Raw genomic sequence first — 115,343 nt, 5'->3', positions numbered from 1 at the left:
CTCTTGCAGTGCTTTCGATAATTATGGGCGTTTTGTACAATTATTTTTCCGATATTCAAAAACAGCGTATAGATACTCAGGTTCAGTATATCGCAAGTGCGGTTGAACTTGACGGTAAGGAATATCTTGATAAAATTCAGGATAAAACCTTCCGTATGACTTGGATTGCAAAAGACGGCAAGGTTCTTTACGATAACGAGGCAAACAGCGACGAGATGGAAAATCACCTTGAGCGTGAAGAAGTAAAACAGGCAATGCTGACGGGCAAAGGAACAGCAGACAGGTATTCCAAAACTCTTACTCAACATCAGTATTATTCGGCAGTCAGATTAACTGACGGCAGTGTAATGCGTATGTCTGTCAATGAACTTTCGTGGTGGGCGCTCGTCCTTTCAATGGCTCAGCCGATTATTATTGTATTTTTGATTGCTGTTTTGGTGTCACTTTTCTTTGCTTCAAGACTTTCAAAGAAAATCGTTGAACCGCTTAATCAAATCGATTTGGACAATCCGAACAACGCAAAGGTTTACGAAGAACTTTCACCGCTTCTCGAAAAAGTTAAAATTCAAAAAAAGCAAATTAAAAATCAACAGCTTGAACTTGAAAAGAAACGCAATGAATTCGAGGCGGCAACAGAAAATATGTCCGAGGGAATAATTCTTCTCAATTCCGACGGCGTGATTATCAGTATCAACAAAACCGCTTCAAGACTTCTCGGCATAAGCAGTTATTGCGTAGGTAAAGATTTGCTTCTTTTCAGCAGCGGGGTTGAAATTCAGGAACTTCTCCGCAAGGCAGAAAATGGTAAGCACAGCGAGATTATTCTTGATATTGACGAGGTAAGCTATCATTTCAGTGCAACTCCGATTTTCTCGGGCGACAAGGTAACAGGCGTTGCTCTTATTATCTTTGACTTTACCGAAATGGAAAAGGCGGAAGAAGTTCGCAGAGAGTTCACTGCAAATGTTTCGCACGAGCTTCGAACACCGCTTCAAACAATCGCAGGAAGTGCCGAACTTCTTTCAAACGGTATGGTTGCCGAAAAGGATGTTCCGCAGTTTTCGCAGAAGATTTATAAGGAAGCAAAACGACTTATCACTCTTGTTGAGGATATTATCAAGCTGTCACACCTTGACGAAGAAAGCTCGGATATTATTTCGGAAAAGGTTGACCTTTTCGATATTGCAAAAATGACTGCAACAAATCTTACTCCGGTTGCCGAAAAGGCGGGCGTTGCCCTTGAGGTAAAGGGCGAGCCGTCGATTATCACAGGCAAATCCCAGCTCCTTACAAGCATTGTATTTAATCTTTGCGACAATGCAATTAAGTACAATAAGCAAGGCGGCAGGGTAAAGGTTGAAGTTAAAAATTTTATCGACTGCGTAAAACTCTCCGTCAGCGATACGGGTATAGGTATCCCTCTTGACCAACAGTCGAGAATATTTGAAAGGTTTTATCGTGTGGATAAAAGCCGTTCAAAAGAGGTTGGCGGAACAGGCCTCGGCTTGTCAATCGTTAAGCACGCCGCTAAACTCCATAATGCCGAAATCGAAGTTCGCAGCACCCTCGGCAAAGGAACAACCATCATCCTCACATTTCCTAAATAAATCTTAAAATGTTATATCGTAGGGGCGAACTGTGTTCGCCTCAGCGTGTCGAAAAAGTGTTTTCGACACGCTGTAGGCTGTTGAGAAAGGTTCTGAATTTCGTTTTCTTGCGAACTTTGCTGTACGATTGTACCGCTTGTGAGTAAAAAACGAAAAACGCCAAAAGTACCGCAAACTCGATGTTTGCGGCACTTTTCTTTAAATAGTATTATCAAATTAATAGTATTACGGGATAGGCAAGCCTATCTCCTACTTAATTTGTGTTAATATAATTTTGGCGTGGTTCAGTGGCTTTATCGACAGTCTGGGGCGAACTGTGTTCGCCTTTTTTACACTTTACATTGATTTTACATAACCTTGATAATAGATTTGATGTAAATTTGATATTCTCGAAGCGTAAAATAATAATTTAAAAGTATGAGGAAGAATTATGACTGTATTTGATGCGTTGAAGCTCATAGGCGGACTTTGTCTGTTTCTGTTTGGTATGAATACTATGGGCGAGGCTCTCGAACGCAGAGCCGGTAATAAACTTCGTGGCATTCTTGCAAAAATGACAACTAACAAATTTGCCGGATTTCTTACCGGTTGTGCCGTTACGGCTGTTATTCAAAGTTCGTCGGCAACTACGGTTATGGTAGTTGGCTTCGTTAACTCCGGACTTATGAATCTCCGCCAGGCAATTAATGTAATTATGGGTGCAAATGTCGGCACAACTGTAACAAGCTGGATTTTGTCGTTGTCAGGCATCAGCAGTGAAAATGTGTGGGTTAGCCTATTGAAGCCTTCATCGTTCACTCCTGTTCTTGCACTTGTGGGCATTGTTCTTTATATGTTTTCCAAAAAGAGCGAAAAGAAGGACAGCGGTATTGTCCTCCTCGGTTTTGCAACCCTTATGTTCGGTATGGAAGCAATGTCGGGTGCTGTAAGCGGTCTTTCTGAAGTTCCTGAATTTCAGCAAATGTTCGTTATGTTCAAAAATCCGTTTTTGGGCGTTTTGGTCGGTGCGGTTCTTACAGGCATTATTCAGTCGAGCTCTGCCTCGGTCGGCATTTTGCAGGCTCTTGCGGTTACCGGTCAGGTTTCGCTCGGTGCGGCAATTCCAATCATTATGGGTCAAAACATCGGCACTTGCGTAACTGCTCTTATCTCATCAGTAGGTGCAAATAAAAACGCAAAGCGTACCGCTTTTGTTCACCTTATGTTTAATGTAATCGGCTCAATATTTATGCTCGTGCTGTTCTCAATTTGGAAGTATGGCTTCGAACCGGCGGTTCTCGACACTCCTGCAACCACTTTCAGCATTGCCGTGGTTCATACAATATTCAACATTGTGTGTGTTGCACTTCTTATGCCAAATGCAAAACTTCTTGAAAAACTTGCACTCAAATTCATCAAGGATGATGAAGAACCTGAAGAAGTTGAAATTCTTGATTCTCGACTTCTTGCAACTCCTACCCTTGCACTTCAACAGTGCTACAGCGTTGCAATAAAAATGGCAAATTGCTCCGAGCGTGCAATTGAAAAAAGTATAACTTGTATTACAAATTATACCGAGGCAGACGCCGAGCGTATAAGAAAAGACGAGGCGAAGTGCGACAAATACGAAGATGAAATCGGCACTTATCTTGTTAATTTAAGCTCTCAAAAAATGGGCGATGAAGAAAGTGAGCATGCGGCGGCACTCCTTAAAATGATAGGCGACCTTGAACGAATTTCGGACCATGCGGTTAATGTTCTCGATTCAACCGAGGAACTTCGTCAAAAAGGCTACACTCTCACAGAAGACGCTGTTAAGGAACTTGACATCCTCACAGGTGCAACAAAGGAAATTCTTGATATAACATTTAAGGCGTTGAAAAACACCGATACCGAGATTGCAAAGAGAGTTCAGCCTCTTGAACAGGTTATTGATATTATCAAGGAAAAAATGCGTACTCATCACATTCGCCGTATGCAACAAGGTTTGTGCACAATCGAGGCAGGCTTTGTGTGGTCAGATTTGCTCACCGATTTGGAGCGTGTGTCCGACCATTGCTCAAATATCGCAGGCTGTTTGATTGACGCATCAATGCACAATCTCTCAATCCACGAAACACAGCGTATTGCCGAGGACTCATCAAGCGACTATGGTAAATTGTTCAAGGATTACAGCAAAAAATACAGCTTTTCAAATATATAACTATATTGTAACTATAGAGGTGAACCGGGTTCGCCTCTTTTTATTTACAAATATTTAACATTTCGTATTGCATTTAATCTTTTCCTGTGATACAATGAAATTGCCAAACAAAAGTTTATATCGCTTTCCGCTGATTTAGTGTGTTTTTATCTTTTGATAAAAATGCATACTCAGGTTTTACATGCTAAATAGTGGTATGTGTAAACTTTTGTTTGGCGACAGTTTTGAGCTATGTGTTTTTGGTGCGTATAGTCAGATGCTGTACGCATTTTTTTAATTTTACAGAATAAAATTAATATAGCTGAGAACTGTTGGCGATACACAAGTTTATTAAAACAAAGGAGAAAAAGATTATGAATGTGTATTTTATCGACTATGAAAATGTAAATGTTGACGGTTTAAAAGGTGTGGGAAGATTGACCGATGAAGATAAGGTTATATTTTTCTACAGCGAAAAGGCAAGCAGATTGTCATTTGGTTTGCACAGAAGAATTATTCAAAGCAATGCAAATTTTGAATACAGAAAGGTTGATGTAGGAAGTCCAAATGCTTTGGATTTTCAGCTTGCTTCCTGTGTCGGTTATGAGCTTGGTAAGGATGAAAACAAGAAAATAGAAGCTGTAATTGTTTCAAAAGATAAAGGCTATGACAGTGTTGTAAATTATTGGACAAAAGGCGGTTATAAAATTTCCCGTGTTGACGATATTGCTTCCGAAGTACAGTCATCAAAAAGTATGAAAATTGCCGAAATCGAAAACTTGATAGGTGATGGCAATAAAAATTATTCAAATGATATTTATGAAGCGTTGAGGGAAAGAAAAAGTAAAGAGGGTGTACATAATTATCTTATGAAACAACTTCACGACAATAAAAAAGTTACAGAATTGTATAAATTAATCAAACCTTTGCTTGCAGATAAAAGTTAATAAATTTGAATTCCAACAAAGACGGCGTGTATAATATGATGTTACCGTAGGGGCGACCTTTGGTCGCCTCAGACTGTCGATAAAGCCCCTGAACCACGCCAATAAAACAAACTAAACGCTTAATGCCTCCCTTGTGTAAAGGGTGCGGGTCTCCTGTGGAGACCTCTGCATTTTAATGCAGAAGCACCGACCGAACCGGCAGGTGAGACGGTGGCAACACGAAGTGTTGACGGAGGGATTGTAAAAGTGCCGCAAACATCGAGTTTGCGGCACTTTTTGCGTTTTTCGTTTTTTGCTCAGTCGAAATATGAAGGCTTCCAAAAAATCATTTGATTTTTGGAAAGAGGAAAAACATATGCAGTATAATTACAAAACTTTGTTTTGTTCTATACGGAATATGTTTTGACGAGGTACATCTTCCTTCGCAAGAAAACGAAATTCAGAACCTTTCTCAACAGCCTACAGCGTGTCGAAAACACTTTTTCGACACGCTGGGGCGAACTGCGTTCGCCTTTTTTTATTGTCCGCTTTTCGGTACTGTTCGTTTAAGGTTTGTTGACATAAATACCCAACAGGTAGTAATATTAGTATAAACAATAAGCCAAGATAAAAATAAACCAAATGAGGAGAGTTGAAAATGTATTGTATTAATTGCGGAACAAAACTTCCTGACGGTGCAAAATTCTGCTTTGAGTGCGGTTCACCTGTAAATGTTGTGCCTGTTGAAGATGACGGATACTATGTTAAAACATCGACTTTGGCTGAAATTCAAAATGCAGAACAGGAAGATTGGATAACTCCTACATTTGTTAATGACTTATCAACAAAGGGCAAGGGTAATCCTAAAATATACAGGAGTTTTAAAATTCGAGACCGCAGAACTAACGACACTTTTTTGTTTGTGACTCCTTTTGATATAAGGCAATCAATAGATGTGATTTACAGTGCTTTTAAAAGATGCGGAGATGTAAAAAGCGTAAACCCCGAGCGTGGATACATTAAAGCGCAATTAGTTGAATCAAGCCTCGGTAAGATTATTTTTGAAACATATATCACACCGATAGAAGACGGGAACGGGTGCAAGGTTAGAATTGTTATACAATCAATGTGGGGTTCAAGACAAGTTTTGCCTCCGAAAACTTCAGACAATGTATATGACAGATTTTTAAGAGAGTTATTTACAATAGAACCTAATGTTAATTTCGGCGTCAGTTTGGCAAACAAAGCACCTTATGTCATTGCAGTTAATCAAGTCGGCAGCAATATCGCAATGCAAACCGATTCGATTATTGAGCAAACTCCTAATGTCGGAGGAATGATTATCGGTGACTTCCTTTTTGGCGATGCAGGTGCCATTGTCGGCGGTATGTCGGGAACGAGAAGAAGCACAGGCGTTACAAGAGAAGTTTTCGTCCAAAACAGACTCGCAAGCGTTATATTCAATAACGGTAAAGTGTACGAGGGCGAAATAAGAGCCGGCACACCTCTTTATAACGAAGTTATGGCAAAAATTTAATAAAAACCTATTGAGGCTCCTCTTACTTGTAAGGGGAGCTGTCGCACTTTATGTGCGACTGAGGGGTTTATATAATGCTTTCTTTGCATACCCTTTTTATATACAAATATTTAACATTCCGTATTGCAATTAAATATTTTCTATGCTACAATAAAGTTGCCAAATAATTACACAATTTAATATCGTATATGGGAATAGTGTGTCTTTTTATCTTTTGATAAAAATGCATGCTCTTAAATGCATACTATTCTTTACGATATATGTGTAATTGTTTGGCGACAGTTGGAGTTATGTGTTTTTTGTGCGTATGGCTTTGGCTGTACGCATTTTTTATTTTTGAGAGGAGAATTTTATGAACAACACAACAGGGAAAACATTAAAAGTTATTGGAGTATTAACAATTATACTTGGACTTATTGCAGGACTTATTGTTTGGGGTGTGTATGAATTTGAACCTGTAGGGCTTCTTTGGGATTTGGTAACATGCGTAGGTACATTTGTTTCGGGCATGCTGTTTATCGGATTTGGCGAGGTAATATTTTTACTCCAAGAAAACCTCAATGCCAACAAAGTTACATCTGTTCAAACCCGTGTTGAGAAAAATGTTGAAACAGACGAATTGCCTGAAATATAAGGAGAAACAAAATGGCAAGATATGAAAAAGTTTTTACTTTGACACCTATGCTTTATACCGATGACAGTCCGGTAATTATTGAAGCAGGTGCGTTGCAAAAGGATAATGTTAACGGTAATATTATTGCTCAGCTGAAATTCAAGAGCATTTCATCAAAGGTGATTAAAGCATTGACTGCTAAAATCGTTGCGTTAGATGTTTCCGGCAATCCTATCGGTGAAGAAATCGAACATCAGTATTTGGATTTGACCGTACAAAGAAATGAAAACTTTGGCTCTAAAGAAGCTATAATTTTACCGGATAATACTACAAGAGCGTTTAGTGTTTTTGTTACAAAGATTGTGTTTGATGATAATACAAATATGGTTCTTGAAAACTCTGAATGGTTAGAACTTCCTCAACAGAATTCTATTGATTTAGATACAACAGAAATTGATTATTTCTATAAGAAATTTTCTGTTAAAAATCCGAAGCAAACATTTAGATATAAAGATTTGTGGCTTTGTTCTTGTGGAACGATAAATCACGATAGCGAAGAAAAGTGTTGCTGTTGCAATAATGCTTGTGATGAAATGCTTAACATTGACTATGAAGAATTCAAATATGAAGCACATTATAACCATGCTTGTGATTTGCTGTTACAAAAAAGCATTTCGTCGGTTAATTCTGCTATAACCGAGTTTAAGAAAATATCGGAATATAAAGATGCTGAAGTAAAACTTGCCGAAGCTGAAAAAGTTTTGAATGAGCTGAAGAAAAAACGAAAAAATATAATTATATCAATAGTTATAATTGCGTGCGCTTGCATTTCGTTTGGTGTTATATTAAATATCCCAAGCGTTAAATATCATTTTGCTGTAAAAATGATGACTAATGGTGAATATAAAGAAGCTATTGATAAATTTGAGTCTTTAGGTGATTATAAAGATAGCGAAAACAAAGTTAATGAAGCATTTGAAAAATATAAAATTCAAAAAATTAAAGAGGCAAATGTTGGAGATATAATAAATTACGGTTCATATGAGCAGGATAACAATATTTCAAATGGTGAAGAAGATATAGAATGGCGTGTTTTGTTAAAAGAAAATAACAGAGTTCTTGTAATCAGTGATAAAGCACTTGATTGTCAACCGTATAATGATACATATAGTGCTGTTACTTGGGAAACTTGTACACTTCGTAAATGGTTGAATGATTATTTTTTTAATTTCGCATTTACCGATGTTGAAAAAGAGCATATTTCTACGTATTATAATACAGAATTATATAAAGAAACAGAAGACCAAGTGTTTTTACTAAGTGATAGAGAAGCAAATGAATATTTTGATAATGACGAAGAAAGAAAATGTGTTCCGACTGATTATGCAATAGCAAAAGGGGTATCTACCTCTAATGAATATTTAAAAAATGATGCTGTTACTTGTTGGTGGTGGATGAGGTCATCGAGAATGTCCGTTTATACTATAGCTGAAGTTAAAAGTGATGGTCATATTAATGATGATATTATTACCTCGGTTAATTGTAGAGGTTACGCAGTTAATTGCAAAAATTATGCTGTCCGCCCTGCGATGTGGATAACCACAGAATAAATTTTATAAAACCTAATCAATATCTAAACTTTGTAAATTTACGAATTTTAGATATTGATTTTTATTTATAATATGGTAAAATGTATAAAGGGTATTATGTGATACTTTGTTCAGTTTTGCTGATACAACAAAAATGAGCCAACTTCCCCTCATTTCAATGGAAGTGTTATGTTTTTAAATGAGAGGTACAAAATGACTAATAAAGATTATGATGTAATTATTATCGGTGCAGGTCCGGGCGGTATTTTTTCCGCATATGAGCTTATCAACAAGCATAGTGATTTAAAGATTGCCGTGTTTGAGGCAGGCAACGAGCTTGCAAAGAGAAAATGCCCGATTGACGGCGACAAGGTTAAGTCTTGTATTCAGTGCAAAACTTGCGCTATTATGAGCGGTTTTGGCGGTGCGGGTGCATTTTCCGACGGTAAGTATAATATAACAAATGATTTCGGCGGCACACTTTACGAGTATATCGGCAAGAAAAAAGCCATTGAACTTATGAAGTATGTTGACCAAATCAATGTTGAGCACGGCGGTCAAAACTGCAAACTTTACACAACCGCAGGTTCGCATTTCAAAAAGCTTTGTATTCAAAATCAGCTTAGCTTGCTTGATGCTTCAGTTAGACATTTGGGCACAGACATCAACTATGTTGTTCTTGAAAACATCTATAACGAACTCAAGGACAAGGTTGAATGGCACTTTAACACTCACATTAACAGCGTTGAAAAACTTGAAGACGGCTTTAAGGTTGAATGTAAAAAAAGCGAGTTTACTTGCAAGGATTGTATCATTTCCGTTGGCAGAAGCGGCAGCAAATGGATGGAGGGTATATGCGACCATCTCGGCATTGTCACTCATTCAAACCGTGTTGACATCGGCGTTCGTGTTGAACTTCCTGCTGTTGTTTTCTCACATCTTACAGATGAACTTTACGAGAGCAAAATTGTTTACAGAACAAAGAATTATGAGGACGCTGTTCGTACTTTCTGTATGAATCCAAAGGGCAGTGTCGTAAATGAAAATACAAACGGCATTATTACCGTTAACGGTCACAGCTACGAAGACCCTGAAAAGCAAACTGAAAATACAAACTTTGCACTTTTGGTTTCAAAGCATTTTTCAGAGCCGTTCAAGGACAGTAACGGCTACGGCGAAAGCATTGCACGCCTTTCAAATATGCTTGGCGGCGGTGTAATCGTTCAGCGTTTCGGTGACCTTGTATCGGGCAGAAGAAGTAATCCTAAGCGTATTGAAGAGGGTATGGTTGAGCCTACTTTGGCAGCCACTCCGGGTGACCTTTCACTTGTTCTTCCAAAGAGAATTTTGGACGGCATTATTGAGATGATTTATGCACTCGACAAGATTGCTCCGGGCACTGCAAATCCGGATACACTTCTTTACGGTGTTGAAGTTAAGTTCTACAATATGGAAGTTGAACTTGACGAAAATCTCGAAACCGTGCATAAAGGTCTTTATGTAATTGGTGACGGCTCCGGTGTTACTCATTCACTTTCACACGCATCCGCAAGCGGCGTTTATGTGGCACAAAAAATTATTGACGAGATAAATAATAAATAAAATTTTATATAAGGGGTTTTTACAATGAAATTAAAAAAAGGTATAGTACTCGGTAATATTGACGGTCAGGACTTTGCTATTGCAACAGGCAAACTTTCAAGCGAACTTTCGGGTATTATCAATAACAACGAAACCGCAAATTACATCTTCACTCTTCTTCAAAAAGAGCAAACCGTAGACAGCATTGTTTCAGCAATGGCAGACAGATACGAAGCTCCTAATGAAGAAATCGAAAAGGATGTTAACGAATTTATCGCAACTCTTGACGGCTTTGGCGTTTTGGAGAAGTAAGTATGATAAAAATCGGTGATAAGGAAAAAGATTATCTTTTGGAATTGCTCGTTTGTGCTTTAAAGGGCACGGAGCTTGTTCCGAGAGATGATGTTGATATGAAGCGCGTGCTCAAGCTTGCCGTAAAACAGCAGGTTTATACCGCCGTTTTGCCTTGCCTTGAAAAATCGGGATTTTTGCCGGCCGAGGATAAGCAGGAATGGAACAGCCACAAATTGTCCGAGATTCAGAAAAATCTTATTATATCATCCGAGCGTGAGGCTCTGTGCAAGGATTTTGATGAAGCAGGCATAAGGTATATGTTTATGAAAGGGCTTATCATTCGTAATTATTATCCGCAGTCACTTATGCGCCAAATGAGTGATAACGATTTGCTTTACGGTGTTGAAAAAAGAGATGCTCTTTTTGAAGTGATGAAGAAAAACGGATTTTATATGTGCGGTACTCAATCTGCATCTGATGACTTTTTTAAAGCACCGTATGTGGTTATGGAAATGCACAAAACTCTGTTTGACGATGAATGCGAGGTAAAACTTGACCTCGATTTGTGGAAGCGTGCGGTTAAATGTGAAGGTGACAATTCACGATATGATATGTCGCCCGAGGACAATTATATTTATTCTCTTGCTCATATGTACAAGCACTATTCTTCAAGCGGTTGCGGCATCAGGTTTATCTGTGATATGTATGTTCTTCATTACAGCGATGACAAGCTTGATTTTGATTATATCAATCAACAATTCAAAAAGTTTGAAATGTATGATTTTTATCAAAAAGTTATGAGAGTGGTTGAAGCATTGTTTAATGATGCCGATTATACCGAAGACGACTTGAACCTTTTAAACGAAGTGTTTGCAGGCGGAATTTTCGGTGTTCCTAAAACTATGGAAGAAATACTTAAAGAAAATGGCGGCAAATTTAAGTATCTGTTCAGAAAGATTTTTCCAAAAAAGGAATTTATGTACAGAAATTACGAATATTTGCAAGATAAACCGTATTTACTTTTCCCTACATATATCAAGCACTTTATTTTGAGATATAAAAATAAGGGAAAAGGTGCCAAAAAAACTCTCAAAAGTGTACTAAAAAATTAACGGAGGACAATTTTTTGTCGGTTAATAAAAATAATATAAGAAACTTTTCAATTATTGCCCATATCGACCACGGCAAGTCAACTCTTGCAGACAGATTGCTTGAACTCACGAGTTCCGTTCAAAAGCGTGATATGCAAGAGCAGATTTTGGACGATATGGACCTTGAGCGTGAGCGTGGTATTACAATCAAAGCCCACGCAGTAAAACTGAATTACACAGCCAAAGACGGTCAGGAGTATATCTTTAATCTCATTGACACTCCGGGCCATGTCGATTTTAACTATGAGGTTTCTCGTTCTCTTGCGGCTTGTGAGGGTGCTATTCTTATTGTTGATGCTTCGCAGGGCGTAGAGGCACAGACTCTTGCAAATACCTATTTGGCTCTTGACCACGATTTGGATATTTTGCCTGTAATCAACAAGATTGACCTACCGGCTGCCGACCCTGACAGAGTGGCACAAGAGGTTGAGGATATTGTGGGTATTCCTTGTATGGATGCTCCTCGTATTTCTGCTAAAACAGGTGAAAATGTTGAGGAAGTCCTTGAATATATCGTAAAAGAGATTGCTCCGCCGCAGGGGGACGATAATAAGCCTCTTAAGGCTCTTATTTTCGACTCTGTTTATGATAGCTATCGTGGCGTAATCGTTTATGTAAGAATCAAAGAGGGCAAAATCAAAGCCGGCGACACAATGCGTATTATGTCAACCGGTGCGGAATTTACCGTTGTTGAGGTTGGCTATATGCGTGCAACCTCTATGGAAAAGGCAAATGAACTCACGGCGGGCGAGGTTGGATATATAACAGCTTCAATCAAAACTGTCGGTGATGCTCATGTCGGTGATACGGTCACAACTGCAGATAATCCTGCCGATGAGGCTTTGCCGGGTTATCGTCATGTAAACCCGATGGTGTATTGCGGTCTTTATCCTGCCGACGGTGCCGATTATGAGGCACTTCGTGACGCACTTGAAAAATTGCAACTCAATGATGCTTCTCTTTCATACGAGCCTGAAACTTCGGGTGCTCTCGGCTTCGGTTTTAGATGCGGCTTCTTGGGGCTTTTGCATCTTGAAATCATCCAGGAACGTCTCGACCGAGAATATAATCTTGACCTTATTGCTACTGTTCCTTCGGTTGTATATAAGATTTATCTCACCGACGGCACAATGGTTGAGATTGATAACCCAACAAATTATCCCGACCCTGCATATATTGATTACTGCGAAGAACCGTTTGCAGATGCACATATTTATGTTCCGAGCGAGTTTGTCGGCACTGTTATGGATATGTGTCAGGATAAGCGTGGAATATTCAAGAATATGAACTATATCACTCCCGACAGAGTTGATATTCATTATGAACTTCCGCTTAATGAAATTATTTACGATTTCTTCGATGCACTCAAATCACGAACAAGAGGCTATGCTTCGTTCGACTATGAGATGAAGGATTACAGAAAGTCCGATCTTGTTAAGGTTGATGTAATGCTAAACGGTGATATTATTGATGCACTTTCATTCATCATTCACCGAGAAAAAGCATATTCCCGTGCAAGAAGAATTGCAGAACAACTCAAAAAATATATTCCTCGTCATTTGTTTGAAGTTCCTATTCAGGTTGCAATCGGCGGTAAGGTTATCGCAAGAGAAACTGTTAAGGCACTCCGCAAGGATGTACTTGCAAAGTGTTACGGCGGTGATGTAACCCGTAAAAAGAAACTCCTTGAAAAGCAAAAAGAGGGTAAAAAGCGTATGCGCCAGTTCGGCTCTGTTGAAGTTCCGCAAGAAGCCTTTATGGCAGTGCTCCGCTTGTCCTCCGATGATGACGATTAAAAATAAAACGAGGTATAACATAATGTTTAAACCGATTATAAAAGTAAATGATACAGTAATGTACAGACAGCCTATGTATTATTCATGGGCTTGTTTGCGTTATGTTCATAGGCAATAATCGGATTTATTAAATTTTAAATCAACTGCTGATGAACATTTAGGTTTGTCGGCAGTTTTTTATTAAGGTTGAACAGAGAATGTATTAATTTATTAACGAGGTGAAAAAATGAAATTACTTTTATTATTCGGAGATGCGGCAGTAGGAAAAATGACCGTAGGACAGGAACTTTGCAAAATTACCGGTTTTAGGCTTTTTCATAATCATATGACTATTGAGCCTGTGCTTGAAATTTTTGGAGAGTTTAACGGAACTGTGATTAGAAAATTCAGAGAAATTGTATTTGAAGAGTTTGCAAAAAGTGATAAATACGGACTTATTTTTACATTTATGTGGGCGTTTGATTGCAAAGAAGATTGGGAATATACTCAAAAAATTGTTGATATGTTTAAGCAGTATGGAAGTGAAGTGTATTATGTTGAACTTTTTGCTCCACAGGAAGTAAGGTTAAAAAGAAATGCAACCGAGAATCGTTTGAAAAATAAACCGTCAAAAAGAGACATTAAGTTTTCAAATAAGCTTTTAATCTATGATGATAATAACCATCGTATGGTAAGTAATGACGGAGAAATACCGTTTGAAAATTATATCAAAATTGATAATACAAATTTATCGGCAAAAGAAACGGCTAAAATAATTAAAAATAGGTTTAACTTTGAATGATGAAAAACTCCTCTTAAAGTATTGCACTTTAAAAGGAGTTTTTTGTTTATGTAAATAATCTGTTTTTAGTATTCAACTTTTAAACTTTCTTCGGCTTCTGCCACTTTGAGCATAATTGCACATTCAATTCTTTTTCTGTGGAGTTCACAGCCGAATTCGTAAACGCCGTTTACACTGCCTGTGGTGTGGTATGCGTTTGCGGCACATCCGCCCGAGCAGTACAGCTTTGCAAAACAGTCCTTACACTCTTTGTGAGAATAGACATTGCATTCTTGGAATTGCTCAAGTACATTCGGATTTGTAACTCCGTCATAAATGTTGCCGAGTTTGAACTTGTCGTCACCGACAAATTGGTGGCAAGGGAAGAGGTCACCGCTTGGAGTAACCGCCATATATTCCGTGCCCACTCCGCAGCCGCTTATTCTCTTGACGATGCAAGGCCCGTGGTTGAGGTCAATCATATAATGATAGAATGTAAAGCCGTTTCCGTTTCTGTATCGTTTGAGCATTTCGTTTGCAAGAATTTGGTATTGCTCTTTGAGAATAGGCAAGTCGCTTTCCCTGAGTGCCCACGGCTCTTTAGGGTCGCACACAACAGGCTCAACCGATAATTCCTTAAATCCGAGGTCTGCCATATGCAACAAATCGTTTGAAAAGTCGGTGTTGAAGTGAGTGTATGTGCCTCTCATATAGTAGTTCTTTTGCTCTCTGCTGTCAGCAAATTTCTTGAACTTGTCGATGATTAAATCATAACTGCCTTTGCCGTTTGGAGTTTTGCGGAGGTTGTCGTGAACATTCTTTCTGCCGTCAAGCGAAAGCACAACATTGCTCATTTCCTTGTTGCAAAAGTCGATTACTTCATCGTCAACAAGCACGCCGTTTGTTGTAAGAGTAAAGCGGAAATTCTTGTCGAATTTCTTTTCCTGCTCTCTGCCGTATTTGACAAGCTCTTTGCACACATCCCAGTTGAGAAGCGGTTCTCCGCCGAAAAAGTCAACTTCAAGATTCTTTCTTGTGCCACTTTGTTCAATCAAAAAGTCGAGTGCTCTTTTGCCGACTTCAAGGCTCATCAAGCCTTTGTCAGTACCGCCGTATTCGCCTTTGCCCGCAAAACAGTATTCGCAGTTGAGGTTGCATCCGTGCGCAACATGAAGGCAAATGGCTTTGATTACACCTTGACGCTTTTTGAATTCCTTAGCGGTTGCTTCAAAAGTGTCCTCCGCAAAAAGTCTGCCGTCTGCAATAAGGCTCTCAATGTCCTCAAAGCATTCCTCAATGTCCTCATCGGTTACATCTGCTCTGTCGGAATATTTGTCAAGAATATAAGCCTTGATTTCATCTTTTGTATTTTCTTTGTATCGGGTGATAATATCGTATGCAACCTCGTCAACGCTGTGAACACATCCGCTGTTTTGGTCAAGAATGATATTGTATCCGTTCATTTTGTATGCGTGTATCATAATCTTATCCTATCAAAATTGTACTTATAACATAGAAAAACGGTAGCCTCAAATCAGCTACCGTAAGTCCGTTGTAATTACTTCTTAAGTTGCTCGCACTGTTGGTTTGCTACTGAGCAAGAAGTTTTTGATGCTGATTGGCAAGATGTCTGGCATTCACCGCAGCCGCCCTTCTTAGCTGATTCGCAAAGATTTCTTGAGCTTAAAGTATTAATTCTCTTCATAAGAACACCTCATAAATATTTATTACAGGCTTATTATAGATTATAAACCCGCTTTTGTCAATATTTTATTGGGAAGTTCGCTGCTGTCGGATATAATATTTACTCCGTCAGCTATTGCGTTTTTAATATATTCGATAACTTCGTTTGTTATAGTTTCGTTCGGTGAAATTATCGGAATGTCGGGCGGATAGGCATAAACAAATTCATTCGACACTCTGCCGATGGATTTATCAATGTCGCAAAGCTCTGCGTTTTCATCGATTGATAAAACGATTTTGCCCTTTTCAACAGGCGGTTTTCTTATCGGCTTTGCAGGTGAGTATTCAAGCTGTGAATCAATTTTAAAAACAGCTTTTTTGAGCAGAGTCAATCCCTCGTCCGTGTCCCCGATGGTTGCCATAAGCAAAATGTAATTTTGCGATACCGCTTCAGGCTCGATTTTGTATTTGCTCCTGAAAATCTCTGCAAGTTCGCTTCCCGTGATATTTGTGCTTGCACAGGACAAAACTATTTTTGAAATGTCGTCATTGTATTGGATTTTCAAATTGTCCGTTTCAACAAGCCTCAAATCACAGAGTTTTTCGTAAAATTTGCCAAATTCGTTTCGGCAATTCAGCACATAATCACAGCAGATGTCAATGCTGTTCATCAGCACATAGCTTGGCGAGGTGGTTTGAAAAATATCCATATATCGCTTAACTTTGTTGATATATTTGGTATTATATACATTAACAACCGCTGTTTGTGTGAGTGACGGCAGGGTTTTGTGAAGTGAAGATATAACAATGTCACCGCTCGGATATTCGGGAAAGTACGGCATACCGAAATGTGCACCGTGTGCCGCATCAATAATCAGCGGTATATCGCATTTGATGTCAGACATAAATCCCTCGTATGTAGGTGAGGTTATGATAATTGCTTTTGCCTCCGGATGGCGGCTTATCGCACTGTTTACGGTGTCTTGTTTAAGGTTTGTGTAGTAGCCGTTTGTAAGGTCGTATTGAGGTTCGATAAATATGATTTTCAGTTTCAGCAGCATACAGGCATTGTACACGCTTTTGTGACAGTTCCGTGCAACAATCACGGTGTCACCCTCGTTGCACACGGCAAAAGTTGATGCAAGTATTCCACCGCTCGAACCGTTAACACTTATGAATGAACGCTCACTTTTGTATATGCTTTTGAGTTTGTCCTCGGTGTTTTTTATCACTCCGCTTGGGGAATGCAAATTGTCAAAGCCGTCAATTTCGGTTATGTCTATCTCACTACCCAAAATGCCGAATTTGTCGTTTCGTTTGTGCCCCGGCATATGAAACGGATATGTGTCAATATTTTTTAATTTATCGTGTAAGTTCAACCTTTTCTCTCCTCAAATTAACAATGCCAAGCAGTAAATATCCTGCAAATATCGGCAATGCTTCTATAAGTCCCGTTTCTTTAAATATCAACAAGCAAATCAAATCCGCTATCAAAATCGTTGCCGTGATGTATGTAAAAATTTTGAATATTCTGCCTTTTTTGTAGTTTAGCAAAAACAAAAGGAATATCGTTATTCCCGTTACTGCCGAAAATGTCAGCGAACCGCCGCAATGCAAAAAGTATTGCACTTTTTTGTAGTAGTCAAAATCGTTTGTCAGCGTCAAAATCATTCCCACGCCCGATATTGAAAGCAGCGGAATATACACCTTTGTTTTCAGATATTTTTTGTATGCAAGCGTTATTGCAAAGGCAAGTGCCAAAAAGGTCAGTACGCCCCAAATTGCAAATAAACCGTGGTGCTCCAACCCGATTTTTGACAGTGCTCCGGAGTTCTTGTATGGCGTTCCAAAGTGCATATACCAAATTGTGTACACCGTTGCAACCGCAGACAGTATACAACTTAATGTTCTCTTCATTTTATCACCTGTAATATTATACCATATAAATTATAATTATTAAAGAATATATTTGCAATAGCTTTTGGTCTATTGTATAATTAGGTTGTAATATATCAATGTGAGGTAAAAAGATGAAATTTATTTCTTGGAATGTAAACGGTCTTCGTGCCTGTGTCACAAAAGGCTTTAAGGATTTTTTCAACGATATTGATGCAGATATTTTCTGTGTGCAGGAAACAAAACTTCAGGAGGGTCAAATAGATTTCGCTCCGGAGGGCTATCACGCATATTGGAACTATGCCGAGAAAAAGGGGTATTCGGGCACTGCGATTTTTACAAAAAAAGAACCGCTCAATGTAACTTACGGTCTTGGAATTGACGAGCACGACAAAGAGGGCAGACTCATTACCCTTGAATTTGACGACTTCTATTTTGCAACGGTATATGTTCCGAATTCAAAACAGGAACTTCTCCGCCTTGATTACCGTATGGTGTGGGAGGACGATTTCAGGGAGTATATGCTCAAACTTAACGATAAAAAGCCCGTTGTGTTCTGTGGTGATTTGAATGTTGCTCACAAAGAAATCGACCTTAAAAATCCAAAGACAAACCACAAAAACGCAGGCTTTACCGATGAGGAAAGAAGCAAGATGACTGCACTTCTTGACAGCGGTTTTACAGATACATTCAGATATTTTTATCCTGACAAAGAGGGTATTTATTCTTGGTGGTCGTATCGTTTTAAGGCGAGAGAAAAGAATGCAGGATGGAGAATTGACTATTTTATCACTTCAAATTCACTCAATGACAAGCTTCAAGACGCAAAAATTTATACCGAAATTATGGGCAGTGACCATTGCCCTGTGGAACTTGATATAGATTTATGATAAAGATAATTTTGTGGGATATTGACGCCACACTTTTGGATTTTCTTAAAAGCGAAAGTATGGCACTTAAAAAAGCATTTTTACATTTTGGTTTGGGCGAATGTCCTGACAGCACGGTTGCCGAATATTCTGCAATCAATCAAAGCTATTGGAACAGGCTTGAAACAGGTGAACTTACCAAAGAACAGGTACTTGTCGGCAGATTTAAGGAGTTTTTGAATGTAAAAGGTTTTGGCAATGTTGATGCAAATGAGTTCTGTGAATTCTACGAATCATCATTGCCCGATTGTGTCGAATTTATGGGTAATGCCGAAAGTGTGATTAAAACGCTTTCAAAAACATATATGCAGTATGCTGTTACCAACGGTGCAAAGGCTGTGCAGGAGAAAAAACTTGCTGTGTCGGGTATCGAAAAAATCCTAAACGGCGTGTTTATATCCGATAATGTGGGTTTTGCCAAACCGTCAAAAGAATTTTTTGATGTCGTGCTTAAAAATATTCCGAGCGTAAATACGGATGAAATTATGATTGTAGGCGACTCGCTTACTTCCGATATTAAGGGCGGCAACAATATGGGCTTCAAAACCTGTTGGTTCAATCCTCATCATTTGCCGCTTAAAGACGGATATAATGTGGATTATCAGCTTGACAATCTTGACGACATCTTTGATGTTTTGAAAAATGAAAACAGTTAACCGATAGTTTATGTGATAAATAAAAGGGGTGTTTGTTATGTCAGATAAAACTAAAAAAGTCGGAGCACTGTCCGCAAGAACATGGACTTCAATTTTGCTTTTCGGCTTAATCGGTCAAATTGCGTGGGTTGTTGAAAATATGTATTTTTCACGCTTTATGCAAAACGAAATTACAAAAGCACCTTATGCTACAACGCTGCTTGTTGCTTTTTCGGCAATATTTGCCACATTGTCAACGCTTATCGGCGGTGCTTTGTCCGACAGAACGGGTAAACGCAAGGTGTTCATCTGCTGGGGCTATGTTATTTGGGGATTTACAATCGCCGCCTTTTCTCTTGTCCCTATGCAACCGTCACCGGATAAAGTTTTGCCTATGGTCATTCTTGTTGTTGCAATGGACTGCATTATGTCCGTTATCGGCTCAATCAGTAATGACGCTTCATATAACACTTGGATAACCGATGTAACAAATACGGCAAACCGTGCAAGAGTTGATACTATTCTTGCCGTTATTCCGCTTTTCGCCATGGCAATAGTTTTCGGCGGATTTGACAGTATGACAAATTCCTCCGCAACGGTTGAATCCTGGCAAAAATTCTTTATTATTATGGGAATTATGCCGACGGTCGGCGGCTTAATCGGACTGTTCCTTATGAAAGACAAAGAGGGAATTAAGCCGAATAAATCAAATTCATTTTTCAACGATTTTACATATTCGCTCAAACCGTCAACAATTAAGCAAAACAAAATGCTTTATGTTTGCCTTTCGGGCTATATGATTGCTTCAATCGGTTATCAGGTGTATATTAATTATCTTTTCAACATTGTTGAGGGCACACTTAAAATAAAGAATTACATAATACCTGTTGGTATAATTATGGTTCTTGCGGCGGTAGGCTCTGTGCTTATCGGTATCGCAATGGATAAAAAAGGCAAACAGAATTTTTATTATCCTACAATTATCGCAGGTGTTATAGGCTGTATAATTATTTGGAGTGCCAAGTTTTTTGTTGATAAAAACGCAACTGCCGAGATTGTAATTCTCATTATCGGCGGCACTCTTACTATAGGTGTAAACCTTGTTATGGCAGGTCTTTTCACCGCTTCGTACAGAGATTATATTCCCGACGGCAAAGAGGGTCTGTTTCAGGGTTGTCGTATAGTAATGTATGTTTTGGTGCCTATGATTATCGGACCTGTTGTTGCACAAATTATTATCAATGCTGCCAACAGAGGAGTTGCAAGCGAAAATATCGTTTATCCTATGGAATTGTTCCTCGGTTGTGCGGTCGTTCTGCTGTTTTGCTTCATTCCGTCACGAATTGTTCGTGTTGAAGGTGCAAAGCATCACGATGAACTTATGAAAGAATTACAAAATGAAGTTAAGGATTAATTATGTTTGATATTAACACAGATTATGGCTATTTTCTGCACCTTGCAAAATGTGCTCTTAACGGCACTCAACCAAAGGAAAAACCGCCTGAGGTTGTGTTTGAAAATGTTTTTTTGATTGCCCGCAGACACTCTGTGCAAAATATTTTGTGGTACAGTATTGAAAAACTTAATAACAAGCCGCCAACCGAACTTTTATCACAATGGTATTCGGATTACGGAGTGCTTCTTCGTCAAACAGCCTATCAGGAGATGGAAATTGAGCGTCTTACGCATATTTTCACATCCCGAGGTTTTGATGTTTGCCCGCTTAAAGGCAGTCAAATTCGTTCGTATTATCCCGAACCGGATATGAGGGCAATGGGCGATATAGATTTTTTGGTGAAAACCGACGGCTCAAAGATTCAGCGTGATGTTGTCAAACAGGTTATGCTTGCCAACGGCTATGTTGCCGATGTTCTCGATGACGGTCAGGTTGACGGTTATAAAAGAGAAGACAACAAGGACATTTATGTTGAAGTACATTTTGAATTTATGCACCCCAAGCATGTGCATTATGAGGATTTCATAGTTGATTGGAACGCACTTTTGCCGACCGATACAAAAGGTTTGTATAAAATGAGCCTCTTTGATTTGTATTATTTTAATATCGGCCATTTTGTAAAAAATATGTTTTCAAAGGGCATTGGCGTTAAAAATATAGCCGATATATATGTTTTGTGGCATAAACTGTCAAAGGAAGAACAGTTCAAGATGAACTCACGCTTGCTTGCGGCAGGTCTTAATGAATTCAACACCGCACTTGTAAAAATCGCCGATATATGGTTTGGCAACAGGGCAGACGACGGTACAACGCAAAATGCTCAAAAATACATTCTTGATAATAACGAGTACGGTTTTCATCGCAACAATAATGTGCTTAATATGATGAAAAATGAAGCAACTTACGGTCAAACCGACAGAAAAAAATATTTTAAAGACAGGGTGTTCCCGTCAGACAAAGAACTTTACTCAAGATTTAATATTAAACACAAATTGCCGTTTTTGCTTCCGTTTTTGTGGTTTGCAAGAATAGTTCTTCTCGTTTTTGCACCGAAGAAAAAGATTGAAAAAATCAAGAGTGAAGTTGAAGTTATCAACGATATTTCACAGGAAGAAATTGATCAGGGCAAAACAGTGTTTAAAGAAATCGGGCTGGATTATAAAAAATATTAATAAAAAATTGTTATAGTTATTGCATTTTATTTTGATTGTGCTAAAATAGATTTTGAATTTTTATTTTTTTACAAAAGATAGAAATTGTCGTTTTTTCAGTAATAAAAGAGGTAATTATATATGATGAGAAAAACAAAAATTATTTGTACCATAGGTCCTGCGACCGATGATATGGATGTGCTTCGCCAAATGATGAAAAGTGGTATGAATGTTGCCCGTTTCAACTTCAGCCACGGCGAATATGAAACTCATGAGGACAGATTCAAAGAAGTTGTTGCACTTCGTGAAGAACTCGGTCTTCCTATAGCAACATTGCTTGATACAAAAGGTCCGGAAATCAGACTCGGCAATTTTGAAAATCCCGAAGGCGTGGAGATTAAAACAGGTGACAGCTTTATTCTTACAACAGAGGAGTGCCTCGGTACTGCCGAAAAAAGCTATATAAATTATGACGGACTTCCAAACGATGTTCATCCGGGTACAACCATTCTTATCAATGACGGCCTTATGTCTATGACTGTAAACAAGGTTGTCGGCAAGGATATTTATTGTACTGTTGTTGACGGCGGACTTCTTACAAATCATAAGGGCGTCAATGTTCCCGATGTAAATCTTAATATGCCTTATCTTTCGCAAAAGGATATGAATGATTTGAATTTCGGCAAAAAAATGGATTTTGATTTTATAGCCGCATCGTTTTGCAGAAGTGCAACGGATATTACCATTATGCGTAATTATCTTGAGGCTATCGGATGGAAAACTCCAAAAATAATTGCAAAAATCGAAAATCGTCAGGGCCTCGATAACATTGATGAGATTATCGATTCCGCCGACGGTATTATGGTTGCTCGCGGCGATCTCGGTGTTGAGGTTCCGTTTGAGCAAATTCCGTCTATTCAAAAGAAAATTATCGAAAAAGTATATAAAGCAGGTAAAATTGTTGTTACCGCAACTCAAATGCTTGAATCTATGATAGAAAATCCAAGACCTACAAGAGCAGAAATCACCGATGTTGCCAACGCTATTTATGACGGCACTTCTGCAATTATGCTTTCGGGTGAGTCGGCAGTCGGCAAGCATCCCGTTGAAGCGGTAAAAATTATGGATAAAATCGCTTTAACTACAGAAGCGGATATTGATTATAAACTGCGTTTTAATCAGCGTCCGTCAAACGAGGATGTTACAACTGCAATTTCTCACGCAACGGTTACTACGGCACATGACCTCAATGCGGTTGCTATCGTAACGGTTACAAAAAGCGGAACAACGGCAAGGATGATTTCACGCTTCAGACCGTTTACTCAAATTGTCGGTGCAACAACCGATGAGAGGGTATTCCGTCAGCTTGTGCTTTCTTGGGGTGTAATGCCTGTTATGTGCGAACTTAAAAACAATACCGATGAACTTTTCAATCACGCCGTAGAGGTTTCAAAAAACGCCGGCGTTCTCAAGCAGGGTGACCTTGCGGTTATTACGGCAGGCATTCCGCTCGGTATTTCCGGAACAACCAATATGCTCAAGGTTCACGAGGTTTAATTTTTTCTTTGACATAATGGTATAAAATTGATATTATAAATTTGTAAATACTTATTTCTTAAAGGGGTAAATTATATATGGAAAAACTAAAGTATTTTGTAAACAACGAGTTCAAGGACTCAAAGGCAGAAACTTGGTACGATTTGCACAATCCGTCAACAGGTGAAATTACGGGACAGGCTCCTTGTTGCACCAATGACGAGGTGCTTGAAGCAATCGAAGCCGCAAAGGCTGCTTTCCCTGCATGGAAAAACACTCCTGCACGCAAAAGAGCCGCTGTTCTTTATAAGGTTCGTGAACTTCTTAATGAACATCTTGATGAACTTACAATGCTTGTTTGCGAAGAAAACGGCAAAACTTGGGCAGAGGCAGCAGGTGATGTCGGCAAAGCTATTGAGGGTACAGAACTTGCAACTCAGGCTCCGTCGCTTATGATGGGCGAAAGTCTTATGGACGCATCAACAGGTTTTGACACGGTTAAGTACCGTGAAGCTATCGGCGTTTTCGCAGGTATAGTTCCTGTTAACTTCCCGGCTATGATTCCGTTCGGCTGGATGGTTCCTGTTTGTGTTGCTTGCGGTAACACAATCGTTCTCAAAGCCGCTTCTCTCACTCCGAGAACCGCTATGCGTATTGCAGAACTTTATGTTGAAGCAGGTATTCCGAAGGGCGTTGTAAATATTGTTACTTGTTCACGAAACGAGGTTAACACTATTCTTGACCATCCGGATATAAAGGGCGTTACATTTGTAGGCTCAACTCCTGTCGGACTTAAGGTATACGAAAGAGCTGCCGCATCGGGCAAGAGATGTCAGGCTCTCTGTCAGGCAAAGAACCACGCTCTTGTTCTTGAGGATTGTGCTCTTGAAAGAACGGTTGCCGGTGTTATCAATTCCGCTTTCGGTTGCGGCGGTCAAAGATGTATGGCTCTTTCATGCTGTGTTGTTCAGGACAGCATTGCCGATAAATTCGTTGCAGAACTTAAAAAACAAATCGCATCGGTTAATTGCGGACTTGCGTGGGATAAGGGTACTCGCCTCGGTCCTATTACTTATGAAAAGCACTATAAGGAAGTTCTTGCAGATATTGAAAAGGGCGTTAACGAGGGTGCAACGCTTGTTGTTGACGGCAGAAATCCGGAACTTCCGGCTGAATGTAAAAACGGCTACTTTGTAGGTCCTACGGTATTTGATAATGTAACCGAGGATATGACAATCGGTCGTGACGAGGTATTCGGTCCTGTTCTTTGCATTAAGAGAGTAAAGACTTTTGAAGAAGGTCTTGAACTTATGAACAACAATCCGTATGCAAACGGCTCCGTTATTTATACTCAAAGCGGTTACTACGCTCGCCAGTTTGCAAGATTTACAGATGGCGGTCAGGTTGGTATCAATGTAGGTATTCCTGTACCGGTCGGCTTCATTCCGTTCAGCGGTCACAAGCAATCATTCTTCGGCGATCTTCATTGCCTCGGCAAGGATGCTTATCGCTTCTTTACAGAAAGCAAGTCTGTAACTCAACATTGGTTTGATGAGGAAGAAATGAAAGCAAAAGAAGTTGACACCTGGGACGGTCTCCTTTAATTTAAAATTTATTTATTCAAAGAGGTTGCGGCAACGCAGCCTCTTTTTTGCGTTACCTAAATTTTGTTTTGGGTAACATACAGGTAACATATTGTAATTTTCTTCTTTCTGTGCAAAAATATTAATTGTATTATCAAAGGAGATGTAAATATGAAAAAAATTATTAGTTTATTGATGTCGTTTGTAATGCTTGTCGGCGTAATGTCGGGATTTAATTTGACTGCGTATGCGGCAACTGCAACTTCCGGTCAATGCGGTCCGAATATAACTTGGAATTATGACAAGTCAAGTAAAACACTTTCGCTTTCAGGCTCCGGTGAAACGGAATTTGCTTCCGAACTTCAGTGGGATTCTTTTAAGCAAGATGTCAAAACCTTAAATATAGGCTACGGCATAACATCACTCAGTAATTATCTTTTTACCGATTTCACTTCGCTTACCGATGTTTCTGTTCCAAGCAGTGTTACATATATGGATTACGGCGTTTTTTCCGGCTGTACTTCTTTAAAGAGTATTTCTCTTCCGAGTATAAGATATATTCAAAAATATGAATTTATTGGTTGTACTTCGTTAACAAGTATCTCTGTTCCGAGCGGAGTTGAAATGATTTGCGACAGTGCTTTTGAAAATTGCCCAAAACTTGAGAGCGTCAGTATTCCCGCAAGTGTTACATTTATAGGCTTTCGTTCGTTTGCCGAAGATAATTCACTCAAAGATGTTTATTATTCCGGCTCAAAATCACAATGGAATAAGATTAAAATCGACAAAGGTAATGGCCCGTTGTTAAATGCTAACATTCATTTTGCAATCGATGAGCCTAATACAACCTTACCGTCAAATAACAGCTCGGCAACTACCGTTAAAAATAATACAACAAAGAAAACGGTAAAAAAGACAAAATATCCTACAATTAAAAGTATCAAGGGAAAGAAAAAGAGCATAGTTGTTTCATGGACAACCGTCAGCGGTGCATCGGGTTATCATATTCAGTTTTCAACAAATAAAAAATTTACAAAGAAATATTACAACGGAATGATTAACAGCCCGACTGCATACCAAAGTACGCTTAAAAAATTAAAATCAAAGAAAAAATACTATGTCCGTATTCGTTCGTTTAAAAAAGTTAAGGGCAAGTATGTTTATTCAAAATGGTCAAAGGTTAAAAGTGTAAAGACAAAGTAAAAACACCCTATGGTGAATTCGTTTTTACCATAGGGACTTTCTTTTAAATTGTACTCTGTCGGAGTATTGACACGGTGTTTTGAATTTGATAGTCTTTTATTAATGATAATAAAAGGAGAACTGACAATGATTTGGACAAAAATTGTAAAAACAATCACTATACTTTTTTCGGCTGTTGCGATTTTAGCTTCCTTTATAGGAGCGATAATTGCAAGCTCCGAAATAGAAGGCTTTGGCGGTTTTTTGGCGTTTATCGGCATACTTTTTGCGGGCGTTCTTGTAATTGCTGTTTTTATGCCTCTTGTTATGATGTTTGTTGAAGTTGCCGAAAGCATTTTTTCTATTGAAGATAAAATGAGAAAACTTGATTATAAATCTGATATGGAAGATATATCAAATCCGTCAAATAAGCAGCATTCCGCAGATAAAAATATCAAAAAGTATTGCGTAAAATGCGGAAAGCCTTTTTCGGGTGACGGTGATTATTGTGCTTCCTGTTCAAATGCTTTGGATAATAAGGTAGTTGAACAATTTAGCGAAAACTTAAAAGACAGAATACCAAATGAGAATGAACATCTTTGTCCTAATTGCGGCAATATTCAAAGTAAAAGTATCAATCGGTGCCTAAAATGTGGACAATTGATTTCTAAAAAAATATAATTTGGTAATAAACAACCCCTATGATGAATTTCGGTTCACCATAGGGACTTTCTTTTAAATTGTACTCTGTCGGAGTATTAACACGGCGTCTTTGTGAGTCGGTGACTTTATTTTATCATACACAATGCAAAAGTTGTTTGTTGCAAGCTTTTTATTGACATAATTTGTGCACGATGATATACTTTTTTTGTTAATTTTTATTTTAGGAGAAACGATATGAAAAAAATTGTTAGCTTAATTATGTCGATTGTTATGCTTTTAAGCGTTTTGTCAAGCGTTAATTTGTCTGCACTTGCGTCTGATGAAAGCTCATCAAAGCAGATTAAGTCGGCAACTTTTGTTTCGTCAACTGTTTGCGAAATTTATGAAGGCGCATACGGGGGTTATGATAAAACAACCGGAAAAGGTTATTATTGGGCACCCCATGATTTTAGTGATGGCGATGCGATAAATATTGAGTTCAGCGACGGTACAACTGATACATATACATATGAATATGTTGGTTTCTGTAATTCCGATTATTCTTATCTGAATTTAAGCTATTATAGTTTCTATTTTGACGGATTGGGTGAAACAACTGCTTATATTTTACTTCAAGATTACAATTATGATCTTGCAATTCCTGTCAAGATTGTAGAAAATCCGGTAAAATCATTCAGTGTTATTCCGTCATCAAAATATGAAATTATGGAAAAAACACATGGATATGATAATGGCGGCGAATGGAGATATAACTCGCCATACTTCAAAGAAGGCGATAAAATTTCTGTTAATTATTCAAACGGTACATCAAAAGTCTATGGCATTTCGGGTTCAGACAGTTCTACCTTTTATATATATGATGATGAAGTCGGTAAAGATGTATATGTTTTAGAAGAAAATAATTTTAGCTTTAACGGAACAGGTGAAACTTCTTTTACCGTAAGTCTTTATGAAAAAAATGAACCAAACGGTAATAATAAATTGCTTGCTACGACATCCGTGCCGGTGACTATTATAGAAAATACTGTGGCTTCTGTATTCTTTTCACCGATAAAACCGTATAAAATTATAGAAAAAACAAATGGGTATTATGAAGGAGAAAGTAATAATTTCGTTTATTATGGTCCTGATTTTAATGTAGGTGACAAATTAATCGTTAAATATATAGATAATACAACAAAAACCTATGTTTATAAAGATAACAATGGCAGATCGGGATTTTATAATAACGGTGAGCGTTTGTGTGCTTATTTTGAAGATAACGAAAAAGTTACCGGCTTGGGTAAAACAACCTTTAAAATGACTGTTGATGAATATAATGTATCTAAGGATGTTGAAGTTGAAATTGTAGAAAATCCGATTGCTTCAATATCTTTGTTACCGATAATTCCATATGAAATTATAGAAAAAACAAATGGATATGACGACGATGAAAGCAATAGCTTCGTTTATTTCGGTCCTGATTTTAATGAAGGTGATAAATTAATCGTTAATTATAAAGATAATACAACAAAAACTTATGTTTTCGAATATAACGATGACGAATGGGATTTCTATAATAACGGTGAGCGTTTGCGTGTTGGTTTTGAAGATAACGAAAAAGTTACCGGTTTGGGTAAAACAACCTTTAAAATGATTCTTGAGGAATATAATGTATCAACTGATGTTGAAGTTGAAATTGTAGAAAATCCGGTAAAATCATTCAGTGTTATTCCGTCATCAAAATATGAAATTATGGAAAAAACACACGGATTTGATGATGGCGGCGAATGGAGATATAACTCGCCATACTTCAAAGAAGGCGATAAAATTTCTGTTAATTATTCAAACGGCACATCAAAAGTCTATAAAATCTCAGGTTCTGACATTTTTGAATTTTATACATGGGAGGATGACGGTAACGAATATTATTTAGATAGTAGTAGTTTTAGTTTTGATGGAACAGGTGAAACCTCTTTTACTGTAAATTTTTCTAAATATGATTCATTCGGAAAACTCCATTTGCTTGCTACGGCATCCGTGCCGGTAACTATTATAGAAAATCCTGTGGCTTCTGTATCTTTGTCACCGATAAAACCGTATAAAATTATGGAAAAAACAAATGGATATTATGAAGATGAAAGTGATAATTTCGTTTATCACAGTCCTGATTTTAATGTAGGTGACAAATTAACCGTTAATTATAAAGATAATACCACAAAGACATATGTTTATGAAGAAAACGATGACAGAACGGGATTTTTTAATAACAATGAGCGTTTGCGTGCTTATTTTCGAAGTAATGAAAAAGTTACCGGTTTGGGTAAAACAACTTTCAAATTGAATGTTGATGAACTTAATATATCTACAGATGTTGAAGTTGAAATTGTAGAAAATCCGATTGCTTCGTTTGAACTTAAACCTGTAAAGCCGTATGAGTTGTATGATGAACAACATATAGAAAAAAATGATAATTATTACTGGTGGTTTTATAACCCTAAATTTAACAACGGCGATGTTATAACCGTAAATTATAAAGACGGAACAACCGTTGATTATACCTATTCTTCTTCGCGATATGAATTTATTGATGCAAATTCAAATATATTGCACGTCAATGAACAAAGCCATTTGGGCTTTGAAGTTAAGAAGAATAATCTTTCCGATGCGAAGTTTGAAATCACATTAAATGATTATAACAAATCTATTCAATATCCTGTTACTATTGTAGAAAGTCCGGTTGAATCTGTAACGCTTTCACCTGTAAAGCCTTATGAAATTGTTCAATGGACGCATGGATATGATGATAATGGAACCGATTGGGTTTATTATCCACCGTATAATGAAGGTGATATTGTTACCGTAACTTACAAAACAGGTGAAAAAATTGTTTACAAGTTTGACGGAGAAAATTTTGTAGATGAAAATAACGAAATTCTTGAAATTGAAGATGAAATTAATTATTTTTCCGGAGTAGGTGACGCAACCTTTTATTTAACACTCGCAAAATACGGCAATAAAACCGAATATACGGTAAAAATAGTAAGTGCTTCTCCTCATACACATATTTGGTCCGATTGGCACTACAACAACGATGCGGAATATAATTCCAAAACCGATTACACCGACGGAACGGCAACACGCACTTGTTCCGAATGTGGCAAAAGCGAAACAAAAACGATTGTCGGCACAGGCTTGCTTCGTGCAAACAGTGCTTCGGTAGTTCTTGACGCTTCGGTTACACTTAATATCGGTATTGATAAATCCCGAACATCACCGTTTGAATCAAGCTTTATTCGAGTTGAATTCGGCGGCGAAAGCTACGATTTGACCGAACCGTCAGCAAAGACAACTACCGACCGTACATATTATGATTTTGACAAGATTTCACCGGAAAAGTTTGCCGATGAGGTTACTATCACTCCGTATGGTGTTACTTCCGACGGAATCGAGTGCAAGGGTCACCCGGTAACATATTCAATCAAGAATTATTGCTATACTCAACTTAACAAAACCCCAAGCCAAAACCTCAAATCGCTTCTTGTAGAACTCCTTTACTACGGCGAAGAGTACCAAAAATACAGAGGATACAATACCGATAATCTTGTTACTTCGGACCTTACGGACGAACAAAAGAAGCTCCACACAACCGATACTTTGGATTACAGCAATGTTGCAAATTCAAAATATCAGCTTAACCCTAACGGAATTGCTAAAAATGAAGTGAATTTCAAATCGGCTTCTATGCTTCTCGAGGGCAAAGTTATTCCGAGAATTAAGGTTGAAATTTCAAGTTCGACAAGTATAAACGATTATACATTCCGTTGGACTGTTAACGGTCAAAATACCGAATTTACTTATGCCGAACATCCGGATTGGTTCACTCAAACAAACGGCTCGGCAAGTGATAAGAGAGCGTACTATGTTGATTGCACGGTTCTCAAGGCAGATCAGTTCTCAACACCGTTTTATCTGACTGTGTTTAAAAACGGTACGCAGGTGTCAAATATGCTTCAATACAGTGTTGAATCCTATGCAACGGGCTCAACGGTAAAGAATAATGTTAAGCTCAAATCGCTTGTTGACCAAATGCTCCGCTATGGCAGAGCCGAAAAAATCCGATTGGGACAATCCGTTTGATTAGTCAAGACCTCCGGCTAAGCCGGAGGTCTTGACTTGTTGCAAACAATTTTAATATTATTACAGTTGATTTCGGAATTTTTTCGGAGTTTTGCCGAATTCTTTTTTGAAGCATGATATAAAATAACTTTCGGAACAAAAGCCTAAATAATATGCAATGTCGGATATTGTATAATTGCCTTTGAGCATTTCTTTTGATGCTTGAAGTCGTTGACTTCTTATGTATCTTGAAAGATTTACTCCCAAATTCTTTTTGAACAGAAAAGAAAGATAATCGTCGGATAATCCACATTCGTTTGCAAGTGTTGAAATGTCTAATTTTTCGTGCAGATTAGTGTTGATGTAGTGCAGGCATTTTCTTATCGGCTGTGGATACACGCTGTTTTCTCTGCTTTCTGCAACCATATCCGTAAGTTTTATGCTGCTTTGAATTAAAAAACTTACAATTTCATCTGTTCTTGTAAATTTGTCAATAGTCATAATGCAGTTATCGGAATAATTGTAAGCAGTCGTTTCGTCCAACCCGCCTTCAATAGCCGCTCTTGTCATCAAAGTGAACACCGCAACTGCCCAATATTGCATTTGCTTTATGTCGTCAGCAGACATTTTGCCAATGTTTATGCCGTTTTTTTCTATATCGTTTATTAAATTTTTGACATCTGTGCGACTGCCTTTTTTCACAGCGGATAAGAATTCGATTTCTGCCTTATACGGACTATGTGTTATTCCGTTTTCACGCTCCTCAAAAATATGGCTTTCGTCCAATATGTTGATTTTATATTTGCTCATTTTAATCACCGATTATACATTATCATATAATTTTAAAACATTCAAGGAATTATTATATAAATATCGGAATATTTATATTAAAGTGCTGTGACGGACGATAACATAGAGTCATACACGAGGAGGTGTTCGTATGATTAGCAGGACAAAACCTGATGTTTCGGCAGAGCAAATTCAAGTAATGTTTGATAATGCTTGTTTGGGCAAAGTAAAAAGCTATAGTAAGTTGGGTGACGGTGAGTATAATGCTGTTTTTGATGTTGTTACCGATATGGGAAATTATGTGTTGAAAGTTTCTCCGCTTGATAAAACAGGAATACTCACATATGAACAGGATATGATGAGAGGCGAAGTGTTTTGGTACGCACAAGTCAGAACACATACCGATGTTAAAGTTCCGTATGTTTATTACAAAGATTTTTCGCATACTGTTTTTCCGTCGGATTATTTTATAATGGAAAGAATGGACGGCGAACAGTTAAATAATGCCAAGTTATCAACAGAAGAACGGCGTTGGTGTTGCGAAGAAATTGCAAGAATAACGGCAAAATTCCATAAGGTGTCAAATGATAAATTCGGCTATTTGCAAAATGAATTATATGATAATTGGTATCTTGCATTGAAAAGTATGATAGAAAATTTAATTCAAGATATCGAAAGAACAGGCAGGTATACAAAGCGAGGTAAGAAGTTGTTGTTTTACGCAGAAAAATATAAGGATATATTAAAAAATGTTCCTGCGTCTATGGTAAATTTCGATTTATGGTATGGTAATATTTTGTGCGTGAAAAACAAAGACAGTTTAAAGTTAATAATTATTGACCCCGAAAGAAGTTTTTGGGGCGATTGTATGTTTGACTTTGCAAATTTAGAATTTGCTAAAATGTTAGACAAAAAAGAAACGACTTTATCTGCCTATAATAAAATTGCAAAAACTATGGTGAACTGTTCAAAAGAAGAAATGATTCGCTTTGCATTTGGTATTGGATATTTGGCTTTGGTGCAGGAAGCAGAAAAGTATTACAGATACACACCGCATCACTTTGGTTGGTGGAGAAATGTTTTTTCTTGCTTGTTTTTGTATAAAAATTCTCTCAAAATTTTGAGCCGAGGACTAAAATGAAACAATCGTTAACTTCAAAAATTGTAACAAGTGTTTTGTGCTTTGTTTGTCATTCAAAATATGAAAAAAGTGCAACACGCTCTTCCACTCTTGCAAATAAATCGAACAACAAAAAATCACATTTTCATCCGATTGGATTCAGAACAGAAAGAGTAAAATGCGGAGAATGTTATCTTGAAAAAATAATACCAAACAGAAATGCTTCAAAAAGAGTAATTTTTCATATTCACGGCGGTAGTTTTAAGGTAAAACTTACGGATTTTTATCGCAGAGAATCTGTTTATTACAGCAGATTATTTAATAATGCAACCGTCTATAATGTTGATTACAGAGTGTATCCCGATGTTAGATTTCCGATACCGCTTGATGATGTTTATAATTGTTATTTGAGCGTTCTTAAAAATGAAAATGCAAATGATATTGTTGTAATAGGTGATAGTTGTGGTGCAAATATGGCAGTGTCTCTTTGTATGAAATTACGGGATAATGCAAAGCCTTTGCCAAATTCCGTTATTCTGTTTTCTTTTTGGGGCGATTTGTCAAATTCGGGTTCGTCATATAAAGAAAATTGCTATCGTGACCCGTTTTACGGTATTCCAAAAAGAATTTCGTATGAAGAAGCTAAAGATAAAATTCATAGGATAACGCTTTATGCACAGGGCGAAGATTTATACAATCCTTATTTGTCACCTTGCTTTGGAAGTTTTGCCGATTTTCCAAAAACGATATTGGTTTCCGGTTCTGCCGATTTAGGACAAAGCGACAGCTTTACGGCATATGAAAAACTCAAATCCGAGGGCGTTGAAACTTATCTTTTTGATTATGAAAATATGTTCCATGATTTTCAAATGTTAAGATTTTTGCCCGAATCAAGAAATGTGTTTAAACGAATTAAAGAGATAATTTAATTAATATTCTGTCAATTATGAATTGGTGATTCTAAGTTTTTCTTGACACGAATATTCTAATGTGTTATAGTGATAACAATTTAACTGTCAAATATTTACTTTAATTTACGAAAGGAGGCGGACAGAATGAAGATGAGATATTATTCAAGACCCCATTATTATGCTAAATCAAAATATGTCCTTTGCATCGGTCCGTCCGCTTGCAAAGGCTTTTCGGAGCCGTAAATTAATTTTGTATCAATGATGTTATAAAATTATGCCGTCGGTTTTCCGACGGTATTTTTTGTTTGGAGAGGAGAAACAATGAGATTTATTAAGATTGACAAGGAACAGCAAAATGTTCCTGTGGTTAAAAATGTTATCTATGCCATAAAACTGTGCTGGCAGGCAGATAAAAAACTGCTTATCGGTTATCTTATGCAAGAGGGAATGTTTTGCGTGTTTTCGTTCTTTATCAGGAATGTTTTGTTCCTTAAAATCTTGCTTGAGATTATCACCGGCAATCGTGATTTTGCCACATATGTGCGTGCTCTTTTGGCTTTTGCCGCCGTGTCGGTTTTGTGCAAGGTTGTCAGCTTTTGGGGTATGAAATTGGAAAAACGGGCAACAAAAAACATCCTGAAAGTGCTCAATAACAAAGTGTTTGATAAAGCACAATCGCTTGATGTCGCTTGCTATGAGGACCCTGCTTTTTATGACAAATATCAGCGTGCAACCCTTGTTTTGACATCGGGATATTTTGATATTATTTGCTATGATTTGGCAAGCATTATTGCCGAAATTACATCAGTAATTTGCGTGTTTGCAACGATTTCCGCAATTAATCCCGTATATCTTTTGTTCCTTGTGCCTGTGTTTTTGGTGTTTGTTGTCGAAACTGCAAAGAGCAAATATGTTTACAAGCGTGATATGGAAATGACAACGAATAACCGCATAAAAGCCTATGTTCAACGCACTGTATTTTTGCGTGAATATTCAAAGGATATTCGTACATCAAACATATTTGCCGTGCTGATGAAAAGGTTTGAAGCGGCGATTGATTCAAATATCGTAATTCTTAAAAAATACGGTGTCGGTTTGTTCCTTTACAGTATGGTAAGTTCGCTTTTTGAGGAGTTTATTCCTATTATCGGCAGTTATCTTTATGCCGGATATGAGTTTGTTGTCAAGGGTAATTTGACTGTTTCGGGCTTCAGCGTTGTGCTGTCATCAATAAATTCCGTGCGTGATGTAACGCTTGATATTACAGATTGTTTTGACGAAATGAACCAAATGGCTCTGTATTTTCAAAATCTGCGTGACTTCTTTGAATATGAACCTGCCGTTACTTCGGGTACCGAAAAACCGAAACCGTTTGAAAGCCTTGAATTCAAAAATGTCAGCTTCAAATATCCGAGTGCAGACAAATATTCGCTTCAAAACATCAACTTTAAGCTTACAAAAGGCGAAACGCTTGCCGTTGTGGGCATCAATGGTGCGGGCAAATCAACGCTTTTAAAATTGATGCTCCGATTTTATGACGCAACCGAGGGCGAGATTTTGTATAACGGCGTAAATATCAGGGAATACGAGCTTGAACCTTACAGAAATGTTTTTGCAACGGTGTTTCAGGATTACAAGAATTTTGCCGTTTCCGTGTTTGAAAATGTTATGTGCCGTCCTTGTACGGATGAGGACAAGGCTTTTGCCGAAAATGCCCTTAAAAACAGCGGTGCGTGGAAGAAAATCAACACATTCGCAAACGGCGGAGATACGGTTCTTACCCGAGAGTTTGACGAAAACGGTGCAGGTCTTTCCGGCGGTGAAAATCAAAAAGTTTCAACGGCAAGGTTGTTTGCCCGTGATTTTGATGTTGCCGTTCTTGACGAGCCGAGCTCCGCACTCGACCCAATCGCCGAAAGCGAGATGTACGACAATTTGACCCGTGTAACAAAAGATAAAACCGTTGTGTACATTTCTCACAGGCTTTCAAGTGCCGCTATGGCAGACAGAATTATTGTGCTTGATAACGGTAATATTATTGAAAGCGGAACACATACCGACCTTATGGCAAACGGCGGAATGTACAGCGAGATGTTTACGCTTCAGGCTTCAAATTACAACAAGGAGGCGATTGAAAATGAATAAGAAAAAAGAAAAAACAGAACATTCGCTTATTTCAAATATGCTGTTTTTCATCAAACTTATGTTCAAGGCTTCGCCGCTCCTCGTTATCGGTGAATTTGTGTGGGGAATTCTTGCAAATGTGCCCAACAGTCTTATCGGCGTTGTCGGTATGAAGTACATTATTGATGTTATGACTTCGGGTGAAAGGCTCAATCGTATTTTTTGGGCAATCGGAGTTATTGCACTTGTTATTATCTTGAGCCGTTTGCTTTCGTGGCTTTTCCGTGAATTTATGTGGAATGTCGAAAAGGAAAAGTGCTACTATGCTCTTAATAAAGCTTTGTACGAAAAAGCAAAATCGCTTGACCTTGAATCGTACGATAATCCCGAATTTTACAACAGTTTTATTTTAACCATTGAGTCATCGAGCGATAATATTCAAAGCCTCTTGGGACTTGTCCGCAATTATTTCGGTAATGCAGTGTCGCTCATTGCAATATCGGGCGTACTTCTCACCATTGACCCTTTGTGCTTGGTGATAGTACTTCTTCCTATTGCAATATTTATGCCGTTGTCAAAGGTTATCGGCAATCTTCAAACTCAACGACAGATTGAAAATACAAAATATCACCGCAGAAGTGACTATTTTCAGCGTATTTTCTACTTGCAGGATTATGCCAAAGAAGTCAGAATGAACAACATTCATCCGCTTCTTATAGACCGCTACAACGATGCCGCCGATGATGTTATCAAAAATCAGGATAAGTATTGGACAAAGATTTCACGCCTTTACTGTGTGCAGGAAATCGGCGTGCAGATTATAGGCTCTATGCTTGCACTTCCGCTGTATCTCGGCTATCTTGTTATGGTCAAAAAAAGCGTTTCGGCAGGCGATTTTGTGGCAACATTCAACGGTGCATATTCAATCGCCATGAGCGTAAATTTCCTTACCGTTTGGGCGATTGCAAGGTTTGAAGAGCGTGCAAAGATTATTGAAAAATTCAGAGGTTTTCTCAAAGCCGACCATAAAATCAAAGACGGCGATGATGTTGCGCTTTGCGGCGAGCCTAAAACGATTGAACTCAAAAATGTGTCGTTCACATATCCGGGCAACGACAAGCCAACGCTTAAAAATATTAACCTGACCGTTCATCCAAAAGAGAAAATTGCCCTTGTCGGATACAACGGTGCGGGAAAAACAACCTTGACAAACCTACTGCTTCGATTGTATGATGTAACAGAGGGTCAAATTTTGATTGACGGCGAGGATATTCGCTCTGTGAATGTTCAGTCGCATAGGGATAGATTTTCGGCTGTCTTTCAGGATTTTCAGATTTTTTCTGCTTCTCTCGGCGAAAATGTGGCACTTGATGTTGATTATGACAAGGGCAGGGTTTTGTCCTCGTTGTCGCACAGCGGATTTGATAAAAAAATGAAGAATTCAACTGAAACAGAACTTCTCCGTGAGTTTGACGACAACGGTGCAATGCTGTCGGGCGGCGAGAGCCAAAAGGTCGCCGTTGCAAGAACATTTTATAAAAATTGTCCTTATGCAATACTTGACGAGCCGTCGGCAAATCTTGACCCGGTTGCCGAGCACAATCTCAATCAGGCTATGATTGAAGCATCGGATGACAAAACCGTGATTTTCATTTCGCACAGGTTGTCCACCACCGTCAATGCAGATAAAATTTATGTTATGGAAAACGGCGAAATTATTGAGCAGGGAAGCCATGAAGAATTGATGAACCAAGGCGGAACATATGCGTATATGTTCAATCTTCAAGCCGAAAAGTATTACACGGAGGGATAAAATGCCAAAACGCAAAAAATCAAAACTGCCGCTGATATTGTTTATTATACTGATTGTAATTATAGCAGGCGTTGCTGCCATATATTTTTACACGCAGATAAACAATGATATTTTGGGCAAAAATCAATCGGACGACACATATACTCTTGTTATTGAAAAGAAGGATTTTGAGTACGAAGTCGGTCAAAAACTTGCCAACAACAAAATTGTTTGCTCCGATGTTGTGTGGACAAATTGGATGAGCAACCACTATCCCGATTTTGAATATATCAACGGTGAGTATAATATGACCGCTTCGATGAGTTATGAGGAAATTGCCGAAAAATTGCAAAATCCCGATATTTCTCACAAGGCGGTAAAGGTTTGCATTCCGGAGGGTACAAACGCAATGCAGATTGCCGATATTTTGGAAGAAAACGGAATTTGCAAGGCTGCGGATTTTCTTGAAGTTTGCAAGTCAACCGACGGATTTGATTACGATTTTCTTAAAACCGTTCCGGATTCGGATTTGATTGCATACAAATTGGAGGGCTTTTTGTTCCCGGCAACTTATGATTTTGCTATGAACAGCGAACCGAGGGACATTGCCGAACAAATGCTTGATGCGTTTGATTATCGCATAACCGATGATATGGAAAAGTTCTGCCAAGATAACGATATGACTATGTATGAACTTATAACTCTTGCGTCTGTTGTGCAGGAGGAAGCACTCGGTCAAAGTTCCGCAAAGAACATTGCTTCGGTCTTTATGAACAGACTAAAAAAAGGCTCAAAGCTTCAGTCGGATGTAACATATTTTTATGTTCGTGATTTGCGTGATGACTACGGATTTTCACAAAAAGTATACGATGCGTATTATACCTATCGTTGTCCGGGACTCCCGGCAGGACCTATTTCAAACAGCGGCTCCGATATAATCGATGCCGTAGTAAATTATCCTAAAACAGACTATTTGTATTTCTTTTCCGATTTGCAACAGGAATTCCATTTTGCAAAGGATTATGATGAGTTTGTTGCTCTTCAAAAGAAATATCCGTGGAAGTAATAAAACAACACATTTTAGGCTATCTGCACAAAGCGGATAGCCTTTTTTTGTTAAATATTATCCCTATAATAATGAAAAATTCTGTGGTAAAATAATTATGTATAATTTTGCAACAAGGTTTGGTGATATACATGAAAAAGTTGGGAAAGAGGTATTTGTCGCTGATACTCGGTGTTGTGCTTTGCTTCACAACATTTATGTCGGTTATAGTGGCAGACGCTTCGGCTGTTACTGTTCCGGGCGTTGACCTTACATATTCCTTTGATAAAGCAAGCGGCACCCTTACCGTTTTAGGTACAGGTGATATGTACGATTTTAGAGATACATCTATCGGTACAAACAAAACCGTGCCGTGGTCTAATTTTAAAGACAATATTAAAAAGGTTGTTATTAACGAGGGCGTTACAGGAATAGGCGATTACGCTTTTTATAATTGTTCAAATCTTACTTCAGTATCGCTTCCGTCAACTCTAAAAGAAATCAGAGGCTACGGTGTTACAGGCGGATATCTCGGTAATAACGGAACTTCTTACGGTGCGTTTCGTGATTGCGTTTCACTCACCGATATTAATTTCCCTGAGGGCTTGCAAAAAATAGGCACAGCCGCATTCCGCGGATGTATTGCACTCAAAAAAGTGACATTTCCCGACAGCCTTAAAACATTCGGTGCGGGTGCATTTGTCGGTTGTACGGGTATCAGTGAGGTAACATTCGGCAGCGGTACAACCGAGCTTTCCACAGAGTGCTTTTACAATTGCTCAAATCTTGCAACCATTAATTGGGGTCCGAGTATAAAAACCATTAATAAGTGGGCATTTTACTGTACAAGACTTACGGAAGTCAGTTTACCTGATCAAATTGTATCAATTGATGAGCGTGCGTTTGCCGATTGCTTCCATCTTTACGACGCATATATTTACAACAGAAAATGTTCTATAACAAACCTTGCGTTTAACAATACCAAGCTTACATCAACACAGGATTTCAATGTTCACGGCTTTACAGGCTCAACTGCCGAAACATTTGCAAAAAACAGAGGTTATACTTTTGTTGCACTTGATGCCTGCAAGCACGAGCATACACATATCAATGTTATCAAAGCCGCAACCTGCACAGAGGACGGCTTGCAGGAAACATATTGTGACGATTGTAACACGGTTATTGTTCCCGATACAGTTATACCGGCAACCGGTCACGATTATGAGGTTACTTCAACTTCGGATGATACCAAGGTTGACGGACATCTTCGTCAGTACGAAAAGTGTAAAACCTGCGGATATGAAAATGTTGTTCTTACTCATGTTGAAGCCGAGGGCAGCGGAACCGTCAATAAAAAATATGTTTGGGTAAAGGGCTATTACGATTATGATTGCAACGCCACCTGTACGCAGTCGGGTTGGGAAAAGTATACCTGTACCGTTGAGGGTTGCGGTGTAACACAGAGAAATGTTGTTCAAAAAGCCGGTCATACCGTAGACAAATGGACTGTTACAAAACAGCCTACCTGCGTTGAAGAGGGTACAAAAACAGGTCATTGCTCCGTTTGCAACCAGGATGTAACCGAAACTATTGAAAAAACAGGTCATACTATTGATACCGAACATCCTATAAAAACAGAAGACAAAACCGAATCGGACGGTCATATATACAAAACTTATGCCTGCTCTGTTTGCGGTCAACAAACTACACAAATAACTCATGCCGCTTGGGTAGAGGGTCAGTATACTCCTACAATTGTTGCAAAAGTTACATGCACAACAGACGGTGTGGAGCGTGACAAGTGCGATATTTGTGACGAAACAAGAACTGTCACAATTCCGTCAAAGGGTGAGCATACTTGGGAAACTACCGAAACAATCGAGCCGACTTGCACAACAAAAGGTCAAACAAATTACACTTGTACCGTTTGCGGTGCCACAAAGCGTGATAATGTTGTGGACGCACTCGGTCACGATTATGTTGAACAAAAGGATTTGGCTGTTGCCGCAACCTGTACCGAAACCGGTTCAAAAACATACAAGTGCTCTCGTTGCTCCGCTACAAAAACAGATGTGATTGACGCAAAAGGACATTTTGCAAAACAAGGTACAAGGGTTGTTACAAAAGAAGCCGATTGTGAAAATGACGGTGCAGGACATGCTGTCTGTCATCGTTGCGGCGAAGAATATGATTATGTAATCAAAGCACTCGGACATGATTATCAAAACGATGAGGTTGAACTTCCGGATCAACCGGGTCATGTGCTTTCAACTCCTATTTGTACCCGTTGCGGACAAAAGCAAAATGCCGAGATTGTGCACAAAGAGTGGATTGAAGGCTATTACACTCACACAGTTATCACGGAAGGAACATGTTTAACCGGCGAAATTTATGTTGATACCTGTACATTGTGTAAAAAATCTTCGGGCAATGTTCAGGGCTCTCCTCTCGGTCATGAGTACAAAGCCTTGCGTGTTTATGAGGGAACCGCTCCAACTACAGTCGGAAATAAATTGACAGTAGAGCCTTACAGCATAGTTTATACATGTAAGCACTGCGGTGACATCGATGCCCAAACCGGTAAGCAGCTTTTCTATTGGTGGGATAATTATTACTACAATAGAGATTCTATGGATAGGACAAGGCAAAATTATTCCTCGTATATGGATGCAAATGCCGACGGAATTATAAATGCAAAGGATTATGCTTTGCTTTATAACCTTAACAAAAAATATCTAAAATATAAGGAAGAACAGAAAAACAAAACCGAAGAATCAGCAGGTAATAATCAATGATTTTTCAGCCGTGAGAAACATGAGTTTTTCACGGCTTTTTTCAATGTAACACATTTGTAATTATTAATTTTTGTTTATTTTCTTTACTTTAAGAGTAATTTATATTATTATATATAAGAAATTATGCGTAACGGAGGATTTTTTATATGGGCATAGCATATAAAAGAATTTTGTTAAAACTCAGCGGCGAGGTACTTGCAGGCGCCGCAGGCAAGGGTATTGATAATGATACCGTAATCAGCATTTGCAAGGCTGTTAAAAAAGTTGCAGATGAGGGCGTTGAGGTTGCTATCGTTGTTGGCGGCGGTAACTTCTGGAGAGGCAGAACAAGCGAACATATGGATCGTGCAAGAGCAGACCATATCGGTATGCTTGCAACAGCAATGAACTCTTTGGCTCTTTGCGATGCTTTGGAACAGCTCGGTGCAGATGTAAGAGTGCAAACCGCTATTGAGATGCGTCAAATCGCAGAGCCTTATATTCGCAACAAGGCAATTCGTCATTTTGAAAAGGGCAGAATCGTTATTTTCGGTTGCGGCACAGGTTCGCCGTTTTTCTCAACCGATACTGCCGCTGCTCTTCGCAGTGTTGAAATCAATGCAGATGCACTTCTCAAAGCAACAAATGTTGACGGCGTTTATGATAAGGACCCTAACAAGTTTGACGATGCCGTTAAGTTTGACAATGTTACATTCCAGGAAGTTATCACCCGTGACCTTAAGGTTATGGATTCAACGGCATTTTCACTTTGTAAGGATAACGATATGCCGATTATTGTTTTTAATCTTAATGACCCGGACAATATTATGCGTGTTGTATCCGGTGAAAAAATCGGCACAACAGTCAGCAACAATCAATAATTAACACATAAGAGAGGTTTTTACTATGGATACAATTTTTGCAAAAACAACCGAGAGAATGGAAAAATGTCTTGACTCTCTCGACAGAGATTTTTCAACAATCAGAGCCGGCAGAGCAAACCCAAATGTTCTCAACAATGTTATGGTTGACTACTATGGCACACCTACAAAAATCGACCAAATGGCGGCTGTTTCGGTTCCTGAGCCGAGAATGCTTGTAATTCAGCCTTGGGACGCTTCAATGCTTAAAGAAATCGAAAAGGCAATCAATGTTGCCGAAATCGGTATCAACCCTCAAAACGACGGCAAGGTTATCCGCCTTACATTCCCTCAGCTTACAGAAGAGCACAGAAAAACTCTTGTAAAGGATGTATCAAAGCGTGGCGAGGAAGCAAAGGTAGCCGTTCGTAATGTTCGCCGTGATTCTATGGATGATGTTAAGAAGCTCAAGAAAGCAAATGAAATCACCGAGGATGAACAAAAAGACGGTGAAAAGAAGCTTCAGGACATTACTGATAAGTACATCAAAAAAGTAGAAGAAATGACAAAGAAGAAAGAGGACGAAATTCTTTCTATCTGATTTTATTTTTGATTATGTTTGGGCGACGCTTATGCTTCGCCCTATAACACTTTTTTAAGGAGAGAAAAAATGGCTCTTTTTTCAAAAAAAGAAAGTAATGCTGTTGTTGAAAGACCGCAGTTTGAAATTCTTCCCGAGCATATCGGCATAATTATGGATGGCAACGGAAGATGGGCAAAAAAACGCGGACTTCCACGCACGGCAGGTCATAAACAAGGTGCCGAAACATTCCGTACAATTTCAAAGGAATGCGGCAGACTCGGTATCAAACATGCCACATTCTATGCTTTTTCAACCGAAAATTGGAAAAGACCTAAAGAAGAAGTAGACGCTATTATGCGACTTTTCAAGCAATATCTTCTTGAAGCAAAGGAGGATATTACAGCCGCAGAAAATAACAAGCTTCGCTTTATCGGGCTTAAAGACGGCATTCCGGATGATATTCTCACTCTTATGGAAGAAGCCGAGGAAGATACCAAAAACAATACCGGCTGTGACATTGCTCTTGCCGTTAATTACGGCGGCAGAGAAGAAATTGTAAATGCCGTTAACAAACTTATTGCCGACGGTAAAACGGAAATTACCGAGGATGATATAAGCCAAAACATTTATACCGTGCCGGATTGTGATTTGATTATTCGTCCGTCGGGCGAGCAAAGACTTTCAAACTTCTTGCTCTGGCAGGCGGCTTACAGTGAGTTTTGGTACAGTGATGTTATGTGGCCTGATTTTTCGGTACAGGATCTTTACAAGGCTCTTTCCGATTTTGAAAACAGAAACCGCAGATTCGGAGGTTAACTTTATGAAGCAAAGAGTTATTACCGCAGTTGTGCTTTTGGCACTTCTTGCAGTTGTTGTTTGGCAGATATACACACCGCTTTTTATTATTGTAATTGCATTTTTGTCTGCTGTTGCGGCAAATGAAATTATGAAGTGCGCCAAGGTTTCAAACAAGTTTATTGTGATTTTGGGCACGGCAGTCGGTGCAGTTATTCCGTTTACTTCAAGTGAAAATATTATGCAACCGTGGATTTCGGCTGAAAAGTGGAGCCACTTTATTTCAATCGTTCCGCCGCTTGCATTTGCCGTTATTGTTATCATCGCATTTTTCCTTGCAATGATTTTTGATTACGAGCACACAAAATTTGAGGATGTAGCGGTCAGCATTGTCGCTTCAATCGCTGTGCCTTACGGCTTTTCAATGTTCGGTATGCTCCGTGATATGTACGATTACAAAGCTCAACTCGGCGTTTATCTTATTTTCTACGGACTTATTACCGCTCTCGGTACGGATACGGGTGCTCAACTCGGCGGTATGGCACTCGGCAAACATAAAATGGCTCCTCATATTTCACCTAAAAAGACTAAAGAGGGTGCCGTGTGCGGAATTTGTGCATCGTTTGTTCTTAATGTTGCGGCAATGCTTTTGTACAACAAATTTGCATATGTTCCGCTCGGCAAACATATGGTTACGGCACTCCTTATTGCAGAGCCGTTTATATCGTTTTTGAGTATGATGGGCGATCTTTCGGCTTCTGTTCTCAAACGCAATTTTGATGTTAAGGATTTCGGCAAAATTTTCCCGGGGCACGGCGGAGTTATGGACAGATTTGACTCATCGCTTTTCTCAATTCCGCTTACATATTGCGTGGTAGAAATCTTTAATAATGCTATGAAATAAATAGGTGTTTATTATGACAAAAAATATTTCTCTTTTGGGTTCAACCGGTTCAATCGGTACTCAGTCCCTTGATGTTGCAAGACTTCAGGGTTATAACATAAAATGCTTAACGGCAAACTCCCGTGTTGATGTTATCGAAAATCAAATAAGGGAGTTTAAACCGGAACTTGTTTGTATGATGAATGAGGAAGCCGCAAAGGAACTCAAAATAAAAATTGCAGACACCGATACAAAGGTTGTCAGCGGTATGGACGGTCTTATCGAATGTGCAACCTATGACGGAGCGGATACCGTTCTCAATTCGGTTGTCGGTATGGTTGGGCTTCAACCGACTTTGGAGGCTATAAAAGCCAAAAAGACTATTGCACTTGCCAACAAAGAAACGCTTGTTGCGGGCGGTCATTTGGTAACAAATCTTGCAAAAGAAAACGGTGTTTCCATTCTTCCCGTTGACAGTGAGCATTCGGCTATTTTTCAGGCTATGCAAGGCTCACCTAAAAAGGAAGCAATTAAAAAAATTATTCTTACCGCTTCGGGCGGACCGTTTTTCGGCAAAACTCTCAAAGAACTTGAAAATGTTACTCCTGCCGATGCACTCAAACATCCTAATTGGGATATGGGTGCAAAAATCACCATCGACAGTGCTACAATGATGAACAAAGGTCTTGAATTTATTGAGGCTAAGTGGCTTTTTGATATGCCGAATGAAGATATTGAAATTGTCGTTCACAGAGAATCGGTGGTTCATTCCGCCATTGTGTATCAAGACAATTCAATGATTGCTCAGCTCGGTGTGCCCGATATGCGTATCCCTATTCAGTACGCGCTCACTTATCCCGAGAGAGTGCCGAGTCCTGTCGGAGAACTTTCTCTTGCGGATTACGGTAAATTGACCTTCTTTGAGCCTGATTACGAAACCTTTAAGTGCATCAATGTTTGCAAGGATGCGATTGAAAAAGGCGGACTTTATCCTGCCGCCGCAAACGGTGCCAACGAAGAAAGTGTAAAGCTTTTCTTAAACGGTAAAATTAAATTTACCGATATTGCATATCTTAATAACGAGGCTATGTTCAGGGCAGACAGCAAATCCGATTTTACTTTGGAGGATGTGCTTGAAGCCGACCGCAAGGCAAGAGATTATGTATTGGAGTGCGTGAAGTAATGTCACACATTTGGCAAACCGTTTATCCCATATTGATTGCAATTCTTTTCTTTGAATTGATTATTATAGTTCACGAGGGCGGTCACTTTTTTGCCGCCAAACTGATGAAAATCAAGGTTAACGAGTTTTCAATCGGTATGGGTCCTAAGATATTTCAATTTACTAAAAATGATACAAAGTTTACACTTCGTCTGATCCTTTTCGGCGGTTATTGTGCTATGGAGGGTGAAGACGGCGAAAGCGATGACAAAAATTCATTTGCCAACAAAAAAGTTATTCAGCGTATATTCGTTGTTGTCAACGGAGCAATTATGAACTTGGTGCTGGGCGTTCTTATTATACTCGGTATGGTGTGCTCGCAGGAGCTTGTGGGTATTCCCGTTATTGCCGATTTTGACAAGGACGCTGTGTCAAACGCTTACTTGCAGGAGGGTGACAGAATTCTTGCAATAGACGGTATGCGTGTTTATACAACCACGGATATAAGCACCGGTTTTTCAAGAAGTGAGGACGGCAATGCTGAATTTTTGATTAAGCGTGACGGCAAAACAAAAACCGTTAATGTCAAATTCAACACTCAAAAGATTGACGGCAAAAATTATATTGATATGGATTTTTACCTCTACGGTGTAAAAAAGACCGTGCCCAATGTTTTAAAGGAAACGGGCAGAGAGTTTATGTCTTTTTGCAGGATGATATTCCTGTCGCTCCACGATTTGATTGTCGGCAGATACGGTCTGTCGGATATGAGCGGACCTGTCGGAGCGGTAAGCGTAGTGTCCGGTGCAGTAAAGATGAGCCTGACTTCTACATTTAGAATTATGGCATTGCTTACTATCAATATCGGACTTTTCAACCTGTTCCCGTTCCCGGCACTTGACGGTTGGAGATTGTTTATTCTCCTTTATGAGGGAATATTCAGGAAAAAGCTTCCGCAAAAATTTGAATGGATGATAAATGCAATCGGTCTTGCGGCTTTGCTCGGACTGATGTGCTTGGTTACATTTTCGGATATAACAAAATTGTTTTAGATATTAGGGAGTAGATTATGAGAACTTCTAAAAAAATAAAAATAGGCAATACCTTTCTTGGCGGTGACAGCCCTGTATTGGTGCAAAGTATGCTTAATGTTCCGTCAACAGATATTGACGGCTCCGTTAAACAGGCTGTTGAGCTTGAAAAAGCAGGATGTCAGATTATCCGCTTTGCAATTCCTAATGAGGAGGCTCTCGCACTTGTTGAGCCTATTAAAAAGGCAACTACCGTGCCGCTTGTAGCCGATATTCACTTTGATTATAAGTTGGCTCTCGGTGCGGCAGAAAGAGGAATAGACAAAATCCGTATCAATCCGGGCAATATCGGCTCGGAGGATAGGGTAAAAGCTGTTGCCGATATTTGCAAGCAAAAAGGACTTCCTATCAGAATCGGCGTTAATTCCGGTTCTCTTGAAAAGCATATCCTTGCAAAATACGGTTCTCCGACTCCCGAAGCTATGGTAGAGTCTGCACTTTATCACGCTTCGCTTCTTGAAAGATTTGATTTTGACGATATTGTTATTTCAATCAAATCTTCAAATGTAAATACTATGATTAAAGCGTATGAACTTGCGGCTGAAAATTGCAATTATCCTCTCCACCTCGGTGTAACAGAGGCAGGTACGGAGCGTATGGGTATTATCAAATCCGCTGTTGGCATCGGCTCGCTCCTTACTCACGGAATAGGCGACACTATCCGTGTAAGCCTTACCGATGACCCTATAAAAGAGGTTTATGCCGCACAGGATATATTAAAAGCTATCGGACTTAAAACCGATTGTCCGTACCTTGTTTCATGCCCGACCTGCGGCAGAACAAGAATTGACCTTGTAGGTCTTGCAAAGCAGGTTGAAGAGCGACTTCGTGATTGCAAAAAGCCTATTACCGTTGCCGTTATGGGTTGTATTGTTAACGGTCCGGGCGAAGCAAAAGAGGCAGACATCGGAGTTGCGGGCGGTGACGGATGCGGACTCATTTTCAAAAAAGGCGAAATTCTCCGCAAAGTTCCCGAAAATGAATTATTAGACGAATTGATGAAAGAGATAGACAAATTATAATGGCAAGAATTTACGATTATTTTTCTCAATATATCGACGGCAGTGATTTGGCACTTGTCGGCAGCGGTGAAATCACACGATTTGCCGTTTATCGTGAGGCACGCATGCTTGAACTCGGCGTGCTCCTTGATAAAACCGTTGATTATTCGGTTATAGACCGTATTCAAAAATCACTTGTAAAAAATTTGCAGCTTGAAAATGCTGTACTTAATATAAAATATCCAAGCAGTCTTTTCAGCACGGAAACCGTTTCTGTTGTGCTTTCAAAAATCGGTGCACTCAATCCCGTTGTAAACGGATTTTTTGACAATGCCGATGCCGAAATCGAGGATAATATTCTCACCGTTTGCCTCAAAAACGGCGGCAAAGAACTGCTTGAAAGCCAAAATGTTAATAAAGAAATTCTCCGTGCCGTTTACGATATGTTTGATGTTGACCTTGATGATGTTGCTTTTTTGGAGGTTGAAACCTTTGATATGGAACAAGCCGTTCGCAAGGCGGCAGAAGAAAAGGCGGCAGAAAAGGCAAAAGAGGAAGCCGAAAAAGAAAAGTATGTTCCACATGTTCAGCTTGGAGATTTGCCGCTTTATGCCGATACACGCAAACAGATTATGGGCAGACCGATTAAGGATTTGCCAAAACCTATTAAAGAAATCAGACCCGATGACGGCTTTGTAACCGTTTGGGGCGATATTTTCAATCTTGATGTTCGTGACACAAAGCGTGGCGATTCACGAATTTTGACTTTTTGTGTAACGGACCAAAGTTCGTCCGTATCGGTTAAGATATTTGAAAAGAAGGGCATTATCGACCCTATAATCAAAAATCTTGAAGCGGCGGGAACAATTCTTATAAGCGGTCTTTACAAACTCGATACATATGTTAATGAGTATATCATTATGCCAAATCATATCGAGTCAATCAAAAAGATTGAAAAGCAGGATACGGCAGAAGAAAAAAGGGTTGAACTCCATATGCACAGCTCAATGTCTGAAATGGACGGTATGACTCCGGTGTCAAAACTTGTTGAGCGTGCGGCAAAATGGGGTCACAGAGCCGTTGCAATCACAGACCACGGCGTTGTTCAGGCTTTGCCGGAAGCATATGCCACGGCAAAATCAAAGGGTATCAAGCTTATTTTAGGTATGGAAGGATATTTGGTTGACGATACTCTTTATCCCGATTTTATGAATATGAAGTCAAGGGATTTCCAACGCCATCATATTATTTTGCTTGTCAAGGCTGATAACACTATGCCTATGCGTCTTGATGAAAATTGGCGACCTGTTATGGATGAACCTGAGGACGGTATAATCCACCGAGGCAGAAAAAATCTTTATGAACTTATTTCAAGTTCAAATGTAAAGACATTTAAAAACCGTCCGCTTATTCCAAAAACCATGCTTGCCGAAAAGCGAGATGATATTTTAATCGGCTCTGCCTGTGAACAGGGCGAGATTATTCAGGCAATCCTCAGAGGAAAGTCTGATGACGAACTCTTGAAATTGGCAGAATTCTATGATTATTTGGAAATTCAGCCAAACGGTAACAATGAATTTATGCTTCGCACAAGCGATCAGGAGTATATCACAACAAAAAGAGGAGAGCAGAAATACAATCCTTATTGGAGGGTAAATACCGAAGAAGACCTTATAAATATAAATAAAAAAGTTGTTGAACTTGCGGACAAGCTCGGCAAACCGGTTGTTGCAACGGGCGATGTGCATTTTCTTAATCCCGAGGATTCAAAGCTTCGTGCCATTGTTATGGCGTCAAAGGGCTTTGACGATGCCGACAACCAGGCACCGCTTTATTTCAAAACAACCGACGAAATGCTTGAGGATTTTTCTTGGGCAGGCGACAGAGCAAAGGAATTTGTTGTTGACAATCCAAACAAGATTGCCGATATGATTCAGGACAAGCTTCCGCCTATCCCTCCGGGAACTTATCAGCCTTACATTGAGGGCGCTGATGATGAGCTTACCGAAAAATGCTGGGCAACCGCTAAAGAACTTTACGGCGACCCTGTTCCGGAATATGTCGCTTCCCGTCTTGAAAGGGAACTTAACTCAATCATTTCTCACGGTTACGGCGTGCTTTATGTTATTGCTAAGCGTCTTGTTGAGGAAAGCGAAAGACGAGGTTATTTGGTTGGTTCAAGAGGTTCCGTAGGTTCGTCACTTGCCGCTCATTTTGGCGGTATTTCCGAGGTTAATCCGCTTGCACCGCATTATTATTGTAAAAAATGTAAACACAGCGAATTTTTCCTCAACGGTGAATACGGTTCAGGCTTTGACTTGCCAAAAAAGGATTGTCCTGTATGCGGCGAACCGATGAAGCGTGACGGTCACGAAATTCCGTTTGAAACCTTCCTTGGTTTTGACGGTGACAAAGAGCCTGATATCGACCTTAACTTCTCGGGTGAAGTTCAGGGTCAAATTCATAGATTTACCGAAACTTTGTTTGGTAAGGAATATGTGTTCAAGGCAGGCACAATGTCCACTATTGCAGAAAAAACCGCTTACGGTTATGTACTCAATTACTTCCGTGAGCGTGATAAATATACAGGTGAGCGTGTTGAAAAGGCAAAGGAAAACCTTGCCGAAAGCAACAGTATGCTCTCAACAATTCCGAGAGCCGAGGTTGAGCGACTTGCTACCCTTATTGACAAGGGCAAGATTACAAGAACAACGGGTCAGCACCCGGGCGGAATGGTTGTTGTTCCGGACAAGTACACGGTTGAGGACTTCACACCTATTCAGTATCCGTCAAATGATGAGAAAAAGGGTACATATACAACCCACTTCGACTTTAAGAATTCACTTCACGACACACTTTTAAAACTTGACGAGCTCGGTCACGATAATCCGACTCTGTATAAATACCTTGAGGATTCAACGGGTATTCCTGTTATGGATGTTGATTTGAGCGACCCTAAACTTTACGAACTTATAACTTCTTGCGCACCGCTCGGTGTTTCACCTGAGGATATTGATAACCCTACCGGCACACTTGCAATTCCCGAAATGGGTACACCGTTTGTTGTCGGTATGCTCACAGAGGCACAACCAAAAACCTTTGCCGACTTGCTTCAAATTTCAGGTCTGTCACACGGTACCGATGTATGGCTCGGTAACGCACAGGAACTTATCGATAACGGCACTTGCACTATTTCAGAGGTTATCGGATGCCGTGACGATATTATGACTTATCTTATCCATAAACTTGAAGCGTACGAAAGAGAAACAGGCAAAGAAGCCCCTCTTACAAAAAAAGATTGCTTCAAAATTATGGAATACACTCGTAAGGGTAAAGCCCCTAAGGAGCTTCCGCCTTATGAGGAGGGAATGAAAACCATCGGCGTTGAGCAGTGGTATATTGATTCCTGCTATAAAATCAAGTATATGTTCCCAAAAGCTCACGCTGCGGCTTATGTTATCGCCGCACTTCGTATTGCGTGGTATAAAATTTATTATCCTGTTCAGTTTTACAGTGCATTCTTTACCGTTCGAGGCGGTGCGATTGATGCAGTTGCGGCTGTTCAGGGCAAGGAAGCCGTTAAACGCAAGATGAACGAAATCAAGCTAAAGGGTAATGAGGCAACCGCCAAAGAGGAATCTCAATATGTCGTTTTGCAGATTGTAATTGAGATGCTCGCCCGTGGTTATGAATTCCTGCCGGTTGACCTTAATAAATCCGATTGGCGAGTTTATAAAATCGAGGAAGGAAAAATTCGACTTCCGTTTTCAGCTATTGACGGTATCGGCGAAACTGCGGCACAGGCCATTGCCGATGCTGTTCAACGAAATCCCGACGGCTTTGTTGCGTCTGATGACCTTGCAAACGAGCCGGGTGTAGGTAAATCCGTTGTTGACGCACTGCGTGCGGCAGGTGCTCTCGGCGATTTGCCCGAAACTACACAGATTTCTCTATTTTAACTTATATAAAATTTGTTATTGACAAGCTCACTTTATTATGTTAGCATATTAGCGTACTAAAGTGAACTATAGGAAAGGACGGTATTTCCACGGAAATATCATTTAAAACTATGAAAAGATATTCAAAAATTACTCCGCAGGGCAGCAGAGATTACCTTTTTGAGGAGTGCGACGACAGAAGAAAGGTCGAACACGAACTTTCCGTTCTGTTTAAAGAAAATAATTACAGAAAGGTAATTACTCCTGCTATCGAATACTTTGATGTGTTCAAAAGTGACAATGTCGGCATTGAGTCGGAGATGATGTTTAAGATGTCCGACTCAAAGGGCAGAACAACCGTTTTGCGTCCCGATAATACCATGCCTATTGCCCGTATGGTTGCCACCAGACTTCACAACGAAGAACTTCCGGTAAGACTATATTACAGTCAGCCTGTATTTGTCAGGGCAAAGGATTTGGCAGGCAGACCGAGCGAAATTGCTCAAAGCGGTGTTGAACTTATCGGTGACGGCTCATTTGATGCGGATATAGAAATAGTTAAAATGGCTGTTGAAAGTTTAAAGAGAAGCAATCTCAATTCCTTTAAACTCGAAATCGGCAATGCGGCATTTTTCAATGTTGTTCTCGGCAAAATGGATATTCCGCAAAGTGTTAGAGCCGATGTTGTAAATTATATTGAATCAAAGAATTATGCGGCACTCGGTGACTTACTTGACAAAATCGGTGACACTGCCGAAACAAGGGTAATTCGCAGATTACCTCGTCTTTTCGGCGACGCATCTGTTATTGATGAAGCAAAAAAGTTGTATTCCGATTCTGCGTTTCAGCAGGCATTGTTGTATCTTCAAACTGTTTACAATAGGCTCTGTGATGAAGGCTTAAAAGATTACATCATTCTCGACCTCGGTCTTGTAAACCGTTCAAATTATTATACGGGAATCATATTCCACGGCTACGCCGAAGGTTCGGGTATTTCTGTTCTTTCCGGCGGCAGATATGATAATCTCCTCGGTGAATTCGGTATGCCTGCTCCGGCTATCGGTTTTGCTGTTGAGGTGTCTGCTCTTTGTGAGGCTATGCGTGAGGTTATCAATGTAGAACGCCCTATTCGTATCGCCCTTACAAAAGGCAGATTGGAGCGAAAAACGGTTGAGCTTTTCAAAACTATGGGGCTTGACACAGCAGAACTTGAAAATAAGGGAAGACGGCTTATTCTTCCTGTTGATAAATACGAAACCGTGCTGTCAAAGGCACCGGATGTTATTACATATGTTGAACACGGCGTGTGTGACATCGGCATTGTAGGCAAAGACACCATTGTTGAGCACGGCTCATCGTTTTATGAGGTTATCGACCTTAACATCGGTAAATGCAAATTTGCTCTTGCCTGCCCAAAAGGAACGGATTTCTTTTCGGGTTATAAGCGTAAAACGGTTGCTTCAAAGTACCCGAAAGTTGCAAAGGAGTTCTTTGAATCAAAGGGTATGGATGTCGAGGTTATCAAGATTGAGGGCAGCGTTGAACTTGCTCCTCTTCTCGGTCTTGCCGACGGTATAGTCGATATTGTAGAAACCGGCTCAACGCTTAAAGAAAACGGACTTGAGGTTGTTGAGGACATCTTCCCGATTTCCGCAAGGGTAATAGTAAATATGGCTTCAATGAAACTTCGTAAGGCAGAAATTGAAGAATTTTTAAATGATTTGGAACTTGCGTCCCGTGTTTGATAGGAGGAAATATGAAAATTACAAAGGCAAACGGCAAAGCAGAATATGCCGTAATAGAAAATCTTAAAAAAAGAAGCGGTGAAACCGATGAAAAAATCTTAAACATCGTTTCAAACATTATCAACGAGGTTAAGGAAAACGGCGATGATGCCGTTCGTGAATTCACCGTTAGATTTGACGGCGGCGTTCCTAAAAAATCCGTTATCGAAAAGGACGAACTTCAGGAATACCTTGATATGGTAGACGATGACTTTAAGTCTGCCATAATTAAAGCAAAGGATAATATATATGATTTTCATCTCCGTCAGGCACAGCAGTCTTGGATGACCACCAAGGAGAGCGGAGTTATTATGGGTCAAAGAGTTCGTGGACTTCACAGAGTCGGCATCTATGTCCCGGGCGGTACTGCTGCTTATCCGTCATCGGTTTTGATGAATGCAATTCCTGCAAAAATCGCAGGAGTTAAGGAAATTATTATGGTAACCCCACCGGCAAAGGACGGCAATCCAGACCCTAACATTATGGCTGCCGCTGCTGTTGCCGGAGTAGACAGAGTGTACCTTGTAGGCGGTGCTCAGGCAGTTGCCGCTCTTGCATACGGCACGGAAAAAATTCCAAAGGTAGACAAAATAGTAGGCCCGGGTAATATATTTGTTGCAACCGCAAAAAAACTCCTTTACGGTGTGGTTGACATTGATATGGTAGCCGGTCCGAGCGAAATCCTTATTGTAGCCGATAAAACGGCAGACCCTGCTTTTTTGGCGGCAGACCTTATGTCACAGGCTGAGCACGACAAGATGGCTTCGGCTATTTTGCTTACAACATCTATTGATTTGGCAAGAGCTGCCGCACATGAGATTGAAAAGCAGGTTAAAAATCTCGAGCGTCAGGAAATCATTCGTGAAAGCCTTGAAAATTACGGAGAAATTATTGTTTGCGAGGACTTGAAGCAGGCTATTGATTTTGCAAACGAGCTTGCACCCGAACATCTCGAACTATGCGTTGCCGAGCCTCTTAAATATATCGGCAAGGTAGACAACGCAGGCTCCGTATTCCTCGGCAATTTCTCACCGGAGCCTCTCGGCGATTACTTTGCGGGTCCAAACCATGTTTTGCCGACTTCGGGCACAGCAAGATTTTTCTCACCTCTCGGAGTAGACAGCTTTGTAAAGAAGTCGTCATTTATCTATTACACTCCTGCCGAGCTTCGTGCGGCAAAAGATGATATTATCAAACTTGCCGATACAGAGGGTCTTACGGCTCACGCAAATTCAATTAAGGTAAGATTTGAATAATTTGTAGGGGATGTGGCTTGCCCATCCCGTCAAAGGACGCGACTTGCCTGTCACATATGTTAAAGAAAGATTACGGTAAATATTATGCGTACAGCAACAGTAGAAAGAAATACAAAAGAAACACAGATAAAAGCCGAACTCAATCTTGACGGCGGAGAAGTAAGCATTTCAACAGGTATCGGATTTTTTGACCATATGCTTACGGCTTTTGCCGTTCACGGCGGATTCGGTTTAAAACTAAATGTAAGCGGCGACCTTGATGTAGACACTCATCACACCGTTGAGGATACAGGCATTGTGCTCGGCACGGCATTTAAACAGGCACTCGGTGATATGAGCGGAATAGAACGCTACGGCACATTTTTTATTCCTATGGATGAAAGCCTTGCACAGGCTTCGCTTGATATTTCAAACCGTCCGTTTTTGGTATTTAATGCAGACTTTAAGCAGGAAAAATGCGGCGATTACGAAAATTGTGTGACCGAGGAATTTTGGCGTGCTTTTGCCGTAAACGGCGGAATTACGCTTCATATCAATGTGCTTTACGGCTCAAACGCTCACCACGAGATTGAAGCAATATTCAAGGCAGTTGCACATGCAATGAAAATAGCAGTAACAAAAAATGTTGACGGCTCAGTGCTCTCAACAAAAGGAGTACTTTAATGATAATTTTTCCCGCTATTGATATTATAGACGGCAAGCCCGTAAGACTTTTTAAAGGCGATTTTGCAACTGCCGAACAGGTTGCCGATGATGTGCTTGAAACTGCAAACGGCTTTGTTCAGGCAGGTGCCGAATGGGTGCATATGGTAGATCTTGACGGTTCGTTGAAAAAAGAGAGGGTAAATTCTCAAACCTTTATTGATGTTGCCCGCCAAACACCGCTAAAAGTTGAAATCGGCGGCGGTATCCGCACAATGGCTGATATTGATTTTTATGCAAACAACGATATTTCAAGAGTGATTTTAGGCTCTGTTGCTCTTAAAAATCCCGAACTTGTCAAAGAGGCTGTTAAGGAATTCGGTGACCTTATCGCAGTAGGCATTGATGCTAAAAACGGCTTTGTTGCAACCGAGGGTTGGACAGAGGGTTCGGACACTCATTATATCGACCTTGCAAAGCAGATGGAAGCAATGGGCGTCAAAACAATTATCTACACCGATATTTCAAAGGACGGCACTTTGAGCGGACCGAATGTTGAACAGCTTGTTGAACTCAACAATGCCGTATCGTGTGACATTACGGCATCCGGCGGCGTTACAAATATTGATGATATTGTTGCTCTCAGAGATAAAAAACTGTACGGTGCTATTTGCGGCAAATCGATTTATAAAGGCACTTTGGATTTAAAGCAGGCTGTGGAGGTTTGTAAGTAATGGATTTGGATAAGTATTTTAAAAAAGGCGAGCTTATTCCCGCAATAGTTCAGGAGGACTCAACGGGTGAAGTTCTTATGCTTGCCTATATGAACAGGGAATCTCTGCAAAAAACTCTTGAAACCGGCTATACTTGGTTTTGGTCGAGGAGCAGACAGGAACTTTGGAACAAAGGTGCAACCTCGGGTCATCTTCAAAAAATCACCGATATAAAGGGCGATTGCGATGACGACACACTTTTAATTAAGGTTGTTCAAACAGGTGCTGCCTGCCACACGGGTAATCATTCATGCTTTTTCAATAATATAGATTTTAACAAAGCGGATTAACGAAAGGTAATAATATGGATTATATCAGAAACGATTATGAAACTATCCTTGCAAGAAAGGACGCAAAGGAAGAAGGCTCATATACTTGCTATCTTTTTGAACAGGGACTTGATAAAATATTAAAAAAAGTCGGTGAGGAAAGTACAGAAATGGTTATCGCCGCAAAAAACGGAGTTAAGGAAGAAACCGTCGGCGAGATTTGCGACCTTATTTACCACACTCTTGTTATGATGGTAAACGAGGATATTACAATAGAAGATGTTGAGGCGGTTCTCCAAAAGCGTGCAGAAAAAGCAGGCAATTTAAAGAAATTTCATAAGGTAGACAAAAATTCATAATGGCAATAAAAAAATGGGTGATTAGGCAGGCTGATAAGGAGCGTGCCTCCCAAATCAGCGAAAAATTTAATATTGACCCGTTTGTTGCTTTTTTGATGGTGTCACGAGGAATAGTTGACGATCTTGATGTTGTCAATTTTATGACAGATGAATTTATGCTTTCGTCACCGTTTGATATGGCAGATATGGACGAGGCGATTTTTACCGTAAGCGAAGCGATAGAAAACGGGGACAAAATCTGCATTTACGGCGACTATGACTGCGACGGCGTTACATCCACAACTTTGCTTGTGGATTTTCTGCGTAGTAAGGGTGCCGATGTTTGTTACTATATCCCGAGCAGAGAAACAGAGGGATACGGCTTGAACAATTCCGCAATAGATGAAATTGCTCGGTGGGGCGTTAATCTCATTATCACCGTTGATAACGGAATCAGTGCCTTTGATGAGGCGGAGCATATTTATGAGCTCGGTATGTCGCTTGTTGTTACCGACCACCATCAACTCACCGACGGCAAACTTCCGAGAGCGGAAGCGGTTGTCAATCCTCACAGAGAGGATAATGCAATGGATTTTCGTGATTTTTGCGGAGTCGGCGTTGCTTTCAAATTTGCCGTTGCAATGGATGAAGACAATGTAGAAGATATTGTGGAACGCTATATAGACCTTGTGGCTATCGGTACAATTGCCGATGTTATGCCGCTTAAAGAAGAAAACAGAGCGTTTGTTCGCCGTGGATTGCAAAAGCTAAACAACAATCCTCGCAAATCCCTTGCACCGCTTATTAAACGAAATTCAAACGAAATCACTTCTCAGGATATTGCGTTTCAAATTTGCCCGAGAATAAACGCAATGGGCAGAATGGGCGATGCCAAAAGAGCAGTTGAATTTTTGCTTTGCGATGATGCCGCTCAGGCGGCTTCGGCTTGTAATTTCCTTGATGAAGAAAATGCAAACCGTCAGCAGGTGGAGCAGGAAATTATAGAAGATGTAAAAAAACAAATCAAAAAAAATCCGCGTCTTGCGGCTTCTCCTGTTATAGTCGTTGCGGGAAAAGGCTATCATCACGGCGTTATCGGCATTGTTGCCGCTCATATTTTGGAAAAGTACGGCAAACCTACTTTTGTTATCGGTATTGATGAAAACGGTATTGCCCGCGGTTCGGCACGAAGCGTTGAGGGATTTAATATTTTTGAAGCACTCATCGCTTGCAGCGATGATATGATTCAGTTTGGCGGACATCCGCTTGCGGCAGGCATAACGCTTAAAGAGGATATGATAGAAAAATTTTCGGCGGATATTAACGAATTTGCCATTAAAAATTATCCCGTTATGCCGCAGGTTGAACTTACCCTTGATTTTAAACTTGCTCCGTCTTATCTCAATCTTGATTTGGTAGACTCTCTGTCGGTGCTTGAACCTTACGGTGCAGGTAATTCACAAGCTGTTTTCGGAATATATAAGTTGAAGCTTTTGGGTGTAACTCCTCTCAGTGAGGGCAAGCACATTCGCCTTGATTTGCAGAAAAAAGATACAAAAATCAGAGTTGTAAAATTCTCAACTCCGTATAATGATTTTCCGTACAAACCGGGTGATGAACTCAATCTTGCAGTTAAGGTGAGCAAAAACGCATATAACGGCAAAATGTATTTGTCTGTTCAGGCGGTTGATATTCGACTGTCGTCACTTGATGAGGATAAATATTTTGCAGAAAAATCGGCTTATGATTTGTACAGATATACGGGCAAGGTTGACGAAAGTCTTTATCCTACCAGAGAGGATTGTGCCCTTGTGTATAAGTATTTAAAGAAAAATAACGGCTACCCTTATTCTCTTGAAGATTTGTATTTCAGACTTCAGAGCAATGTGACCTACGGCAAACTTATGTTTGCACTCAAGGCATTTTCACAGGGCGGGCTGATTAATTATAAAAAAGGAATAACCCTTAATACTGTAAAAGAAAAAGTAAACCTTGAAGAAACACCTATTCTCAAGGCTTTGAAGGGAAGATTAAACATTGAGTGAAGAAGTAAAGATAACACAGGATAAAAAACAAGAAATAAAGTTAGAGGATTACGACGATAAGTTTGACGAATTCTTTGAAGAGGTAAAAAAGAATCCGAATTATAACAGCGACCTTATCAAAAAAGCGTATGATTTGGCTTACGAAGCACATAAAAATCAGCGTCGCCGTTCGGGTGAGCCGTACATTATGCACCCTGTTGCCGTTGCAAAAATTCTGTTTGATTACGGCATGGACAATGAGTGTATAATAGGTGCACTTCTCCATGATGTTGTTGAAGATACAACATACGACCTTAATTTTATTCGTGAGCATTTCGGCGAAGAAGTTGCCGTGCTTGTTGACGGCGTAACAAAACTCGGTAAAATTCCGCTTTCCACCAAGGAAGAAGTGCAGGCAGAGAATATCCGCAAAATGTTTATTGCTATGAACCAGGATGTTCGGGTTATCATTATCAAACTTGCAGACCGACTTCATAATATGCGTACGCTTCAGCATATGCCGCCGTATAAACAAAGAGAAAAATCACTTGAAACTCTCGAAATTTACGCTCCGATTGCTCACCGTCTCGGTATCCGTGCCGTTAAGGAAGAACTTGAGGATTTGGCTATCCGCTATCTTGACCCTTACGCTTATAAGGAAATTGAAAATTCTCTTTCCATGAAAATGGAAGAAGGCAAGGAGTTTCTTGATGATATTAAGGCACAGATTAAAGAAAAAATCGAGCCGATTATGCCGGGTGCACAGATTACTTCAAGAGTAAAATCCGTTCACGGTATTTTCCGTAAACTTTATATTAAGGGCAAGAACTTTGAAGAAATCTATGATATTTATGCCGTTCGAATTATAGTTGATTCTATGATTGACTGCTATAACGCTCTCGGTATAGTTCACGATATGTTCACTCCGCTTCCGGGCAGATTTAAAGATTATATTTCAACCCCTAAGCCTAATATGTATCAGTCTCTTCACACAACTGTACTGAGCAAAAAAGGTATTCCGTTTGAAATTCAAATTCGTACATGGGAGATGCACCGTACGGCCGAATACGGTATTGCCGCTCACTGGAAATACAAAATCGGTAAAGGCGGAGAAGATAATTTTGATACCTCGCTTCAGTGGATTCATCAGGTGCTTGAAAACGGTGACTCTGCCGATAATGCCGAGGATATGGTTATGTCCATCAAGGGTGACCTTTCTATTGATGAAATTTATGTTTTCACTCCTCGAGGTGATGTAAAGTCGCTTCCTAAAGGCTCAACCGTTATCGACTTTGCATATGCTATTCACTCGGCTGTCGGCAACAAAATGGTCGGTGCAAAGGTAGACGGCAGAATTGTGCCGCTTGATACTGTTGTTCGTACAGGTCAGGTTGTGGAGATTATCACATCAAAGCAGCAGGGCAAAGGTCCGTCGAGAGATTGGCTCAAAATCGTAAAAACAGGTGAAGCACGCTCAAAAATCCGTGCTTGGTTCAAAAAAGAAAAGCGTGATGAAAACATCACTCAGGGCAAGCAGGACCTTGATCATGAATTCAGAAAGAACTTCTTGCGTTTTGAGGGTAATAAATACGAGGAATTCGTTAAGAAAATTGCCGAGCGTCAGCATTTTGACAGCATAGAGGACTTTTATGCCGCTATCGGTTACGGCGGCGTGCAGATTACCCGTCTTATGCCGGGAATTAAGGACGAATATAACCGTAATTGGAAAGAGAAAGAACCTGCTCCTGTACCTACAACAAATACAGTAACTCAGGTTAACAGAGAACCTAAGTCCTCAGGCGGTGTTGTCGTTGAGGGAATAGATAATTGCCTTATTAATATGGCAAAATGCTGCAATCCGCTTCCGGGTGAAAATATTATAGGCTTTATTACAAGAGGTCACGGATTGACCATTCACCGCAGGGACTGCAAAAATGTTCCTGTTGATTTGGAAAATTGTGCAGAGCCGGAACGCTGGATAAACGCTCATTGGGACAGCAAGGTTAAGGTTGAGGCTCGCAGTTCACTCAATGTATATGCCATTGACCGTGACGGCGTAGTGCTTGATATTACAACAACCATTGCCAACGCTCATGTAAAGATGCACTCTATCAATGCCCGTCCGATTAATGACGGCAACTGCCTAACTTCAATGAGTATTACGGTAAACAATAAGGAACATCTTGACGCTATCATTAAGCTTCTTAACAAGATAGACGGCGTATATCTTATTGAACGAAGCGATCAGTAAAAAATAATTTCGGAGAAAAATATGAAAGCAGTAATTCAACGCGTAAAATATGCAAGTGTAAAAATTGACGGCAATTTAGTCGGTGCCTGCAATCAAGGCTTTATGATTCTTTTGGGCGTACAGCAGGGTGACACCGAGGCAGATGCGGATAAACTTCTTAAAAAAGTTCCGGTTCTTCGCATTTTTGAAGATGAAAACGGCAAAATGAATAAAAGCCTGCTTGATGTAAACGGTGAGGCTCTCGTTGTGTCGCAGTTTACACTTCTTGCCGATTGTTCGCACGGCAGACGACCGTCGTTTATAAACTCCGCACCGCCGGATGCGGCTGATGCACTTTATGAATATTTTGTTCAGGGTATGAAAGACGCAGGGGTTCAAAGAGTTGAAACAGGCGAGTTTGGTGCAGATATGGCTGTTGAACTTCTCAATGACGGTCCCGTTACAATTCTTCTTGATTCAAAGGAGCTTCATTAATGAAAGTAATCAGTGAAAAATTCGGCTCAATGGATAATAATTGCAGCCTTATAATTGATGAAAAAACAAATCAAAGTGCACTTGTCGATTGCAACGAATTCAGTCAAAAAATGATTGATATGATCGGTGATACCGACCTTAAATATATACTTTTGACCCACGGCCACTTTGACCATATTATCGGCGTAAAAAGTGTTAAGGAAAAATACGGTGCACAGGTTGTCATCAGCAAAGAGGACGAGCCTATGCTGAACTCGGCAAAGCTTTCTCTTGCTGTATTTTGTAATGCTCCGCAAAACAATGTTGATGCGGATATAATAGTTAAAGACGGCGATGAAATCACTTTGGGCAAAACTAAAATCAAGGTTATGGCTACACCGGGGCACACTTCGGGAAGTGTTTGCTATATTGCAGAAAACTGCATTTTTTCGGGTGACACTTTGTTTTATTGCTCGTGCGGCAGAACCGATTTTCCGTCAGGCTCTCCCGAGCAAATGATGTCATCACTTCAAAAACTCAAAGCACTTGACGGTGACTATAAGGTGTATACCGGTCACAATAACCTTACAACCCTTGATTTTGAACGCAAAAATAATCCTTATATGAAATGATTTTATGATAATTAAGAATATAAACCACGATGCCTCCTATCACACAGAAAAAATCGCCGTTATGTTTTTCCCCCTTGAAAAGCTTAAAACAGACGGCGACGACAATGTTGTGATAGAAACAAAAAAAGAAAATAATTTGCTTTCGGTCAAAGTAAAGGCTTATTCTCGTTTTCTCGAAAAAACATATGAACTTAAAGAAAATGACGATGTAACTCACTCATTGTCAATTCTGCTTTATGATACTTTGAGCGAACTTACGGGCTACAGTCTGCCGTGGGGCATACTTTACGGCGTTCGCCCGGCAAGGCTTATGCACGCAACGGTTGAAAAATACGGTGTTGACGGAGCGGTGCAAAAGTTCCTTGATGATAAAGTTGAGCAAAAGAAAATCAACCTTGCTCTGTCTGTTATGGAACGGGAAAATAAAATAATAGCACTTTCTCGTGATAATTCGTTTTCGCTTTATGTGTCAATTCCGTTTTGCCCGAGCAGGTGTTCATATTGTTCGTTTGTGTCACACAGTATTGCAAATGCAAAAGATTTGATTCAGCCGTATGTTGAACTTCTTTGCAGGGAACTTGAAAATATCGGCAAAATCGCAAAAAATCTCGGTTTGAGGCTTGAGTCTATTTATTTCGGTGGCGGAACACCTACAACCCTTTCTGCCGAACAGCTTGATACCTTGCTTACCGTTATTGAACGGAATTTTGATTTGTCAACTCTCCGTGAATATACCGTGGAAGCCGGCAGACCGGATACCGTAACCGAAGCAAAGCTTAATACGCTCATGTCGCATAATGTTGAAAGAATAAGCATAAATCCGCAAACATTCAGCGATGATGTACTCAAAGCGATAGGCAGGAAACACACTTGTGCTCAAACGGTTGAGGCGTATGAACTTGCACGCAAAGTCGGATTTGAAAATATCAATATGGATTTTATCGCAGGGCTTAATTCCGACACTCCCGAAAGTTTCAAGATGAGCATCGACAAAGCACTTTCGCTCGCTCCGGAAAGCGTTACGGTACATAATTTGGCACTTAAATCCGCCGCTTTTCTGTGTACCGAAAATGAATTTTTTGATTTAACCGAGCGTAGCAATGCCGCAAAAATGGTGGATTATTCGTATAATACCTTGCTTGAAAACGGCTATAATCCGTATTATATGTACCGTCAAAGCAAGTCGCTCGGCAATCTTGAAAATGTCGGATATGCCAAGGACGGCTTTGATTGTCTTTACAATGTTTTTATGATGGACGAAACACATACGGTGCTTGCCGCCGGTGCGGGTGCAGTCACAAAGCTGAAAGACCCCAAGACCGCTCATATCGAAAGAATATATAATTATAAGTATCCGTATGAGTATCTTAACAATTTTGATGAGGTTTTATCACGCAAGAAAGGAATAATTGAATTTTACGGTGAATAAAATTGTACAAATACACTTTTTGAAGTATGTACAAATTTCACTAATAATCACATTTGGTATTGCATTAATTTACATATTGTAATATAATGATATCAAAGAGGTGTAATTATGAGAAATTTTAACGATGTAATTAATTCTGTTGACGAAGCTATCAACAACGCAAAAAAGAACGGCTCTATTGACGAGGTTATTAATAAGACCAAGGAATATGCCAAAAAGAGCGCACAGGCGATAGAAATTTCCCGTAAAAGAATAGAACTTCTTGACACAAAGACCAAGCTTGCCAAAGCTTATGAAAAGTACGGCAAACAGCAGTTTGCTCTTTACGAGGGCAAAGAGGTTAATCAAGATGAACTCAACGCATCCTGCGAAGAAATTGTTATGCTCAAAAGTCAGTCCGAATTTTTAGAGGCTGAAATTGAAGCTTTTAAGGAAGCTGTTGCCGCTCAGGTAGACGCAAAAATGAATCCTAAAAAGGATGAAGATGTTGTGGTTGACGAGTCGGATATTGAGGTTGTTGAGGCAGAGTCTGAATAATATACAATATTTTTTGGGACGGTGTATTTTGCACCGTCTTTTTTTGTTGGTGATTTTGTGAATTTAAAGGGAAAGTATCTGTCCTCCGCTTTTGTTCTTTTGCTTTCAACTGTTATAGTCAAAGTAATTTCCGCAATATATAAAATTCCTCTTACCGCATTTATCGGCGGAGTCGGCAGGGGATATTTTGCTTATGCTTACAATCTTTGCCTCCCGATACATGCCGTGACTATGGGTGCTTTTCCCATAGCACTTTCAAAGCTTGTAAGCACTTATAATTCGAAGGGCGATACAAACAAGGTTCTTTCTCTCAAAAAAGGTTCATTCAGACTGTTTTCATTGGTTGGCTTTGTCGGAATGGCTGTTTTATTGTGTGCCGCAAAGCCGTATTCCGATTTGGTTGCACATTCACCAAAGGCAATTTATACCGTTTCGGTTCTTGCTCCGTCGGTGCTTTTTTCCTGTATGGGTGCGTCGTATAGAGGTTATTTTGAGGGATTCCTCAATATGATTCCTACGGCGGTAAGCCAAACGATTGATGCACTTTTTAAGATGGTATTCGGCTTGCTTTTTGCCAAGTATTCAATGGCTTATCTTTTTCAACGGTATCAAGTAACGGGAATGGTGCTCGGCACAACCGCCTGTGATGAGCAAACGGCATTGTCGCTCATTTATCCGTTCACTTCTGCTTGTGCAATGCTCGGTGTTACCCTCGGTGCATTTGCAAGTCTTTGCTTTTTGAGTGTGTATTCAAAATATCACAGTTCCAAAATCAATATCCGGCTTGATACAAAATCCGCAAATAAGGAACTTTTCGCTTTTTCTTTTCCGATTATGGTGAGTACCTGCGTGCAAAGTGTATTTCAATTTTTGGATACGGCAACCATCCAGTTTGCGTTGAACAAAATTGATGTGTCTGTGCTTCATTCTGCATTTTTTCAGTCGCTCAAATTTGTAAATATTTCAAATAAGGATTTACCAACTTATGTTTTTGGCGTTTTTTCGGCTTCTCTCGATTTCAAAAACTTAGTGCCGGGCGTAACCATGGCTCTCGGTATTTCGGCTGTGCCTGCAATAAGCAGAGCGTTTGAACAGAAAAATCAAGAACGATTTTCCGTTCTTGTCAATTCTGTTTATAAATATACCGTGCTTCTTTCTTCTCTCGGCGGAATTGTTTTGTATGTGTGCAGCGAAGAAATACTCAATTTGTTTTACGGCAAAGACTCACGGGATATTGTCGTTTCGTCTGTCGGTTTGGTAAAATGTTTTGCACTCACCGTGGTGGTTTATTCGCTTGCCGGCACAGCCGTTTTTGCCGTTCAGGCTGTTGGTCTTTCACAAAAGTCAATACTTCCTTATGCCGTGTCCGGTGTTATCAGGATTGTTTTGAATGTTGTTCTTGTAACGGATGAACACTTTGTCCTTTACGGTGCGGTCGTCAGCGGAGCGGTTGGGTATGCCGTTTTAACAGCGTGGAATATAGCTGTCTTATGTAAATATACAAAAATAAAATTTGATTTTTTAAGAGTGATTTTGTTGCCGTTTGCTGCGTTCGGCTTGACTTTGTACTTTTGTAAAATTCTTTTTGTACAGCCTTTTTTACCTGATTCGACAATCGGTTTGATTATAATAAAAGCTGTGATTTCACTTATTTTTTACTGTATATTGTGTTTTTTGTGCGGTATGCTGAATTTTAAAGATTTTTTTTGTAATTATCTTACTAAAAAAATTCACTAAAAACCTTGAAAAAGCCGTGTAAATAGTGTATATTACTAAAAGACACATCACGAGGAAATGACTATGGCACAGGAATTTGTATTAAAAGATAAATATAATATGGATGATCTTATTGCCATTATCAAAGTACTGCGTGCACCGGGCGGTTGCCCTTGGGACAGAGAACAAACTCACGAATCTATAAAAAAGAATTTTATAGAGGAAACCTATGAGGTTGTTGAAGCGATTAATAAAAACAGTGCCGATATGCTTCGTGAAGAACTCGGCGATGTTCTTTTGCAAATCGTTCTTCATACCGAGATGGAAAGTGAAAAAGGTTCTTTTACTTTTGACGATGTTGCAAACGATATTGTTCAAAAGCTGGTTGTCCGTCATCCTCATGTTTTCGGCGATGTTGTTGCAAACGATACTGCCGAGGCACTTAACAGTTGGGATGCGGCAAAGCTGAAGTCTAAAGGTCAAAAAACTCAAACCGAGTCTATGCTCAGCGTGCCTCGTGAGCTTCCGGCACTTATGCGTGCCCAGAAGATTCAACACAAGGCGGCTAAAATCGGCTTTGATTGGGATAATGCAGGTGGTGCAGTTGACAAATTTTATGAAGAAATTGATGAGTTAAAAACGGCAATGGAACAAGGCAAGAAAGCTGATATAGAAGATGAGTTCGGAGATGTTCTCTTTTCCTGCGTAAATATTGCTCGATTTATTGATGTAGACAGCGAGGAGGCACTTACCGCAGCTTCCGACAAGTTTATGTCACGCTTTTCACTTGTTGAGCAAATGGCAAACGAACAGGGAATCGATATGAAAAACTCTTCGATTCAAGAGCTTGATATGCTTTGGGACAAGGCTAAGAAAATAAAAAATGCCGAGTAATCGGTAATGGAGGATTTATTATGAACAAAACTGAATTGGTTGCAGCTGTAGCTGCAAAGGCAGAATTATCAAAGAAGGACGCAGAAGCAGCAGTAGCAGCAACATTTGATGCTATTACAGCAGCTCTTGCAGAAGGCGACAAGGTAGCTCTCGTTGGTTTCGGCACATTTGCAGTTAAGGAAAGAGCAGCTCGTACAGGCCTCAACCCACAAACAAAGGCTAAGATTGAAATCCCTGCATCAAAGGCTCCAAGCTTCAAGGCAGGTAAGGCACTTAAGGACGCAGTTAACGCTTAATTATTTGCAATAAAATTCAAGGTGTCTTTCGGGACACCTTGTTTTATTTAAAGGAGAAGTTATGCGACTTGATAAGTATTTAAAAGTATCTCGTATTATAAAACGCAGAACCGTTGCCAACGAGGCTTGCGATGCCGGCAGAGTAGAGGTTAACGGCAAGGTGGCAAGAGCATCGTATGATGTTAAGGTTGGCGATATCATAAAGGTGTCGCTCGGCTCAAATGAGCGTGAGTACGAAGTTCTTGAGGTTCTTGAGCATGCACTCAAAGAAGATGCATTGAAAATGTATAAGGCTTTGTAAGGTACAGAATAATCTGTACCTTATTTTTTTATTATTTTTGAATATTGTTTAGTGTACAACATAATGCTACAATGTGTTTGTTCGAACAAAGAATAATTTTTCAGAGGTAATAAAAATGAGTAACAGATATGAATTGAATAAAAATCTTGCACAAATGCTTAAGGGCGGCGTAATTATGGATGTTACCACGCCGGAGCAGGCAAAAATCGCAGAACAGGCAGGTGCTTGTGCCGTTATGGCTCTTGAAAGAATTCCTGCCGATATTCGTGCCGCAGGCGGTGTATCAAGAATGAGCGACCCAAAGATGATTAAGGGTATTCAAGAGGCAGTTTCCATTCCCGTTATGGCTAAGTGCCGTATCGGTCATATTGCCGAAGCACAGATTTTGCAAGCTATTGAGATAGATTATATCGACGAGAGCGAGGTTTTGTCGCCTGCAGATGACCTTTATCATATTGACAAAACCGAATTTGATGTTCCTTTTGTATGCGGTGCAAGAGATTTGGGCGAAGCACTTCGCAGAATTGCCGAGGGAGCGTCTATGATCAGAACAAAGGGTGAACCGGGAACAGGTGATGTTGTTCAGGCTGTCAGACATATGAGAAAGATTAATGCGGAAATGCGTCGTGTTCAGTCACTTCGTAAGGACGAACTTTTTGAAGCTGCAAAGGAATACAGAGTTCCTGTTGAACTTATCAATTATGTTCACGAAAACGGCAAACTTCCTGTTGTAAACTTCGCCGCAGGCGGTGTTGCAACTCCTGCCGATGCCGCACTTATGATGCAATTAGGTGCAGAGGGCGTATTTGTAGGTTCGGGTATTTTCAAATCGGGCAATCCGGAAAAGAGAGCCGCAGCTATCGTAAAGGCTGTAACCAATTATAACGACCCTCAAATTCTCGCAGAACTCAGTGAAGATTTGGGCGGTGCCATGGTAGGCATTAACGAAAGCGAAATCAAAATTATTATGGAGGAAAGAGGACAGTAATCCTTCGTAAAATTATGAAAATCGGAGTTCTTGCTTTACAGGGAGCATTTGAAGAACATATCAAGAAACTTGAAGAACTCGGCGTGGAAGCGTATGAAATTCGTCAGCTTAGGGATTTGGACGAAAAACCCGACGGCTTGATTATTCCCGGCGGAGAAAGTACCGTTATGAGTAAGCTTCTCGATGACCTCGGTATGCGTGAAAAAATACTTGATTATGCAAAAGGCGGTATGCCTGTTTTCGGCACCTGTGCCGGTCTTATCCTTATGTCAAAGGAAACAGGCGACCCTCGTTGCAACGGTTTGAAGCTGGTTGATTGTACTGCAAAACGCAATGCCTATGGCAGACAACTCGGAAGTTTTGATACTGTGGGAGAGTTTAAAGGTTTGGATAAAATTCCTATGGTATTTATCCGTGCACCGTATATCAGCTGTGCCGAGGATGGTGTGGACATTCTTGCCGAGGTTGACGGTAAAACGGTTGCCGCAAGACAGGGCAATTTTCTTGTAACGGCTTTTCATCCCGAACTAACCGATGACCTTTCGGTTCACAGGTATTTTGTTGATATGGTTAAAACTAAATAGGCATAATAAAACCTGACTTAATTCTCAAGTCAGGTTCAGACTGTCGATAAAGCCACTGAACCACGCCAAAATTATATTAACACACCTTAAGTAGGGGGTGCGGGTCTCCTGTGGAGACCTCTGCATTTTAATGCAGAAGCACCGACCGAACCGGCAGGTGAGACCGGCTTGCCTATCCCGGAATAATATTAATTTAATAATACTATTTAAAGAAAAGTGCCGCAAACATCGAGTTTGCGGCACTTTTGGCGTTTTTCGTTTTTTGCTCAGTCGAGGTACCATCGTACATCTTTCTTCGCAAGAAAACGAAATTCAGAACCTTTCTCAACAGCCTATAGCGTGTCGAATTTGATTGTTAAATTAATCGTTGTTTTCTGCTGCAGCGTGGTTGATTGCTTCTTGTTCCGCAATTCTTTCAGCACGCTTGTCTGCAAGTTCAACAATCATCTGTTGCTGAACTTTGCCGTGGATTGGATAAAGGATGAAGCATATGCCGTAAAGTCCTCTTGCAAGAGCAGGGAGGATACAGAATACTGCCCAAATACCGTTAAGCATCTTAGGGTCTGTTTGCGGAATAGCATTACCTACCGAGTCGGTAAGAGGTATATAGTTAATCCATGTAAGTACCATACCCGAGAGCCAGCCCGTAACAGAAGTTGCAAGCTTACCGAAGTAACCCTGAACAGTTGTAACGAGTGCTTCGTTTCTGAGGCCGTGTTTCCATTCCATATAGTCAAGAGCCTCTGCTGTAACGATTTGACCCGATACATTAAGAATCTTGTTTGGAAGACCGCAAATTGTAAGACCGAAGATAACCCAAATAAGGTTGAATATCTTGTGGTCGGCAAATGTTTGTCCAAACGGATGATAGCCGATAAAGAATACTGTCATATAAGCAACAAATCCAAACAAACCGGCAATGATTGATGTTGCACGGGCACCCCATTTCTTTACCATCTTTGCTGCAAGCGGAACCATTATGTAGTTGGGAATACCTGTAAAAAGGCCGCAAATTGTTTGGTTCATAAGAGAACCCGTGTTGTTAAGCCAAAAGTATGATTCTGATGAACCGCCGACTGCTTTAAATGAGTTAAAGAAGTTTGCAAGGATAACCGCAATGAGCGGTCTGTTTGTAATGATATTTTTGAGGGATTCAAGGATGGATGTTTCTTTCATTTCCTCACGGCTCATAAGAGGAACACGCTCTCTCATATTGAAACAACCGAAAACTGCAAATCCTGCCGAAAGAATAAGCATAAATCTTGCAAATCCGCTGTAAACACTTTGCATTGAGATGTTGCTGCTGATTTTAGGGAGCAATGTTACAAGTACGGGTACAAGTGACGGAATCCATGTTCCGAAAAGTTCAAAGAACTTTGTGATTGTAATGAGGTTGTCACGCTCGTCGGTGTTAGGAGTGATGTTGTATATCATAAGACCCCATGCACCGAAGTAACTCATACCGAGTCCGTAAATTACAATGGCAATTGCCGCCCATGCGACTTTGCCTTTGTTATTTATATCGGGAGCGGAGAACATCATATATCCGCCGATTACCCACAAAGGAAGCGGAAGTATGAAAAACGGCTTTATTCGTCCCCAACGGGTTCTTGTTCTGTCAATGATAAGACCCGAGATTGTGTCGTCAAGTGCATCATAGATGGATGCAAAAAGGTTGATGTTTGCGTATGCCGTTGTATTAAGCTTTAAAAATTGAATCATAAAGAATTCTTTAAATGCGTCTACAAACTGGCTTAAGTTTTTCTGCCCGAAGTTTACAAGCACATACGCAGCGATTTCTTTAGGTGTAAGATATCGCTTTTTTGTGTAGGCAAGCTTGTCGAGTTCTTCTTGGCTCATTGTGATTTCATCAATGGATACTGATTCTGCCAATGTATTCCCTCATTTCTTTTAAACATTATATACAATCTTAACATATATGTACATCAAATTCAATACTTTTTTACTTGATTTAGATTTTACAAATTTTTAAACAAATGTTACCCGATATTTGTTGACATTCGCTATAAAAAATTATATTATATATAAGAATATTAAATAAAATCAGAGGTGCAAATATGGCAAGTTCATGTCCTAATTGCGGTAAAAAACTGCATTGGTACGATGTAAAAGCCGAGTGTTCGAACTGCGGCGTAAGTATTCCTAATTTTAATTGGGAGGAAAGGCTTGAAGCCGATAATGAATTGGCAGAGCGTAAGTTCGCTTCATTTTACCGCGGACTCAACAGAATAGCATATTCAATCTGGGGTACAAAACTCAGAATTGCAAGAATTGTTTTGTCGGTTTTGCCGGCAATAGGGTTTATTTTGCCGTGGGCAACAATTAAAAGCGATGCCGACAGCGTGGGTCTTGACCTTTTTGGTATGACCTGTAACAGATCTCTCATAGATTTGTTTAAAGATTTCTTCGGAAATATGAGCTTGTATACAACCAATATGAGTTATGAGAGCTTTTCCGGTACGCTTAGCTTTACAATGTATTCGGCACTTTTAATGGTTTTGTCGTTGCTTTTTGCCGTTATTGCGTTTTTCCTTATATTTATACTCGCCAAGCACTTCAAAACAAAGGCACTTACGGTTTTTGAATGCTTGAGTGTTTTGTCTGCAATAGGCAGTGCCGTTTGCTTTACATTAGGTATAAAAGCCGCTCCGAGTGAACTCGGAATAAACTTCGGCAGTTTTCCCGTATACAATGCAACAGGCGGCGTAGCTTGGGGATTTTATGCAGCACTTGCACTTCTTCTTGTTGCTGTAGGTATCAATGCGGCGGTTTCAAAGGCTCCGTCAAAAACAGATGACGAGCTCGAAAGTGAAAGACTTGCACGCAAGGCTGCAAAGGAACAAAAGGAATACGAAGAGGCTCTTAAAAAAGAAGTTGAAAGAGAAGAAGCCGAAAAGAAAGAAAAAGAAGAACAAGCCAAACTTGTAGCGGAGGCAAAAGCAAAGCTTGCCGCAAGAGAAGCAAAAAAGAAAAAATAAGTTTGTTCAAGAGGTAATAAAAATGGCTAATAAAAATAATAAGCAAAAAAAATTAATTCCCGGTTCTAAGGTATCGGTTACAAGCGTAGCTGTTGTTTCGGTTATTCTTGCCGTGTTACTTGCAATTTCATCGTTTGGATTTGTTGTTTTCAGTGCAAAGCCTTATGATGCAAAGGACGGACAGGTTAATGTTTACAAGCTTCAGTCAAGACTTTATACGGAAGCAGTAGTAAAAGCTCTCCCTAAAAAAATCACAGGCAACGATAACGGTACAAAAATTGATTTTTACATTGAAGTTAATGATGATTACAATGCCGACACAGATTCACCGGTAGAACAGTATCGTGTTTATTATTATACAAAAGACGGCGAAAAGATGGTTGCCGCTGATGGTATATACGTCGGAAATGCTAATACCATGTATCCGCTTGTAGGTTTCTTTATACAAGGTATGAATAATTTGAAAGTACTTAAGGGCGTGTTCCTTACATGTATTATTGTGGTTTGTGCCGCAATTATTGCACTTCTTATTTGGCTTATTATACTTTTGACAAGAATAAAGCAAGACAGAAAGTACAGTGCAAGCTATCAGGAACAAAAATTGATTAAGGAATCCGAGAAAAAAGCCAAAAAACAAGAATAATAATTGACTTATAGGCTTGCCTTTTACGGCAAGCCTTATGATAAGGAGTATTTATGGAATACAATATGCTGTTTTCACCTATGAAAATAGGCAAGACGGAAATTAAAAACAGAGTTGTAATGGCACCTATGTGTATGGGCTTCGGTCAGTTTGACGGCAAGGTTACAGATATTATGGCAGATCACTATGTTGAGCGTGCCAAAGGAGGTGTCGGTCTTATTATTACCGAGATTACCCGCATCAATGATGTTACGGGTGCTTCATCTTTCGGTCAAATGGCACTTACTCATGATTCACAAATTGCACCGCTCAAGAATATGGTTGACCGTATTCATTCCTACGGTGCAAAAATTTTTGTTGAGCTTCACCATCCGGGCAGACAAAATCTCGGACTTATGATGGGCACAGTTCCGCTTTCTGTTGCTTGCGATAAAATTATGGGCAAGGCATATGCCAAACTTCTTACCGGTGCAATTATTCCCCCGGGAAAGAAACTTCAGGATAAGGACATTGTTCCTCGCACTGTTGCTCCATCAAAATGCGAAAAGTCAAAAATGGCTGACAGTGTAAACAGAGGCCTTACAAAAACAGGTATCAAAAAACTTGTTCGCCAATTTGTTCAAGGTGCTGTAAGAGCACAAAAGGCAGGCTGTGACGGTGTTGAACTTCACGCAGCTCACGGTTATCTTATTCAGCAATTTTTGTCGCCTAACACCAATCACAGAAATGATGAATACGGCGGTTCGCTTGAAAACAGAATGAGATTTCTCAACGAAATTATTGACGGAATAAGACTTGCATGCGGCAAAGATTTTCCTCTTGTTGTTCGTCTTTCGGTTGATGAGATGTATGCAAAAATCGGTCAACCGGGCAAAGGCTACGATTTGCAGGAAGGACTTAAAATTGCCAAGGCACTTAATGATAAAGGTATTGACGCTATTGATGTTTCATCTGCAGCTTATGATACATTCAATTATTGGCTTGAACCGACAACATTCCCGCTCGGCTGGAGAAAGTATCTTGCCGAAGAGGTTAAAAAGGTTGTCGACATTCCTGTTATCGCAGCAAACCTTATCCGTTCTCCCGAACAGGCAGAACAGCAATTAGAGGATGGCATTCAGGATTTCATTTCTCTTGGCAGACCGCTTCTTGCAGACCCTCATTGGGTTAATAAGGTTAAAGAGGGCAAGGAAGATACAATTAAGCGTTGCGTATGCTGTCTGTACTGCTTTGAAAGTATGGAAAACAACGCATATGAATATACACACGGCAGATGTTCGGTTAATCCGTTTATCGGCAGAGATTCTCTTGAACTTGAAAAGAACGGCAATGGTAGGAAGGTTGCTGTTGTCGGCTCCGGTGTGGCAGGTCTTACCGCTGCAGAACTTCTTTCAAGACGAGGCTTTGATGTTACCGTGTACGAAAAAGAAAGTGCTGTCGGCGGTCAAATAAATCTTGCCGATAAGCCGCCTCATAAGGAAAAACTCCATTGGTGCGTTGATGATTTGTACACCAATGCAAAGAACAATGGCGTAAAATTTGAGTTTAATACAACTGTTACAAAAGAATTGCTTGATGATGCTTCACCTGATTTTGTTATCAATGCAACAGGTGCAAATGCAGTCTTTCCAAAGGCTTTTGCAGGCGATAATGTCAGCACTGTTACGGAAATTCTTAACGGCTCAATTAAACTTGAAAATAAAAAGGTTGCCGTTATCGGTTCGGGTATGACCGGACTTGAAACTTCGGAGCTTTTATGCGAGATGGGTAATAAAGTTACCATTCTTGAAATGGCAGATACCATTGCACCGGGTGCATATTTTCAACAGCTTGATGACGCTTTGCCAAAACTCAAAGAGGCAGGCACAGTATTTATGCCGTCAACAAAATTGCTTGAAATTACAGCAGACGGCTTGACAGCAGAGAGCACAAAGAACGGTGACAAGATTAAACTTGATGTTGATTTTGTTGTTCTTTCAATGGGTTGCCGTCCTGACAATGCACTTTATGAGCAAATTAAGGACAGCACAAAATATAATGTTATTAATATCGGCGACAGCGTAAAGGTCGGCAGAATCGCAAATGCTACCGAATCAGCCTTTCAAGCCGTTATGTCGATAAAATAATAAAGGGGTAAGTAATGAAAAACAAGTATATTTGGGAAGACCCAAAAACCGTTTATATCAACAAGGAAAAAGGGCACGCGATTGCTATGCCTTTTGACAGTGTTGATGACGCACTTTCGGGTGAACAGTCAAAATACAAACAGAGCCTTAACGGCAAGTGGAAGTTCTTTTGGCAAAGAGGACTTGACAATCAGCCTGACGGATTTGAAAAGTCAAGCTATGATGTGTCAAACTGGGATGAAATTTCCGTGCCGTCCGTATGGCAATGTGAGGGCTACAGCGTGCCATATTATTACGCAAGCACTTTCCCGAGAGCATTCAGTCGTTCAAAGAGCCGTATTCCGTCCATTGACCACACTATGCAGGAAATCGGCTTTTATCGCAGAAACTTTACAATAAGCAAAGACTGGAACGGCAGAGATGTATTTCTTCATTTCGGTGCGTGCAAGGCTGCTCTTGAGGTTTGGGTAAACGGTGAGTATGTCGGTTATTCCACAGGTTCAATGACACCTCACGAGTTTGAAATTACAAAATATCTTAAGAACGGCGAAAATACCGTAGCGGCAAAGGTTTACCGTTATGCTGCTTCGACTTATCTTGAAGATCAGGATATGTGGTGGCTTTGCGGTATTTACCGTGAAGTTTATCTTTTTGCCGAGCCAAAGGTAAGACTTTTTGATTTTTATGTAAAAACCGACCTTGATGAAGAATACAAAAACGCAACTTTGTCTCTTGATTTTTATATCAATAACAGAGTTGACAGGGATTCTTCCGTTACTGTTAAATCTTATCTTATCAGCGATACCGATAAAATAATCGAACTAGATGATGTAAGTGCAAAGATTGCCGCAAATAACGATGTTGTTTTGAGTATTAAAAATGACATTAAAAATCCTAAAAAATGGTCGGCTGAAACACCTAATCTTTATCGTCTTGTTATGCAAATTCTCGACGACAAGGGTAACATTATAACCGTTAAGACCTATGAAATCGGTTTTAAAAAGGTTGAGATAGTTGGCGAAAAGATTTTGTTTAACGGTATGCCTTTGATGCTCAGAGGCGTTAACCGTCACGACTTTGATATGGATAACGGCTGGAATGTACCTAAAGAAAGATACATTCAGGACCTTGATTTGATGAAGATGGCAAATGTAAACGCTATTCGTACATCTCATTATCCTGATGACCCGTATTTCTATGAACTTTGCAACAGATACGGTTTTTATGTTATGGACGAATGCGATTTGGAATCTCACGGTGTTCGCCGTAAGGGCGTTCCGGGTTCAAATCCGCTTTGGACAGATTTGGCTGTTGATAAAATGGAGCGTATGGTTCTCCGTGACAGAAACAATCCGTGTATCTTTATGTGGTCACTCGGTAATGAGGCGGGCGACGGCGACAACTTTATGAAGATGAAGCAAGCCGCTCTTGCACTTGATGATACCCGTCAGTTCCACTATGAGGGCGATTTTGACCTTACAAAGAGTGATGTAATTTCTCGTATGTATCCTGATGAGGCTACTATGAAAAAACTCGGCAACAGAGAGCCTATTACAATTTCACTTTATGATAATATTGCAAATCAGCTTGCGGCAGACTCAAAGCCGATTCCGGCTGAAAAATACACAAAGCCTGTTCTTCTTTGCGAATATGCTCACAGTATGGAAAACTCTATGGGTAACTTCCAAGAATATATGGACGACTTTGAAAAGTATGACAATATGTGCGGCGGCTTCATTTGGGACTGGGTTGACCAAACCCTCCATGTTGTTGACGAAAACGGCAGGGATAACTATCTCTACGGCACAGATTTTGAAAAGGACGAGCCACGCCATTGGTACAGCGGTATCAATACAACGGCTATGACAGGCTCAAATACATATTTCTGTGCAAACGGTGTTATTTCTGCACTTCGTGAGCCGCATCCTCAGTATTTTGAGGTTGCTCATGTATATCAGCCTATTGTTACAACCGCTTTTGATTTGACAAAGGGCAGATTCAATGTTCGCTCAAGATTTTTGTTTACCGATGTTTCGGCATATAAGTGCAAGTGGAAAATAGAATGTGAGGGCGAGGAAATTCAATCGGGCGAAATGGATAAGTTCTCGGTTGCTCCTCTTCAGGAAAACTTTATCGACATTCCGTACAATTATTCTGCTCTTCCGCAGGATAAGGAATGCGTACTCACAATCTCTTTCCATTCAAAGAAAAAGACTTTGGGCATCAAATCAAATGCTGAGATTGCGTTTGACCAGTTTGTGCTCAACACTCCTAAAAAGCCTGTTATCGCAAAGACAGGAAATACTCCGTCTGCAGCTAAGAAAGGCAATAATGTTATTGTAACAGGCGAAAACTTTGCCGTAACGGTTGATAACGGTGCCGTTACATCCTATGTTGTTGACGGTGAGGAACTCCTTAAAGCTCCTATGGCACCTAACTATTTCAGAGCACTTACCGACAACGATATTGACTTCCTTAATTTTACACCGCCGTTTATGTTTGCTCATCCGTATTACAAGTGGAAGCATGCAACAAAAGCCGTTAAGGCACTCAAAACCTCTGTTGAGGAAAAGGACGGAGCGGTTAAGGTAAAGGTTGCTCTTGATGTTCCGTTTATGAAAAATGCGTTTGTATCATACACAGTTTATTCAAACGGCAAGCTTGCCGTATATCACAGTGCAGTGCCTAAAGCACCGCTTCTTCGCTTTGGCTTCCAATGGAATGTTGACAAGTCTTTGACTCAAATTTCTTGGTACGGCAGAGGTGAAGCACCGTCTTATCCTGACAGAAAGACGGGTTATAAAATCGGCAAGTATTCTTTGCCTATTGACAAGTTTGAATACACATATATGCGTCCGCAGGAATCATCAACCCGTGCAGATGTAAGATACTTTACATTAACCGATAAAAAGGGCAGCGGTATCAAGGTAACTGCATATTACGACAAGCCGGTATTGTTCTGTGCACTTCCTTACACACCGTTTATGCTTGATAAGTATGATCATGTAACGGATGTTGACAGAACTCACGATATTACCGTAAATGTTGATTCGTCACAGTACGGTATCGGCGGCGATATGCCGGGTCAGGCTTTCGTTCGTGATAAGTATCAGGTTAAGGCAGGAGAAAAGCAAGTGCTTTCGTTTCTTGTTGAACCATGTAAAAAATAAATAATCGTTTATGAAAAGAGTATTCACCTGTATAGGCTTTTCTATGGCAATCACATTGTTTGTGCTTTGCTTTGTAAAAAATGAATACGCAATTTGGTTAACTTTAGGGCCGGCGGTGCTTCTTGCCGCAAGCCTTATCGTGCCAAAAATCAGGCAGGCTGTTGTTATACCGCTATCTTTGTCATCGGCGGTGGCAGCTTGCCTTTTATTTGTTGCGGTTACAAATATCGTTGTTCAGCCGGTAAAATCTCTTGAAAATACTTCTGCATTGTGCTCGTTTTATGTTACCGATTGCGGTAAAACCGTTGGTGAATATAAAGAATATACCGCAAAAATTATTCAAGCAGATGATGAAAAAGTGAATGTTAAGGCGTCGCTTTATCTTGATAAAGATGTAAATCTTCGTTCTTATACCGTGATGAAAGGCAATCTTAATTTTAATTCGGTCGGCAAGGACGCTTTGTCAAGCTACGGCAAGTATGCAGATGGTATCTATATATCTGCAGATTGCGTGCTTACCGGTTACATCGGAAAAGCTGTTCATTCTCCTTTTAGATATGTTGTTGCACTAAGGCACAGTATAAGGAACAAGCTTTCTTATCTTATGTCGGGCAGAGAAGGCGGCTTGTCCGTTGCACTTGTAACAGGGGATAAATCATTTCTTTCCGGCGATGTCAAAAACACTTTTATGTATTCCGGCACATCGCATATTATGGCGGTTTCGGGTTTGCATTTAAGCGTGGTAACAGGTGCACTGTTTTTCATTTTGAAAAAGCTTAGAGTTAAAGAAAAAACTTCAAGTGCGGTTTGTATTGTTGCCGTTCTTGTTTATATGGCACTTGCCGCCTTTTCAGGCTCGGTTACAAGAGCGGGAATAATGATGATTGTTCTGCTGTCGGCAAGGCTGTTTTCAATGAGGGGCGATTCGCTTAATTCTCTCGGTGCGGCAGTAACCGTTATGTGCCTTGCAAATCCGTATGCCGTGTCGGATGTCGGTACGGATTTAAGCGTAATATCTGTTTTGGCACTTATAACCGTTTATCCTTTTGCGTCAAAAAATATGAGAACCGATTATTTCGACCCTCTCAAAAAGTCTGCAAAAGAAAAAGCCTTTGACAGATTTTATTCTTCATTCGGTATGTTTTATATATCTCTTTGTGTGTTTGCGTTTACCGTGCCGATAATTTATATATTCTTCGGCTATGCAAGTATCATCGGTCCACTTTCAAATTTAGCGGCAGTTCCGATGGGCAGCTTATGTGTTATTATGTCATTTGTCACTTATTTTGTGTCACTTCTCGGTATAAATCCTCTTACAACAGTTGCCGTTATTTTGTCAACAAAATGCGATGCATTGCTTATTAAAATTTGTGAATTCTTCAGAGCATTTAATAATTCCGTGCTCGGTTTTGATTATTTGATAGGGCTTTGCATTGCCGCTGTATTGCTGTTCTTTGCCGTTGCGTTTTTTATGGGCAACGATAAAATTTTAAAAAACACCTGTATTTTGTCGCTCGTGTTTACGGTTTTGTTTGTCGGCACTTTGTCGGTATATAATTTTAATTGTATGTCGCTTCGTGTGTTTCAAAACGGTGCTGTTGTTTGTACATATAAAAACAAAACGATAGTTTACGGAGTTAATTCAAATTGGGACGAAAGCTCTGTTAAGAATTATTTGCAGAATAATTCAATGCCTGTTGATTTCCTTGTTACTCAGCGTTCGTTTGATAAACCCTCACTACTCAGCAATGATGTGAGCGTAAACACTTTTGTTTGCGATGAGTTTGATGATGTTGTTCTTGTTGGTGCAAGATATAATAATTTAGAAGTTCAAAATACTTACAATGCAGTACTTGATGAAAACTTTTCTTTTTGTTATAATCAAGGGGATATAATTATTCGATTTAACGATATTACCGTAGGTTCAACGAATAATTGCGATATTAAAATTTCATCGTCAAAGATTATTGACCCTGACGGTACTGTTGAACTCGGCAAATCGGACACAATCGTTTACAAAATAAAAAGCAAAAATTCTTTTAAGGTAAGGAGGCTTAATCAATGGCAAAAGTAGGAGAAGCAGAGCTTAAAAATCAAATAAAAAGCGGTGACTTTTCCAATGTCTATATGATTTACGGCGAAGAGGATTACCTAAAAGAATATTATGTCAATAAGCTTAAAGATAAACTTGTTGAACCGGCATTTGCCGATTTTAATTTTCATCAGTACGACGGTAAAAAAACTCCCGTGTCGGAGATTTTAAACGATGCCGATATGATGCCTATGATGGCTCAGTATTCGCTTTTGCTTGTTGTTGATTATCCTTTTGACAAAAGCAAGGACGATGTTGAAAAGGTTAAAACATACTTAAAGGACATTAATCCAAGTTCGGTGGTTGTGTTCCTCTTTAATCAAATTGATGTGAATGCAAAGTTTAAAACGCTTGAAAATGCGATAGCCAAGGCAGGTACGGTTGTAAATCTTGAAAAGAGAACAGAGAGCGAGCTTGCAAAGCTGATTATATCCTCGGCAAAAAAGAGAAAATGTACTATTGATACGGCAAATGCAAAATATATGATTTCGCTTGTCGGCAACGATATTAAAACCATATTCAACGAACTTGAAAAAATGTGTTCGTTTGTCGGTGAAGGTGAGATTACACGCAAAATCATTGATGATTTGGCTGTTAAATGCCTTCAGGCAAGAGTGTTTGATTTGTCAAAGTTTATCCTTGCGGGCAACAGCGACGGTGCTTACGAGGTGCTTCGTGTTCTTTTTGCACAAAAGGAAGAACCTATCGCAATATTGTCCGTTATTTCGTCTTGTTATATAGATATGTATAGGGTGAAATGTGCTCTCGCATCGGGTGAGGGTGAAAACTCACTTACAAATTATTTTAATTATAAGGGCAGGGAATGGCTTATTCGCAACGCCGTTCGTGACAGTAAAAAGCTGAGCCTTGAAAATTTACGCTCGGCTATTGATGTCCTTTCAAAAACAGATGAACTGTTAAAGTCGACTTCTATTGATAAAAATCTGCTTTTGGAAGAAACGGTTATGAAACTTTTGATGTTGAGGAACGGCTGATGGAAAATAAAATTAAGCTCTCCGAAGCTGTTATAGTCGAGGGGAAGTACGATAAAATTAAACTTTCGAATATCCTTGACGCTTTTATTATAGAAACAAACGGCTTTGCCGTTTTCAAGGATAAAACCAAACTGTCATTTATAAAAAAACTTGCAAAAGAACGGGGAATTATTATTCTCACCGATTCCGACCACGCAGGTTTTATGATAAGAAATTACATATCCTCGGGTGTGCCCAAGGAACAAATAAAAAATGTGTATATTCCCGATATTTTCGGCAAGGAAAAAAGAAAAAACGCCCCGTCAAAAGAGGGCAAATTAGGCGTTGAGGGAATGACGAAAGAGGTCATTGTCGAAGCTCTTTCAAAGGCAGGAATTACATCGTCAAAATCCGTGTGCTCCGACCCCGTCACAACCGTTGATTTTTACGATTTGGGCTTGACCGGGGGAGCAGGCTCAAAGGCAAAACGCAAGGCTTTGTGCAAGGCTCTCGATTTGCCCGAATTCCTCTCAACTTCTTCTCTTATTTCGTGTATAAACAATTTTATGACAAAGGAAGAATTTTACTCAATTTGTCAAAATTTAGGTGATTAAATGAAAAAATATCTATCATTGCTTCTTTGTTTTGCAATGCTTTTTGCATTTTCTGCCTGTGCAAAAAATGCAAACAAAAGCACAGCAAAAACAGAGAAAAATACAGCTTCAACCACGCAAAACGCAACATCTTCAACAACTTCGGCTGAAGAAAATCCCGACGGATTAATTCCGGGTGTCAATACAAATGAGGTTACTTCCGACACGCTGATTTGTTATTTCTCCTGCACGGGTAATACCGCTCAAATAGCGTCATATATCAAGCTCGCAACCGGTGGTGATTTGTTTGAAATTATACCTAAAAGCCCTTATACCAAAGAGGATTTGGACTATAATTCTTCAAATTCGAGAACCGAAAATGAGTATAAAAACGAAAAATCCAGACCTGAGATTTCATCAAAAGTTTCTTCGTGGTCAAGCTACAAAACGGTTTATATCGGCTATCCGATATGGTACGGCGAAGCACCGAGAATTATTTATACTTTTTTGGACACTTATGATTGCTCCGGCAAAACCGTAATTCCGTTTTGCACTTCTTCAAGTTCGTCGATAGAAGGCAGTATACCGGCAATCAAAAAACTTTCTCCAAAAGCAAAATGGCAAAACGGTATCCGCTTTGACCCTGCTTCAACCGAGGAGGATATTGCAAAAAAATTAAAGTGACGCATATTGACTTTATTAAATAATAAGAATATAATAACATACCAAAAAGGTAGATATTAAAAATCAAGAAAGTTTACAAGTTCGGCATTGCACAGTCGATATGTACGGATCGGAGAAAATATGCTCAATCAGTTTTCAAGAACAGAATTATTATTCGGCAGGGAAGCTATGGATAAACTTCAAAATTCAAGAGTTGCCGTGTTTGGAATAGGCGGTGTCGGCGGTTATGTTTGCGAGGCACTCGTCAGAAGCGGCGTTTATCATTTTGATTTGATTGACGATGACCAAGTTTGCCTTACAAATTTGAACCGTCAAATAATTGCCACACGCAAAACGGTCGGTCAATACAAAGTGGATGTTATGCGTGAAAGAATATTAGAGATAAATCCCGATGCCGATGTATCGGTTCACAAGTGCTTTTTTCTGCCCGAAAATGCGGATGACTTCCCGTTTGAAGAATATGATTATGTAGTTGATGCCGTTGATACCGTAACGGCAAAAATCGAATTGGTTATGAAAGCACAGGAAAAGGGTGTGCCGATTATTTCTTCAATGGGAGCAGGTAATAAGCTCGACCCAAGTGCTTTTAAGGTTGCCGATATTTACAAAACGAGAGTTGACCCTCTTGCAAGAGTAATGCGTCGGGAAATGAAAAAGCGTGGCGTAAAAAAGCTAAAGGTTGTTTATTCCGAGGAAGACCCAAAGCGACCTATTGAAGATATGGCTGTCAGCTGTCGTAATCATTGCATTTGTCCGCCGGGTGCACAGCACAAATGCACCGAGCGCAGAGATATTCCGGGCAGTACGGCTTTTGTTCCGAGCGTTGCCGGTCTTATTATCGCAGGCGAAGTAATAAAAGATTTGACAAAGTAAAATATTAAAGGACCGTAAATATTACATTTACAGTCCTTTTTATGTTATTTAACTATTTCAACCCTTGCTCTTTGTTCTTCTCCGCAGGGTTTTATTTTTTTGTATCCCAAGTTGTAAATATCGGTAAATTTACATTCCAAATCAAACAGCTCTTTTATCTCTTTTGAATCTATATTTCCGTATTTTGTGATTATCGGCAGAGTAGCAGTTTTTTTCATTTTTGAGAGCAGTTCTCTGCCTCTGTCGTTAAAAGCCAAAATATGCAGGTATTTCGGTTCTTTAGGCATATCTTTTGTTATTCCGAGGTATGAACGCAGGATAATTCGTCTTATTCGAGAATGTGTGTAACGCTTTGTTTTGATGTTGTCGTATAATTCTTCAAGCGTGAGCGAATTCGCAACCGCACTTACAATCCTGTTTTCAAGACCCTCGCTTACATCATCAATTTGCAAAAAATCCTCTGCCGTCATTGTGCGGAGTTTGTATAAAATTGCCTTTTCGCAGTTCTTCATTGATGAAATTTCATCGGTGCTCAAATGTTTTCTTATCTCGCTTGCAGAAAATTCGCTGTCGTCTGTGTCGTGACCTTTGCCTATTCTCTTTATTGCTGTTGCTTCAAGTTTTGTATATGTCAAATATTCAATTGCAAGGATGTTGTTTGGTGTGTCAAGCAAAGGCGAATTAACGGCATTTTTGCGTGCAGTCGGATAGGAAACTCCCTTTTTCAGTTCCTCTTTAATCAAATCGTCTTTGTCCTGTATCTCTTTTGCAACCGTCTTTAATTCATCAACATTGTCGCATTCCGCACCGAAAGCAAGGCAGTCACAAATTCCCGTTGCCTCCAAAATTTCAACGGCGGATTTTGCATATCCCTGTGCGGATTGAACCGTGCACAATGCAGGAATTTCAATTACAAGGTCAGCACCGTTTTCAACGGCAGTTCTTGCACGGGTGTATTTGTCATATACAGCAAATTCTCCTCGCTGAACAAAGTTGCCGCTGAGAGCGCATATAACGGCAGAACCGTCCTCTTTGCATTTATCAAAAAGATATTTATGCCCTTTATGTAGGGGATTAAGCTCGCAAACAATACCGAAATTCATTTTTTTATACCTTTTCTCTTGACATTCTTAATTTATAATATTATTATTATTTATATACTATATTATATTATTATAAATAAAATTTCAAGTCCGGAGGAAACATAATGAAAATTCTTGTAATTAACTGTGGCAGTTCTTCTCTCAAGTATCAGCTTATTGATATGAAGGACGAGTCTGTTCTCTGTAAGGGCGCCGTTGAGCGTATCGGCTTAAAACTTACAGGCGGAGAAGAAAATGTTATCATAAAAGTAAACGGAGAAAAATATACTTACGATAAAGAATTGCTTACTCATACAGACGCGTTTAACGAAGTTAAGTACATCTTGTGCGAGGGTGAGCATAAAGTTGTTGACAGCTTTGATGAAATCGATGCTATCGGTCACAGAATCGTACAGGGCGGCGACAGATATACACAATCTGTTATCGTTACACCAAAGGTTTGCGATGAGGTAGAAGAACTTGCTCCTCTCGCACCGCTTCACACTCACGCTAACATTGCGGGCTACAAGGCTTGCCTTAATGTTGTAGGTCCCGATGTACCTCAGGTATTCGTATTCGACACAGCATTCCATTCAACAATGCCGCCAAAGGCATATATGTATGCTTTGCCATATGAGTATTATGAAAAGTACAGCGTTCGCCGTTACGGCTTCCACGGTACATCTCACAAGTTTGTATCTCACAGAGCGGCAGACAAAATCGGCAAGAACATCAAGGACCTTAAGATTATCACTTGTCACCTCGGCAACGGCTCATCAATCGCAGCTGTTGACCACGGTAAGGTTGTAGACACATCAATGGGCTTTACACCTCTTGACGGCTTTATGATGGGTACTCGTTCGGGCGGTGTTGACCCGTCTGCGGTTACATTCATTATGAAGAACGAAAACCTTACTCCGGACGAGATGGATGCAATCCTCAATAAGCAATCAGGTGTTCAGGCTATTTCCGGTATCTCATCGGATGACCGTGACATCTGCAAGGCTCAGGAAGAGGGCGATGAAAGAGCTATCCTCGCTCACGAAATGCAGGCTTACGAAATTGCAAAGTTCATCGGCTCATATGTTGCCGCAATGAACGGTGTTGATGCTATCGTATTCACAGGCGGTATCGGTGAAAACGGCGTATGGCTTCGTTCAAAGGTTTGCTCATATCTTGGTTACCTCGGTGTGCACATTAATGAGGCTGTTAACTCAAAGACTCAAAAGGGCGCAGAGGCTGAACTTACCGAGCCGACAGACGATGTAAGAGTATTCATCCTTGCAACCGATGAAGAACTTATGATTGCAAGAGATACAGAAGAACTTGTTAAATCACTGTAAATTATTATTTATCGCATAAGTATTACGAAAGGAGAATAGCAAATGCCAGAAATTAAGTACGAAATCACAGAACACCTCGGTGTAATTTCCGAAACCTCTCGTGGTTGGACAAGAGAAGTTAATATGATTTCTTGGAACGGCAGAGAACCAAAGGTTGATGTAAGAGACTGGTCACCGGACCACTCAAAGATGAGCAAAGGTCTTACCTTCACAAAGGAAGAACTTCTTGAACTCACAAAGATTGCTGAAAAAATGTAATGTCAATAGGCGGAACTTTTGTTCCGCCTTGATGTTGTTTTAGCACAGATTAAATAAATTATAATTTGGCAACTTTTGTTGCCCGATTTGGAGAATATAACTATGGAATGGACATCATTAAATGATATAAGAGAAAAGTATTTGTCATTTTTTGAAAGCAAGGGACACCTTCGTTTGCCGAGCTTTTCATTAGTGCCAAATAACGATAAGAGCCTTCTTCTCATTAACTCGGGTATGGCTCCTATGAAAAAGTATTTTACCGGTGAGGTTACCCCTCCGAGAAGCAGAGTTACAACCTGCCAAAAATGTATCAGAACTCCTGATATTGAGCAGGTAGGCAAAACTGCCCGTCACGGCACATTCTTTGAAATGCTTGGCAACTTCTCATTCGGCGATTACTTCAAAAAAGAAGCAACTGCTTGGGCTTGGGAATTTTGTACCGAAGTACTCGAAATGCCTGTTGATAAGCTTTATGTAACAATTTATGAAAATGATGATGAAGCGTTTGAAATTTGGACAAAGCAAAACGGCGTAGACCCGTCACACATTGTTCGTCTTGGCAAAGAGGATAACTTCTGGGAACACGGTTCAGGTCCTTGCGGCCCTTGTTCCGAGATTTATTTTGACCGTGGTGAAAAGTACGGTTGCGGCTCTCCTGATTGCGGTCCGGGCTGTGAGTGCGACAGATTTACCGAATTTTGGAACAATGTATTCAGCCAGTTCAATAATGACGGCAACGGCAATTATACCGAACTTGCACAGAAAAATATTGATACGGGTATGGGCCTTGAAAGACTTGCTTGCATTATGCAGGGCGTTGACAATATCTTTGAGGTTGACACCGTTCAAAATACAATGAAGAAGATTTCGGAGATTGCAGGCGTTAAGTATCACGATGACGCAAAAAATGATGTTTCGCTTCGTGTAATTACCGACCATGTTCGTTCATCAACATTTATGATCGGTGACGGTGTAATCCCGTCAAATAACGGCAGAGGCTATGTTCTTCGCCGCCTTATCCGTCGAGCTTGCCGTCACGGCAGACTTTTGGGTGTTAACGAGCCGTTCCTCTATAAGGTTTGCGAAACCGTTCTTGAAGATAATAAGGTTGCTTACCCTGAACTTCAGGACAAGGCTGAACTTATCAAAAAGGTAATTTTGTCAGAGGAAGAATCTTTCGGCAAAACAATCGATGCAGGTCTTGCAAGACTTGATGAATATATCGAAAACACCGAGGGCACTGTGTTCTCAGGTGAGGATGCGTTCAAACTCAACGATACTTTCGGCTTCCCGCTTGACCTTACAAAGGATGTCCTTGAGGAGCGTGGTATGACCGTTGACGAGGAGAAGTTCAACGAGCTTCTTGCAAATCAAAAGGCTACTGCCCGTGCCGCTCGTAAGGATGCAGGTGCAGACGCTTGGAAGAACACAAGCGTAAAGATTGACGCTGAAAAAACTGTTTTCACAGGCTATACCGATTTCACCGCCGAAGCAAAGGTTCTTGCTCTTGTAAATTCAGACGGTGAGCTTGTTGATATGCTCGGTGCAGGCGAAAAAGGTTCTGTTGTTCTTGACAAAACTCCGTTTTATGCAACATCGGGCGGTCAGGTTGCCGATACAGGTGTTATCACTGCTGACGGCGTTGAGTTTGATGTTGAAGATACTTCAAAGAACGCAGACGGCATTTATATCCACAGCGGTACGGTTAAAGAGGGCGTTGTTTCAGTCGGCAACACTGTAAATGCTCAAATTGACGCAGACAGAAGAAAGTCTGTTATGCGTAATCATACAGCGGCTCACTTACTTCAAGCCGCACTTCGTGAAGTTCTCGGCACTCATGTTGAACAGGCTGGTCAGCTTGTAAATGACAAAGAGGTTCGTTTCGACTTCACTCACTTTAATCCTCTCACAACAGAAGAACTCAGTAGGGTTGAAGCTATTGTAAACAAAGAAATTCTTGCTTGTGCTCCTGTTTCTATGCAGGAAATGCCTATTGAAGAAGCAAAGAAGATGGGTGCTATGATGCTCTTCGGCGAAAAGTACGGCGACATCGTTCGTGTTGTAAAAGCCGGTGATGCTTCAACAGAATTCTGCGGCGGTACTCATGTTGCTTCAACAGGCGAACTCGGTCTTTTCAAGATTGTGTCCGAAGCATCTGTTGCCGCAGGTGTTCGCAGAATTGTTGCTCTCACAGGTACAGGCGTTCTCAATTATCTCAACGAGTGTGAGGACACCGTTAAGTTTGCTTCTGCAACATTCAAGTCTGCCGACAACGAAGTTAAGGATAGAATTACCGCTATCGTTGCCGAAAATAAGGCAAAGGATAAGGAAATCCAAAATCTTAACGCAGAAATGACAAAGCTTAAGAGTGCCGATATGTTCTCATCGGCTGTTGATGTTGACGGGCTTGAACTTTACACCGCAAAGGTAGAGGGCACAACTCCCGATGCACTTCGTTCTATGGGCGATGATGTCAAGACAAAGGGCGACAATGTTGTTGCCGTTCTTGCAGGCGTAAACGGTGATAAGGCTAACTTTGTTGCAGTTTGCGGCAAGGGTGCTATTGCCAAGGGCGTAAAAGCAGGCGACCTCGTTAAAGAAGTTGCAAAGATTGCAAACGGCGGCGGTGGCGGCCGTCCTGATTCTGCAATGGCAGGTGCAAAGGATATTACAAAGATTGACGAAGCACTTTCAAAGGCAGAAGAAATTGTAAAGTCATTAATAAAGTAAACATTATCCCAATAAGCCTCCCTTGTGTAAAGGGAGGTGGCGGAACATTGTTCCGACGGAGGAATTGTTTAGGTTTTATTTAAAATTAATTATTTTCGGAGGCAAAATATGTGTGTTTTTTGCGAGATAATCAACGGCAATATACCGTCAACAAAGGTGTATGAGGATGATATGATGGTTGCATTCAAGGATCTCAATCCTGTTGCACCTGTTCATTTTCTCTGTGTTCCAAAGGAGCATATCGAAAGTGCAAATGCACTCAATGAGGAAAATGCAAAATATGTCAGCCATATATTTGCAAAAATTCCCGAGATTGCAAAGTCGCAAGGAATTGAGTCATACAGAATTATTAATAACTGCGGTTCGGATGCCGGTCAAACCGTTATGCACTTGCATTTTCATGTCATCGGCGGAACAGAGTTAGGGGAGAAGTTAATATGAAAGACACTTATACATTAAAAATCGGCGGAATTGAAAGAGAACTTCAAAAGTTCCCTGTGTCGGATAAAATGGACATTGCCGCATTTATTCTTTTCGGTGATGTTGAGCTTACAGAAGTTTGTGCAAGAGAACTTCTCAAAAAAGTTCCGGACTTTGATTACATAGTAACTCCTGAGGCAAAGTCAATCCCTCTTGCATACGAAATGAGCCGTATGAGCGGTAAAAAATACATTGTTGTTCGTAAGGGCGTAAAGGTTTATATGGACCGCCCTGAAAAGGTTGTTGATGTTTCTCTCACCACTCAAAAAGAACAGGCTCTTTACCTCGGTCACGAGGACGGCGATTTGCTCGACGGCAAGCGTGTTCTCATTGTTGACGATGTTGTTTCAACAGGCGGAAGCTTAAAGGCTGTTAAGGAACTTCTCGCAAAGTTCAATGCAAATGTTGTTGCTTCCTGCTTCCCGCTTGCAGAGGGCGATGCGGCAGACAGAGATGACATCATTTATCTTGAAAAACTGCCTCTTTTCTTCAAATAATTAATACTGATAATAAACATAAAAACGCTGTAAAGTTGTGCATTCTTTACAGCGTTTTAATTATTATAAAAAATTAACATATTTTTATTTATTAATTGTTGACATATGTCAATTTTATTCGTACAATGTAAATAAATAAGGAATAAATAAAGGAAGTGAGTTTTATGAAAAAGAAATTAATCGCATTGTTTTTATCATTATGTATGGTGTTTACGCTTATTCCTGTTTCGGTTCAGGCGGCATCAAAACCTAACATTAAAATAGGTGATTATGTTCAAATGGGAAAGTACAACGGCAGTTCGATTTTGTGGCGTTGTGTAAGTATTGACGCCGACGGACCGCTTATGCTTGCGGACAAAATTGTTGACAAACTTGCATATGATGCAAAAACAAACGACAACAGCAATTCAAAATCACACAGCAGAAGCTATAAGCGTGATGATTACGGTTCTAACTACTGGAGGGACAGTAATATGCGTTCTTGGCTTAATTCAACCGCAACTGCGGGCAAGGTTGACTGGCTTTGCGGAAATCCGCCAAAAGACGGATATGTCAGCGGAACAGGTGCTTATAATAATAAAGCAGGCTTCTTGAATGAATTTTCAAAGGCTGAAATTGCGGCTATGAAGACCGTCACACAGCGTTCTCTCGTTTCTCATCCCGAATATAACAAGGGCATTGTCGAGGGTGACGCAAATTCCGATTTGCTGTATTACACCGACATTTCGGAAGCAGTGGCAAACTACGACAGTTCGTATTTTGAAATCACAACCGAAAAGGTTTTTCTTCTTGATGTAAAGCAGGCAAATGCCGTGTGGAGAAATCTCCAAGGCTATTATGTTGCGTATAATAATAACGGTATGGCTTGGCCTTATTGGCTTCGCACTCCTGTTACCGATTGCAATCACGATATGCGTTATATCAGCTCATCGGGTCAGGTTGGCCGTTATGCTCCGTGGTATTCCGATTTAGGCGTTAGACCGGCGTTTTATCTTGATTCCGAATATTTTGCTTCTGCTTCGGGCAACGGTTCGCAGAGCAATCCTTATGTCGGCTCTGCTCCGAGTAAGCAAGAGGACGACTATACAATTTCGGAACCTGCCGAGGATGCAAATCCGGATTGGAATGTCAGCACCGAGCAAAGCATTCAGCTTACCCTCGGCCCGTGGTATTCAAATGACGGAAAATACTCTAACCCTACAATCCCTGTTTATACCATCCAAAAAACACGCAGCGACCTTGAAAATATGGTTGTTGTTGTGTGCGGCGAGGGATACACAAAAAGTCAGCAGGGCAAATTCATCAATGATGTCAAACGACTTTGGCAGGACGCTATGAAATATGAACCGTATCGCAGTTATGCCGACAGGTTCAATGTTTACGCCCTTTGCACAGCTTCCGAATCAACTTTTGACAATGGCGGAAGTACCTTCTTCGATGTTATAATCGACAAATACAATTCGCCTTCTATTTCTAATAACCTCCACGGAAGTCAGTGGAAAAATCATATTTTTGAGAGATGTATCGGTCCTGAATTTATCGAGAAAATTCACGATGCTCATATCAAAAAAACAACCGACCCAAACACAATTCCGACAAAGCCAAACGGTGATTGGAACGAATATGAGCCGTATTACTATGTTCACGATTATATTGCACAGTTTGCTATGATTGTAAACACAAAGTCCGATTTCGGCGGTGCATACAATAACCGTGAATACGGATTTCACTATTTTATTACATCATCAGACAGTTACCGTGCGTCAAAAACTTTTGCTCACGAGTTCGGACACGGTTTGCTCGGTCTCGGTGATGAATACGGCACCGGATATTTGCTTGAGGATAAGGAACTTAAATCGCTCAATCTTTCTTCGGTTGAGGACCCCGAAAAGATAAAATGGCGTCAGCTTTTAGGCTTCAGAAACACATATACCTGCCGTAATGCGTACGGCTCAAAAATGCTTGTTTCAAGCTATGAATGTATAATGAGAGATACAAATTATCAGTTCTGCGAAGTTTGCCGTTTGCAGGGCTTCAAGCGAATGTCACAGCTTGTTAAGGATGTTGACCTCTATGTCGCTCCGCCTGAAGTAAAGGAGTATACAGGCGCTTATTCAAAACTGTCTGATTTTACCGACCTTGAAACAAGTTCGTATTATACTTATACATATAATCGCAACGACCGTCTTTTGAGCGGCAACAGCAAAAACAGATTCAGCACTGATATGAACGGCAAAAAAATCGAGCTTCGCACCGTTATCCAAAACATTTCGGACAAGAAAGCCCGTCAGCTTAAATTCAAAATGTGGATTAAACATTCCGACGGAAGCACAGCAACCGATTCTTCGGGCAATCCGCTCCAAACAACGCAAACATTCGACATTCCTGTTTGGGATGACAAGCCGAATTTCTGGGCACTCGGTGCTTTGGACCATATTAAAAGCGACTTTGATTCAGGCTTGAAGAGCTGCTCCCTTATCTATCAAATTCCGTCAGATGCACAGCTTAAGAACGGCGACACCGTGGCATTTCAGGTGATTGACGAAAACGGAAAGGTACTCGCCGATGACAATACCGAAACACAGCGTTACACATCTGTTACAGTTCAGTATAAATTCGAGGATGGCTCTGAAATTCCAAACACCGCCGGCGGCACATTTACTGTCCCATATGGCACAAAACTTGATTTAACACCGGCAAAAACACTTTATGATTATGAATTTGTAAAGGCTGACGGTTTGAATGAGCCTGTTGTTTCGGACGGCACGGTTGTTACATATTATTATAAAAATAAAAATGTAGAACACGAACACACATATTCCCCTTGGAAATATAATAACAACGCTGTGTACAATTCAAGCACCGATTATACCGACGGCACGGCAACACGCACATGTTCCGAATGTGGCAAAAGCGAAACAAAAACGATTGCCGGCACAGGCTTGCTTCGTGCAAACAGTGCTTCGGTAGTTCTTGACGCTTCGGTTACACTTAACATCGGTATTGACAAATCCCGAACATCACCGTTTGAATCAAGCTTTATTCGAGTTGAATTCGGCGGCGAAAGCTACGATTTGACCGAACCGTCAGCAAAGACAACTACCGACCGTACATATTATGATTTTGACAAGATTTCACCGGAAAAGTTTGCCGATGAGGTTACTATCACTCCGTATGGTGTTACTTCCGACGGAATCGAGTGCAAGGGTCACCCGGTAACATATTCAATCAAGAATTATTGCTATACTCAACTTAACAAAACCCCAAGCCAAAACCTCAAATCGCTTCTTGTAGAACTTCTTTACTACGGCGAAGAGTACCAGAAATACAGAGGATACAATACCGACAATCTTGTAACTTCGGACCTTACGGACGAGCAGAAGAAGCTCCACACAACAGATACTTTGGATTACAGCAATGTTGCAAATTCAAAATATCAGCTTAACCCTAACGGAACTGCTAAAAATGAAGTGAATTTCAAATCGGCTTCTATGCTTCTCGAGGGCAAAGTTATTCCGAGAATTAAGGTTGAAATTTCAAGTTCGACAAGCATAAACGATTATACATTCCGTTGGACTGTTGACGGTCAAAATACCGAATTTACATATGCCGAACATCCGGATTGGTTTACTCAAACAAACGGCTCGGCAAATGACAAGAGAGCGTACTATGTTGATTGCACTGTTCTCAAAGCAGATCAGTTTTCAACACCGTTTTATCTGACTGTGTTTAAAAACGGTACGCAGGTGTCAAATATGCTTCAATACAGCGTTGAATCTTATGCAACGGGCTCAACGGTAAAGAATAATGTTAAGCTCAAATCACTTGTTGACCAAATGCTCCGCTACGGCAGAGCCGAAAAAATCCGATTGGGACAATAATCAAAAACGCCCTATGGTGAATTTGTTTCGCCATAGGGGTTATTTTTTGTCAGTAAGTCCAAGTATATAATCAACACTGACACTATAGTATTTAGAAAGTTTAATTAAAATATCTGTTGGAATATCCCTCAATCCGTTTTCGTATCGGTAATACTGTGGTTGTTTCATTCCAAGATATTCTGCAAGTTCTTTCTGAGTTTTGTCGTTATCCTCACGCAAATCTTTTATTCTGCGATATAAAGCTATAATTACATCCGTCCTTTCTATAACTGTTTGGTTATTGACATCATAGCATTATTGTGATATACTTTAGTCAAAATATAACCGTTTGGTTATAAAAGGAGGAGAAGTATATGGCAACAATATATCAAATGAGAGATTATCTCAAAATAGCTACTGCTATGGAATCGGATGTTTACACAAGCAAAAAATTGGTTAATAAGCTTTTGAGCAGAATTAATACACTGAATTCGACGAATTATTATACCGAACAAAATTATTTGATGGACAGTATAAAAACTACGAGTGTTGAAAAAAGAAAGAGTCATCTTTCAAAAGGTGTAAAAGTTTTTATTATTATGTGTGTTATTTCATGTGTGATTGCGGTTTTGTCTCTTTCTCTTTTTGTGTCGAGCAAAGAATTACTAAAAAATATATTTTTATATGGTGTATCTTTCGGGATGTGGGCGGTAATTATAGGCGTAATTGTCAGAATTAAAAAGAAAAATGCAAAAAGTGAAGCTAATAATAATCGACGTATTAACGAACATAAATTACAAGAATCCAAAATTCTAAAGCAGAAAAACGATTTAATTATTGATGATTATACTGTTCAATTACAGGAGGCAAGACGACAGTTAGATGTATCGTTAAATAATTTAAATAAATTATATAGTGAAAATCTTTTGCCGGCATCATATAGAAATTTTGTAGCTGTTGCAACAATGTATCAATGGCTTCAATATGGAATTTGTACTGAGATATACGGTCACGGCGGTCTTTTTGACAGATATGATTACGAACTTAAATTTAATAGAATAATAGGTACTTTGGATGAAATAAACAGTAAACTTGATTCTGTAATTGAAAATCAAAGAATGCTCTACGATGAAATTCAACGTGGTAATCAAATTGCGGAAAAAACATATCAAAGCGTACGTAATATTGAAAATAATACCGATAGAATGTCAAAAGATATAAAACAAATTAAAATTAACAGCAATATTACAGCTATGAATACTGCAAGAACTGCAACAATGAATGAATATATGTATTATCGTTCATTATATTATTAATAAAGGAGAATTAATATGAATTCCGAATATTTGGCATGGTTTTATGATAATGAAGAATATTTTTCTGATGAAGGTAAAAAAATAATACTTCAGAGTCTTGAAGTATGTGATGAAAGCACATTTCAACAAATAACCAAATTGAAGTTAAAAGAACCAGGCACGGCTGTTTTGTTAGCATTGTTTTGTGTTGACCGTTTTTATTTAAAAAGCACATTATTGGGATTCTTAAAGATAATTACACTCGGTGGATTTTTTATATGGAATATAATTGATATTTTTACTGCAACCAAAAGAGCAAAGGCTTATAATAACAAAAGCGTACTTCAAGTTCTTAATCCGTCGGCAGTTCAGTATGTTAAGGGAGCAGATTTGGTAAATGTTATGAATTCTGCGGAAAAGACAACAAAAGTCGTTAATGAAGTTATTGATTTTATTGATACAAAGAATAATCAATATACTAATATTCATTATTAACAAAAAAGCTGCGAGCATTTTGCTCACAGCTTTTTTCAATCCTCAAGCATTGTGGTGTTGCGGAACATAAGGCTGATGCACCACACAGCCGCAAGGCAAACGAGGGTGTAGATTATTCTCGACATAATTGCAGCTTGACCGCCGAATATCCACGCAACGAGGTCAAATTTAAAAATGCCGATAAGTCCCCAGTTTATTCCGCCGATGATTGTCAGGATTAATGCTATTCTGTCAACTATCTTCATAAAAAACAACTCCTTTTGGTTTTAGTATTGCCCAAAAGGAGTTTTATTATTCTATGTTGATTTTAATTAAATTGTTGTTGCCAAAAATTCGATTTCGCCGCTGATTTCAAATTTTTCGTGATTTGCAGGGATAAGGAAGCTGTCGCCTTTTTTTGCGTTTCTGCCGTCGATTGTGCCGTTACCCTCAATCACCAAAATGTGCATAAATGAATTGCCGTCAGTTTCAAATTCGGCTTTGTCTTTTATTTCAAATCGCTCAACATTGAACAAATCGCATTTTGTGATGAGCTGTTCATCATATCCGTCTTTATGCTTTGTTTCGCCCATAGGCTTTATGTCGTGGGTTGGAGGAACAGTCTTTGAAACATCAACCGCCTTTTTGATGTGCAACTCTCTCGGCTTGCCGTCAGCACCGACTCTGCCGTAATCGTAAACTCTGTATGTGCAGTTTGAATTTTGCTGAATTTCCGCTATCATTGCACCTTTGCCGATTGCGTGCACAGTGCCTGCTTCGATGAAAAATGTATCACCCTTTTTAACATTAACAACATTCAGCTTGTCGAGGAGGGTGTTGTCCTCAATTGCTTTTTGAAATTCTTCCTTTGTAATTTCGTTTTTAAAACCGTAAATAAGTGTTGCACCCTCAAGTGCGTCAAGAACATACCACATTTCGGTTTTGCCGAATTCGTTTTCAACTTCTCTTGCATATTCGTCATCCGGATGCACCTGAATGGAAAGATTGTCGTATGCGTCAATAAGCTTTATAAGAATAGGAAAATACGGGTATTTTTCCGCATTTTTGCCAAGAACCTCAACAAGTCCAACCTCATTAAGAACGCTTTGAAGTTCTTTGCCGTCATATTTTCCGCCGTCTATTGTGTTCATTCCGTCTTTGTGGCAGGCAAGCATCCAGCCCTCGGCTGTTTTGTCAAATCCTGTTTCAAAGCCGTAATCATCGTGAAGTCTGTTGCCGCCCCAAATGTAGTCCTTAAATATCGGTTTCAGCTTTAATATTTCCATAGTTATACCTCTTTTGTGTATAGATGTATTTAATATAATATCAAATTTAGGCTTCACATTCAAGCCGTTTTGTTGTAAAATAGTAAATATATTTTTTATAATGGAGTTACTATGGCAGTTTTGGATGTTCAAAATTTAACATTGTCTTTTGGCGAAAACACTCTTTTCAGCAATGTTTCTTTTGATATTAAGGAAAAAGAAAAGGTGGGTCTTATCGGCTGTAACGGTGCGGGAAAGACTTCGCTTTTCAAGATTATAACAGGTGAGTATACCCCTGATGACGGTGCGTGCTTTATTTCAAAGAATTCCCGATTGGGATATATGGAACAGCACACTTGCAGTGAAAACAAGACTGTTTGGGATGAACTTGTGTCTGTTTTTGACGATTTGATTGTCGTTGAAAAAAGACTTGAAGAAATTACCGAACTTCTCACAAAAGGTGAGGGAAACCAAACAGAACTTATCGAAGAACAGGATAGACTTAATACGATTTTCACCCGTGACGGCGGACTTACATACAAAAGTATGACTCGTTCCGCACTTATCGGACTTGGCTTTGGCGAGGACGATTTTGCTATGCCAACAGCAAAACTTTCAGGCGGTCAACGCTCAAAACTCATTCTTGCAAAACTTCTTTTATCAAAAGCTGATTTTTTGCTTCTTGACGAGCCGACAAACCACCTTGATATCAAGGCTGTTGAATGGCTTGAGGGCTTTTTAAAGGACTTTAACGGTGCGTGCCTTATCGTGTCGCATGACAGATATTTCCTTGATAAAATCACCACCAAAACAGTTGAAATAGAAAATAAAAAATGCCGCTCGTATATCGGTAATTATTCGGAATTTCTTGTAAAAAAAGCCGCAGAGCAAAAGGCTATTGAAGAAAAATACGAAAATGATATGAAAGAAATTGCCCGACTTGAGGGGATTATCGAACAACAGAGGCAGTGGAACAGGGAAAAGAATATCAAAACCGCCGAAAGCAAGGAAAAAGTTGTTGAACGAATTAAGGCACAACTTGTTGTTCCCGACAGCAAAGTTGCTCGAATTCGCTTTGATTTCACTCCAAAATGCGTGAGCGGTGAGGATGTTTTGTCGGTGTCCGATTTGAAAAAATCATTTGGCGACAAAACCATCTTTTCACATGCAAACTTTGAGGTAAAAAAAGGCGAGCGAGTGTTTCTTCTCGGTGATAACGGCTGCGGAAAAACAACGCTCTTAAAAGTTTTGATGAAAGACTATATTCCCGATGGCGGCACATTCAAGTTCGGCTCAAATGTGTTCACCGGTTATTTTGACCAAGTTCAGGCAAAACTTGATTTAACCAAAACCGCAATAGAAGAGGTGTGGTCGTCGTTTCCGTCAATGAGCGAAACTTCGGTTAGATCGGCACTTGCGGCTTTCTTGTTCAAAGGTGATGAGGTTTATAAAAATCTTTCCGATTGCTCCGGCGGTGAAAGAGCACGAATAGCACTTCTCAAATTAATGCTCGGCAAATTTAATTTTTTGCTCCTTGACGAGCCGACAAATCATCTTGACGCTTTTTCAAGAGAAGAATTTGAAAACACGCTTCTTGATTATTCGGGCACAATGCTTATCGTGTCGCACGACAGATATTTTATTAACAAACTTGCCTCCCGTATTCTTGAACTTACTCCGACAGGTGTTAATGAATATCTCGGCAATTATGATGAGTACATCGACAGAAAAAACAGAGTTGCTTCGCAAGAAGTTGTTGAGAAAAAGGAAACCGTAAAAAAGGTTAACGATTACCTACTTAAAAAGGAACGCCGTTCTCAGCTTCTTAAAATGAAAAATCGACTTGCAAAGGTTGAAGAAGAAATAGAAAATACGGAAATCGAAATTGATGAGATTAATTCAAAACTCACCACATCGGATTACGAAGAACTTATGGACCTTACGGCAAAACTTGACCGCAAGACTCAATATAGGGATATTCTCTATACCGAGTGGGAGGAATTGTCTGAAAGATTGACAGAAGCAGAGGAATAATTTATAATCACTTTATGAGAAAAATTATAATTATAGGCGGCGGTGCGGCAGGTCTTATTGCCTCGGCAACAGCCGCAAAGCGTGGCGAAGATGTCACGGTTATAGAAAAGAATTCACGCCCTGCACGCAAAGTTATGATAACCGGTAAGGGTAGGTGTAATGTAACAAATGCTTGCTTCGATTTGGATGACTTGATTAATAGCGTTGTCACTAACAAAAGGTTTATGTATTCGGCATTTTCATCTTTTATGCCTTATGATACCATTGCTTTGATAGAAGAAATGGGCGTGCCTACAAAAATTGAACGAGGCAACCGTGTCTTTCCGGAGTCGGATAAGGCGGTTGATATTGTTGACGCTCTTGTAAAAAACGCTAAGCAAAGCGGAATTAAGTTTGTTGAGGGCACTGTCACTTCATTTAATACAGAAAATAATGTTATAAAGTCGGTTAATCTTGCCGACGGAACTATTGTTGACGGTGATGCTTTTGCAATTTGCACAGGCGGCTTGAGCTATCAGTCAACAGGTTCAACAGGTGACGGATACAAACTTGCCGAAAGCGTCGGACACAGCATTACAGATATTGAGCCGGCACTTATATCCCTTGTCGCTTCAAACGGCTTTGTGCCAAAACTTCAAGGTTTGTCGCTTCGCAATATTTCAATCAAATTGCTTGACGGTGAAAAGGAAATTTATTCCGATTTCGGCGAAATGCTGTTCACTCATTACGGTGTCAGCGGTCCTGTAATTTTGTCCGCTTCGTCACATATGACTCACCCAAAAGAGCATAACTACAAAATCGTTATTGATTTGAAACCTGCTCTTGACGAACAAACGCTTGATAAACGCATACAGCGAGATTTTGCCGAGAATACAAATAAAGATTTTATTAATTCTTTGTCAAAGCTCTTACCAAACAAGCTTATTCCTGTTATAGTAAAGTTGTCGGGTATCGAGCCGTCAGAAAAGGTAAATCAAATCACAAAACCGCAAAGACAAAATCTTGTGCACCTTTTAAAGAACTTTACCGTTAATATCAGCGATTTCAGACCGATTAACGAGGCAATTATCACTTCGGGCGGTGTTGATGTAAAAGAGATTAACCCCAAAACCATGGGTTCAAAAATCATTGACAATCTTTTCTTTGCCGGAGAGGTTATCGATGTTGACGCTTATACAGGCGGATTTAATTTGCAGGTAGCTTTTTCAACAGGCTATCTGTGCGGAATGAATATATAAATGCAGAGAGGTATTTTTATGATTAATGTGGCTATTGACGGACCTGCCGGAGCAGGTAAAAGCACTATTGCAAAGGCTGCCGCCAAGGAACTCGGCTTTATTTATGTAGATACGGGCGCACTTTATCGTGCCGTTGCTTACAATGCCGTTAAAACAGGTGCTATTGATGATGAACAAAAAATTATCGATATGCTTGATTCAACAAAGGTAGAACTTAAATATGTAAACGGCGTTCAGGCGGTGTATCTCAACGGTGAAAATGTGTCGGCGTTTATCCGTACACCCGAGATTTCTATGGGAGCAAGCAAGGTTTCGGCAATACCACAGGTCAGAGCCTTTCTTCTTAATTTGCAAAGAGAAATTGCAAGTACAAATAATGTCATTATGGACGGTAGAGATATTGCAACGGTTGTCCTTCCGAATGCCGATGTGAAAATTTTTCTTTTTGCTTCTCCCGAATGCAGAGCAGAAAGAAGATATAAGGAACTCATCGAAAAAGGCGAAGAAGTCAGCTTTGATGATGTTCTCAAAGATGTCAATCAGCGTGACTATCAGGACTCTCACAGAGAGATTGCACCGCTTAAACCAAGCGAAGAATCAATTATGGCAGACACTTCCGAACTTACTTTGCAGGAGTCAATTGATTTAATAGTTAATACAATTAAGGAGAAAATTCAGTGAAAGAATTTGATTACTCAACCGTAAAAGATTATAAGCTTTATAATTTCGTAAAAAATGTGTTCAAGCCTCTTATCAAAATGGTGTTCCACACCGAGTACAAGGGAATTGAAAATATCCCTCCAAAGGGTACAAAATATATTTTGGCAATCAATCACACGCACGCACTCGATCCTGTGTTTGTTGCCGCACCAAAGGAAGTGCCTACACTTCATTTTATGGGCAAGGCGGAGCTTTTTGAAAATCCGATTGCCGCATGGTTTATGACTCATATGCAAACATTTCCCGTTCGCAGAGGCAAGGGCGATACTTCTGCTATTGAATATGGCGAAAAAATTATTCAAGAGGGTCATGTAATGGCTATCTGTCCCGAGGGTAAGAGAATCAGAGGCAAGGGAGGCAGACCTCAAAAAGCAAAGGCAGGCGTTGCTATTATTGCAAAGGCCACAAATGCCGGCGTTCTTCCTGTCGCAATTTGCTGTGACGGAGAAATTAAGGCAGGCAAAAAGGTTACTGTTTCTTACGGCAAACTCATCACTCCCGAGGAAATGAATTTTGATAAAGAAGATTTCGGCAGAAGTGACATTTCAAATGCAGCAGGTATGGTTATGGACAGAATAACAGAGCTTTGGGAGGCTGAACAAAAGTGAGTAAGCAAATAATACTTGCAAAAACAGCAGGCTTTTGTTTTGGAGTAGACAGGGCGGTTAATCTTGTTTATGAACTTGTCGGCGAGGGCAAAAAAGTTTGCACTCTCGGTCCGATTATTCATAATGCCCAGCTTGTTGCCGATTTGGAGAGCAAGGGCGTAAAGATTATTGATGACATTTCAGAAGCACCGCAAGGTTACACGGTTGTTGTTCGTACCCACGGAGTTGAAAAAAATGTTCTTGACGAACTTGAAAATAAAAATATCGATTTTGTAAACGCAACCTGTCCGTTTGTCACTAAAATACACAATATCGTTAAAAAGCAGGACGAAAACACGGTTGTTTTGATAGCGGGAGATAAAAATCATCCCGAGGTTTTGGGCATAAAGTCATACTGTAAAGGCCCGTCATTCGTGTTTAAAGATGAAAAGGAACTTGAAAAAATTATACAAGATAACGATATTGGACAAAAAAGCAGCGTGATTTGTGTCGCTCAAACGACATTTTCGCTAAATGAGCAAAAAAAATGCAAAAAAATATTCAAAAAACTATGTACAAACTGTAAAATATTTGATACAATATGTAATGCAACGTCCGATAGGCAAAATGAGGCTGAGGAATTATCAAAAAAATCCGATGCTATGATTGTTGTCGGCGGGCGTCATTCATCAAACACATGTAAATTGCGAGATACAGGCGAGGCTAATTGTCCCACCTTTCTTATTGAAACGGCGGATGAGCTTTCCTCCCTTGATTTGAGCACCTACAATGTGATTGGTGTAACTGCGGGGGCGTCGACACCCTCGGTAATAATCAAGGAGGTACTCAAATCCATGTCCGAAGAAATTAAAGAAAAGGAAGTTGAAACAACTTCAGCCGTAACTGAAGAAGTTGTGGAGACAGCAGAAAACGCTGATAAGGCTACAAAGCCTGCTGTCAAAGCATCTGCTGATGGTGAGGCATCCTTTGAAGAATTACTTAACGAATCTTTCAAGGAAAACGAAAACAGCAAGGTAGTTACAGGTACTGTAGTAAGAATTACTCCTACAGAAGTATTTGTAGATGTACCGGGCAGAAAGCAAACAGGCGTTGTTGCATTTGACGATTTGTCATCAGACAATATCTCAAAGTGCGAGGATGTAGTTTCCGTAGGTGACGAAATCCAGCTTGTTATTATGAAAACAGATGATCAAGACGGCGTTCTTAAACTCTCAAAGCGTTTGTTCGACGCAGTAAAGGGTTGGGAAGACATCGTAGCTGCTAAAGAAGCAGACGAAATTCTCGAAGGTCAGGTTACCGCAGTTATTCGCGGCGGCGTTCTTGTATCTGCAAAGGGAACAAGAGTATTTGTTCCTGCATCACTTACAGGTGTTCCTCGTAATCAAGAACTTTCGGTTCTCAAGGACGCTACTGTAAGATTTAAGATTATCGATATCAATCCTTCTCGCAGAAGAGCTGTAGGCTCAATCAAGGTTGTAACAGATGCTGAAAGAAAAGAAAAGCAAGAAGCACTCTGGGCAACTCTTAAAGAAGGCGATAAGGTTAAGGGTACTGTTAAGTCACTCACATCATACGGTGCATTTGTTGACCTCGGCGGTATCGACGGTATGATACATATTTCCGAGCTTTCATGGTCAAGAATCAAACACCCTTCAGAGGTTGTTAATGTTGGCGATGTAGTAGAAGTTACTATCAAGTCACTTGACGAAGAAACAAAGAAGATTTCACTCGGTTTCAAAAATATCGAGGACAATCCGTGGGAAATCCTCAAGAGAGATTATCCTGTAGGTTCTGTTGTTGATGCCAAGATTGTTTCATTTGCAACATTCGGCGCATTTGCAAACATCCTTCCGACAGTTGACGGCTTGATTCACATCAGCCAAATCTCTTGGGACAGAATCAAGACTCCTCAGGATGTTCTTAAAGTCGGTGATGTTGTTAAGGCAAAGATTATCGACATCGACTTTGATAAGAAGAGAGTTTCTCTTTCAATGAAGGAACTTCTTGACAAGCCTGAATCAGCAGAAGATGCCGCTCCTGAAGCAGAAGAAACTGCTGAAGAAGCAACAGAAGAATAATTGAACTTTACCGCTTCATTTTTGAAGCGGTATTTTTTTTGCTCAAAACACTTGACTTAAAGTTAACTTTAAGTGCTATAATGCAAAAAAAATAAATTAACGGAGGCTTTATTTATGTTACTTGAAAATGTAAATTCACCTGAAGATATTAAAAAAATGACAGACGGTGAACTCATACAACTTGCCGAAGAAATCAGAAAGGCACTTTATACAAAACTTGCCGCTCACGGCGGACATTGCGGACCGAATTTCGGTATGGTAGAAGCAACCATAGCACTTCATAAGGTATTTAATTCACCTAAGGATAAATTTGTTTTTGATGTTTCTCATCAAACTTATCCGCATAAAATGCTCACAGGCAGAGCCTACGGTTTCCTTGACCCCGCAAGATATGACGATATTACAGGCTATAGCTCACCGGAAGAAAGTGAACATGATTTCTTTACCGTGGGTCATACTTCAACATCAATCAGCCTTGCCTGCGGTCTTGCCAAAGGCAGAGATTTAAACGGCGGAGATGAAAATATAATTGCCGTTATCGGTGACGGCTCACTCAGCGGCGGCGAAGCTCTTGAGGGTCTTGATTTTGCTTTTGAACTTAAATCAAATTTGATAATTGTCGTTAATGACAACGATATGTCCATTGCCGAAAATCACGGCGGTCTTTATAAAAATCTTAAGCTTCTCCGTGATACCGACGGTAAAGCAGAATGCAATCTTTTCAAGTCAATGGGACTTGATTATGTTTTCGTTAAGGACGGTAACAATATTAAGGCTCTTACAGAAGCTTTTGAATCGGTTAAAGACAGCAAAACACCTGTTGTTGTTCATATTGTTACCGAAAAGGGCAAAGGTTTCCCGCTTGCAGAGCAAAACAAAGAAATTTGGCACTGGTGTATGCCGTTTGATGAAAAAACAGGCAAATCAAAACTTGATTTTGAAGGCGAAGATTACGGTTCGTTAACCTGCGACTATCTTCTTGATAAAATGAAAAAGGATAAGAGCGTTGTTGCAATTACTTCCGCAACTCCTGCCGTATTTGGATTTACAAAGGACAAAAGAGATTTGGCAGGTTCGCAGTTTATAGATGTCGGCATTGCCGAAGAAACCGCAGTCGCAATGCTTTCGGGTATTTCAAAGAACGGCGGCAAGCCTGTTTATGGCGTATACAGTACATTTATTCAAAGAACTTACGACCAACTTTCTCAGGATTTATGCATTAACAACAATCCTGCAACCATTATCGTTTTTGCCGCTTCGGTATTCGGTATGAACGATGTTACCCATCTCGGTATTTACGACATTCCGATGATGTCGAATATTCCAAATCTCGTTTATCTTGCTCCTGCCACAAAAGAAGAATACCTTGCAATGCTTGATTGGAGTATTGAACAAAGAGAACACCCTGTTGCAATCCGTATTCCGTGTTGTGAGTTTATTTCAACAGGTAAAAAGTTCACAAAGGATTTCTCCGTTCTTAATAAATATGAGGTAAAAGAGCAGGGCAGTGAGGTTGCGTTTATCGGCCTTGGAACTTTTTATCCGCTTGCTGTTGAAGCCGCAAAGCTTTATGAGGAAAAGCATGGCGTAAAAGCTACCGTTATCAATCCTTATTATATTACAGGCGTTGATACAGAACTTCTTGACTCTCTCAAAACAAATCACACAAAGGTTGTTACAATAGAGGACGGTATTCTTGACGGCGGCTTTGGTGAAAAAATCACTCGTTTTTACGGCAACAGCGATATGAAAGTATATAATTTCGGCTTAAAAAAGGAATTTCTTGACAGATACAATGTGTCCGAAATCCTTAAATCAAATAAACTTACTCCTCAGCAAATTATTGATGAATTATAAAATATTTTGACAGTATAATTTGTTTTAGTCGTTTTTTTGGTTGACATATCTTTTTTATTATGATATATTTGTTTTCGGTGATAAAATGGATGTTACGGCAGAAAACGAAGAACAATTGGGCAAGGCAATGAATCGAAATGATTTTGAAAAAAATCTTTCGGTTAAAATTAAATATTTGATTTTGTTTATCGGCAAGGAAAAATTAGGTAAATATATTTATAATGTAATTTATAAAAACATTCCCGAAGAAAAGAAAAACGATAAGGCTTATGTCAGACATTTGATTTATGAATTGTTGCTTTACAAATATTATTACGGCTTTAAATATGAAGAATATTTTTTGTTTGATTTTGAAAACAAAACCTTTGAAGAGCGTATGCAGTTTGTAGGTAACTATGAGCGTCACTTTACATTTAAAAAAATCGGAGATAAAAATATAAAACATATTTTTTACGATAAATATCTGACTTACCAAACTTTTGAACCGTTTTATAAGCGAAAGGCAATTAAAGTCGGCAAAGAAGATTTTAAGGATTTTTGCAATTTTATCAATGAATATAAGAGGATTATTGCAAAGCCTTTGTGCACATCGCAAGGAGCCGGCATAAGATTTGTTGATTGTTCCGATAACAAGACACTTCAAAAAGAATTTGACAGTATGTTTTTGGTTAGCGATTACTATATTCTGGAAGAAATTGTGCATCAAGGGGAACAAATGGCGGCTTTTCATCCGCAATCGATAAATACCGTTCGCTTTGTTACATACTATAACGGCAAAGATACTCCTTATCTTTATGCTGTTGTTAGAATCGGTGTCGGAGAATCCATTGTTGATAATTTGAGTGCCGGAGGAATTGCGGCTGCTGTTGATTTGAAAACAGGCAAACTCATAACCGATGCCTACAGAAAAATTACCGATTATAAAGAGGTATTTGAGGTTCACCCCGAAACCGGAGTTCGTATTAAAGGAAGTCAACTTCCGGATTGGAACGAGCTTTTGAGTATAGTTGATAAAACCATAACAGTGGTTCCCGAACAAAAAATTGTCGGTTGGGATTTTGCATATTCCGATAAAGGTTGGGTGCTTATAGAGGCAAACACAAGCCCGTATTTTTCAATACAAGTTTGCGGTATAGGAATAAGAAAACAATTTGAATATATAAAAAAAGACTCGTTCCGTTAATCGAAACGAGCCTTTTTCTTATCTTATTTTTATTATTTCGTTAAATACGGCAGTCATTTTTTTACTTATCTGCAAGTCGATGTGGAGTGAGCCGAAAAACCAATGATTATATTCAACATTTTTCATCAGTTCCTGTAGATATGTGTTAATCGGTGTTTGCTTCATAGCTGAGTTTGTATGAAGCCTGATGAAATCTTTTGCCATAGCCGGTGCTTCATGTGTGATAACATAGTCAACGGTAAAGTCGGCATCCTTGAGGTTGTCCGCACCGTTTTTCATTTCTTCGGCATTAGGCATTTCGTCCTTCCACCAGCTTTCGCCCTCTTTTCGCATATCTATGTCGTCGCTTTCGCCGCCGCCCATACAAAAGAAAGTTTTGCCGCAAAAGGTAAATATTTCGCCCCTCATCAAGTGGAAGATGTTAGGACTGATTTTGTGTGCCGTTCCGCCTTTAAACCTGTACGGTCTGTAAGCGTTGAGCATATCAAAATTTTCATGTGCACCGTCAACAAAGCAGATGGTGTATTTTTTCTTTGAAAGGGTTTCAATAGCCTTTTTTTCTTTGTCGCTTCCGTCCCATAAAAAGCCAAAGTCACCGCAAATAATAAGGATGTCGTCATCATTCAGCTTTTTAAGCTTTGGGTTTTTGAATAGGCTCAAATCACCGTGGGTGTCGCCTGTAATATATACCATTTAAGTTTACCTCAAATTAAATTTAGTCTTTTATTATCAAATAATTTATGTTATGATGTATTTATAATATAATTTATTTTGTGAGGTGTCAAGTGTATGAAAAAACTACTTTCAGTTTTTATGAGCATTGTTATAGTTTCGCTCACTGTTTTTTGCGTTCCTTTTACGGCAAAAGCGGCAACTTATACTCCGAATGTTACCATATATGCCGACGCATATATGCTTATCAGTCTTGATGATGATTCTTATCCCGTTGTTGCGGAAAAAAATGCGGATAAAAGAAAATATCCTGCTTCGCTTACAAAAATCGTTACCGCTATGGTAACTATAAACAAAGTTAAGGATTTGTCGCAAACCACTACCGTTTCAAAGAATGCTATTGAAACTCTTTATGGTACGGGTGCTCAGGTTGCCGGGCTTAAAATCGGTCAAACCATAACGATAGAGGAACTGTTGTATTTAACAATGGTTCATTCTGCCTGCGATGCGTGTGAGGTTCTTGCCGAATTCGTCAGTGGCAATATCCCTGCTTTTGTTGAAGAAATGAACAAGTGGGTAAAATCGCTTGGCTGTAAGGATACAAATTTTGTAAATCCCGACGGTTTGCATGACCCTAACCATTACACCACTCCGTCCGATATGGCAAAAATTACTCTTGCCGCAATGAAAAATGATATATTTAATAAAATTTCATCAACACAGCAGTATAAGTTTGGTAAAACAACTTTTATTCACACCAATTATATGCTTGATAAATTCCATATTACATATTATTATAAATATGCACAGGGTATCAAAACAGGTTCAACCGAGCAGGCGGGTTATTGCGTAATCACAAAAGCCTCAAAAGGCGGTTATAATTATCTTGCAATCGTTATGGATAGTCCTATTAAAACCCTTGACGGTATCAAAACAAAGTGCTCGTTTATTGATGCAAAGTCACTTTTCGATTGGGCATTTGATTCGCTCAAATATACCACCGTTGTTCGCAAAAACGATGTTGCATATGAAGTGCCTGTTAACAACGGTAAGGACGCCGATACCGTTCAACTTGTTGTTAAAGATGACATTACAACCCTTGTGCCAAGCACACTTGACCCGTCAAATGTAATTATTGAACCTATCGACCCTCCTGAAAGTCTTGACGCACCGGTAACAAAGGGCGATTCTGTTTGCAAAGCAAATGTGATTTTCGGTGAAAAAACAATTGTTACCGTTGACTTGGTAGCGGCAAAGACAGTCGAGCTTTCAACATTTTTAAAAATTCTCAACGCTCTTAAAAAGTTCTTTACAAACAAAATTGTTTTGCTTGTTTTCGGACTTGCCGTTTTGTTTATACTGATATATGTTATTACATTTGTCAGACGCCTTCAGCGTGATAAAGAACGCATTGCAAAACGCCGTAGGGAACAGGAAGAACTTGACAAACAGCTTTACGGAGATGATGATTATCTTCCGCCGCCTCGTCCAAGAAGGTAAATGTAATTAATAAAAGTAAAAGCCGTCGCAAAATTTTATCTTGCGACGGCTGATTTTTATTGTTTTCTTAATTCTTCTACAAATTTTTCAAGTTCTGCTTTTTTTTCGTTATTTAACATACGATATTTTGCAATCAAGATACTTTCTTTTTTTGATAGGGTGTTCGAATTTACAGTGGTTCTTGATTTATTATACATCGGACTGCTTACGGAAAAGTCATTGTCGCTTTTGTAAAATTCTTCAACGCTTGTTCCGAATATAGTGGCAAGTGTCAAAATTTGAACGGTATTAGGCAAGGTATCGCCGCTTTCCCACTTGGTGTATGTGGTTCTGTCAGTACCCATAAGTTCGGCGATTTGATGTTGAGTCAAATGGTTTATTTCTCTAAAATATTTTATATTTGTTTTAATATTTTCTCTTATAATGTAATCATTTTTGTTCATAAAACTCCCCCCTTAAGCCTTATATTTGGATTATATCATACTCATTCGACTAAAATCAACAAATATATTCTTTTTTCATTATTTATTAATAAATGGATAAAAGCACGCTTTTTTGCAAATAATTACTTTGTACATAAAACGAAAAGGATGATTATGTGCAATATTACAATAAGGTAGAAATTTGCGGAATAAACACAAATGATTTAAAACTTCTTAAAGAAAGTGAAAAAATAGAACTTTTAAAAAAAGCTCAATCCGGTGACCAAAGAGCAAGGGACGAACTTATTAACGGCAATTTGCGTCTTGTCCTTTCCGTTGTTCAACGCTTTGCCAATAGGGGCGAGGGAATGGATGATTTGTTTCAGGTCGGTGTTATTGGCTTGATTAAAGCAATTGACAACTTCAATACTGCCCTTAATGTAAGGTTTTCAACTTATGCAGTACCTATGATAATCGGGGAAATACGCCGCTTTTTGCGTGACAATAATCCAATCAGAGTAAGTCGTTCACTTCGTGACACGGCATACAAAGCAATGCAAGTTAAAGAAAGGCTTACAAATAAGTATAATAAAGAACCCACCGTTGATGAAATTGCCAAAGAACTTGATATGAAAAAGGCTGATGTAGTGATTGCTCTTGAGGCTATTGTTGACCCTGTGAGCCTCTATGAGCCTGTTTATAACGACGGGGGAGATACTATATTCGTTATGGACCAAATCGGCGATAATTCCACCGATTCGGATTGGGTAGACGAAATTATGATGAGGGATAAGCTCAAAAATCTTGATGATAGGGAACACCGCATTTTGTATATGCGTTTTATGCAGGGTAAAACACAAATGGAAACCGCAGAGGAAATCGGCATTTCTCAAGCACAGGTGTCACGGCTTGAAAAGAATGCACTCAAAAGAATAAAGAGCGAATAAATAAAGACGAGAAGCAAAACACTTCTCGTCTTATATATTATTCTTTTACTCCGCTTAATTGTTTCCAATGGATTTTGCAGTATTCCTTGCCGTCAATCGGCGGATAATCCTTGTCATCAACTTTCGCTTCGTTCATACAATCGTATTCACCTACATATGCACATCTTTGGGCACTTTCGCCACCCTCTGTCATTGCAGGAATGTAGCTCAAACAAAACAGCCCTGCAATAACCACAACGATTGCAATAGGTGCAACCTTTGGGTTAATCTTTTTGAACAGCGGAGTGACATCGATTTTGTCAAGAAACTTAATCTTTGCAATGATGTTGCATGCAAGCACTGCAAGAGCATAGCCGAGGCAACCTGCAACAACGCCTACAACAAGACCTGCCAAAACATCGCTTGCGTAGTGAACCATCAAATATACACGGCTTCCCATTGTGCAAATTGCGATTGTCGGGAACAACCAGCAAATCTTTTTGTGGTCTTTTTTGAAGCAGATGAACATTGATGTTGCAATTTCAAATGCTGCGGTTGTGTGACCTGACGGGAACGAGTAATCGCTTTCGCTGAGCATTCCTGCACCCTTGTACCAAGCAAAGTATTCCGCAACACCCTGAAGCGTGTTGTACGGTCTAACTCTCAAAAACATAGGCTTAACGATTACATTCGTTACAAGTGTACCGATAACGATTGAAAAAATCAATGCCGCACCGTACTTTCTTGTTTTCTTAAACAGGCAAAGAACCGCACCGAAAACCACCATCGGAATTACAAATCTTTCATCACCGAATGATGTGAAAAACTTTGCAACCTGTGTCAAAAATCCGTTTTGCATGTGACCGAAGAAGCTGAAAACCCATAGGTCAAAGTTGTAAAATATGCTGTCAACCCTCTCGCCGAGCGTGGCAGCCGCAAGTAAAATAGCGTTCATATTTCTCTCCTTATTTGTTTATTGTTTTTAATACAGTACTACTATATCAAATTTTTGCTCTCTTTTCAATAACAATCTTGTCATATTTTTCCGTTTGTGCTACTATTAATTTGGAGTGTGATATTATGCTTATACTTACATCGGACGAAATCCGAGCAGTAGAAACAAATTGCTTTAAATATTATTCAACCGAAGCCGAGTTAATGCTTAAAGCCGGTACAGCCTGTGCCGACAGTATTATTGAAAAATACGGCGATAAATTAATTAACAGGAGTGTTTCGGTATTTTGCGGCAACGGTAAAAATGCAGGTGACGGTTTTGTTATCGCAAGACTTCTTTATGCTCACGGTGCAAATGCAAAAATCGTGCTTTGCGATAAGGCACCCGAAATTGCCGAACCGCTTAAATATTATAACGAAGCGGTTTCAAGCGGTGTGCCGGTAGAATTTTTTGGCGAGAGCAGTGCAAATGCCGACTTTATTGTTGACTGCATTTTCGGTATAGGCTTTCATGGTGAGGCCCGCAGTCCGTTTGATAAGATTTTTGAGTCTGTGAATAAAAGCGTGGCAACCGTAATTTCTGTTGATACACCGAGCGGCACAAACGCTACCGACGGCACAGCTTGCAAAAATGCCGTAAAAGCCGATTTTACAATAGCAATTTCAACACTTAAATATTGTCATGTTCTTCCGCCGTCAAACGCTCTTTGCGGCGAAACTAAAACCGTTAATATCGGTATTCCCGAGGATTGTTATTCATTCGGCTATGCACAAACGATAACTCAAAATGAAGTAAAAAAAATTATCCCTCCTCTTGATTTTAATGCGAACAAAGGTTCAAACGGTCATCTCCTATGCCTTTGCGGTTCCTACAAAATGCCGGGTGCAGCTGTTATTTGCTGCAAATCCGCAATCAGGAGCGGTGCGGGACTTGTAAAATTGACAATACCAAAATCGGCATATCCTATTGTTGCATCGCACCTTGTTCAACCGATTTTCAATCATGTTGAGGAGTCAAACGGAATGTACAGCGAAAAAGCTCTTGAAGAAATATCAAACGATATGCAGTGGGCAAGTGCAATAGTTCTCGGTTGCGGTATGGGCGTCAGCAATGATACAAGAAAAATCACCGAATTTGTGCTGAAAAATTCAAAAGTTCCCGTTATTCTTGATGCCGACGGTATAAATTGCATAACTTCGAGCATAGATATATTAAAGGATGTTAAAGTACCTGTTGTTCTTACGCCGCATCCGGGCGAGATGTCACGGCTCGTGTCAAAATCGGTGGGAGAAGTACAGTCCGACCGTATCGGTATTGCAAAGGATTTTGCAAAGAAGTACGGAGTAACGATTGTATTAAAAGGTGCAAACACCGTAGTTACGGACGGAGAAACGGTGTTTGTAAATATGAGTGGCAATCCTGCAATGGCTATGGGTGGTACGGGTGATATGCTCAGCGGAATTATCGGCTCGTTTGTTGCACAAGGAATAAATCCGTATGACGCAGCAAAGGCAGGCGTGTATATTCACGGATGTGCCGGTGATGAAGCCGCAAAAGCCGTAAGCCAAAGGGGAATAACCGTTTTTGATATGATAGACCGACTCGGTGCTTTAATGTCCAAATATTAATGCAAGAGTTGATTTTATGAAAAAATTAATATCATTTTCAATGTGCCTTGTGTTTCTGCTTTTGTGCGGTTGTTCAACCGTCAAAAGTACAGTTGAGTTAAAGCCGAAATATTCTCAAACCGCAACGGTCAAAATGGGTGATTATTCCTATTCAGCCAATGTAAAGTTTGACGGTAAAAGCGTGTACATAACCCCCACTTCAACAAATGCAAGCGGAATGACGATTTCCTGCAACGGCAAAGAGGTTGCTTTTTCAAGGCGAGATATGCTCACAAAGGCGGACAAATCAAAGGTTTCCGCCTATAATCCCGCCGTGCTGTTTTATGACGCAATCACAACTGCTTCGGATTGTAAAAAGGTTGATAACGCTTATGTTTTTGACGGCAAAACTTCGGTCGGCAACTTCACTTTGACAGTCAATCAATCATCGGAACTTGTCAGTTTTAATATCCCCGATGCCGATTTCAGCATTGAGTTTGATGTTAACAGTAAATAAAGTTAATAAATATATTATATAAATAGCAAAAAAGGCTTGATTTTTCAGGCCTTTTTTGTTATAATGCTAACGCATTCGTAAAAAAGAAAGCGAATTCGCACACAATGAGGTTGAGCCAAAGGTTACAAAATAGGCTCTTGCCATACTTCATTGTGGAGGATTAACCTTAAAGGAGGAAATGAAAATGGCAAATGTAGTTTCTATGAAACAGCTTTTAGAAGCAGGTGTACACTTTGGTCACCAAACAAGAAGATGGAACCCTAAAATGGCTGAATACATCTTCACAGAGAGAAATGGTATTTATATCATCGATCTTCAAAAGACAGTAAAGAAGTTGGACGAGGCTTATATGTTCGTTCGTGATCTCGCAGCAGAAGGCGGAAGCATTATCTTTGTCGGTACAAAGAAGCAGGCTCAGGAGAGCGTTAAGGAAGAGGCTATCCGTTGCTCAATGCCATATGTAAATGCAAGATGGCTTGGCGGTATGCTCACAAACTTCAAGACAATCCGCGGTCGTGTTGCTCGTCTTGCTCAGCTCAAGAAGATGCAAGAGGACGGCACATTCGATCTTCTTCCAAAGAAGGAAGTTGCAGGTCTTGAGCTTGAAATTGAAAAGCTTGAGAAGTACCTCGGCGGTATCACAGAAATGAAGAAGATTCCTGATGCAATGTTCATCGTTGACCCACGCAAGGAAAGAATCGCTGTATCAGAAGCAACAAAGCTCGGTCTTCCAATCGTTGCTATCGTTGACACAAACTGCGATCCTGATGAAATCGACTATGTAATTCCTGGTAACGACGACGCTATCCGTGCAGTAAAGCTTATTGCCGGTGCTATGGCTAACGCTGTTATTGAGGGTAGAGACGGCGCTGATGCAGTTGCTCCTGAAGAAGCTCCTGCAGCAGAAGAAGCAGCTGAATAATTTATAACTTAATTTTACTTTATTATATTGGAGGATATTATTATGGCATTTACAGCACAAGATGTAAAGGCTCTTCGTGAGAAGACCGGCGTTGGTATGATGGAGTGCAAAAAGGCTCTCGTTGAAGCTGACGGCGATATGGATAAGGCTATCGACTTCCTTCGTGAAAGAGGCCTTGCAGCTGCACAGAAGAAGGCATCAAGAATTGCCGCTGAAGGTGTGGTTCTCCCTTACTATGACGAAACTGCAAAGAAGGGTGTTGTTCTTGAGGTTAACTCAGAAACAGACTTCGTTGCAAAGAATGAAAAGTTTATGTCTTTCGTAGAAGGCGTTGCAAAGACAATCCTTGCAACAAATCCTGCCGATGTTGAAGCTCTTAAGGAAGAGAAGTTCAACGGCACAGACAGAACTGTTACAGAAACACTTAACGACCTCGTTCTTGCAATCGGTGAAAATATGAAAGTTCGCCGTTTTGAAAGAATGGACGGTATCGTTTCAACATACATCCATGCCGGCGGCAGCGTTGGTGTTATGGTTGGTTTTGATGTTGCAGACGAATCAAAGGCAGCTGATCCTGAATTTGTAGCTATGGGCAAGAATGTTGCTATGCAAATCGCAGCTATGAATCCTGAATATTTGAGCAGCGAAGACATCTCTGCAGAAGAATCAGAAAAGATGCACTCAATCACTGTTGACAGTGCTCTCAACAAGCCTGATTCACTTCCTATTCCAATCCTCAGCAAGCTTATCGACGAAGCTATCAACGATAAGAAGTGGACTGATGAAGACATCACAATTTATCAGGGTCTTGACAATAAGCAAAGAAAGAACTTCACAAACTTCATTTCTAAGGAAGCTCTTGAAATTCTTGCAGGCATCGCAGTTTCACACAAGGACGAAATCGTTGACAACAAGATTTTCACAGGCCTTGTAAAGGGTAGACTCCAGAAGCAAATCAAGGAAGTTTGCCTTCTTGAACAAGACTTCGTTCGTTCAGATCTCTTCCAGGGTTCGGTTGCAGGCTATATTGAAAGCGTTGCAAAAACTCTCGGCACAGAAATCAAGGCAACAAACTTCATCCGTATGATGAAGGGCGACGGCCTCGAAAAGAGAGAAGAAAACTTCGCAGAAGAAATTGCAAAGCAAATCAACGGTTAATTAAACATTTAAGAGCATCTCGAAAGAGGTGCTCTTTTTTGCAAATATTTTATAACATAGGTGTTTTATGAAAAGCTATTCAACCATTCTTTTTGACCTTGACGGAACACTCACAGATTCATCGCAGGGGATTATTAATTCTATCATTTATGCACTTGAAAAGTTTGATATTAATGATTATGAAATGTCACTTTTGAGAAAGTTTTTAGGCCCTCCGCTTCACGAATCATTTGAAAAATACTTTGGTTTTGATAAGGAAAAATCTTTGCAGGCAGTAAAACTTTATCGAGAGTATTTCAGCACAAAAGGCTTGTTTGAAAACGAAGTTTATTGCGGTATAACCAACCTGCTTCAAAATCTTAAAGAAAACGGAAAAACTCTTATTGTTGCCACCTCTAAGCCTCAGCCGTTTACTGACAGGATAATGGAGCATTTTGACCTCGCAAAATATTTTGATTTCATTGCAGGTTCAAATTTGGATACTACTCGCTCAAAAAAGGCAGAGGTAATTGAATATGCGCTTAATGAATGTAATATCAAGGACAAATCCAAAGTTGTAATGATTGGCGACAGAGCAGAGGACATGATTGGTGCTCAATCAGTAGGTATTGATTCAATAGGAGTAGAATATGGATATGGCACCTTT

96 protein-coding genes and 1 pseudogene (1 of these 97 running past the window's edge) are annotated in these 115,343 nt (G+C 39.8%); 84 read left to right on the top strand and 13 right to left on the bottom strand.

All coding sequences use genetic code 11. The features are described 5' to 3' along the window. The 11 genes from Q0E08_RS05860 to Q0E08_RS05810 form a co-directional block, all read left to right on the top strand. Nucleotides 1–1,607, top strand: the 3' portion of a protein-coding gene (locus Q0E08_RS05860; protein ID WP_294777925.1) for a cell wall metabolism sensor histidine kinase WalK. 49 nt of this gene lie to the left of the window's left edge; 1,607 of the gene's 1,656 nt are visible here — the last part of the coding sequence; its start codon lies off the left edge, out of view; the stop codon is at nucleotides 1,605–1,607. 430 nt (nucleotides 1,608–2,037) lie between these two features. After that, complete coding sequence (locus Q0E08_RS05855; RefSeq protein WP_294777923.1) at nucleotides 2,038–3,789, top strand: Na/Pi cotransporter family protein; 1,752 nt, start codon at nucleotides 2,038–2,040, stop codon at nucleotides 3,787–3,789. Nucleotides 3,790–4,142: 353 nt separating this feature from the next. Further along, nucleotides 4,143–4,715 carry a PIN domain-containing protein gene (locus Q0E08_RS05850; RefSeq protein WP_294777921.1) on the top strand — a complete coding sequence of 191 codons (573 nt, stop codon included), beginning with the start codon at nucleotides 4,143–4,145 and terminating at the stop codon, nucleotides 4,713–4,715. A gap of 637 nt (nucleotides 4,716–5,352) precedes the next feature. Next, nucleotides 5,353–6,231 (top strand): zinc ribbon domain-containing protein, encoded by an 879-nt coding sequence (locus tag Q0E08_RS05845; protein WP_294777919.1) that lies wholly within the window; start codon nucleotides 5,353–5,355, stop codon nucleotides 6,229–6,231. 352 nt (nucleotides 6,232–6,583) lie between these two features. Then, nucleotides 6,584–6,865 carry a hypothetical protein gene (locus Q0E08_RS05840; RefSeq protein ID WP_294777917.1) on the top strand — a complete coding sequence of 94 codons (282 nt, stop codon included), beginning with the start codon at nucleotides 6,584–6,586 and terminating at the stop codon, nucleotides 6,863–6,865. A gap of 11 nt (nucleotides 6,866–6,876) precedes the next feature. Then, nucleotides 6,877–8,454 (top strand): DUF6273 domain-containing protein, encoded by a 1,578-nt coding sequence (locus Q0E08_RS05835; protein ID WP_294777914.1) that lies wholly within the window; start codon nucleotides 6,877–6,879, stop codon nucleotides 8,452–8,454. A gap of 192 nt (nucleotides 8,455–8,646) precedes the next feature. Further along, complete coding sequence (locus Q0E08_RS05830) at nucleotides 8,647–10,035, top strand: NAD(P)/FAD-dependent oxidoreductase (RefSeq protein ID WP_294777912.1); 1,389 nt, start codon at nucleotides 8,647–8,649, stop codon at nucleotides 10,033–10,035. 24 nt (nucleotides 10,036–10,059) lie between these two features. Continuing rightward, a complete protein-coding gene (locus Q0E08_RS05825) occupies nucleotides 10,060–10,326 on the top strand; it encodes a PqqD family protein (RefSeq protein WP_294777910.1) in 267 nt (88 codons plus the stop codon). Between the two features lie 2 nt (nucleotides 10,327–10,328). Continuing rightward, a complete protein-coding gene (locus Q0E08_RS05820; protein ID WP_294777909.1) occupies nucleotides 10,329–11,420 on the top strand; it encodes a nucleotidyltransferase family protein in 1,092 nt (363 codons plus the stop codon). 14 nt (nucleotides 11,421–11,434) lie between these two features. After that, complete coding sequence (gene lepA, locus Q0E08_RS05815) at nucleotides 11,435–13,255, top strand: translation elongation factor 4 (RefSeq protein ID WP_294777907.1); 1,821 nt, start codon at nucleotides 11,435–11,437, stop codon at nucleotides 13,253–13,255. 226 nt (nucleotides 13,256–13,481) lie between these two features. Continuing rightward, nucleotides 13,482–14,036 (top strand): AAA family ATPase, encoded by a 555-nt coding sequence (locus Q0E08_RS05810; RefSeq protein WP_294777906.1) that lies wholly within the window; start codon nucleotides 13,482–13,484, stop codon nucleotides 14,034–14,036. A 65-nt stretch (nucleotides 14,037–14,101) separates the two neighbouring features. Here the strand turns inward: Q0E08_RS05810 and scfB are convergent, their stop codons facing one another. The 4 genes from scfB to Q0E08_RS05790 all read right to left on the bottom strand — a co-directional run bounded on the left by scfB (nucleotide 14,102) and on the right by Q0E08_RS05790 (nucleotide 17,615). After that, nucleotides 14,102–15,496: a thioether cross-link-forming SCIFF peptide maturase gene (gene scfB / locus Q0E08_RS05805; protein WP_294777904.1), complete on the bottom strand. Its 1,395-nt coding sequence runs from the start codon at nucleotides 15,494–15,496 to the stop codon at nucleotides 14,102–14,104. A 77-nt stretch (nucleotides 15,497–15,573) separates the two neighbouring features. Then, nucleotides 15,574–15,720, bottom strand: coding sequence for a six-cysteine ranthipeptide SCIFF (gene scfA / locus Q0E08_RS05800; protein ID WP_078768064.1), 147 nt, complete (start codon nucleotides 15,718–15,720; stop codon nucleotides 15,574–15,576). 40 nt (nucleotides 15,721–15,760) lie between these two features. Further along, nucleotides 15,761–17,077 (bottom strand): aminotransferase class I/II-fold pyridoxal phosphate-dependent enzyme, encoded by a 1,317-nt coding sequence (locus Q0E08_RS05795; RefSeq protein WP_294777902.1) that lies wholly within the window; start codon nucleotides 17,075–17,077, stop codon nucleotides 15,761–15,763. After that, nucleotides 17,061–17,615 carry a hypothetical protein gene (locus tag Q0E08_RS05790; RefSeq protein ID WP_294777901.1) on the bottom strand — a complete coding sequence of 185 codons (555 nt, stop codon included), beginning with the start codon at nucleotides 17,613–17,615 and terminating at the stop codon, nucleotides 17,061–17,063. Before Q0E08_RS05790 ends, Q0E08_RS05795 begins: the two co-directional genes overlap by 17 nt. A gap of 113 nt (nucleotides 17,616–17,728) precedes the next feature. Between Q0E08_RS05790 and Q0E08_RS05785 the strand changes: the two genes are divergently transcribed. The 9 genes from Q0E08_RS05785 to Q0E08_RS05745 all read left to right on the top strand — a co-directional run bounded on the left by Q0E08_RS05785 (nucleotide 17,729) and on the right by Q0E08_RS05745 (nucleotide 30,848). Next, the gene (locus Q0E08_RS05785; protein ID WP_294777899.1) at nucleotides 17,729–18,484 is read left to right on the top strand and encodes an exodeoxyribonuclease III; all 756 of its coding nucleotides are present in this window, start codon (nucleotides 17,729–17,731) and stop codon (nucleotides 18,482–18,484) included. Beyond that, nucleotides 18,481–19,179: a YjjG family noncanonical pyrimidine nucleotidase gene (locus Q0E08_RS05780; protein ID WP_294777897.1), complete on the top strand. Its 699-nt coding sequence runs from the start codon at nucleotides 18,481–18,483 to the stop codon at nucleotides 19,177–19,179. Before Q0E08_RS05785 ends, Q0E08_RS05780 begins: the two co-directional genes overlap by 4 nt. 37 nt (nucleotides 19,180–19,216) lie before the next feature. Beyond that, a complete protein-coding gene (locus tag Q0E08_RS05775) occupies nucleotides 19,217–20,572 on the top strand; it encodes an MFS transporter (protein ID WP_294777895.1) in 1,356 nt (451 codons plus the stop codon). 2 nt (nucleotides 20,573–20,574) lie between these two features. Further along, complete coding sequence (locus tag Q0E08_RS05770; protein ID WP_294777893.1) at nucleotides 20,575–21,786, top strand: nucleotidyltransferase family protein; 1,212 nt, start codon at nucleotides 20,575–20,577, stop codon at nucleotides 21,784–21,786. A 120-nt stretch (nucleotides 21,787–21,906) separates the two neighbouring features. Beyond that, nucleotides 21,907–23,322 carry a pyruvate kinase gene (gene pyk, locus Q0E08_RS05765; RefSeq protein ID WP_294777891.1) on the top strand — a complete coding sequence of 472 codons (1,416 nt, stop codon included), beginning with the start codon at nucleotides 21,907–21,909 and terminating at the stop codon, nucleotides 23,320–23,322. 77 nt (nucleotides 23,323–23,399) lie between these two features. After that, on the top strand, nucleotides 23,400–24,905 hold the full coding sequence (locus tag Q0E08_RS05760) for a CoA-acylating methylmalonate-semialdehyde dehydrogenase (RefSeq protein WP_294777889.1): 1,506 nt from the start codon (nucleotides 23,400–23,402) through the stop codon (nucleotides 24,903–24,905). Between the two features lie 150 nt (nucleotides 24,906–25,055). Further along, on the top strand, nucleotides 25,056–26,087 hold the full coding sequence (locus Q0E08_RS05755) for a leucine-rich repeat domain-containing protein (RefSeq protein ID WP_294777887.1): 1,032 nt from the start codon (nucleotides 25,056–25,058) through the stop codon (nucleotides 26,085–26,087). 126 nt (nucleotides 26,088–26,213) lie between these two features. After that, nucleotides 26,214–26,747 carry a hypothetical protein gene (locus Q0E08_RS05750; protein ID WP_294777885.1) on the top strand — a complete coding sequence of 178 codons (534 nt, stop codon included), beginning with the start codon at nucleotides 26,214–26,216 and terminating at the stop codon, nucleotides 26,745–26,747. Nucleotides 26,748–26,963: 216 nt separating this feature from the next. Continuing rightward, a complete protein-coding gene (locus Q0E08_RS05745; protein ID WP_294777883.1) occupies nucleotides 26,964–30,848 on the top strand; it encodes a hypothetical protein in 3,885 nt (1,294 codons plus the stop codon). Nucleotides 30,849–30,908: 60 nt separating this feature from the next. On the opposite strand, the gene Q0E08_RS05740 is transcribed toward Q0E08_RS05745, so the two are convergent. Further along, nucleotides 30,909–31,637, bottom strand: coding sequence for an AraC family transcriptional regulator (locus Q0E08_RS05740; protein ID WP_294777881.1), 729 nt, complete (start codon nucleotides 31,635–31,637; stop codon nucleotides 30,909–30,911). A 130-nt stretch (nucleotides 31,638–31,767) separates the two neighbouring features. On the opposite strand from Q0E08_RS05740, the gene Q0E08_RS05735 reads away from it, so the two are divergent. The 33 genes and pseudogenes from Q0E08_RS05735 (at nucleotide 31,768) to pdxT (ending at nucleotide 68,862) form a co-directional block, all read left to right on the top strand. Continuing rightward, a complete protein-coding gene (locus tag Q0E08_RS05735) occupies nucleotides 31,768–32,757 on the top strand; it encodes a phosphotransferase family protein (protein ID WP_294777879.1) in 990 nt (329 codons plus the stop codon). Then, nucleotides 32,754–33,665 (top strand): alpha/beta hydrolase fold domain-containing protein, encoded by a 912-nt coding sequence (locus tag Q0E08_RS05730; RefSeq protein ID WP_294777877.1) that lies wholly within the window; start codon nucleotides 32,754–32,756, stop codon nucleotides 33,663–33,665. Before Q0E08_RS05735 ends, Q0E08_RS05730 begins: the two co-directional genes overlap by 4 nt. Before the next feature lie 303 nt (nucleotides 33,666–33,968). Continuing rightward, nucleotides 33,969–35,792, top strand: coding sequence for an ABC transporter ATP-binding protein (locus Q0E08_RS05725; RefSeq protein ID WP_294777874.1), 1,824 nt, complete (start codon nucleotides 33,969–33,971; stop codon nucleotides 35,790–35,792). Continuing rightward, nucleotides 35,785–37,584: an ABC transporter ATP-binding protein gene (locus Q0E08_RS05720; protein WP_294777872.1), complete on the top strand. Its 1,800-nt coding sequence runs from the start codon at nucleotides 35,785–35,787 to the stop codon at nucleotides 37,582–37,584. Before Q0E08_RS05725 ends, Q0E08_RS05720 begins: the two co-directional genes overlap by 8 nt. Nucleotide 37,585: 1 nt before the next feature. Next, on the top strand, nucleotides 37,586–38,629 hold the full coding sequence (gene mltG / locus Q0E08_RS05715) for an endolytic transglycosylase MltG (RefSeq protein WP_294777870.1): 1,044 nt from the start codon (nucleotides 37,586–37,588) through the stop codon (nucleotides 38,627–38,629). Nucleotides 38,630–38,760: 131 nt separating this feature from the next. After that, nucleotides 38,761–41,403, top strand: coding sequence for a leucine-rich repeat protein (locus Q0E08_RS05710; RefSeq protein ID WP_294777868.1), 2,643 nt, complete (start codon nucleotides 38,761–38,763; stop codon nucleotides 41,401–41,403). Between the two features lie 146 nt (nucleotides 41,404–41,549). Continuing rightward, a complete protein-coding gene (pyrH, locus tag Q0E08_RS05705; protein WP_290913030.1) occupies nucleotides 41,550–42,263 on the top strand; it encodes a UMP kinase in 714 nt (237 codons plus the stop codon). A gap of 25 nt (nucleotides 42,264–42,288) precedes the next feature. Continuing rightward, nucleotides 42,289–42,843 (top strand): ribosome recycling factor, encoded by a 555-nt coding sequence (frr, locus tag Q0E08_RS05700; RefSeq protein WP_294777865.1) that lies wholly within the window; start codon nucleotides 42,289–42,291, stop codon nucleotides 42,841–42,843. Nucleotides 42,844–42,912: 69 nt separating this feature from the next. Continuing rightward, entirely contained in the window at nucleotides 42,913–43,641 is a 729-nt protein-coding gene (gene uppS, locus Q0E08_RS05695; protein WP_294777863.1) for a polyprenyl diphosphate synthase, read from the top strand. A gap of 4 nt (nucleotides 43,642–43,645) precedes the next feature. Then, nucleotides 43,646–44,524: a phosphatidate cytidylyltransferase gene (locus Q0E08_RS05690; protein WP_294777862.1), complete on the top strand. Its 879-nt coding sequence runs from the start codon at nucleotides 43,646–43,648 to the stop codon at nucleotides 44,522–44,524. 13 nt (nucleotides 44,525–44,537) lie between these two features. After that, nucleotides 44,538–45,686 (top strand): 1-deoxy-D-xylulose-5-phosphate reductoisomerase, encoded by a 1,149-nt coding sequence (locus Q0E08_RS05685; RefSeq protein WP_294777860.1) that lies wholly within the window; start codon nucleotides 44,538–44,540, stop codon nucleotides 45,684–45,686. Next, nucleotides 45,686–46,717, top strand: a complete 1,032-nt coding sequence (locus tag Q0E08_RS05680; protein ID WP_294777857.1) for an RIP metalloprotease — start codon at nucleotides 45,686–45,688, stop codon at nucleotides 46,715–46,717. Before Q0E08_RS05685 ends, Q0E08_RS05680 begins: the two co-directional genes overlap by 1 nt. Before the next feature lie 17 nt (nucleotides 46,718–46,734). Then, entirely contained in the window at nucleotides 46,735–47,778 is a 1,044-nt protein-coding gene (ispG, locus tag Q0E08_RS05675) for a flavodoxin-dependent (E)-4-hydroxy-3-methylbut-2-enyl-diphosphate synthase (protein WP_294777855.1), read from the top strand. Then, complete coding sequence (locus tag Q0E08_RS05670; RefSeq protein ID WP_294777853.1) at nucleotides 47,778–51,716, top strand: PolC-type DNA polymerase III; 3,939 nt, start codon at nucleotides 47,778–47,780, stop codon at nucleotides 51,714–51,716. Before ispG ends, Q0E08_RS05670 begins: the two co-directional genes overlap by 1 nt. A 110-nt stretch (nucleotides 51,717–51,826) precedes the next feature. Next, nucleotides 51,827–52,786, top strand: a pseudogene (hisZ, locus tag Q0E08_RS05665) (ATP phosphoribosyltransferase regulatory subunit); the annotation flags it as partial. Between the two features lie 6 nt (nucleotides 52,787–52,792). Beyond that, nucleotides 52,793–53,440 (top strand): ATP phosphoribosyltransferase, encoded by a 648-nt coding sequence (gene hisG, locus Q0E08_RS05660; RefSeq protein ID WP_290912892.1) that lies wholly within the window; start codon nucleotides 52,793–52,795, stop codon nucleotides 53,438–53,440. A gap of 11 nt (nucleotides 53,441–53,451) precedes the next feature. After that, a complete protein-coding gene (gene hisD, locus Q0E08_RS05655; RefSeq protein WP_294777851.1) occupies nucleotides 53,452–54,735 on the top strand; it encodes a histidinol dehydrogenase in 1,284 nt (427 codons plus the stop codon). Between the two features lie 84 nt (nucleotides 54,736–54,819). Further along, a complete protein-coding gene (hisB, locus tag Q0E08_RS05650) occupies nucleotides 54,820–55,398 on the top strand; it encodes an imidazoleglycerol-phosphate dehydratase HisB (protein WP_294777849.1) in 579 nt (192 codons plus the stop codon). Beyond that, on the top strand, nucleotides 55,398–56,111 hold the full coding sequence (gene hisA / locus Q0E08_RS05645) for a 1-(5-phosphoribosyl)-5-[(5-phosphoribosylamino)methylideneamino]imidazole-4-carboxamide isomerase (protein WP_294777848.1): 714 nt from the start codon (nucleotides 55,398–55,400) through the stop codon (nucleotides 56,109–56,111). The genes hisB and hisA overlap by 1 nt, the downstream gene beginning before the upstream one ends. Then, nucleotides 56,111–56,440 carry a phosphoribosyl-AMP cyclohydrolase gene (gene hisI, locus Q0E08_RS05640; protein ID WP_294777846.1) on the top strand — a complete coding sequence of 110 codons (330 nt, stop codon included), beginning with the start codon at nucleotides 56,111–56,113 and terminating at the stop codon, nucleotides 56,438–56,440. The genes hisA and hisI overlap by 1 nt, the downstream gene beginning before the upstream one ends. 14 nt (nucleotides 56,441–56,454) lie before the next feature. Then, nucleotides 56,455–56,778, top strand: a complete 324-nt coding sequence (gene hisE / locus Q0E08_RS05635) for a phosphoribosyl-ATP diphosphatase (RefSeq protein ID WP_177662954.1) — start codon at nucleotides 56,455–56,457, stop codon at nucleotides 56,776–56,778. After that, entirely contained in the window at nucleotides 56,778–58,802 is a 2,025-nt protein-coding gene (recJ, locus tag Q0E08_RS05630; RefSeq protein WP_294777842.1) for a single-stranded-DNA-specific exonuclease RecJ, read from the top strand. Before hisE ends, recJ begins: the two co-directional genes overlap by 1 nt. Then, nucleotides 58,795–61,032 carry a bifunctional (p)ppGpp synthetase/guanosine-3',5'-bis(diphosphate) 3'-pyrophosphohydrolase gene (locus Q0E08_RS05625; protein ID WP_294777840.1) on the top strand — a complete coding sequence of 746 codons (2,238 nt, stop codon included), beginning with the start codon at nucleotides 58,795–58,797 and terminating at the stop codon, nucleotides 61,030–61,032. The genes recJ and Q0E08_RS05625 overlap by 8 nt, the downstream gene beginning before the upstream one ends. Before the next feature lie 21 nt (nucleotides 61,033–61,053). Continuing rightward, nucleotides 61,054–61,506 (top strand): D-aminoacyl-tRNA deacylase, encoded by a 453-nt coding sequence (gene dtd, locus Q0E08_RS05620; RefSeq protein ID WP_294777838.1) that lies wholly within the window; start codon nucleotides 61,054–61,056, stop codon nucleotides 61,504–61,506. Further along, nucleotides 61,506–62,117, top strand: a complete 612-nt coding sequence (locus tag Q0E08_RS05615) for an MBL fold metallo-hydrolase (protein WP_294777836.1) — start codon at nucleotides 61,506–61,508, stop codon at nucleotides 62,115–62,117. The genes dtd and Q0E08_RS05615 overlap by 1 nt, the downstream gene beginning before the upstream one ends. Nucleotides 62,118–62,121: 4 nt before the next feature. Continuing rightward, on the top strand, nucleotides 62,122–63,546 hold the full coding sequence (gene hemZ, locus Q0E08_RS05610) for a coproporphyrinogen dehydrogenase HemZ (RefSeq protein WP_294777834.1): 1,425 nt from the start codon (nucleotides 62,122–62,124) through the stop codon (nucleotides 63,544–63,546). Between the two features lie 108 nt (nucleotides 63,547–63,654). Next, nucleotides 63,655–64,083, top strand: a complete 429-nt coding sequence (locus Q0E08_RS05605; RefSeq protein ID WP_294777832.1) for a hypothetical protein — start codon at nucleotides 63,655–63,657, stop codon at nucleotides 64,081–64,083. A 57-nt stretch (nucleotides 64,084–64,140) separates the two neighbouring features. After that, nucleotides 64,141–65,820, top strand: a complete 1,680-nt coding sequence (locus tag Q0E08_RS05600) for a polysaccharide biosynthesis C-terminal domain-containing protein (RefSeq protein WP_294777830.1) — start codon at nucleotides 64,141–64,143, stop codon at nucleotides 65,818–65,820. A gap of 63 nt (nucleotides 65,821–65,883) precedes the next feature. Continuing rightward, nucleotides 65,884–66,693 carry a nucleoside triphosphate pyrophosphohydrolase gene (mazG, locus tag Q0E08_RS05595; protein ID WP_294777828.1) on the top strand — a complete coding sequence of 270 codons (810 nt, stop codon included), beginning with the start codon at nucleotides 65,884–65,886 and terminating at the stop codon, nucleotides 66,691–66,693. Between the two features lie 20 nt (nucleotides 66,694–66,713). Continuing rightward, the gene (locus Q0E08_RS05590; protein WP_078768023.1) at nucleotides 66,714–66,989 is read left to right on the top strand and encodes an HU family DNA-binding protein; all 276 of its coding nucleotides are present in this window, start codon (nucleotides 66,714–66,716) and stop codon (nucleotides 66,987–66,989) included. 61 nt (nucleotides 66,990–67,050) lie between these two features. Continuing rightward, a complete protein-coding gene (locus Q0E08_RS05585) occupies nucleotides 67,051–67,290 on the top strand; it encodes an RNA-binding S4 domain-containing protein (protein WP_294777825.1) in 240 nt (79 codons plus the stop codon). 115 nt (nucleotides 67,291–67,405) lie between these two features. Then, on the top strand, nucleotides 67,406–68,278 hold the full coding sequence (gene pdxS / locus Q0E08_RS05580; RefSeq protein WP_294777823.1) for a pyridoxal 5'-phosphate synthase lyase subunit PdxS: 873 nt from the start codon (nucleotides 67,406–67,408) through the stop codon (nucleotides 68,276–68,278). A 14-nt stretch (nucleotides 68,279–68,292) separates the two neighbouring features. Then, on the top strand, nucleotides 68,293–68,862 hold the full coding sequence (gene pdxT / locus Q0E08_RS05575) for a pyridoxal 5'-phosphate synthase glutaminase subunit PdxT (protein WP_294777822.1): 570 nt from the start codon (nucleotides 68,293–68,295) through the stop codon (nucleotides 68,860–68,862). A 360-nt stretch (nucleotides 68,863–69,222) separates the two neighbouring features. Here pdxT and Q0E08_RS05570 read toward each other — a convergent pair whose 3' ends face one another. After that, nucleotides 69,223–70,755: an MFS transporter gene (locus Q0E08_RS05570; protein ID WP_294777820.1), complete on the bottom strand. Its 1,533-nt coding sequence runs from the start codon at nucleotides 70,753–70,755 to the stop codon at nucleotides 69,223–69,225. Nucleotides 70,756–70,940: 185 nt separating this feature from the next. Between Q0E08_RS05570 and Q0E08_RS05565 the strand changes: the two genes are divergently transcribed. From Q0E08_RS05565 to Q0E08_RS05525, 9 genes are all read left to right on the top strand, one after another. Continuing rightward, nucleotides 70,941–71,861, top strand: a complete 921-nt coding sequence (locus Q0E08_RS05565) for a hypothetical protein (RefSeq protein WP_294777818.1) — start codon at nucleotides 70,941–70,943, stop codon at nucleotides 71,859–71,861. Between the two features lie 22 nt (nucleotides 71,862–71,883). After that, entirely contained in the window at nucleotides 71,884–72,504 is a 621-nt protein-coding gene (locus Q0E08_RS05560; RefSeq protein WP_294777816.1) for a hypothetical protein, read from the top strand. A gap of 53 nt (nucleotides 72,505–72,557) precedes the next feature. Next, a complete protein-coding gene (locus Q0E08_RS05555; RefSeq protein ID WP_294777814.1) occupies nucleotides 72,558–74,630 on the top strand; it encodes an NAD(P)/FAD-dependent oxidoreductase in 2,073 nt (690 codons plus the stop codon). 14 nt (nucleotides 74,631–74,644) lie between these two features. Then, nucleotides 74,645–77,800 carry a glycoside hydrolase family 2 TIM barrel-domain containing protein gene (locus tag Q0E08_RS05550; RefSeq protein WP_294777812.1) on the top strand — a complete coding sequence of 1,052 codons (3,156 nt, stop codon included), beginning with the start codon at nucleotides 74,645–74,647 and terminating at the stop codon, nucleotides 77,798–77,800. A gap of 10 nt (nucleotides 77,801–77,810) precedes the next feature. Beyond that, entirely contained in the window at nucleotides 77,811–79,874 is a 2,064-nt protein-coding gene (locus Q0E08_RS05545) for a ComEC/Rec2 family competence protein (RefSeq protein WP_294777811.1), read from the top strand. Then, nucleotides 79,862–80,887, top strand: a complete 1,026-nt coding sequence (holA, locus tag Q0E08_RS05540; RefSeq protein WP_294777809.1) for a DNA polymerase III subunit delta — start codon at nucleotides 79,862–79,864, stop codon at nucleotides 80,885–80,887. Before Q0E08_RS05545 ends, holA begins: the two co-directional genes overlap by 13 nt. Then, the gene (locus Q0E08_RS05535; protein WP_294777807.1) at nucleotides 80,887–81,480 is read left to right on the top strand and encodes a toprim domain-containing protein; all 594 of its coding nucleotides are present in this window, start codon (nucleotides 80,887–80,889) and stop codon (nucleotides 81,478–81,480) included. Before holA ends, Q0E08_RS05535 begins: the two co-directional genes overlap by 1 nt. After that, nucleotides 81,481–82,143 (top strand): flavodoxin, encoded by a 663-nt coding sequence (locus Q0E08_RS05530; protein ID WP_294777805.1) that lies wholly within the window; start codon nucleotides 81,481–81,483, stop codon nucleotides 82,141–82,143. Nucleotides 82,144–82,263: 120 nt separating this feature from the next. Then, on the top strand, nucleotides 82,264–83,016 hold the full coding sequence (locus tag Q0E08_RS05525) for a tRNA threonylcarbamoyladenosine dehydratase (RefSeq protein ID WP_294777803.1): 753 nt from the start codon (nucleotides 82,264–82,266) through the stop codon (nucleotides 83,014–83,016). Nucleotides 83,017–83,060: 44 nt separating this feature from the next. Here Q0E08_RS05525 and Q0E08_RS05520 read toward each other — a convergent pair whose 3' ends face one another. Then, nucleotides 83,061–84,119 carry a nucleotidyltransferase family protein gene (locus Q0E08_RS05520; RefSeq protein ID WP_294777800.1) on the bottom strand — a complete coding sequence of 353 codons (1,059 nt, stop codon included), beginning with the start codon at nucleotides 84,117–84,119 and terminating at the stop codon, nucleotides 83,061–83,063. A gap of 104 nt (nucleotides 84,120–84,223) precedes the next feature. On the opposite strand from Q0E08_RS05520, the gene Q0E08_RS05515 reads away from it, so the two are divergent. From Q0E08_RS05515 to Q0E08_RS05490, 6 genes are all read left to right on the top strand, one after another. Beyond that, a complete protein-coding gene (locus Q0E08_RS05515) occupies nucleotides 84,224–85,441 on the top strand; it encodes an acetate/propionate family kinase (protein WP_294777798.1) in 1,218 nt (405 codons plus the stop codon). Between the two features lie 42 nt (nucleotides 85,442–85,483). Next, nucleotides 85,484–85,699 (top strand): YdbC family protein, encoded by a 216-nt coding sequence (locus Q0E08_RS05510; protein WP_078768037.1) that lies wholly within the window; start codon nucleotides 85,484–85,486, stop codon nucleotides 85,697–85,699. 102 nt (nucleotides 85,700–85,801) lie between these two features. After that, the gene (gene alaS / locus Q0E08_RS05505) at nucleotides 85,802–88,429 is read left to right on the top strand and encodes an alanine--tRNA ligase (RefSeq protein WP_294777795.1); all 2,628 of its coding nucleotides are present in this window, start codon (nucleotides 85,802–85,804) and stop codon (nucleotides 88,427–88,429) included. Nucleotides 88,430–88,537: 108 nt separating this feature from the next. After that, nucleotides 88,538–88,870: a histidine triad nucleotide-binding protein gene (locus Q0E08_RS05500; protein ID WP_078768039.1), complete on the top strand. Its 333-nt coding sequence runs from the start codon at nucleotides 88,538–88,540 to the stop codon at nucleotides 88,868–88,870. Next, nucleotides 88,867–89,406, top strand: coding sequence for a phosphoribosyltransferase family protein (locus Q0E08_RS05495; RefSeq protein ID WP_078768040.1), 540 nt, complete (start codon nucleotides 88,867–88,869; stop codon nucleotides 89,404–89,406). The genes Q0E08_RS05500 and Q0E08_RS05495 overlap by 4 nt, the downstream gene beginning before the upstream one ends. 164 nt (nucleotides 89,407–89,570) lie before the next feature. Further along, nucleotides 89,571–93,287 carry a M64 family metallopeptidase gene (locus Q0E08_RS05490; protein ID WP_294777792.1) on the top strand — a complete coding sequence of 1,239 codons (3,717 nt, stop codon included), beginning with the start codon at nucleotides 89,571–89,573 and terminating at the stop codon, nucleotides 93,285–93,287. A gap of 39 nt (nucleotides 93,288–93,326) precedes the next feature. Here the strand turns inward: Q0E08_RS05490 and Q0E08_RS05485 are convergent, their stop codons facing one another. Then, entirely contained in the window at nucleotides 93,327–93,515 is a 189-nt protein-coding gene (locus Q0E08_RS05485) for a helix-turn-helix transcriptional regulator (protein ID WP_366775004.1), read from the bottom strand. Nucleotides 93,516–93,640: 125 nt separating this feature from the next. On the opposite strand from Q0E08_RS05485, the gene Q0E08_RS05480 reads away from it, so the two are divergent. Then, nucleotides 93,641–94,582: a hypothetical protein gene (locus Q0E08_RS05480; RefSeq protein ID WP_294777790.1), complete on the top strand. Its 942-nt coding sequence runs from the start codon at nucleotides 93,641–93,643 to the stop codon at nucleotides 94,580–94,582. Nucleotides 94,583–94,597: 15 nt separating this feature from the next. Beyond that, nucleotides 94,598–95,056: a TM2 domain-containing protein gene (locus tag Q0E08_RS05475; protein ID WP_294777788.1), complete on the top strand. Its 459-nt coding sequence runs from the start codon at nucleotides 94,598–94,600 to the stop codon at nucleotides 95,054–95,056. A gap of 35 nt (nucleotides 95,057–95,091) precedes the next feature. Here the strand turns inward: Q0E08_RS05475 and Q0E08_RS05470 are convergent, their stop codons facing one another. Both Q0E08_RS05470 and manA read right to left on the bottom strand, forming a co-directional pair. Next, on the bottom strand, nucleotides 95,092–95,295 hold the full coding sequence (locus Q0E08_RS05470; protein ID WP_294777961.1) for a DUF378 domain-containing protein: 204 nt from the start codon (nucleotides 95,293–95,295) through the stop codon (nucleotides 95,092–95,094). A 72-nt stretch (nucleotides 95,296–95,367) separates the two neighbouring features. Further along, on the bottom strand, nucleotides 95,368–96,321 hold the full coding sequence (gene manA, locus Q0E08_RS05465) for a mannose-6-phosphate isomerase, class I (RefSeq protein WP_294777786.1): 954 nt from the start codon (nucleotides 96,319–96,321) through the stop codon (nucleotides 95,368–95,370). Between the two features lie 111 nt (nucleotides 96,322–96,432). On the opposite strand from manA, the gene Q0E08_RS05460 reads away from it, so the two are divergent. From Q0E08_RS05460 to Q0E08_RS05430, 7 genes are all read left to right on the top strand, one after another. Beyond that, the gene (locus tag Q0E08_RS05460) at nucleotides 96,433–98,334 is read left to right on the top strand and encodes an ABC-F family ATP-binding cassette domain-containing protein (RefSeq protein ID WP_294777784.1); all 1,902 of its coding nucleotides are present in this window, start codon (nucleotides 96,433–96,435) and stop codon (nucleotides 98,332–98,334) included. 14 nt (nucleotides 98,335–98,348) lie between these two features. Then, a complete protein-coding gene (locus Q0E08_RS05455; RefSeq protein ID WP_294777782.1) occupies nucleotides 98,349–99,572 on the top strand; it encodes an NAD(P)/FAD-dependent oxidoreductase in 1,224 nt (407 codons plus the stop codon). An 18-nt stretch (nucleotides 99,573–99,590) separates the two neighbouring features. After that, entirely contained in the window at nucleotides 99,591–100,253 is a 663-nt protein-coding gene (gene cmk / locus Q0E08_RS05450) for a (d)CMP kinase (protein ID WP_294777780.1), read from the top strand. Then, nucleotides 100,250–100,900: a 1-acyl-sn-glycerol-3-phosphate acyltransferase gene (locus Q0E08_RS05445; RefSeq protein WP_294777778.1), complete on the top strand. Its 651-nt coding sequence runs from the start codon at nucleotides 100,250–100,252 to the stop codon at nucleotides 100,898–100,900. The genes cmk and Q0E08_RS05445 overlap by 4 nt, the downstream gene beginning before the upstream one ends. Then, nucleotides 100,897–102,978 carry a bifunctional 4-hydroxy-3-methylbut-2-enyl diphosphate reductase/30S ribosomal protein S1 gene (locus tag Q0E08_RS05440; protein ID WP_294777776.1) on the top strand — a complete coding sequence of 694 codons (2,082 nt, stop codon included), beginning with the start codon at nucleotides 100,897–100,899 and terminating at the stop codon, nucleotides 102,976–102,978. The genes Q0E08_RS05445 and Q0E08_RS05440 overlap by 4 nt, the downstream gene beginning before the upstream one ends. A gap of 114 nt (nucleotides 102,979–103,092) precedes the next feature. Beyond that, nucleotides 103,093–104,835 (top strand): 1-deoxy-D-xylulose-5-phosphate synthase, encoded by a 1,743-nt coding sequence (locus Q0E08_RS05435; protein ID WP_294777775.1) that lies wholly within the window; start codon nucleotides 103,093–103,095, stop codon nucleotides 104,833–104,835. Between the two features lie 85 nt (nucleotides 104,836–104,920). Beyond that, entirely contained in the window at nucleotides 104,921–106,018 is a 1,098-nt protein-coding gene (locus Q0E08_RS05430) for a sugar-transfer associated ATP-grasp domain-containing protein (RefSeq protein ID WP_294777772.1), read from the top strand. Nucleotides 106,019–106,036: 18 nt separating this feature from the next. Here the strand turns inward: Q0E08_RS05430 and Q0E08_RS05425 are convergent, their stop codons facing one another. Then, the gene (locus Q0E08_RS05425) at nucleotides 106,037–106,711 is read right to left on the bottom strand and encodes a metallophosphoesterase (RefSeq protein ID WP_177663945.1); all 675 of its coding nucleotides are present in this window, start codon (nucleotides 106,709–106,711) and stop codon (nucleotides 106,037–106,039) included. Nucleotides 106,712–106,807: 96 nt separating this feature from the next. Between Q0E08_RS05425 and Q0E08_RS05420 the strand changes: the two genes are divergently transcribed. Next, the gene (locus Q0E08_RS05420; RefSeq protein ID WP_294777770.1) at nucleotides 106,808–108,190 is read left to right on the top strand and encodes a D-alanyl-D-alanine carboxypeptidase family protein; all 1,383 of its coding nucleotides are present in this window, start codon (nucleotides 106,808–106,810) and stop codon (nucleotides 108,188–108,190) included. Between the two features lie 56 nt (nucleotides 108,191–108,246). Here Q0E08_RS05420 and Q0E08_RS05415 read toward each other — a convergent pair whose 3' ends face one another. Next, complete coding sequence (locus Q0E08_RS05415) at nucleotides 108,247–108,633, bottom strand: helix-turn-helix transcriptional regulator (protein WP_294777768.1); 387 nt, start codon at nucleotides 108,631–108,633, stop codon at nucleotides 108,247–108,249. A gap of 155 nt (nucleotides 108,634–108,788) precedes the next feature. Here Q0E08_RS05415 and sigG point away from each other — a divergent pair, with 155 nt between their 5' ends. Continuing rightward, nucleotides 108,789–109,559 carry an RNA polymerase sporulation sigma factor SigG gene (gene sigG / locus Q0E08_RS05410; RefSeq protein WP_294777766.1) on the top strand — a complete coding sequence of 257 codons (771 nt, stop codon included), beginning with the start codon at nucleotides 108,789–108,791 and terminating at the stop codon, nucleotides 109,557–109,559. A 37-nt stretch (nucleotides 109,560–109,596) separates the two neighbouring features. On the opposite strand, the gene Q0E08_RS05405 is transcribed toward sigG, so the two are convergent. Continuing rightward, entirely contained in the window at nucleotides 109,597–110,493 is an 897-nt protein-coding gene (locus Q0E08_RS05405) for a phosphatase PAP2 family protein (protein WP_294777764.1), read from the bottom strand. A 125-nt stretch (nucleotides 110,494–110,618) separates the two neighbouring features. On the opposite strand from Q0E08_RS05405, the gene Q0E08_RS05400 reads away from it, so the two are divergent. The 5 genes from Q0E08_RS05400 to Q0E08_RS05380 all read left to right on the top strand — a co-directional run. Further along, nucleotides 110,619–112,121, top strand: coding sequence for an NAD(P)H-hydrate dehydratase (locus Q0E08_RS05400; protein WP_294777763.1), 1,503 nt, complete (start codon nucleotides 110,619–110,621; stop codon nucleotides 112,119–112,121). A 16-nt stretch (nucleotides 112,122–112,137) separates the two neighbouring features. Then, nucleotides 112,138–112,617, top strand: a complete 480-nt coding sequence (locus Q0E08_RS05395; RefSeq protein WP_294777761.1) for a hypothetical protein — start codon at nucleotides 112,138–112,140, stop codon at nucleotides 112,615–112,617. Between the two features lie 184 nt (nucleotides 112,618–112,801). Then, entirely contained in the window at nucleotides 112,802–113,539 is a 738-nt protein-coding gene (gene rpsB, locus Q0E08_RS05390) for a 30S ribosomal protein S2 (RefSeq protein ID WP_078768090.1), read from the top strand. Between the two features lie 42 nt (nucleotides 113,540–113,581). Then, entirely contained in the window at nucleotides 113,582–114,697 is a 1,116-nt protein-coding gene (gene tsf, locus Q0E08_RS05385; protein ID WP_294777757.1) for a translation elongation factor Ts, read from the top strand. 67 nt (nucleotides 114,698–114,764) lie between these two features. Next, the coding region (locus tag Q0E08_RS05380) for an HAD-IA family hydrolase (protein WP_294777755.1) at nucleotides 114,765–115,343 on the top strand (579 nt) is incomplete at its 3' end.

Source organism: uncultured Eubacterium sp. (assembly GCF_934561735.1).
In the GTDB taxonomy this organism is placed as follows: Bacteria; Bacillota; Clostridia; order Oscillospirales; family Acutalibacteraceae; genus Eubacterium_R.
Note: the sequence above shows the minus strand (reverse complement) of the source record. Positions and strands in the feature narration are given on the sequence as shown.

Excerpts from the sequence above, each read along its gene's own strand:
- Q0E08_RS05590 (WP_078768023.1), top strand. The coding sequence starts at position 66,714 with ATGAACAAAACTGAATTGGTTGCAGCTGTAGCTGCAAAGGCAGAATTA.
- Q0E08_RS05400 (WP_294777763.1), top strand. The coding sequence starts at position 110,619 with ATGCTTATACTTACATCGGACGAAATCCGAGCAGTAGAAACAAATTGC.
- Q0E08_RS05835 (WP_294777914.1), top strand. The coding sequence starts at position 6,877 with ATGGCAAGATATGAAAAAGTTTTTACTTTGACACCTATGCTTTATACC.
- Q0E08_RS05745 (WP_294777883.1), top strand. The coding sequence starts at position 26,964 with ATGAAAAAAATTGTTAGCTTAATTATGTCGATTGTTATGCTTTTAAGC.
- Q0E08_RS05670 (WP_294777853.1), top strand. The coding sequence starts at position 47,778 with ATGGCAAGAATTTACGATTATTTTTCTCAATATATCGACGGCAGTGAT.
- scfB (WP_294777904.1), bottom strand. The coding sequence starts at position 15,496 with ATGATACACGCATACAAAATGAACGGATACAATATCATTCTTGACCAA.
- Q0E08_RS05750 (WP_294777885.1), top strand. The coding sequence starts at position 26,214 with ATGATTTGGACAAAAATTGTAAAAACAATCACTATACTTTTTTCGGCT.
- recJ (WP_294777842.1), top strand. The coding sequence starts at position 56,778 with ATGGCAATAAAAAAATGGGTGATTAGGCAGGCTGATAAGGAGCGTGCC.
- Q0E08_RS05490 (WP_294777792.1), top strand. The coding sequence starts at position 89,571 with ATGAAAAAGAAATTAATCGCATTGTTTTTATCATTATGTATGGTGTTT.
- dtd (WP_294777838.1), top strand. The coding sequence starts at position 61,054 with ATGAAAGCAGTAATTCAACGCGTAAAATATGCAAGTGTAAAAATTGAC.
- Q0E08_RS05840 (WP_294777917.1), top strand. The coding sequence starts at position 6,584 with ATGAACAACACAACAGGGAAAACATTAAAAGTTATTGGAGTATTAACA.
- Q0E08_RS05535 (WP_294777807.1), top strand. The coding sequence starts at position 80,887 with ATGGAAAATAAAATTAAGCTCTCCGAAGCTGTTATAGTCGAGGGGAAG.
- pdxS (WP_294777823.1), top strand. The coding sequence starts at position 67,406 with ATGAGTAACAGATATGAATTGAATAAAAATCTTGCACAAATGCTTAAG.
- Q0E08_RS05685 (WP_294777860.1), top strand. The coding sequence starts at position 44,538 with ATGACAAAAAATATTTCTCTTTTGGGTTCAACCGGTTCAATCGGTACT.
- Q0E08_RS05605 (WP_294777832.1), top strand. The coding sequence starts at position 63,655 with ATGAGAAATTTTAACGATGTAATTAATTCTGTTGACGAAGCTATCAAC.
- Q0E08_RS05430 (WP_294777772.1), top strand. The coding sequence starts at position 104,921 with ATGGATGTTACGGCAGAAAACGAAGAACAATTGGGCAAGGCAATGAAT.
- Q0E08_RS05585 (WP_294777825.1), top strand. The coding sequence starts at position 67,051 with ATGCGACTTGATAAGTATTTAAAAGTATCTCGTATTATAAAACGCAGA.
- Q0E08_RS05425 (WP_177663945.1), bottom strand. The coding sequence starts at position 106,711 with ATGGTATATATTACAGGCGACACCCACGGTGATTTGAGCCTATTCAAA.
- Q0E08_RS05790 (WP_294777901.1), bottom strand. The coding sequence starts at position 17,615 with ATGAAGAGAACATTAAGTTGTATACTGTCTGCGGTTGCAACGGTGTAC.
- Q0E08_RS05830 (WP_294777912.1), top strand. The coding sequence starts at position 8,647 with ATGACTAATAAAGATTATGATGTAATTATTATCGGTGCAGGTCCGGGC.
- Q0E08_RS05810 (WP_294777906.1), top strand. The coding sequence starts at position 13,482 with ATGAAATTACTTTTATTATTCGGAGATGCGGCAGTAGGAAAAATGACC.
- Q0E08_RS05515 (WP_294777798.1), top strand. The coding sequence starts at position 84,224 with ATGAAAATTCTTGTAATTAACTGTGGCAGTTCTTCTCTCAAGTATCAG.
- tsf (WP_294777757.1), top strand. The coding sequence starts at position 113,582 with ATGGCATTTACAGCACAAGATGTAAAGGCTCTTCGTGAGAAGACCGGC.
- Q0E08_RS05420 (WP_294777770.1), top strand. The coding sequence starts at position 106,808 with ATGAAAAAACTACTTTCAGTTTTTATGAGCATTGTTATAGTTTCGCTC.
- Q0E08_RS05460 (WP_294777784.1), top strand. The coding sequence starts at position 96,433 with ATGGCAGTTTTGGATGTTCAAAATTTAACATTGTCTTTTGGCGAAAAC.
- Q0E08_RS05455 (WP_294777782.1), top strand. The coding sequence starts at position 98,349 with ATGAGAAAAATTATAATTATAGGCGGCGGTGCGGCAGGTCTTATTGCC.
- Q0E08_RS05525 (WP_294777803.1), top strand. The coding sequence starts at position 82,264 with ATGCTCAATCAGTTTTCAAGAACAGAATTATTATTCGGCAGGGAAGCT.
- Q0E08_RS05555 (WP_294777814.1), top strand. The coding sequence starts at position 72,558 with ATGGAATACAATATGCTGTTTTCACCTATGAAAATAGGCAAGACGGAA.
- hisA (WP_294777848.1), top strand. The coding sequence starts at position 55,398 with ATGATAATTTTTCCCGCTATTGATATTATAGACGGCAAGCCCGTAAGA.
- Q0E08_RS05755 (WP_294777887.1), top strand. The coding sequence starts at position 25,056 with ATGAAAAAAATTATTAGTTTATTGATGTCGTTTGTAATGCTTGTCGGC.
- Q0E08_RS05735 (WP_294777879.1), top strand. The coding sequence starts at position 31,768 with ATGATTAGCAGGACAAAACCTGATGTTTCGGCAGAGCAAATTCAAGTA.
- Q0E08_RS05855 (WP_294777923.1), top strand. The coding sequence starts at position 2,038 with ATGACTGTATTTGATGCGTTGAAGCTCATAGGCGGACTTTGTCTGTTT.
- Q0E08_RS05495 (WP_078768040.1), top strand. The coding sequence starts at position 88,867 with ATGAAAGACACTTATACATTAAAAATCGGCGGAATTGAAAGAGAACTT.
- manA (WP_294777786.1), bottom strand. The coding sequence starts at position 96,321 with ATGGAAATATTAAAGCTGAAACCGATATTTAAGGACTACATTTGGGGC.
- hisG (WP_290912892.1), top strand. The coding sequence starts at position 52,793 with ATGCGTGAGGTTATCAATGTAGAACGCCCTATTCGTATCGCCCTTACA.
- Q0E08_RS05480 (WP_294777790.1), top strand. The coding sequence starts at position 93,641 with ATGGCAACAATATATCAAATGAGAGATTATCTCAAAATAGCTACTGCT.
- Q0E08_RS05780 (WP_294777897.1), top strand. The coding sequence starts at position 18,481 with ATGATAAAGATAATTTTGTGGGATATTGACGCCACACTTTTGGATTTT.
- Q0E08_RS05825 (WP_294777910.1), top strand. The coding sequence starts at position 10,060 with ATGAAATTAAAAAAAGGTATAGTACTCGGTAATATTGACGGTCAGGAC.
- Q0E08_RS05690 (WP_294777862.1), top strand. The coding sequence starts at position 43,646 with ATGAAGCAAAGAGTTATTACCGCAGTTGTGCTTTTGGCACTTCTTGCA.
- hemZ (WP_294777834.1), top strand. The coding sequence starts at position 62,122 with ATGATAATTAAGAATATAAACCACGATGCCTCCTATCACACAGAAAAA.
- mazG (WP_294777828.1), top strand. The coding sequence starts at position 65,884 with ATGGCACAGGAATTTGTATTAAAAGATAAATATAATATGGATGATCTT.
- Q0E08_RS05565 (WP_294777818.1), top strand. The coding sequence starts at position 70,941 with ATGGCAAGTTCATGTCCTAATTGCGGTAAAAAACTGCATTGGTACGAT.
- Q0E08_RS05740 (WP_294777881.1), bottom strand. The coding sequence starts at position 31,637 with ATGAGCAAATATAAAATCAACATATTGGACGAAAGCCATATTTTTGAG.
- hisI (WP_294777846.1), top strand. The coding sequence starts at position 56,111 with ATGGATTTGGATAAGTATTTTAAAAAAGGCGAGCTTATTCCCGCAATA.
- pyrH (WP_290913030.1), top strand. The coding sequence starts at position 41,550 with ATGGGCATAGCATATAAAAGAATTTTGTTAAAACTCAGCGGCGAGGTA.
- Q0E08_RS05545 (WP_294777811.1), top strand. The coding sequence starts at position 77,811 with ATGAAAAGAGTATTCACCTGTATAGGCTTTTCTATGGCAATCACATTG.
- hisB (WP_294777849.1), top strand. The coding sequence starts at position 54,820 with ATGCGTACAGCAACAGTAGAAAGAAATACAAAAGAAACACAGATAAAA.
- cmk (WP_294777780.1), top strand. The coding sequence starts at position 99,591 with ATGATTAATGTGGCTATTGACGGACCTGCCGGAGCAGGTAAAAGCACT.
- Q0E08_RS05850 (WP_294777921.1), top strand. The coding sequence starts at position 4,143 with ATGAATGTGTATTTTATCGACTATGAAAATGTAAATGTTGACGGTTTA.
- Q0E08_RS05435 (WP_294777775.1), top strand. The coding sequence starts at position 103,093 with ATGTTACTTGAAAATGTAAATTCACCTGAAGATATTAAAAAAATGACA.
- scfA (WP_078768064.1), bottom strand. The coding sequence starts at position 15,720 with ATGAAGAGAATTAATACTTTAAGCTCAAGAAATCTTTGCGAATCAGCT.
- Q0E08_RS05475 (WP_294777788.1), top strand. The coding sequence starts at position 94,598 with ATGAATTCCGAATATTTGGCATGGTTTTATGATAATGAAGAATATTTT.
- Q0E08_RS05530 (WP_294777805.1), top strand. The coding sequence starts at position 81,481 with ATGAAAAAATATCTATCATTGCTTCTTTGTTTTGCAATGCTTTTTGCA.
- mltG (WP_294777870.1), top strand. The coding sequence starts at position 37,586 with ATGCCAAAACGCAAAAAATCAAAACTGCCGCTGATATTGTTTATTATA.
- hisE (WP_177662954.1), top strand. The coding sequence starts at position 56,455 with ATGGATTATATCAGAAACGATTATGAAACTATCCTTGCAAGAAAGGAC.
- alaS (WP_294777795.1), top strand. The coding sequence starts at position 85,802 with ATGGAATGGACATCATTAAATGATATAAGAGAAAAGTATTTGTCATTT.
- Q0E08_RS05775 (WP_294777895.1), top strand. The coding sequence starts at position 19,217 with ATGTCAGATAAAACTAAAAAAGTCGGAGCACTGTCCGCAAGAACATGG.
- ispG (WP_294777855.1), top strand. The coding sequence starts at position 46,735 with ATGAGAACTTCTAAAAAAATAAAAATAGGCAATACCTTTCTTGGCGGT.
- frr (WP_294777865.1), top strand. The coding sequence starts at position 42,289 with ATGGATACAATTTTTGCAAAAACAACCGAGAGAATGGAAAAATGTCTT.
- pdxT (WP_294777822.1), top strand. The coding sequence starts at position 68,293 with ATGAAAATCGGAGTTCTTGCTTTACAGGGAGCATTTGAAGAACATATC.
- hisD (WP_294777851.1), top strand. The coding sequence starts at position 53,452 with ATGAAAATTACAAAGGCAAACGGCAAAGCAGAATATGCCGTAATAGAA.
- Q0E08_RS05615 (WP_294777836.1), top strand. The coding sequence starts at position 61,506 with ATGAAAGTAATCAGTGAAAAATTCGGCTCAATGGATAATAATTGCAGC.
- Q0E08_RS05405 (WP_294777764.1), bottom strand. The coding sequence starts at position 110,493 with ATGAACGCTATTTTACTTGCGGCTGCCACGCTCGGCGAGAGGGTTGAC.
- Q0E08_RS05520 (WP_294777800.1), bottom strand. The coding sequence starts at position 84,119 with ATGAATTTCGGTATTGTTTGCGAGCTTAATCCCCTACATAAAGGGCAT.
- Q0E08_RS05770 (WP_294777893.1), top strand. The coding sequence starts at position 20,575 with ATGTTTGATATTAACACAGATTATGGCTATTTTCTGCACCTTGCAAAA.
- Q0E08_RS05415 (WP_294777768.1), bottom strand. The coding sequence starts at position 108,633 with ATGAACAAAAATGATTACATTATAAGAGAAAATATTAAAACAAATATA.
- rpsB (WP_078768090.1), top strand. The coding sequence starts at position 112,802 with ATGGCAAATGTAGTTTCTATGAAACAGCTTTTAGAAGCAGGTGTACAC.
- Q0E08_RS05725 (WP_294777874.1), top strand. The coding sequence starts at position 33,969 with ATGAGATTTATTAAGATTGACAAGGAACAGCAAAATGTTCCTGTGGTT.
- Q0E08_RS05560 (WP_294777816.1), top strand. The coding sequence starts at position 71,884 with ATGGCTAATAAAAATAATAAGCAAAAAAAATTAATTCCCGGTTCTAAG.
- Q0E08_RS05730 (WP_294777877.1), top strand. The coding sequence starts at position 32,754 with ATGAAACAATCGTTAACTTCAAAAATTGTAACAAGTGTTTTGTGCTTT.
- pyk (WP_294777891.1), top strand. The coding sequence starts at position 21,907 with ATGATGAGAAAAACAAAAATTATTTGTACCATAGGTCCTGCGACCGAT.
- Q0E08_RS05550 (WP_294777812.1), top strand. The coding sequence starts at position 74,645 with ATGAAAAACAAGTATATTTGGGAAGACCCAAAAACCGTTTATATCAAC.
- Q0E08_RS05760 (WP_294777889.1), top strand. The coding sequence starts at position 23,400 with ATGGAAAAACTAAAGTATTTTGTAAACAACGAGTTCAAGGACTCAAAG.
- Q0E08_RS05710 (WP_294777868.1), top strand. The coding sequence starts at position 38,761 with ATGAAAAAGTTGGGAAAGAGGTATTTGTCGCTGATACTCGGTGTTGTG.
- Q0E08_RS05820 (WP_294777909.1), top strand. The coding sequence starts at position 10,329 with ATGATAAAAATCGGTGATAAGGAAAAAGATTATCTTTTGGAATTGCTC.
- uppS (WP_294777863.1), top strand. The coding sequence starts at position 42,913 with ATGGCTCTTTTTTCAAAAAAAGAAAGTAATGCTGTTGTTGAAAGACCG.
- Q0E08_RS05845 (WP_294777919.1), top strand. The coding sequence starts at position 5,353 with ATGTATTGTATTAATTGCGGAACAAAACTTCCTGACGGTGCAAAATTC.
- Q0E08_RS05680 (WP_294777857.1), top strand. The coding sequence starts at position 45,686 with ATGTCACACATTTGGCAAACCGTTTATCCCATATTGATTGCAATTCTT.
- holA (WP_294777809.1), top strand. The coding sequence starts at position 79,862 with ATGGCAAAAGTAGGAGAAGCAGAGCTTAAAAATCAAATAAAAAGCGGT.
- Q0E08_RS05720 (WP_294777872.1), top strand. The coding sequence starts at position 35,785 with ATGAATAAGAAAAAAGAAAAAACAGAACATTCGCTTATTTCAAATATG.
- Q0E08_RS05500 (WP_078768039.1), top strand. The coding sequence starts at position 88,538 with ATGTGTGTTTTTTGCGAGATAATCAACGGCAATATACCGTCAACAAAG.
- Q0E08_RS05395 (WP_294777761.1), top strand. The coding sequence starts at position 112,138 with ATGAAAAAATTAATATCATTTTCAATGTGCCTTGTGTTTCTGCTTTTG.
- Q0E08_RS05785 (WP_294777899.1), top strand. The coding sequence starts at position 17,729 with ATGAAATTTATTTCTTGGAATGTAAACGGTCTTCGTGCCTGTGTCACA.
- Q0E08_RS05510 (WP_078768037.1), top strand. The coding sequence starts at position 85,484 with ATGCCAGAAATTAAGTACGAAATCACAGAACACCTCGGTGTAATTTCC.